Origin of the sequence: Sphingopyxis terrae subsp. terrae NBRC 15098, assembly GCF_001610975.1 — a bacterium.
Lineage (GTDB): Bacteria > Pseudomonadota > Alphaproteobacteria > Sphingomonadales > Sphingomonadaceae > Sphingopyxis > Sphingopyxis terrae_A.
The window spans coordinates 3156569-3268994 of record NZ_CP013342.1; the positions used below are offsets into that span (position 1 = coordinate 3156569).

Here is a 112426-nt window from a genome sequence, read left to right on the forward strand (position 1 = left end):
CAACAAGACGCTCGGCGGCTTCATCCTAATAGACAAGCTGACCAACGCGACGGTGGCCGCCGGGATGCTGCACTTCAGCTTGCGCCGGGCACAGAATGTCCATTGGCAGGCCGGCGACATCGATCGCGACATGCGCGCGAACCTCAAGAACCAGCGGCCGGCGCTGCTGTGGTTTACCGGCTTGTCGGGGTCGGGCAAATCGACGATCGCGAACCTTGTCGAGAAGAAGCTGCACCGGATGAACCGGCACAGCTTCCTGCTCGACGGCGACAACGTCCGCCACGGGCTCAACAAGGATCTGGGCTTCACCGAAGCCGACCGGATCGAGAATATCCGCCGCGTCGGCGAGGTTGCCAAGCTGATGACCGACGCCGGGCTGATCGTCATCACCGCCTTCATCTCGCCCTTCCGCGCCGAGCGCGAAATGGTGCGCGCGATGCTGCCCGAGGGCGAGTTTCTTGAAATATTCATCGACACCCCGCTGGCCGAGGCGGAACGGCGCGACGTCAAGGGCCTCTACAAGAAGGCACGGGCGGGTCAGCTCAAGAATTTCACCGGCATCGACAGCCCTTACGAGGCGCCCGAGGCGCCGGAGGTTCGCATCGACACGACCGCGATGACGGCAGAGGAGGCCGCCGACCTCATCGTCGAACGGCTGCTGGGCTAACCGGTGCTGCTGTTCCGGGGCCGCGAGGCGCACAGCCGATCTTTCGCCAAGGCGGTCAGCTGGCGCGCTCTGGGCAGCATCGACACCTTCATCCTCAGCTACATCTTCACCGCCAATGTGAAGGCCGCCGGCGCAATTGCGAGCACCGAAGTGCTGACCAAGATGCTGCTCTATTATGTCCACGAACGCGCGTGGAGCCGGGTAACCTGGGGCATGGACAAGACGCCGCGCGATACGGGAACCGAAGGGCTTGACGAACGCGGCGGCGAGGGCTCTGGCACGCAGCCATGACCGAGAATGACGAACAATTGGCGACGCGGCTCGCCGATGCCGCCGGCCGCATCCTGCTCGACCTGCGCGCAGCGGGCGACCTCACGGGCAAGGCGCTGGGGCAGGCGGGTGACGAGGCTGCGAACGCGATGCTCTGCCGCGAGCTTCGCGCGGCGCGTCCCGACGACGCGCTTTTGTCCGAAGAGGAAAAGGACAATCCGGTGCGCCTCGCCAGCCGCCGGGTTTGGATCGTCGATCCGCTCGACGGCACGCGCGAATATGGCGAGGGCCGGTCCGACTGGGCGGTGCACGTCGCGCTTGCGGTCGATGGCGTCGCCAGCGTCGGCGCGGTCGCGTTGCCAGGGCTCGGGCTGACGCTGACCTCGGGCGTACCCGCCGAATTGGCGCCTGCCAACGAGCCGCTGCGGATGCTTGTCAGCCGCACCCGCCCTGCTGCGGAGGCGGTTCAGGTCGCCGAACGGATGGGCGCGGAACTGCTTGCGATGGGCTCGGCCGGAGCGAAGGCCATGGCCGTGGTGCGCGGCGAGGCCGACATCTATCTGCACACCGGCGGCCAATATGAATGGGACAATTGCGCGCCCGTTGCGGTTGCGCAGGCTGCGGGGCTGCACGTCAGCCGCGTCGATGGCTCGCCGCTGCGCTACAACAATGCCGATACCTATCTGCCCGACCTGCTCATCTGCCGCCGCGAACTGGCAGACGAGGTGCTGCGCCTCGCGTCGGAATATTCGTCCGGCTGATCCGGGCGGCATTGCCAGCGGGCGCCCTTCGCCCTAACCCGTTGCATCGAGAAACCAAATTACGCCAAGGGAGACGTGCGATGACCGATTTGCCCGAAACCAATCTGACGATGCTGACGCTCGCCAAGCCGGAGGGCGAACTCGAAGTCTATTTCGAACGCCGCCCGATGCCCGAGCCCAAGCCGCACGAGGTGCTGGTGAAGGTTCTCACCACCCCGATCAATCCGTCCGATCTCGGCCTGCTGTTCGGCGGTGCCGACATGAGCAGCGCGCGCGCCGGCACCCGCAACGACTTGCCGATGATCACGGCCGATATTCCGCCGCCCGGCATGCGCGCGATGGCGAGCCGGATCGGCGATGCGCTCCCGATCGGCAACGAAGGGTGCGGCGTCGTCGTCAAGGCGGGGTCCTCGCCCGAGGCGCAGGCGCTGATGGGCAAGACCGTCGCGCTGCTTGGCGGCGAGATGTATGCCGAATATCGCTGCCTTCCAATTCAGATGACGATGCCGCTGCCCGACGGCACCGATCCGGTCGATGGGGCCTCCTGCTTCGTCAATCCGCTCACCAGCCTTGCTTTCACCGAAACGATGCGGATGGAGGGGCATAGCGCGATCGTCCACACCGCCGCGGCGTCGAACCTCGGCCAGATGCTCGTCAAGATCTGCGCCAAGGACAATATCCCGCTGGTCAATATCGTGCGCAGCGCGGCGCAGGTCGAATTGCTGAAGGGCATCGGTGCGACGCATATCGTGAATAGCAGCGACGATGATTTCGTCGACCAACTCGTCGCCGCGATCACCGAAACCGGCGCCACGATCGGCTTCGATGCGATCGGCGGCGGCAAGCTTGCGGGCCAGATTCTCGCCGCGATGGAAGCGGCGGCGGTCAAGCGCATGACGAGCTACAGCCGCTATGGCTCGGACACTTTCAAACAGGTCTATATCTACGGCGCGCTCGACCTCGGCCCGACGCTGCTCAACCGCAGCTTCGGCTTCAGCTGGTCGCTCTCGGGCTTCCTGCTCACGCCCTTCCTGCAAAAGGCGGGGATGGAGACGGCGATGCGAATGCGTCAGCGTGTCGTCGACGAGCTGACGACGACCTTCAAGAGCCATTACAGCCACCAGATTTCGCTGGCCGATGCGCTCAACCTCGACGTCGCGAACGCCTATAATGCCAAGCGCACGGGCGAGAAATATCTGATCCGCCCGCATGGTTGAGCGCTGGAGCCTTCAAACGGGCTGCAGCACTGCGAGCGAAGTGATCCGGGGTTGATTGAAGCAGGCTGGATCGCTTCGCTCAACGCTTCATGCACTGCCGCGTGTCGTCGCGCGCATATTCGCTGCAGTTCCACAGCGCCTTTTCAAAGCCCGATTTTTCGTCGCGCAGATAGGAAAAGCTCATCGCCGCGCGCTGCATATCGTTCATCGCATCGCTGTCGGGCTTCATTACCGGGTTGGTCCAGCCCATGAACTTGCAATAGGGGCGTTCGCCGCAAAGACGCAGCGCGAGCGTGACGAAACTTTCGGGTGTCGCGCGGCGGTCGAGCTGGACATAGATGGTATCGCGCCCGACCGCGTCTCCGGCGCCCGTTACCAACTTGACCGGGCCAATGCTGGCGGCGGCGTCGGCAAGATCGCTTGGCGGCGCGAGGGCAAGCGCATGGGCGGGGGACAGGCCCGCCATCTTCGCAATCGGCGCGTCGTTCGCCGACACCGCGCCGCGGAACGCGCCGGGCGTTCCCCAGAAACCGGGCCAGCGGAAAAAGAGGTGCGTGCCTTCGCTCGCGATCTTTTCCAGACTGTCGCTCCAATAGGGGCGCACCCAGTCGGTGTGATAATGCGTCGCCAGCCCGACTTTCGGATCGATCAGTCCGGCGAGCATGCGATCGGCATTGCTGCGTGCGCGCGCCCATGCGGCATCCGGATAGCGGCGATTGAGCGCGCCGTCGCAGGTGAAGGTGAACTGACAGCCCGTGGTGCGCTCCGATCCCTGGAATACGACGCCGCAGATCGTCTTGGGGAAGGCGGGATGGCGGACGCGGTTGATGACAACCTGACCGACCGCAAGCTGTCCCTTGCTATCGTCGCCGGCCTCGTAAAGCATCGCCGCTGCCATGCAGTCGCGGGCGCGGTCGCGTGCCTTGCTCGCGCCGGGATAGACGAATGGGCGCGCTGCAACGAAGCCCTTGGTCACAAATGCTATGCGCGCATTTTCGGCACGCGCGTCCTGCTCGGTAACCGGGGCGAACTCCATCGGCTGGACGTCGGGCACGACGTTGGCGGGCGGCGCAACGGGGTGCGGCATCACCGGCAGCGGGCGGCTCGTCTGTCCGCTGAAATGCAGCACCGCCGCAATCGCCGCAAAGCTCAAAAGCGCGAACAGCCAGCCGCGCCATTCGCGCGGGTTCTGCGTCGTATCCGGATGCTCCATTGGGAGCATGGCTGCTGCTCAGATCTCCGGCAGGAAGTCGGGCACCGACAGATAGCGCTCGCCGGTGTCATAGTTGAAGCCGAGGACGCGGCTGCCCGCCGGAAGCTCGGCGAGCTTCTGCTTGATCGCCGCCAGCGTCGCGCCCGACGAGATGCCGACGAGCATCCCTTCCTCGGTCGCCGAGCGCCGCGCCATCTCCTTCGCATCGGCGGCATCGACCTGGATCACGCCGTCGAGCAGATCGGTATGCAGGTTACGCGGGATGAAGCCGGCACCGATGCCCTGGATCGGATGCGGAGCAGGCTGGCCGCCCGAGATGACCGGCGAAGCAACGGGTTCGACGGCATAGACCTTCAGATTGGGCCAATGCTGTTTCAAGAATTGCGCAACGCCGGTAATGTGTCCGCCGGTGCCGACGCCGGTAATCAGCGCGTCGATCGGCGTGTCCTTGAAATCGTTCAGGATTTCGGGGCCGGTGGTCCGGACATGGACGTCGATGTTCGCCTCGTTCTCAAACTGCTGCGGCATCCAGGCACCGGGGGTGGTCTCGACCAGTTCGATCGCCCGCTCGATGGCGCCCTTCATGCCCTTTTCGCGCGGCGTCAGATCGAAGGTCGCGCCATAGGCCAGCATGAGGCGCCGGCGTTCGAGCGACATGCTTTCGGGCATGACGAGGATCAGCTTGTACCCCTTGACCGCGGCGGCCATCGCCAGGCCGATGCCGGTGTTGCCCGATGTCGGCTCGACGATGACGCCGCCCGGTTTCAGGCTGCCGTCGCGCTCGGCCGCTTCGATCATCGCCAGCCCGATGCGATCCTTGATCGACCCGCCCGGATTGGCGCGTTCGGACTTCACCCAGACTTCGGCGTCGGGAAACAGCTTCGCGACGCGAATGTGCGGCGTGTTGCCGATGGTTTCGAGGATAGAATTGGCTTTCATCGTCTCTATGCACTTTCCTTGAAGTCGAAGCGCGGATCGCGGCGCACCCGGTTCGGCCAGTCTCCGGCGCGGACCCACAGCCTTTCGTCGGCCAGGGCGGGCGTCGGAGCGGGTTGTAACGACGCCAGCAGATACTGTCCATAAGGCCAGTCGCCGATCGCCGAGTCGGCGTTGATATGCCCGAAGGGGCCGGCATTGACGAAGCGCGCGTCCCACTTGCGCGACAGGCGCCAGACATGCGCGGATTTGGCGTAGGGATCATTGTCGCTTGCAACCACGATCATCGGAGTTCGAGCCGAAAAGGCCGGGGTATCATCGAATCCGATGATGCGATTGCTACGGCGCAGCAAAGCGAGGTCGGGCGGCGCAACGAGCAGCGCGCCGACAATCCGCGTCCGCGCGAAAGCGCTGGCGCCGGCGAACCAGTGGGCGAAGGCATGGCATCCCAGGCTATGCGCCGCGACAAGCACGGGGGCGTCCTCGGTCGCGATCGTGTCGGCGATGCGGCGGACCCATTCGCCGTTGGTCGGCGCGTTCCAATTGCCAAGGTCGATGCGTTCGCAATCGGGGAATTTCTGTTCCCACAGGCTTTGCCAGTGACCCGGCCCGCTGTTGTCGAGGCCCGGGATGGTCAGAATTTTGTGGCGGATTGTCGAGCTGTGCATGGCGGTCGTTCCATCGAGAGAGGGAAGGGAAGCCGCGGTGACGGGTGCGTCCGTTTTAACTCAATTAAATAAATTGACAATAGGTGCTGGACAAAGCGGGGCGATTTTGCGCCGAAACGCCATCAACAGCGCTCAATCATTCGCCGGATCGAACCGCGCCTCGAAAGTCCGGGCGTGCCTCAGTTCGGGGAATATCCTGGCCCACAGCGCAGTAACACCGATCGCCGCGACGCCGCCTACGACCACCGCACTCACCGGGCCAAGCACCGCCGCCATTGCGCCGGCGCGCATTTCGCCCAATTCGTTCGACGCGGAGATGGCGAGCCCCGACGCCGCGCTGACGCGGCCGCGCATATGGTCGGGCGTGTTGAGCTGAATCAGCGTCCCGCGCACGAAGACCGAGAACATGTCCGCGGCGCCCATGACCACGAGCAGCGCGAGCGACAGCAGGAAGTTGGTCGACAAGCCGAAAGCGACCGTCCCGGCGCCGAATGCCGCGACAGCCCACAGCATCTTGACCCCGACATTGCGCTCGATCGGCCGCCACGCGAGGCCCAATGCGATGATCGCGGCGCCGACCGCGGGGGCCGCGCGCAGAAAACCCAACCCTTCGGACCCCGTGTGCAATATGTCGCGGGCATAGACGGGCAGCATCGCCGTCGCGCCCGACAGGATCACCGCGAACAGGTCGAGCGTGATGGTGCCCAGCAGAAAGCGCTCGGTCCAGACGAACTGCAGCCCGTCGACCATCTCGCGCAGCGGGTGCCGGCGCACTTCAGCGGGCGGCGGTAGCACCGGGCGGACCCTGCTGACCGTGAAGGCCGAAAGGACGAGCAAGGCGGCTGCGAAGATATACACCGATGTGGGATGGACGGCATAGATCAGGCCGCCCGCCGCCGGTCCGACGACCGACGCCGATTGCCAGGCGATGCTGCTCATCGCGATCGCGCGCGGCAGCACTGCCGGCGGCACGATATTCGGCGCGATCGCGCTCATCGCCGGTCCCGAAAAAACGCGGGCGACGCCGTGCAGCGCCGCGAGGGTGAAAAGCAGCGGAAGCGTCAGCCCGTCGGTCCAGGTGAACCAGCCGAGCGACGCGGCGATCGTCAGGTCGATCATGTTGGAAAAGATCGCGACGCGCCGCCGCTCGAACCGGTCGGCGGCCCAACCTGCGACGGGGGTCAGCACGGCAAGCGGAATGAACTGGACGAGGCCGAGCAAGCCGAGCTGGAACGACGCTTCCTTGATCGACATGCCATAGCTGGAGCGCGCCGTATCATAGAGCTGATAGCCGATGACGACGACCATCGCGATCGTCGCCATGACCGCGGTGAAGCGCGCGAACCAGTAATAGCGATAATCGGCGAAGCTGAGCGGGGAGGGGGGCTTCGACGGGCCGTCGATGGAGGAGGAGGAGGCCATTGCGATTTGCCCTAACCGTCTTTTGGCGCCTGTCCAGCATGCTTTGTCGCCGCCGTTCGTCGATTATCGGGTGCAGCCCGTTGGACGCGGTGGCAGACAGTCGCCATAGATCAAGGGAGACGCATCGAATGACACGTAAATTTGCCCGCTTCGGCGGCGCGGCGATGGCCGGCGCGCTGCTCGTGCTTGCCGCATGCAGCGCCGAAAAGACGCCGCAGTCCGCCGGATCTGCCGCCAATTGGACCGAATTTCGCGACCAGTTTCTTGCTGGCTATTTCCCGTTGAATCCCAATTTCGCGGTCTATCAGGGCAAGCATGAGTTCGACGGTCAGCTTCCCGACTGGTCGGCAGCGGGATTGCAGAAGCAGATCGCTTTCCTCGAAAAGACGATTGCCGATGCCCAGGCATTCGATGGCAAGATGAGCGATGCCGAGAAATTCGAGCGCGACTATCTCGTCCATGTTGCCCAGGGGCAGCTCTTCTTTTTGAAGGACGCCGATTTCCCGCATAAAAACCCGGCCTTCTACGTCGGGCAGCTCGACCCCAACGTCTATATCTCGCGCCCCTATGCCGATCCGGCGACGCGCATGAAGGCGTTCATTTCCTACGCCGAAAAGGTTCCGGCCGCCGCTGCCCAAATCAAGGCCAATCTAAAACTGCCGATGCCCGCAACCTTCGTCAAATATGGCAGCGCCGGCTTCGGTGGCTTTGCCGACTATTACACCGGGGATGCCAAGGCCGCCTTTGCCGATGTGAAGGACCCGGCGCTGCAAAAGCAGTTCGACGAAGTTGCGGCCAAGGCGGCCGCGGCGATGAAGGATCTTGCCGCCTATGTGGCGTCGCAGCCGGGCAGCGCCGACGGCTGGGCGCTCGGCGCCGACAAATTTTCGAAGATGCTGCTCACGAACGAAGCGGTGGACACGCCGCTCGACGAACTCGAGCGAATCGGCCAGGCCGACCTCAAGCGCAATCAGGATGCGTTGAAGGCCGCGTGCGCGACCTATGCCGCGGGCATGACGATCGCCGATTGCATGAAGAAGATGGGGTCCGACAAGCCCGCCGATGGTCCGGTGGCCGAGGCGCGGCGCCAGCTTCCGATGCTGCGCGCCTTCCTCGTCGAAAAGGATCTGGTATCGATCCCGGGCACCGAACAGGCGCAGGTGGAGGAATCGCCGCCCTACAACCGGCAGAACAGCGCCTATATCGACATCCCCGGACCCTATGAGAAGGGCCTGCCGTCGGTCTATTACATCTCGCCGCCCGACCCGAGCTGGGACAAGCAGACGCAGCTCGACTTCGTGCCGGGCAAGAAGGATCTGCTCTTCACCTCAGTCCATGAAGTCTGGCCGGGTCACTTCCTCAATTTCCTGCACTCGAACCGCGCGGAGAGCATCTTCGGCAAGCTGTTCGTCGGCTATGCCTTCGCCGAGGGCTGGGCGCATTATACCGAGGAAATGATGTGGGACGCAGGGCTCGGCGATGGCGACCCCGAAACGCACATCGGCCAGCTGTCGAACGCGCTTTTGCGTAACTGCCGCTACCTGTCGGCGATCGGTCTCCACACCAAGGGGATGACGGTCGCGGATTCGGAAAAGCTGTTCAAGGAGCAATGCTATCAGGACGAGGGCAACGCGCGGCAGCAAGCGGCGCGCGGTACTTATGATCCGCTCTATCTCAACTACACGATGGGCAAGCTCATGATCCGCAAGCTGCGCGAGGATTGGACCAAGGGGGACAAGACGAAGTGGAAGGCCTTCCACGACGAATTCCTTTCCTACGGCGGTCCGCCGATCCCGATGGTGCGCGCAGCGATGATGAAGGAAGCAAGCCCGAAGGCGGTTTTCTGATCGCATTCAGCGCGCAAGGTGCCGGCCGACCGTTGGTTGGCCGGCACCGACCTGCCCCAATTTGGGGCTGCCGGGACATGGTTAAGCCAAATTGACGGCCCTGCCGGGCGCGGATAATGGCGAATCGATATCGTCCCAGCAGTTGCCCCAATCAGCTGACTGGCTTTTTGAAAGTCGGTCCACATGTCTGCATCGCGGCTCAGCGTCGTCATGCCCATGTATAATGCGGCACGCTTCGTCGAAGCGGCGATCGACAGCATTTTGGCCCAGACGATGGGCGATTTTATCTTTTACATCGTCGATGACGGTTCGACCGACGCGTCGGGGGACATCGCCGCGCGCAAGGCGGCGACCGATCGGCGGATCAGACTGATTCGCCAGTCCAATCAGGGCATCGTTGCGAGCATGAACCGGATGCTTGGGCTGGTCGAAACGCCCTTCGTCGCGCGTATGGATGCCGACGACATCTCGCTGCCCGACCGTTTCGCGCTGCAGCTGGCGCATTTCGATCGCACGCCGACACTCGGTGCGCTCGGTGGGCAATATGTCGAGATCGACAATGGCGGGCGCCGACGGAGCGGTCATTTCCGGCAACCGGTGGGCTGCGATGACGTGCGCGCCGAACTCGAACTGCGGCCTGCGGTCGCCAATCCGACCGTGATGTTCCGCACCGATGCGCTGCGAAAGGCCGGGCTCTATCGCCCGGCGTTCGGCTATTGCGAGGATTACGACCTCTTTCTGCGGCTCTCCGAGATCGCTGATATCGACAATCTGCCGGACACGCTGCTGCTCTATCGCCGGTCGCCCGAACAGATGAGCGTCGCCAACAACGCGCAGCAGACCGAACAGGCCGCCTATGCCCGGCTCGCGCATCTGGTGCGCAAGACGGGCGCCCCCGATCCCTTCCGCGACATGGCGCGGCTGCCGGCGCTCGCCGATCTCGATGCGCTGCTCAAAAAGCCCGGCATCGGACGGATGGTGGAGACCGATATCATCGCCGCGCGCCGCTATGCTGTCGCCAGCATGGCCGACAGTGAGTTCGTCGACTATTGCAAGCGGCTGGCGAGCGGCGTGCGGCTGGAGGCCGCGACGCGTACGGTGGTGCGCTGCCTCGTCAATCGGCGCGTCGATCGGGCGTTCCGGCTGGCGAGTTCGCTCGTCGCCGGGGTTTTCGTCTGACGCGCGTCAAGCCTGCGGAGCGCGCAGCCGCGCCACGAAAAAGCCGTCGAGCCCGCCCACATCGGCCAGCATCCCCGGCAAGGTTCTGACGCAGCCCATTGCATCCGGCGTTACGCCCTGCGGCAGTTCGTCAGGCCGTACGGGGTCGATCTGCCATTGCGAATTGTTGCCCAGAAACGCCTTGATCTGCTCCTCCCCCTCGGCGCGCTCCAGCGAGCAGGTCGCATATACGAGCGACCCGCCCGGCTTGACCCAACCGGCGGCGCGGGCGAGCAACTCGCCTTGCAGCGCCGCAAGCTCGTCGATCTGCCGGTCTTCGACGCGGTGCAGCACATCGGGATGGCGCCGGAAAATGCCGGTTGCCGAACAGGGGGCGTCGAGCAGCACGGCATCGGCCTGTGCGTCCGGCTCCCAGCGCCGGATGTCAGCCTGAATGATCTCCGCGGTCTGCTGCGTCCGGCGCAAATTGTCGGTCAGTCGTTCGAGCCGGCGCGCGCTGGTGTCGACAGCCGTCACCGCCCAGCCCGCCGCCGCGAGCTGCATCGTCTTTCCGCCCGGCGCGGCGCACAGGTCGAACACCGATCGGCCATTGCCCTGACCAAGCAGGCGGGCCGGGATGCTGGCGGCAAGATCCTGCACCCACCAGCCGCCATCGCGGAAGCCGGGCAGGTCTTCGACCGCGCTGCCCCGCGGCAGGCGATAGTGCCGCGGTGCGAGCGATCGGGCTTCGGCCCATCCCGCGGCGTCGGGCTCGGCTGCAAAGCTCAGGTCGATCGGCGGCGGTGCGCTCCAGCCATGTTCGGCCGCGGCAACCGTCTCGGCGCCCCAGGCATCGTGCCAGCGCGCCGCCGTCGCGGGCGGCAGGCTCGCGCGCTCGGGTAGTTTCCACGCGTCTTGTTGTGCGCGCGACAGAAGCGCGTGAACCAGTCGCCGCGGCCCACCCGCTACGAGCGGCAGCGCGGTGGCAACCACCGCATGCGGCGGACTGCCGAGCGCGAGCAATTGGGCGAGCGCGAGCCGCAGCACGGCGCGCGACTTCACGTCCTCGGGTAGCGGCTGGGGCGTTGCGCTATCGATCAGCGCATCGAGGTCGACCATCCAGCGCAGCGTTTCCGACGCGATGGCAATGGCAAAGGCCCGATCGGACGGCGGGAGGCCCTGCGTGGCGGCATGCGCCGCAATGTCGAGCGCCTCGCCGCGGCGCAGCACTGCGTCGAGCAGGCGCAGGGCGGCGCGGCGCGGCGCGGTGCCGGCGGGCTCACTTTCGCCGCCTCGTGGCCGGCGTCCGCGGCGCTCGGGCATTTTCGGTCGGCTATCATTGGCGTTCTTCATCATAACGTCCTATATCGGATCCATCATGGCGCACGATCCTCAATCCGACCACATCGGCGGCACGCCCCGAGCGACCAAGCGTCCCGGCGATGTCAGACCGCCCGCAAACTGGACCAACGAACCGCTGCCCAAGCCGCAGCCGATTATCGAAGACGCCGCGGAGGCGCAGCCCGGCGGCCGCAACCCGGTACGCTATGGCGACTGGGAATTGAAGGGTCTGGCGATCGACTTCTGATCGGCCGCCGTGCGCAGGTCAGAAGGGGTTCATCCGGCCCATCAGGCGCGTACGGTCGACATATTGATGCTTCAGCACCGCCAATATGTGGATGACGACGAGCACGAGCATGGTGATGCCCAAAAGTTCGTGCCGTTCGTGCAGCGTGTCGGCGAGCGCTTTTGACGGCGCGGCGATCGACGGCACGGTGAACAATCCGAAGAAGTCGATCGGCCGATCGGCGGCGGACATCCAGACCCAGCCCGACAGCGGCAGCAGGATCAGCAGCAGATAGAACAGGAAATGCAGGATCTTGCTGACCGGACGCTGCCATGCGGGCGTTCCGGCGGGCAGCGGCGGGGGCTTGTGGCCGAGGCGCCACAATATGCGCAGCGCGGTCAGCACGAGGATCGTTATCCCCAGCGCCTTGTGGACGTTCATCGCTTCGCGGTGCGCTTCGCGCGGCAGACCTTCGGTCAGCATCGCAAGGCCGATATTGACGATGACCGAAAGGCCGATCAGCCAATGCAGCCATATGGCCACCTTCGTATAGCGCGGGTCGGCGGTCGATCCGGCATCGGCGAGGGTGGCCATATCGGTTCTCCTTAGGCGACGGGGGCGTCCGTCATTGCCGGCACCTTGCCAGCTTTTACCTGTTCGGCAAAGATGTCGCGCATCAGCTGGAGCGAAAGCAGGTGCGCATAGATGAGCGGCAACGTGCCGTTCTGCATCAGCTTGCGCAGCACATCGCCGCGCAGTTCGCGCAGCTTGTTTTCGTCGACCATCTGGAAACCGCGATAGACGAAGGGCTTGTCCGAACCGTCGGGCTGGATGGCGACTTCGCCGTCCATCAGCAGGTCGGCCTTCTTGAGTTCGTCGACCAACATGCCGGTGCGCTGCCCGGCTTCTTCGAAGTTGCGGCAGAAATCGAGCACGGCTTTGGTCTGCTCGCTCGGCTGGCCGTCAACGAACAGGGCGTCGCCCTCGTCGAACTTGCCGACCGCGCCAGAGGTCGGGTCGAAGCAGAGCGACAATTCTTCGCTGCCCGGGTTGAGGCGCGCGAGAAGGAAGGGGTAGCGGCGAATATAGGCCGGAACATAAACCGGATTCTTCAGCTTGCCTTCGTCGTCAACGAAGACGTTGACGCCTTCGTTGAGGCCCATGAGCGCCAGCGGAACCGGATTGTCGCCAGCCGAAAAGATGATCGGAAAGAAGCGGCAAGCCGAGGTGAATTCGTCGGCGGTCAGCGGAATCGCATGCTGGCCGACGAGAAACTTCGCTTCGGCGAGTGGACGGGCGTGGAAATCGACGTGATCGACGCTCGAAAGCGGAACGAGGTCGCCATAGAAAAGCGGCAGGTTGTTGGCGGGCGCAGTGGCCATGATGAAACTCCGGATTGGCGCCCCCAAAGGGATCGAGGGCGAAAGGAATAATCGCGCGCCTTATTGGCAGGCGCGGCGCGGCGCAAGGGGCGTTAGGCCAAGGGCGCCTTCTGGGCGACCAACTTGCCGGGATTGAATAGCCCCCGCGGATCGAGTCCGTCTTTCACCGCACGCAGCGCGGCGAGGCGGGCGGGGCTGTCGAGTTCGGCGAGCATGTCGCGCTTCATCTGCCCGATACCATGTTCGGCCGAGATCGAGCCGCCGAGTTCGAGTACGTGGGTGTAGACGATCCGGCTTGCGTCCTCACCATGCGCCGCGAGCCATGCACGACCGTCGACGCTCGCTGGCGGTTGAACATGATGGTGGACGTTTCCGTCGCCAAGATGGCCGAAGGACAGCGCCCGGGTACCCGGAAATGCGGCATCGAGGCGCGCGGGGTTTTCCGCAATGAACTGCGGCATCCGATCGACTGGAACGCTGACGTCATGCTGGAGGGCGGGGCCTTCGGCGCGCTCGGCCTCCGAGATCGAATCGCGCAGGCGCCAGAATTGCTCGCTTTCGCTTTCGCTCTTGGCAATCGCGACGTCACGGATCAGCCCGTCCTCGAGTGCCTTTGCCAGCGATGATTCCAGCGCTTCGGTCAACGCATCACCATCGTCACCGGCCAGCTCGACGAGCGCATACCAGGGATCGGAGGCAGCGAGCGGCGCGCGGGTCTGCGGAATATGGCGCAGCACGGCCTGCAGGCAGGCGTCGGGGATGAGTTCGAAGCCTTCGAGCGTGCGACCGAGCGCGGCGTCGAGCCGGCGCAGGAGGCGCAGCGCATCGTCGGGCGAAGCAAGGCCGATCCACGCCGTGCAGCGCGCGGCGGCAGCGAGGACGAGGCGCAGCGTCGCGGCGGTGACGACGCCGATCGTGCCCTCGGCGCCGCAGAACAAATGCCGCAGGTCATAGCCGCGATTATCCTTCTTGAGCGGGGCCATCGCGTCGAGAATCTCGCCGTCGGGCAGAACCGCCTCAACGCCTTCGACCAGCGCCCGCATCGTTCCGAACCGTAACACCTGCGTTCCGCCGGCATTGGTCGAAACCAGCCCGCCGACCGTCGCTGACCCCTTGCCACCGAGGGTCAAGGGAAAGCGCAGTCCGTGCGCAAGGGCTGCACCATGCAGATGTTCGAGCACGACCCCCGCTTCGACTATCGCCAATCCGGCGGCGACGTCGATATCACGGATCCGGTTCATGCGCCGCAGGCTGAGCAGAAGCTGGTTGCCCGTCGCGTCGGGTGTTGCGCCGCCGACCATGCCGCTGTTTCCGCCTTGCGGGACGATGGCAACCTGCTCCGCGGCGCAGAGCCTGACGACTGCGGCGACTTCGTCACGATTGACCGGGGAAAGCATGGCGGCCGCTTGGCCTCGATAACGGCCGCGCCAATCCGTGAGCCAGGGTGCCATATCATTGGGATCGCGGGTGAACCCCTTGGGGCCCAGCAGATCGGCGAGGTGGTTGAGCAGGTCGGCGGAGGGCGGTTGGGTCATGCAGTGCGTCTCGTTGGGGCGCGGGCGCGCAATAGGGGTCGACATCAATTCATTTGCTGTTCAATCATGGTCGTTAGAGGGTTGGCAGATGAATTGCCACCTTGTGGGGCTTTGCAGCGAACGGGAGTATCGGGTGAACGCCATGGCCTGGCACAGTGATGCGGAGCGGGCGCATCCATGGTGACGGCGCTGGCCCTACTGGTCGCGGCGGCTGCGCCCGCGTCGGACGTGCCCATTGCGGCAACGCTGCCGCCGGTGGAGGCGTCCATGCCCGCCATTGTTCCCCCTGATGTCGGCTTTTTCCAGGTCGTGATCGAGCAGCAGATCATCATCCGTGTTCCGGCACAGCGTAGTCCGATCAATAATTTCTCAGCCCCCGCGCCGCCGCCACCGCCCGTTCGTCCGCGCGAAGCGCAGGTGGTCTGGAAGGAAAAGAAGGGGCCGCGCTGCGTCGCGATGAAGAACATCGTGCGGATGGAGGCGGTGCAGCGCGACAGCATCGACCTCATCACCCGCCAGAAGCAGTTGCTGCGTGCCCAGTTGAACCGTGGCTGCCGGGCGCTCGACTTCTATGCCGGCTTCTACATGAAGGGAAACAAGGACGGGCAGCTGTGCAAAGGCCGTGACGAAATTCATGCGCGGACCGGCGCAAAGTGCGAGGTAGACGAGTTTCGCTTGCTCGTCCCGGTGGCGCGCGACGACGACTGAGCGGGGCGGCGCGCGATTTTTCGGCCAGATCGGTCGGCTTTTCTTGACTTTTCACCGCCACTTCCCCTAGGGGCGCGGCAGCAACGGCTGGCGTGGGAAGCCGTGCTACAACATTTTTCCGGACATGATGACCTTATGAAATTTGCCGACATCGGCCTTTCCGACGAACTTTTGCGCGCTGTGACCGAAGCGGGCTATGACGAACCGACACCGATCCAAGCGGGCGCCATCCCTTCGGTTCTGATGATGCGCGACATTATCGGCATCGCGCAAACGGGCACCGGCAAGACAGCATCCTTTGTGCTGCCGATGATCGACATTCTGGCGCATGGCCGCGCCCGCGCGCTGATGCCGCGCTCGCTGATCCTCGAACCGACGCGCGAACTTGCGGCGCAGGTGGCCGAGAATTTCGAAAAATACGGCAAATATCACAAGCTTTCGATGGCGTTGCTCATCGGCGGCGTCCAGATGGGCGATCAGATCAAGGCGCTCGAAAGGGGCGTCGATGTGCTGATCGCGACGCCCGGCCGCCTGATGGACCTGTTCGAGCGCGGCAAAATATTGCTCACCGGCTGCGAACTCCTCGTCATCGACGAGGCGGACCGGATGCTCGACATGGGGTTCATTCCGGACATCGAGAATATCTGCACCAAGCTGCCGGCGAATCGCCAGACCTTGCTCTTTTCGGCGACGATGCCGCCGCCGATCAAGAAGCTCGCCGACAAATTCCTGTCGAATCCCAAGACGATCGAAGTCGCGCGGCCAGCGAGCACCAACGTCAATATTACCGAGTTCCTGGTCAAGACCAGCGAGCGCGGCAAGCGCGAAACGCTGCGCGGGCTGCTCGAGGAAGAGGATATCAGCACCGCGATCATCTTCTGCAATCGCAAGACGACCGTGCGTGAGCTCGCCAAATCGCTCCAACGCTACCGCTATCGCGCGGGCGAGATCCATGGCGACATGGATCAGTCGAGCCGCATTGCCGAACTCGATCGCTTCAAAAAGGGCGATATCAACATCCTCGTCGCGTCCGACGTCGCGGCCCGGGGTCTCGATGTGAAGGGCGTCAGCCACGTCTTCAACTTCGACGCGCCTTGGCATCCCGACGACTATGTCCACCGCATCGGACGTACCGGGCGGGCAGGGGCGAAGGGCCGGGCCTTCACGCTCGTCAGCCCGTCCGATGCGGAGGCGGTTGACAACATCCAGAAGCTGACCGGCCACAAGATCGATATCTTTGCGGGCGGCGAGCGTCAGGAACCCACCGAAGAGATTGAGGAAAAGCAACCGCCGCAAGCGAAGAAGAGCCGGCGCGGCGGTGCGAAACCGAAATCGAAGGACGATGCACCCCGCGCGGAATCCAAAAGCAGCGTATCCAGGGCCCCCGAACGCAAGACACCTGATGCGCCGCGCCAGAAGCCGGTTCGCGACGACGAACCCGACGACGGCTGGAACGGCCCGATGCCGGGCTTCCTTTCGGTCGGTTTCGGTAGCTAAAACCGGGCCCGGATCGGCGGTGCGTTCGCGTCAGACGCGGACGAGCATCTTTCCGATATTCGCGCCGGAAAACAAACCAAGGAACGCGTCGGGCGCCGCTTCGACCCCGTCGCGCACGGTTTCACGCATCGTCACCGCACCGCTCGCGATCAGCCCTGCCATGTCGGCGTAGAATTCTTCCATGCAGTCGAAGAACTGGTCGGTATAGATAAAGCCCTCCATGCGGATACGCGCCGGGATCGTCCGGATCAGGTTGCGCATTTCCTGGGGCTTTCCGTCATTATAGACGTCGATCATGCCGCAGATGGCAAAGCGGGCGAAATCATTGGCGAGTGCGAAGGCCGCGTCGAGATGATCTCCCCCGACATTGTCGAAATAGACGTCGATGCCACTTTTGCCGAGGCCGTCCAGCGCTTCGGTGAGCGCGGGGACCAGCGGGCCCGCCTTGTAATCCACAACGGCATCGGCTCCCAGATCCTTGACCCAGCCGCATTTTTCTGCGCCGCCGGCGGAGCCGATAACCGTCATCTCGCGCGCTTTGGCGATCTGGACCACCGCCGAGCCAACGGCGCCTGCGGCGGCGGACACGAAAACCGTGTCGCCGGGCTTTGCCGCTGCAATGCGGAGAAGGCCGATCCACGCGGTGCCCCCGGTCAGCCCCATATTGTGGAGAAAGGTCTGGGGCGGCATGCCAGCGGCGAGCAGATCGGCAGGCAGCTTGGTGGGCGTCATCTCCAGCCCGATGGTTCCGCCGTCGCGCCAGCCGCCCATGTGCAGGATGATGTCGCCCGGCGCAAAGCCGTCCATTGCGCTTTCGACGACTTCGCCGATCGCTCCGCCGGTCATCGGCTGGTCTAGCTGGAAGGAGGCGGCGTAGCTTTTGGCATCGTTCATCCGGCCGCGCATATAGGGGTCGACCGACAGCCAGTGATTGCGCACGCGAAGCTGATCGGTTTCGAGCGGCAGATCGGGAAGCGCGTGCAGCGCAAAATCGTCGATCGTCGGCAATCCTTGCGGACGACGCACCAGATGCCATGCCTTCGCCATCGATCGTTCCCCCCAATTATCCGAAGATATTTCCTATCGTCAGAAAAGCCGTTGCCAGTGTCAACCAGTCCCGTTAAGAGCGCCCCGTCGCGGGGCCGTAGCTCAGATGGGAGAGCGCTGCAATCGCACTGCAGAGGTCAGGGGTTCGATTCCCCTCGGCTCCACCAGCGACATTCCTCGAATTTTTTGATCAGTGACCGTCATCATAGGCGTCGATGGCAGAAAACAGCATCGTGAGCTGCTCGCGTTCGTCGGTGTCGATGTCGGGACGCCATATCTCGAATAACAGCACTGTGCGGTCGCTGGTGCCGCGATTCCACGCTTCATGTTCAAAGCTGTCGTCGAAGATCATCAATTCACCTTCGCGCCATGCGCGCGTTTCGGCGCCGACGCGGATGCCGCAGCCATCGGGCACTACGAGTGGCAGATGGCAAATAAGCCGAGTATTAAGCAGCCCGTGATGTGGCGCAATGTGGGTTCCGGGTTTGAGACGGGAAAACAACGCTATGGGTGCACGTCCCGGGATCACTGGCTGCGGGGCGAGCGTCAGCGTTGCGAGAGTTTGCGGGCACAAGCGATCCATGCCGCTTGCAATCTCGCCACTTTGCCACAGCCAAGCCGCTCCCCAGTCCGGCTTGTCCAGCAATGGATTGTTGGGCGGAGGTCGATCGGGGTTGGCCGCGACATAGGGCGAAAAATGTTCGCCCGGATCGTTCAACAAGGCTTGCAGTTCGTCGCGGATGGCGGCGGTGGACGCCTCCACTTCGGGAACCCAATCAAATTCCGACCGATCAAAAAATGCCCGCTGCGCAAGGCCGGGGAAGTAGAACATGTTGGGCTGCTGTTGATACAGCGGTTGTTCGCCCGATAATAGCCGCAGAGCCTCGGCTACACGCGGGGTCGCGGTGCGTTGGTCGAGTCCGGCTGCGTGAAGGCGGTTGAACAGGTGGTCGGCCAGAACATTGTCGACATCGGACAAATATTGCTCCGCTCTTTGCAACGAAGGGTGCAGCGCAGGATGCACGTCCCGAGCCTGGGCCGCGGTTGCCAGCGCCAAGCGGTAGAAGCTGCTGGCGGCACGCTCGTCATTGAGCCGACGCTTGAGTTCCGCCATCGCGATCAGCGCCGCGATGTTGCTCCGATCCGCTCGAATGAGCGCGTCGAGCGCCGCTGCTTCGGCGGCTGAATCGCCCCTGCCATGGGCTTCGTGTGCTTTGCGCAGCCATTCATCCTTGGTTGTCATGCCGCCCTCACAAAGCCGTCGAGCACCCGCTTTGCGCCCGCCTGCTCGAATTCGACCTCCAGCTTGTTGCCGTCGATGTCGATGATTTCGCCATAGCCGAATTTTTCGTGGAACACGCGCATACCGATGGCGAGGTCGGCGCGCGGCTTGGCTCCCACCGATGCGGCGGGCGCTCGCTCGGATGGCGCGGGCGCGCGGGTGACGGTCGATGATTGGGCGACCGCGCGCTGCCATGCCGGGCCGCGCGTCATGGTGCGGGCGGGCTGGCGTTCGGCAACATGCGCAAAAGGATCGCCCTGCGCCGCCCAGTTGGCCCGCCAAAGGCTCTGGCCACCGCCGAAGCTGTTCTCGCTCGCCACATGCTCGGGCGGGATTTCGCCGATGAAGCGGCTCGGGATGCTGCTCATCCACTGGCCGTAGATACGCCGGTTCGCGGCATGATAGATGCTGGCGCGCCGACGAGCGCGGGTGATCGCGACATAGGCCAGCCGGCGTTCCTCTTCCAGGCTCGCCGTCCCGCCCTCATCCATCGCGCGTTGCGACGGAAAGACCCCGTCTTCCCAGCCGGCGAGGAAGACATGATCGAACTCGAGGCCCTTGGCGGCGTGGATCGTCATGATCGTCACCGTTTCGGTCTGGTCGTCATTGTCGCGGTCCATCACCAGGCTGACATGCTCGAGAAAGGCTTCGAGCGAGTCATACTCTTCCATCGCGCGAACGAGTTCGGAGAGGTTTTCAAGCCGGCCCGCCGCCTCGGCGCTGCGATCGGCCTGCAGCATTGCGGTATAGCCCGATTCGTCGAGGATGAGCTGCGTCAGCTCGGGGTGCGATAGCTCGCCCGCCTTCGATTGCCAGCCGCGCATCATCGCAACGAAATTGGCGAGCTGGCGCCGCGCCTGCGGAGTCAGCTCGTCGGTTTCGGTAATCCGTGACGCCGCATGGAACAGCGGGGTCCGGTCGATCCGTGCGAACTGGTGGATACGCGCCACCGCCTTGTCGCCCAGCCCGCGCTTCGGGACATTGACGATCCGCTCGAACGCCAGATCGTCGGCTGGCGACTGGACGAGGCGCAAATAGGCGAGCGCATCGCGAATTTCGGCGCGCTCATAGAAGCGGAAGCCGCCCACGATGCGATAGGGCATGCCGATCGCGATGAAGCGATCCTCGAATTCGCGGGTCTGGAACTGCGCGCGGACGAGGATGGCGGCACGGTCAAGTGAAACCCGCCGGCGTTGCAAATCTTCCAGTTCCTCGCCGATCCGCCGCGCTTCCTCGGGGCCGTCCCACACGCCGACGACGCGCACCTTGTCGCCCGCATCGAGTTCGGTCCACAGCGTCTTGCCGAGGCGGTCGCTGTTCTGCGCAATCAGCGCCGACGCGGCCGCCAATATCTGCGGGGTCGATCGGTAATTCTGCTCGAGCCGGATTACCGTCGCGCCGGGAAAGTCCTTTTCGAAGCGCAGGATGTTCGCGACCTCGGCGCCGCGCCACGAATAGATCGACTGGTCGTCGTCGCCGACGCAGCAGATATTCTTGCGCGCCTGCGCCAGCAGCCGCAGCCAGAGATACTGGCTGGCGTTGGTATCCTGATATTCATCGACGAGGATATATTTGAAGCGCTGCTGATAATGTTCGAGCACATCGCGGTGATTTTTCAGGATCACCAGCATGTGCAGCAGCAGGTCGCCGAAATCGCAGGCGTTGAGCGTCTTCAGCCGCGCCTGATACAGCGCATAGAAATGGCCGCCCTTGCCGTCGGCATAGGCTTCCTTGTCACCCGCATCGAGGTCGGGCGGCGTCAGGCCGCGGTTCTTCCACTTGTCGATCAGCGCCGCGAGCTGGCGCGCCGGCCAGCGCTTTTCATCGAGTCCCTCGGTCTGGATGATCTGCTTGAGCACGCGAAGCTGGTCGTCGGTGTCGAGGATGGTGAAATTGCTTTGCAGGCCGACGAGTTCGGCGTGACGGCGCAGCATTTTTGCGCAGATGCTGTGAAAAGTGCCCAGCCAGGGCATGCCCTCGACCGCGTCGCCGATCATCCGTCCGATGCGTTCGCGCATCTCGCGCGCTGCCCTGTTGGTGAAGGTGACGGCCAGGATTTCCGACGGCCAGGCGCGCCGCGTCGCGATGATATGCGCCAGCCGTGCCGTCAGTGCGGCGGTCTTGCCCGTGCCGGCCCCGGCGAGCATCAGCACTGGACCTTCGGTGGTGAGAACGGCCTGCCGCTGCGGGCCGTTCAGGCCCTGCAGATAGGGCGGATCTGACGGCGAGGGCGGCGGCAATTCGGGGAGGGATGAGGGGGTATCCATTATGCGCGAACGATTAGGGAACAGCGCCGCTGCTGTCCAGTGCGCGGCGCAGCGCTGCGTCGGGCCGGGCGCCCTCGTGTTCGAGCCGGTCTATCGTGGCAACCGCCATCGCCCGATATGCGGCGACAAGGTCGGGATCATGCGCGGCAAGCGCCGCAACATGATCACGGATCGTCTGAACGTCGCCACGCAGCAACGGTCCCGAAAGGGCACCGAACCCGCGGTCGAGGCTGTTGTCCAGAGCAGCCTGCACCAGCGGCGCGAGCAGCGCGCGCGGCGCGGCGACTCCCGCGCGTTCAAGAGCCTGCGCGGCATCGGCAATCAGCGTCACGAGATGGTTCGACGCGTGGCAGAGCGCCGCGTGATAAAGCGCGCGGCGCTCTTCGGGAATTTCGACCGCAACACCGCCGAGCAGGCCGACGACCCGCCTGGCTTGCACGGCTGCGTCGACGCTTGAGCCGGTGATCGCAAAGCGCGCGCCCGCCATCCGCGCGACTTCACCCGGCGGGTTGCCCGTGAAGGTCATCGCCGGATGGATAGCGGCCGTCAGCCAGCCCGCATCGCGCAGCGGCGCCAGAGGCGCGGCTCCGCTACGGCCGCTGACGTGGAAAACGAAAGGCGAGGACGGCGTCTTGGATGCTTCGGCCGCCAACGTGGCCACGATGCCGGAAAGGGCGTCATCGGCAACGGCGATCGCAATCGCATCGCATGTTTGGACGAGTGCCCCAAGGTTGGGGGTGGTTTCGATGCCATCGACTTGCCGCTCCGCTTCGGCCAGTTGTTCGGGCGAACGTCCCCATAGCAAGGGCGGTTTGTGCGACGCGGGCTTCAGTCCGAGCGCCAAGGCGCGCGCTACGCGGCCCGATCCTACGATTCCGATCCGCCGAAATATGTCGATGTTCATGATGTCTGCGATACGGCAGATCATGGTCTGCCGCCACCCGGCGACGGGATCAGGGCCAATCGAAAGGGAGGAAAATGGTGGGCGTGGCAAGGATTGAACTTGCGACCCCTGCGATGTCAACACAGTGCTCTACCACTGAGCTACACGCCCACACGTTTTGGGGTGACGCGCCCCTTAAAGGCCTCGGCGCAGGCTGGCAAGCCCTTCGCGCGCAAAGTTGAAATTATTGTTGGTTGCTGCGATCGGCGCGGCCGAAAAGCATATCGACCTCGCGCACCAGATCCTTGAGGTGAAAGGGCTTGGACAGCAGCTTGGCTTGCGGGACATTCTCTTCGGCGCGCAGCGATACCGCCGCGAATCCGGTGATGAACATCACCTGCGTTTGCGGCGCCGCCTTTGCGGTGTGCTGCGCCAGCTCGATACCATCCATTTCGGGCATCACGATGTCGGAGAGGAGCAGGTCGAATGTGCCCGAATCGATATAGGGGACCGCTTCGGTCCCGCGGTCGACCGCGGTCACATGATAACCCGCGCTGGTCAGCGCCCGCGCCAGATATTCGCGCATCACATCATCATCTTCGGCGAGCAAGATGCGGATCATCGTAAAATTCTGCCTCTGTCTTCCGGCTGCGCCCGACCGTGTAATCGCGCGTACCGCACCCCTCGAATGAAACTGTGTCATAGCGGGAGAGATTTAACAAATTCCCGCGCCGCTGGATTCGTCGGCGCTTTTTTGCCACCCTCTCATATCGATGCCCCACCGCACCCTTCCGCCCGCCGCAATCGCGGTCCAACGTCCCGACGCGCCAGGCTCCGTCGTCGTGTCGATCCCGCATGCCGGGCGCCTCTATCCGCCTGAAATACTTGCAGCGGCGCGCGTGCCGATCGCCGATCTCGAGCGGCTGGAGGATCGCTGGTGCGATGTCATCGCGGCGGGTGCGGTCGAGGCCGGCGCGACAGTGGTGCAGGCGCTGTGGGCGCGCGCTGTCGCCGATTGCAATCGCGGCGAGGGGCAGATGGCGCCCGCCGAGGTCGCAGTGCCGCTTCGCGCACAATTTTCGGCGCCGGGCCGCAAGGAGCGCGCCGGGCTGGGCGTCGTGCCGACGCGGCTCGCCGACTGCGGTACATTGTGGAAACGTCCGATCGACCGGGCCGCGCTGCACTGGCGTCTCGAATCGCTGCATCGGCCCTATCATGCAGCAATTGCCGAAGAACTCGCTGCGGCGCGTGATCGCTTCGGCCACGCCATTCTGATCGACCTGCACAGCATGCCTTCGATTCCGTCCGGACAGCCAGGTCATGGGGCGCGCATCGTGATCGGCGATCGCTTCGGCACGTCCGCGGGCGAGTGGCTGTCCGACCTGCTTCTCGACAGTGCCGCACGGCTCGGCGTCGCCGTGACGCGCAACCAGCCCTATGCGGGTGGGCATATCGTGCGGACGCACGGGCGACCGCTGGCGGGCGTCCACGCGGTTCAGATCGAAATCGACCGGAGCCTCTATCTGCACCCCGACAAGAGCGTCGATGCGGCCCGTTCGGGCGCGCTTGCACGCTGGTTCGCCGGCCTGATCGATGCGGCGGGGCAGATGCGTCCCGATGGCGACATGCTGCCGCTGGCCGCCGAATAAAAAACCACCTCGTACCGGAGTACGAGGTGGCCAGGGTCCAGGGAGGACGCACCCACGTCCGCTAGGACGAGGCGCTCGCCGCGATGGAAAGGGGGAAAACCATGGCGGCGTAGGATCAATTTAGGATGGGTCGCGACACGTTACAAGACGCGTCTGTGCAAAATCTGCAGCAATGCGAAACTGGTCGGGGAGAGAGGATTCGAACCTCCGGCCCCTGCCTCCCGAAGACAGTGCTCTACCAGGCTGAGCTACTCCCCGACCGATCTCTGGCGCCGGCGGACCGGCGCGAGGGCAGGGCGGTCCTCTAGACGCGCCTTTTCGGAACTTCAAGCGTCAATCGGCAGCTTTGGCGATATTCGCCGATTTAGAGCAATTGCGCGCGGCGAAAGCTGAAATGACCATGATCGACGAAGATCAGATGATCGGTCAAATCGACGGCGATTCGGCGGAGAAAATCCATCGCCTCGCCGGTCGCCGCCAGATCGGCTTCGCTCGGGTAGGCGCAGCCCGATGGATGATTATGCGCCATCAACACGGTCGCGGCGCCCCGGCCGATCAGCCGGTGCCAGCAGGCAGGGGCGATCGTGCAACGGCCGTCGATACCGCCTTCGCAGCATTCGATCCGCATCAGGCGTCCGAAACCATCGAATCCGGCCGGATCAGCCGCTCGCGGTCAGCGGGGAACTCGGCGCGCAGCAGATCCCGGGCCACCGCGTCCTCCGCGTCGCGATCGACGAAGCCGCTCAGCGTCGTGCCATCGAAGGGGCGGGCAGGTGGGAAAGCGAGCGCCATAGCCGAAATCTGCGCTCCAGGGCGGTCCGCGCCAAGCCGGGACTGGGCCGAAACGGTGCAAGGTCGGGCGGGGCGCTTGCGAGGCGCGCCGCTGCCGCCTAGCAAAGAGGCCGCAATGCCGGGAGCGAGTCTTGTCCGAATCCATCCATTATGAACTTCAATATCTCGACTTGATGCGTCGGATATGGACCGAAGGCGACGAACGCGTCGACCGCACCGGGGTCGGGACGCGCTCGCTGTTCGGCGAAACGATGCGCTTTTCGCTGCGCGACGATGCCATTCCCTTGCTCACAACCAAGCGCGTGTACTGGAAAACGGCGCTGCGCGAGCTGTTGTGGTTCCTGACCGGCGACACCAATATCCGACCGCTTGTTGCGCAGGGCGTCCGCATATGGACCGACTGGCCGCTCGAGAAATATCGCCGCGCGACGGGCGAGCAGATCGACGCCGAAGCGTTCGAGGCGCGGATCGTCGCCGATCCTGATTTCGCGGCGGCGTGGGGCGATCTGGGGCCGGTCTATGGTCATCAGTGGGTCAATTGGCCGCGCTATGAGCCGGCGGGCGAGGGGCTGTTCCGCCGCGCGGAACAGGGGCACAACCAGATCGCCGCGCTGATCGACTCGCTCCGCAACAACCCCGGATCGCGCCGGCATATCTTCACAGGCTGGAATGTCGCCGATCTCGACCGCATGGCGCTGCCGCCCTGTCACATGACCTATCAGTTTCATGTGCGGAGCGACGGCGGACTGTCGTGCCTTCTGTTCCAGCGGTCGTGCGACCTGGGCCTGGGTTTTGCCTTCAACATATTCGAAGCCGCGCTGCTGACGCGGATGGTTGCGGCGCAATGCGGTCTTCATGCCCATGAACTGGTGTGGACCGGCGGCGACGTCCATCTTTACCTCAATCACGCAGAGCTCGTGGAGCAGCAGCTTCGGCGCGTTCCATCGGGCGCACCGCGATTGCGCATCCTTCGGCAGGCTTCGAGCATTTTCGATTATGCGTTCGACGATTTCGCGGTCGAGAATTACGCCCCGCAGGCGCACATTTCCGCGCCCGTCGCGGTCTGAGAGGCCGCCATTGCATTGCTATGCAGGAAGTAATAATATGTCGTCCAATTGAAATATAACGGCGCGGCGATTCGCGCCCTGAAGGGACGAAGATATGCCCGAAACGCATCGGCGCCCGGCGAGCAATCTGCCGCCGCTGTCGCTCCATATTCCCGAACCCCGCTATCGCCCCGGCGACACGCCCGACTTTGGCGATATCGATGTTCCGGCGGTCGAGGCGACCCCGCGTCCGGGCGAAGCGACCAAGCCCGATGCGATGCGCGATATGTGCTACGGCCTTGTCCGCGTGCTCGATTTTGACGGGCAGGCGAAGGGCGCGTGGGATCCGAAGCTCAGCGCCGAACGGTTGCGGGCGATGCTGCGTTACATGATGCTCGTCCGCGCCTTCGATGACCGCATGTTCCGCGCCCAGCGCCAGGGCAAGACCAGCTTTTACATGAAATGCACCGGCGAGGAGGCGACCTCGGTCGCCTCGACGATGGCGATCGACCGCGCCGATATGTGCTTTCCCAGCTACCGCCAGCAAGGCATCTTGATCGCGCGCGATTATCCGCTGATCCAGATGATGAACCAGATCTATTCGAACCGCGGCGACCATCTGCTCGGGCGGCAATTGCCGATCATGTATTCGGCGCCCGAGCACGGGTTTTTCAGCGTTTCGGGCAATCTCGCGACGCAATATCCCCAAGCAGTCGGCTGGGCGATGGCATCGGCCTCGAAGGGCGACAGCCGCATCGCGACCGTGTGGTGCGGCGAAGGGTCGTCGGCCGAAGGCGATTTCCATTCGGCGCTAACCTTTGCGACCGTCTATAACGCGCCGGTCATCTTCAACGTCGTCAACAACCAGTGGGCGATTTCCAGCTTTTCGGGTTTTGCCGGGGGTGAGCGGACGACTTTTGCGGCGCGCGCCGTCGGCTATGGCATCGCCGGCCTGCGCGTCGACGGCAATGACCCGCTTGCCGTCTATGCCGCGACGCAATGGGCGGCTGACCGGGCGCGGACGAATAACGGTCCGACGCTGATCGAACATTTCACCTATCGCGCCGAAGGGCACAGCACCTCGGACGACCCGAGTGCCTATCGCGCAGCGCAGGAAGCGAGCGCCTGGCCGTTCGGCGATCCGATCGCGCGCATGAAGCAGCATCTGATCGCGCTAGGCGAATGGGACGATGCCCAGCATGATGCGCTGCGCGCCGAGCTCGACGATTTGGTAAAGACGACGCAGAAGCAGTCGGAAAAGCTCGGGATTCTGGGTCACGGCATGCACCAGCCTTTCGAAACGATGTTTGAGGATGTCTTCGAGCAAATGCCTTGGCATCTCAAGGAGCAGTGCGATCAAATGCTGGCCGAACAGGAAAAGAAGTTCGGCCCCAATTGGAAGCCCGAATGATGGCCGGCGAAACCCAGACCAAGACGATGAACATGATCGAGGCGATCAACAGCGCCATGGACATCATGCTCGAACGCGATCCTAACACCGTCGTGATGGGTGAGGACGTCGGCTTTTTCGGCGGCGTCTTTCGCGCCACCGCGGGCCTGCAGAAAAAGCACGGCAAGACGCGTGTTTTCGATACCCCCATCAACGAATGCGGCATCATCGGCGTCGCCGTCGGCATGGGCGCTTATGGCCTGCGTCCGGTCCCCGAAATCCAGTTTGCCGACTATATCTACCCCGGGCTCGACCAACTCGTGAGCGAGGCGGCGCGGCTGCGCTATCGTTCAGCGAACGATTTTATCTGCCCGATGACGGTACGCACGCCGTTCGGTGGCGGCATTTTTGGCGGCCAGACGCACAGCCAGTCGCCCGAAAGCATCATGACGCATATCTGCGGCGTGAAGACGGTCATTCCGTCGAACCCCTATGATGCCAAGGGCCTGTTGATCGCAGCGATCGAGGATAACGACCCCGTCGTCTTCCTCGAACCCAAACGTATCTACAATGGCCCGTTCAGCGGCTATTACGACCGCCCGGTCGAACCCTGGTCGAAGCATGATGCGAGCGCGGTCCCCGAAGATTATTATCGCATCGAACTCGGCAAGGCGGCGACGGTACGCGCCGGCGAGGCGGTGACGGTGCTCGCCTATGGCACGATGGTCCACGTCGCCAAGACGGTGATCGAGGAGATGGGCGTCGACGCCGAAATCCTCGACCTGCGGACGCTGCTGCCGCTCGACATCGATGCGATCGAAACCTCGGTAAAGAAGACCGGGCGCTGCCTCATCATCCATGAAGCGACGCGCACCTCAGGCTTTGGCGCCGAACTGGCGGCGCTCGTTCAGGAACGCTGCTTCTATCATCTCGAGGCGCCGGTTGAGCGCGTGACGGGTTTCGACACGCCTTACCCCCACAGCCTCGAATGGGCTTATTTCCCCGGGCCGGTGCGCATCGCGACCGCGCTCGAAAAGATCATGAAGGATTGACCGCCATGGCTCGCTATTCATTTCGCCTGCCCGACATTGGCGAGGGCATCGCCGAGGCCGAGATTGTCGCCTGGCACGTCAAGATCGGCGAGCGCGTCGAGGAGGACGCCCAACTGGCCGACATGATGACCGACAAGGCGACGGTCGAAATGGAATCGCCCGTGTCGGGGGTCGTTGTCGAACTCGCCGGTGACGTCGGCGAAATGGTTTCGATCGGCTCGACGCTGGCGGTGATCGAAACCGACGGCGAAGCCGCGGTCGAAGACATGATCGCCGAAGAGGAATTCGAAGAGGACATCGCGGCCGAAACGCCGGGTGTAGAAGGGGCTGCGGTGGCGGAAGCGCCGCCGTCCCTCCAAGCCGTTCGCCCGGAGCCTGTCGAAGCGCCGTCCTTGTCTTCCACCGTTGAAAAAAAGGACGGGGCTTCGACAAGCCCAGCCCGAACGGAACAGGGTAGAGCCATCCTCGCATCGCCGGCCGTTCGCGCCCGGGCGAAGGATTTGGGCATCGATCTGGGGCAGGTCCATTCCGACGGCGACCGCATTCGCCATGCCGATCTCGACGCATTTCTCCGCTATAGCGGCGGGCAGGGCTATCACGCCCCGGGCGCCAGCCGTGCGCGCGCCGACGAACCGGTCAAGGTCATCGGCATGCGCCGCAAGATCGCCGAGAATATGGCGGCGTCGAAGCGCGCGATCCCGCACTTCACCTATGTCGAGGAAATGGACGTCACCGCGCTCGAAGCGATGCGCGCCGACCTCAATGCCAATCGCGGCGGCCGGCCGAAGCTCACGATGCTGCCGTTCCTGATCGTCGCGATCTGCCGCACGATTCCCGAATTTCCCATGATCAACGCGCGTTACGACGACGAAGCGGGTGTTGTGACGCGGCATGGTGCCGTCCATCTCGGCATGGCGACGCAGACCGATGCCGGACTGATGGTCCCGGTGATCCGCGACGCACAGGACAAGAATGTGTGGCAGCTCGCGAGCGAAATCGGCCGGTTGGCGGAGGCCGCACGCACGGGCAAGGCGAAGGTCGAGGAACTGACGGGGGGCACGCTGACCGTCACCTCGCTCGGCCCGCTCGGCGGCATCGCGACGACCCCGGTGATCAACCGGCCCGAAGTCGCTATCATCGGCCCGAACAAGATCGTCGAACGCCCGGTTTTCGACGGCGACGACATCCGCCGCGCCAAGCTGATGAACCTGTCGATCAGTTGCGACCACCGCGTTGTCGATGGCTGGGACGCCGCAAGCTATGTGCAGGCGCTCAAGAAGCTGATCGAGACGCCGGTTCTGCTGTTCGCGGACTGAGTCTATGTCGTCATTGCGAGGAGCTTCGCTGCGCTCGCAATGACGGCTATCCAAGCTGCGTTACAATCCCAGCCCGGCAAAGCTCGTCTGGTCGAACTTCAGCTTGAAGGTCACATAGGCGCCCGAGCGGGCGGAGCGCGCGTCCTCGAAATCGCGGTCGTGGAAGCCCGCGAAATTATAGCCGAAGGTGACATTCGCATTGGTCATCGGCGCGAGAGTCAGCGTCGGGCCGGCGGCCCAGGCGACGGTATCGCCGCCGGTTCCGACGCGAACGCTGCCCGAGGCGCCGACATCGACATGCTCGCCCAGGTTGAAGCGGAAGTCGGCGCCGAACATGTTCGACCAGCCTTTGACGTCATCGGCGCCGAAGCGGTCGAAATTATAGCGCGTGCCCCAGAAGAAGCCGAATTCGCCGCGTTCATACCATAGCCCATCGCCGTCGCGCCGATCGCCGCGATCACCGAGCGGCGACCAGTTGACCGACAGGCTGTTGATGACGCGGCGGCTGGTGGCATCGCCATCGATTGTCAGCGCGGCGCCGCCGATCGGCCCGGCCTGACCCGCGACTGCATCGCGCACCTTGTCCGAACGGACTTCGGTCTTGTTGAGCCAGGACAGCCGCGAATCGGCGGGACGATGCGCCCAGCTGAGTTCAAACTGGATCACTTCAGTCGACGGCGTGGTGCCGGCACCGCTGGCCTTCGCATAGGTGAAGAGCGCACCGAGCGCCCGGCCTTCGCCAAGCTGGCGCAGCCCGCCGAGCGTGAGGCCATAGCGATTGGCAAGCTCGCCATCGCGATATTCGGCGCGGCCCGTGATCGTCCAGCGATCGGCGCGATAGGTGGCGCCGGTGCTGACCGCCACGAAATCCTCGGTCAGCGTCCCGTTGCCCGCAAGGAAACCACCCGACGCCGCAGGCTGACCCGCGTTCAACACATCGCCCGCGCGGATACCGCCCAAGGTGCGGTTTCCGTCGACCGACAGATCGACCGACCAACGCTCGCCGAGCCGCAGCGACTGCGACAGGCCATAGGCCGCAAAGCTGCGCGGGCCATATTCGCTGATATCCTGCTGGTTCGCGGTCGCGAGCAGGCGTGCCCCGGCCCATGGCGCGAGGTCGAAGCCCAGCCGCGCGGTGCGGGCCTTCACACTGCTGCCGTCGGCGATTTCGTAGCTACCGACCAGATTGACGTCGCGCGTGATCGCGAACCGCGCGCCGAGCCGCTGACGGGTCGGGAAATCGACGCTTGCATCCTGTCCGCCCAGGGCGAATTCGCTCTGCGCGTCGAGTTCGAGGCGCTTGTCGAACAGCCGCTGCGTCGCACCGAGCTGGACGATGTCCGATTTGTTGGTGCTGCCGTCACTGAGCCGGTCGTCGGCGTGGGTCAGTCCGGCGCGGAGCAGCGTGGTGCCATTGTCATATTCGACCAGCGCGCGCGCCGCCCGGCGGCGGGCATCGGTGTCGAGATAATCTTCCTGCCACGCGCTGCCCGTCACCGAAAGCTGGCGTCCAACGCGCAGCCGTCCGTCGAAGCCGAACTTGCGCGTGCCGTTTTCGCTGCTGCTGATCTGACCGGTGCCGAATCCGCTTTCCTGTTCGCGGACATAGGCCAGGAAGTCGGCGCTGCTGCTGTGATGCTCGGCCTCGATCAGCCACGCCTTCGCGGTTCCGGTGGCACTGCTGTTGCTGCTGCCCGCCTTGCTGCTGGCGTCGCTGACCGCGATTTCGGCGCGAACCTCGGTGTCGGTATCGGGCCGGAAGCGCGCATCGACGCCGCCGAGGTTGGTTTTGCGATCATTATCCTCGTCGTGGATCAGCGTCGCGCCGACGCGCAGCCGGTCGTCGTCGCTGCGATAGCTTACGCGGCCGCCGGCATTGAGCACGCGTTCGCCGACGCCATCGACTTCATATTCGGCTACGATAAACTGCGGATCTAGCGCCGAGGACCGGCTGAGTATCGGCTCGCGAAAGCGCAGCGTGCCAGCGGCGTAATCGATGTCATAGTCGATGTTGCGCGTCAGCGTCTTGCTGTCGACGATGCGTTCGCTGTGCAGCCGGTCGCGCGTTTCGATCGTGATGCGGTCGCTGTTCGGCAGAATGTCCCGCGCAGCGAGCTGATAGGGGCCGGTCAGGCCATTGCCCTGAATCTCGTCGCGGCGGAAGCGGTAGGGCGTATCGGCGGCGAAGGCCGTCGCGGCGAGGTTGCGCCCGCGATACTCCGCCTTGGCACCGTTGAGCGCGCGCTGATAGCGGGCGAGCTGCGGCTCCGAAATGCCCGTCTCGAAATCGCCGAACATCGCATAGAATTGCGGCCGTTCGAGCCGCAGATAGAGCTTGCGGACCGACGCGGCATCATAGCGCGTCTCGTTGCGGTCGGCGTAAATGGTGTAATAGGCGCGCGGATCGATCACGCCGCCAAATCGCGCGTCGTCCTGTTCCTTGTCGCTGTCATAGGCCAGCGTCATCAGCCATTTGCCCTGGATGCGGCCCTTGGCATAGAGCGCGAGCCGGGCGTCGGCGTTGAGGTCGTCGAGCTTCTCCGCGACCGCTTCCATCCTGTCGTCCAGCGTATTGTAGCCGAGCGTTCCAGCCGCAAAGCCCACCACCGTCCACGGGCGATTGCCCGGATCGAGCCAGGTTTCGATCGTTTGCTGGCGCTCGACCTTGGTGTCGCGAAAGCGGAAATCGATCGTCAGTGTTCCCGAAGCGGTCGTCGGTTCGAGCTCGATGAAGGCCAGCCCGTCGTCGCCTTCGGTCTTCCAGACCGGCTGCGCGCGTTCGAGCCCGGCAAGCTGGCGCGCCTGCTGCGCTTCGGCCTCGACCGCCGGGTAATAGGGTGCGGGGACGCTGAAATCGCCCGTCAGTCCCGCGCGGATCGGCTTGCCGTCTCGATCGGTCAGACGCACCGCGATCACCGGGCGCGTGACACCGTCCGCCACAAGCACCGATTTGTCGCGCACCAGCGTCGCGCGCATCGGCGTGATCGAATAATGGACATTGCGCTCGATCGTCTGCAATGGCGCGCCGTTCGCATCCTCGACCTTTGCTTCGAGGCGATTCTCACCCTCGGCAATCTCGATCCCGCGCCAGACGCTGACGGCGACGCTCCCGTCGGCCGACTTGCTGACGCCCTCGAAATTGAGCGCATTGACCGGATTGCCATTGATGCTGAGCGTCACGCGCTGTCCCGGCAGATGCTTGACAGCGGCGCGGATCGACTTGGCGCGCGGATTATGATCGGGTTCGGGGAACAACCAGCCGATGCCGGGTGCCTGGCCGGCAAGCCAGTCGCGATTGGCACCTGCGGCTTCGGGATCGCTGAGGGTTTTGCGGGTTTCGGCAGGATTGGTTGCCGGGGCGGCGCGCGGCGCGCTTATCGCGGCGCGGAAATCGGCGCGCTTCAGCGAACCGCCGCGACCTTCGACGAAGCGCGAGATCGCACTGCCGGCATCGACGGTCGAGCGGGCGCAATCGACCGGCGCGCGATCGAGCGGAAGGGTCGAAGGATCGATCTGGACGACGTGCAGGCCGGGGCGAACGCCTTCGAAATGATAGCGCCCATCCTCGTCGGTGACGGTGTAGCTGCCGTCCTGGAGCATCACGCGGACGCCGCCGATTCCGCGCGCCTTGCCCGGGTCGACGGCGCAGCCGCCGTCGGTGATACGGCCGATGATCGTCATACGGTCGCCAAGCTGGTCGCGTTTGATCGCGATCGTCGCTTCGGCGACATTGCTGACGGTCCCGCGGTTGTCCTGCGCCGTCGCGCGATTGAGCGCGCTGCCCGGCTGCGCCGAAACGGTGACTTCGGCGACATAGGTCAGCAGCACCGACGCCGAGGGCGCAATTGCGGGGAGGGCGACGCTGAAGCTGCGCCCGTCGGCTGCGACGGTGGGGTCGACGCGCGTGCCGTCGATGCGGACCGTATCGGCGCGAAGGCGCATCCCGGCCGGCAATTGATCGCCGACCGTCACCGCACCGGTCGTCCGCCGCGCATCGCGGTTCGACACCGTAATGCGATACTGGACGACATCGCCAGGCACCGCGACCTGCGTCGAAGTCGTCTTGGCGATCACCAATGGCTGGCCGGGCTGATCGACGGGAATATCGACCCGCACCGGGGCAGGGCTGGAAAGCGTGAAGGCGCGGCTGTAGCTCGCGTCGGTGATCGTGAAGGGCTGACCGTCATCGGGACGGCGCAAGCTCGCAAGATCCGCAGGGCTGGAAGCCGAGGGCGCGGTGTAAGGCGCGGGCGGTTCGACGAGCAGTCGATAGGTGCCGGGCGCAACGAACGGAAAGCGATAGTCGCCCGCGGGGAAGGTATAGACCGTGCCACCGCTGTCGGTGACATTCTGCCCGGTGACGACCGTGGACGGGTAGGAGGAGGTTCCATCGTCGCCGAACACCTGCGCCGGCTGGCCGGTTGCTGCGTCGATCAGCGTGACGCGGCTGCCCGCGACGGGCGAACCATCGCCGCTGTCGAAGACGATGCCGAAGGGATCGACCAGAAAGTCGATCGTCGCGATGGCGACAAGGCTCGCATTGGCGCGATCGGTGACGCGGACCTGAATTGGCGCACCCGGCGTGACCGACAGGCGGCAATCGCCGGCAACCACGGCGGGCGGAACGCCGATCGTGTTGATGATACCGACAAATTCGCCGCTGTTTGGTGCGGTTTCGGTCAGCGTGATCTGTTCATGATCGCCATTCTGCAAGTCGATGCTGACGGGCAGCAGGTCGCGCTGCGCCGGATCGGTATTTGCGGAGGCGAGGGTGACGCCGACAACAAGCATTTCGCCCGCGCGGAAGCTGGCGGTGCTCTGCAGCGACGCCGGGTTGGTCGGAAGGCCGGCATAGGGTCCGGCAAGCTGGATGAGTTGGCCCGCGCTGGCGGCGCTCAGGCCCTGGGCGGCGATGATCGACCCGCCGCAGGGCGTCGGAACGACCGGAACCGACTTGTTGCCTCCGCTGTCGACCAGGCGGTAGGTGCTGATGACCGGCTGCTCGGGCGGCCTTGCAAGCACCGTCACATCGACGCGATTGGAAAGCGTTTGCGTGGCGCCGCCGCTGCCCGTCCACTGCGCCGATGCGGTATTCGAAATCACCTGCGCATGCGCCGCGGGTGCCGCAGGCAGCAAGGCTGCCGCGACCAAGGCGGTCACATAGGAGAGGGTTTTCGAGCCGAAGGTCATTGCCGGTCCTGAAGGGGACGGTGCCGCGCCATGCGCGCCGCCGCCCCCTTCACTGGTCCTGTCAGTTGACGGTCGCGCGGAACAACAGGGTGCGCGTGTCGCCCGCGGCCACCGTCGCAACGGTGCCCGACACGACCGGCGCGGCATAGTTGGTCCCTGCCGCAACGCCGTCGGTGTTGCAGGTGCCTGCCGTAACCGTGCCGTTGACCCGCGCCGAACCGGCGACATAGGTCAACTGCGTCGGGACGCTGTCGTTGATTGCGACCGACGTGGCGCTGGCACCGCCCGCGGCGTTGGCGACGAGGATGCAATATTCCACCGTCGCGCCCGGGATCAGCTTCGGATTCGTCGTTCCGTTGAACGGATCGTCGACCACGCGGCTGGTCTTGGTTACAGTGAGTGTCGCGGTCTTGACCGTATAATCGTCGGCGGCGCTATGCGACGCGTCGCGATTGGCGTCATTCACCCCGGCGACGTCCGCAAAGACAGTGTCCTTGGCGGCCGTATTGGCCCCGGCAGTCTGCGTAATCGCGGCGCCCTGCGTGCCCGAAGCCCCACCTTCGCGTGCCGTCGCGCGCAGCTGGACGCCCGCAACAGCACCGGTGGAAAGACCGGCCGGGACGTCGGCGACGACGAACAGCCGGATCGGCGTATCGGTTGCAAGCTCGTCGATATAGGTGACGAGCGTATCGGCCGCATCGAAGCTGCCGACCGTACCCGACGATATATTGTCGCGGTAGATGCGGACGTTGCTCACATCGAAGCTGTCGGTGCCGCCATGCGCAGCCGTCCCGCCAGCGATCTGGCTGGCCGTCAGTGCGAAATCGAGCACTTCGTTCGACGTATTCGTCAACTGGAACGTCGTGACGGCATTGCTTTGCCCCGGCACGACCTCGGTCGTGACGCTGCCCACTTCTTCGACAAGCAGATTGATCTTGCGGTCGACGACGAAGCTGTTCGACGCGGTCTGCTGGCCCTGTGCGACGCCGCCGACCTGATAGTCGACGGTGACGTTATTCGTAATGGTGGTGCCCGCGGTCGTGCCGGCCGCATAGGCCGGGCTGGCAGCGATCAACGCGATCGCTGTCATTCCGATGGCGCCCACATAAGTCAGCTTGCTGGTCATAGCTGAACTCCAGGCTGTTCGGTCCCCTATTGCCCCACCGCCGGTGACCTTTAAGCGGTTATGATCAGAGGGTTATTTTACGACCCCCCTGAAGATGAGCTTGCCGGTCGCTCCTGCCGGGATCGGCTTCTGGAACGCCCAGCGAACGTGTGTGACATCGGCGGGCTGCGCCGGGCGGCGCGTTCCGTCGGCCATCGGCACGGTCAGATCGGCGAGCTGTCCCCACATCTTGCCGCCATCGACCGAGACGAGCGGCGGCGTATCGCCGGCGCCCGCAAAACGGACCGCTGAGGGCATCGGATTGGTGATGACGAACTTGTCGGCAGGCTGCGCGCCCGCGTTGCGATAGTTGAGCACGAAGACCAGCCGGTCGCCAGGAACGACGACCTTCGGTTCCTCGAGCAGGACGCGCTGCTTGCCGGCCGCGTCGGTCGTCACCCGCTCGACGAAGACATTATTGTCGAGCGCGACCTGGTTGGCGGCGAACGCCTGTGCCGGTGCGAGGGCGGCGATCAGAAGGAAAAGAGCCTTGCGCATGCGAATCTCCATCAGTCGATCTTGGTCTTGAAGGTAACGGTGCGGGTCTGGCCGCCCGCGACGGTGCCGAGTTGCACGCGGATCCGTGTGCCGTTGTAGTCGCCGGCGTCGGCGTCGCTCGCATCGCTCAGCGGCGCACCGCCAAGAGTGATCGAGCCGGTGACATAGGATGTGTCGGCCGGAATATTGTCGGTGATCGCAAGACCGCCGACCGACCCCGTGCCGGCGACCGTCGCGGTGATCGTGTAGGTGATCGTCGCGCCCGGAACGGGCTCGCTGCCGCCGAACGGATCGGCGACGACCGCCGATTTGACGAGCGTGACGGTGGCCGCCGACACCTTGTAGGCGCCATTGTCCTGCCCGTCGGCGCCGGTTGAACCGACGACCGCATCGCCGCCGCCCTGGCCCTGGCCCGCGAAGGTGGTGCCCGGGGCGCCGGTGCCGGTCTTGGCCGCCGCGACCAGCGTCACGATGCCGCGATCATTGTCGGCGACCGTCCCCGGCGTCGTCGCAACGATGAAAATGCGCGCGCTCTGGTCGGGGTTGAGCACCGGATCGTTCGACCCGGCGGTATAGAGCGTGTCGGTGGCGGGATCGAAGATGCCGTCGCCATTGTCGATATAGATGCCGGTGATGGTCGGGTCGTAATTGTCGCCGCCGACATTGGCGATCGTGCTGAGCCCGAAGGCTTCCTGCCCGTTGCCGGTGTTGGTCACGGTGAACGTAAGCAGCTGGTTGGTCCCGCCGGGCGTGGTTGCGACATCCGACGGGTTGTTCGAGGCAACCGTCACGTCGAGCAGTTCGTCGACGCGCAGGTTGACCGTGTTCGAATCGATCGTCTGCGTCCCCGCTCCGTTGTCGAAGCTGGCGCTGGCGGTGTTGCTGATGGTCGATCCGGCTACCGTACCGGCGGCATGCGCCTGCATCGGCAGGGCGAGCGCGCAAAGCAATAGGGCGGAATAAGAGGGTCGAAGAAGCTGATGCTTCGCGCCCCCCACAGGCGCTTTCATCATCGAATTGGCTCCATAATTGCTGGTCCTTGGGAGCCGTCCTCGCGGAAAAAGGGTAATTTCTGGTTAAAATGGTGAAAATACTCGGCCTTTTGTCCTAAATGGGGACAGGGGAATAATGGCGCACCATTGGGCCAATCCCTTCGGGCGCCACTGGCGCCGACGCCAAAGTGCGCCTAAGAGGATCGGGTTCAACGGGAGCGATCGACGCAATGGAGGACAGCGAGCACCCGAAGGTGCCACCCTTGCTCAAAGACGCAGCGCAACGCGTTGAGATCGATGATTTTCGTCGGGACCGGTTGCTCGCGGCGCTGACGCTTATCATTGGTGCGGCCTTCTGCCTGGGGCTGCCCTTCGCGCTGCAGGCCGGCGCCGAATTCTTCCTGCCGCTCACAGCGGCGATCGTCGTTTCCATTGCCCTCGTTCCGCTGCTCGAATGGCTCGAACGGCGCCGCGTTCCGTCGGCGCTGGCGGCCTTTTTGGCGCTCTCGAGCTTTCTGATGCTGGTCAACGCGGCGCTGGCGATCATCGTCGTTCCCGCGACGGGCTGGTTCGCGCGCATCCCCGAATCGATCCCGCGCATCCAGACCAATCTGGCGCCGGTGATCGATTTCTATTCGACCTTGCAGAAATTCGTCGACCGCACGTTGACCTCGGTCGCGAGCGGGTCCGAAGCGACCGCGCAGGCCATGGCCGCCACCGCGCCAACCTCGGTCGTCGACTATTTCATCTCGGCCGCGCCCGCGGCGGCAGTGCAGCTTCTCTTCGCGGTACTCGTGATCTTCTTCTTCCTCGCCGGATGGACGCGGCTGCGGCGCAGCACGATCCGCCGGCGCGGCAGCTTCGATGGCGCGATGCAGACCGCGCGCGTGATCCAGAATGTCGTGGATGCGACTGCCGACTATCTCGCGACGATCACGATGATCAATGCGCTGCTGGGACTGATCGTCTCGCTGTTGCTGTGGGCGCTTGGCATGCCGTCGCCCTTCATGTGGGGCGGCATCGTCTCGCTGTGCAATTTCGTGCCCTATCTCGGGCCGATCGTCGCCGCGATGCTCCTGGGTCTGGGCGGGCTGATGACCTTCGACGCGGTCGGGGTCGCGCTGTTGCCGGCCGTCATCTTCATCGGGGTGCATCTGGTCGAGGCGAATTTGATCACGCCGCTGGTGTTGGGGCGGCGGCTGACCGTCAATCCACTGCTGATTCTCGTCTCGCTCAGCTTTTGGGGATGGGTGTGGGGGACGCCGGGGGCGCTGCTTGCGGTGCCGCTGCTCCTGATCGTGCAGACCGTCCTTGCCTCGACCGGCACGCCTGATCTTGCCGGTTTTCTATTCGAACATGGGACGCTCACCGCGACAGAAGAGATGCGCGAGCGATTAAATCGAAAAGAGTTTGATCGGGACGGTTGACAGGTCGGGACGAGGGCAATATTGGCGCGGCTCCCAAGCGCAAGCGGGTGTAGCTCAGTTGGTTAGAGCGCCGGCCTGTCACGCCGGAGGTCGCGGGTTCGAGCCCCGTCACTCGCGCCACTTGCCCTGAATTTCGGCAGGTGGCGCCTCCTTCAATCCTTGGCTTGGGTCGCTTCCGTCTCTCGCGAATATATCGGATATTCGATCGCACCGGCCTTCTGCCGGGCAAGCTCCACCGGCGCCATATCGAACCCGTCGGGGATGGCGAACTGCTCCGGCGCATCGCAGATTTGCGCAATGCCGAAACGCCGCTGCATGACGTCCTGAAATTCGGTGAGATTGCCGATCGGGGCATCGCAGCGCAGCCGGCCTCGCTGATAATCGGCCGCTGCGCCTGCGATGGCGAGCAGCGTGATTGCGCCGTCCGTATCGCCGGTCTTGTCGCGTAGCCACGCGAGTTCGGGCATCAGCAACCAACGCAGCGGATAGGCGGACGTCTCGCTTGCCAACGGCTCGAGCAAGCGCCGCGCCCCGGCATAATCGCGTCCGGCAACGGCAGCATAAGCGCGGGTGATCACCGCATCGGTCGCGGCGTCGCCAGTCCGCTCGGCGCGCCGGAAATATTCGGCGACAAGGACATAGCGGACGCAATCGGCGCACGCTGTCCTGTCCCAGTCGGGCATGGGGACATCGGCCTGCGGATAAAAGAGAATGTCGGCGATCTTCGCGCTCGGCAATTCGCGCCGGCAATCGGTCGAAATCAGCCAGCTTCGCGCATCGCGCGTCACCTCGATCGTCGACCCGGCATAGTCGAAGGGGCAGGGCGGAACCTCGCTTTTGCTGCGGTGCGCCGTCAGCCCCATCTGTTCGAGTTGCAGACAGGGATCGGCAAGCAGGCGATCGAGTTCCGCCGCCGCCGCCGGAAGCAGGCGGCCGCGCTGGACGCGGCGGCTCTTGTCGGGGGCGGGCTTGACCTGCTCGGTCATGAAACCATAGGCCGCATCGGGCTCTTCGAACAATTCGGGGGGCGGCGGGGGCGGTGGCACGGGCGGCAGCGTCCCATGATCGACGCGCAAGACTTGCCATGCCCCGGCCGCGTCGCGCCACAGGGTGCTGACGGTCGAAAAGCGGATATCCTGCGTGATGCTTGAACCGATCACGCCGCGCAGCATGATCGTTGCGCCGCCGCTACCCGGTTGCGTATCGGGATCGGGCGCCCCGGCCCATTCTTCAAAACCTTGCCCGATAGTCCGGCGTGGCCAGGCCGTCGGGCGTCAAGGCGGCAAGATCATAGCCTTTGGCAGCGGCGGGGCACGCCTTGACGAGCGCCTTCACCTGCTTGCGCAGGCCGTCATCACGCGCCGCCGCCGGGGTGCTCGCCAAAATCAGCGACAGGACAGCCGCCGTTCCCATAGATACCCGCATCGCGCCTGCCTCCCCAATGGTGCGCGCAGGCTATCGAATAATCGGGCGGTGCCAATCCCTATTGTGGGGCGCGCCAGCGCCCGGTTTCCATCCAGCACAGCAGTGGCCGCAGCGGCAGCACCCATACCCAGGCGATCCCCGCGACGAGATAGAAAATCGCCTGCACCAGCACCGGCCAGCCGCCGACCCACGGCGAGAGGCTGACGACGGCCGCCGCCCACGCCGTGATCAGCGCCAAGATCAGAAGGATGCCGGTCGGCTTACGCCAGCTTGGCTGCGGATCGGCGGGGGGCTCGCTCACAATCGGTCTCCGGTGATGATATATTCCTGCTCGGTCAGGACCGCATCGAGAAAAATATCGGTTTGTTCAATGGGAACAGTGTCAACTTCCTGCACCGACCAGCCGATTCCGATGCGCGGAACCGCCGGATTTTCAGCAAAGAACCGGTCATAATGCCCGCCTCCCTGGCCGAGACGGCCGCCGTGGCGGTCGAAACCGACGAGCGGGCAGAGGACGATGTCGGGATGCGCGATTTCGGCGCTATCGGGCGGCTGGGGCGATCCCCACGGACCCTTGCGAAGCGCATCGCCATCGTCCGATATCCGAAAGGTCATGGCGGCCGTGCGGTCTGCGTGATGCGGCAGCGCGATGCGCCGGCCATCCAGCAGCAGCAGCGGGCGGATATCGGGTTCGTCGCCCCACGGTGCATAGGCGCCGACGACAGGGCTGGCATCGAGCAGCTTGCGGAGCGTGTCGGGAACGGCGCGAAAGGCAGCGAGCCGCCCCATCGGGTCGAGATTGGCGACGAAATGGCGGCGGCGAAAACGCAATCGTTCGCGCAGCGCCTGTTTCTGCGAAGCGAGGTCGGGCGTCATGCGGGCCGGGCCTCCTTCAAAGCCTGTCGGGTTGGCGGGACCACCATGGGTCGGTTTCCGGAAGATCCTCTGACGCCAGTAACGTCAGGTGGGGGCCATGTACGTCGGACCAGGGTCCGGGCAGGGACAGCTCCCTTGGATGATGTATCGCCTCAGGGATTTTCGCAACGGCTCGTGCCGGGCAGTACCCGCCGATGCCTATTTAGGGACGCGGGGCCCCATCCTCAAGCGCTTTGCTCAACCTTTGCGGCGAGCGCTTCGATCCGGTCGGCGATCTGGAGCAGTGCGCGGTCGTGCGTTGTGCGCGGCGCGGCTGCTACAGCGGGCGGCGGCGCGGCCTTAAGTGCCTCGATTTCCCTGCGGGCCGCAGCGAGTTCGTCACGCGCCTGCGTTTCGCGGCTTTCCGCTAGCGCAACCGCGGCGCGCAGCGAATCGGATTGGGGCTCGGACCTGTCGACCTTGGCCTTTGCTTCCTGCGCCTCGTCGGCGAGCATGAGCGCCGCGAAGAGAAGCTGGCGTACCTCGGTGCTGCCGGGGATGGCGCGGACCTTTTCGTCGATCAGCCCGGCGAGCTTCTGAAGCTGCGGCTCCTCGCCGTCGGCGCAGGTCAGGTCATAGGTGCGCCCGGCGATGTTCAGTCGGACATCAGCCACGATTCGCCTCCGCAATCAGTCGGTCCAGTTCGCCGATAACAGCGTTAACTTCGGCCTTCAGGGCCGATTGATCGCTTGTCGGTTGATCGGATGCGCCGCGTTCTGCGCGCTCGGCCAGGCTCTTTTCGATGCGGCTCAGCGCGCGCTCGATGCGGCCGATGGCGAGGCTGGATTCGTCGAGATCGAGTTCCATGCCACAGGGGTAGCAGCGCCGGGGGAGGGGTGCAATCGCCTGTCGGCGCCGAAATGCGCGCGAATTCTTGCCGCGGGCGGTTGACTCTCGGCGGCGCCGCCGCAAAGGGCAGTCGCGCACGCCAGCCCAGACATAAGCGGGGAAAAGATGACACTGCCCGAACGCCAGCTCGCCAACGCGATCCGCGCGCTTGCGATGGACGCCGTACAGGCCGCGAACAGCGGTCACCCCGGGATGCCGATGGGCATGGCCGACGTCGCGACCGTCCTCTATTCGGATTATCTGAAGTTCGATCCGAGCGAACCCAAATGGGCCGATCGCGACCGATTCGTCCTGTCGGCGGGCCATGGCTCGATGCTCGCTTATGCGACGCTCCATCTCGCGGGCTATGCGCATCCGACGATGGAGGAAATCCGCAATTTTCGCCAGCTGAACAGTCCTTGCGCCGGGCATCCCGAAAATTTCGAGCTTGCCGGGGTTGAAACGACGACGGGGCCGCTGGGGCAGGGGCTTGCGACTGCGGTCGGCATGGCGATCGCCGAGCGCCATCTCAATGCCATTTACGGCGACGACCTCGTCGACCATCGCACCTGGGTCATCGCCGGCGACGGCTGCCTGATGGAAGGCATCAATCACGAAGCGATCGGCGTGGCCGGCCATCTGGGCCTTGGCCGCCTGATCGTGCTGTGGGACGACAACAAGATCACGATCGACGGGTCGACCGACCTTTCGACCAGCGAGGACGTGAAAGCGCGTTATGCGGCGACCGGTTGGCATGTCGACAGCTGCGACGGCCATGATGCTGCCGATATTCGCCGCGCGATCGACGCGGCGCTGGCGGACGGTCGCCCGTCGCTGATTGCGTGCAAGACGCTGATCGGCTTCGGCGCGCCGAACAAGCAGGGCACGTCGGCGACGCATGGCTCGCCGCTCGGCGCCGACGAGGTGGCGGCGGCGCGCGCCAATATGGGCTGGACCGCCGAACCGTTCGTCATTCCCGCCGACATTGCCGACGCATGGCGCGGCTTTGGCCAGCGCGGCCAGTCACTTCATGCTGCGTGGAATTATCGCCTTGCAAGTAGCGATAAGAAAACGGATTTTGAGGATCGCCTGAGCGGCAAGGTCGCGCCGGGTGATGCTTTCAAGGCCTATCTCGACGGGCTGGTTGCCGAACCGCCGAAGGTCGCGACGCGCAAGGCGTCGGAAAATGTGCTGACCGCGCTCACCGCCGACATCGCCTCGCTTGTTGGTGGCAGCGCCGACCTTACCGGCTCGAACAATACCAAGACATCGTCGACCAAGCCGCTGAACCGGAACGATTATTCGGGTCGCTACATCTATTATGGCATCCGCGAATTCGGCATGTCGGCGGCGATGAACGGGATGGCGCTGCACGGCGGCGTGATCCCCTATGGCGGCACTTTCCTGGTCTTTTCGGACTATTGCCGCGGCGCGATCCGGCTGTCGGCGCTCCAGCGTCAGCGCGTCGTTTACGTGATGACGCACGACAGCATCGGGCTCGGCGAGGATGGACCGACGCACCAGCCGATCGAGCATCTGCAGTCGCTGCGCGCCATGCCCAATCTGCTCGTGATGCGCCCCGCCGACGCGGTTGAGACGGCCGAATGCTGGGCGATCGCGATCGCGCAGGACAGCCGTCCGACGCTCCTCGCACTCACGCGCCAGAATCTGCCGCCGCTGCGTCATGACGTCACGGAAAATCTTTGCTTGAAAGGCGGTTATCGCCTTCGCAGCGCCGCCGCGGCGCGCAAGGTCGTGCTGGTCGCGACGGGCTCCGAAGTGTCGCTGGCGCTCGATGTCGCCGAAAAGCTCGAAGCGGCGGGGCAGGGTGCCGATGTCGTTTCGATGGTGTCGACCGAATTGTTCGACGAACAGGATGCGGCCTATCAGGCCGACCTGCTGCCCGACGATGCCCTGATCGTCTCGATCGAGGCCGGGACGACCTTCGGCTGGGAACGCTACACCGGCCGCCATGGCCTGCGCTTCGGCATCGACAGCTTCGGCGCGTCGGCGCCGATCGATGATCTCTACCGGCATTTCGGCCTGACGGTCGACGCCATCACCCCCAAGATTCTGGCGCGGCTCGGCGCATAAGACCGGCCGCCACCTTCCGCAGAAAGGACTAACCGACATGGCAGTGAAAGTCGCAATCAACGGTTTCGGACGCATCGGCCGCAATGTGGCGCGCGCCCTTCTCGAGCGCACCGATCACGACCTTGAACTGGTGTCGATCAACGATCTGGGCGATGCCAAGGCCAATGCCCGCCTGCTTCGCCATGACTCGGTTCATGGCGCCTTCAACGGCACCGTCGAAGTCGATGGCAACGACCTGATCATCAACGGCAAGCGCATCCAGGTCACCGCCGAGCGCGATCCCGCCGCCCTGCCGCACGCCGCCAACGGCGTGGACATCGTGATGGAATGCACCGGCTTCTTCACCAACAAGGCCGGCGGCCAGAAGCATCTCGACGCCGGCGCGAAGCGCGTACTCATTTCGGCGCCCGCCAAGGAAGTCGACCTGACCGTCGTTTACGGCGTCAATGACAGCCAGATCACCGCCGATCACCGGATCATCTCGAACGCGTCCTGCACCACCAACTGCCTCGCGCCCTTTGCCAAGGTGCTGCACGAAGCGATCGGTATCGAACGCGGCCTGATGACGACGATCCATGCCTATACCAACGACCAGAAAATCCTCGATCAGATCCACGACGATCCGCGCCGCGCCCGCGCCGCCGCAATGTCGATGATCCCGACCTCGACCGGTGCGGCGGTCGCCGTCGGCCTCGTCCTGCCCGAATTGAAGGGCAAGCTCGACGGGTCATCGATCCGCGTTCCGACGCCGAATGTGTCGGTGGTCGACCTCACTTTCACCCCGTCGCGCGAAACGACCAAGGAAGAAGTGAACGCGGTGCTCAAGGCCGCGGCCGAAGGCGCGCTGAAGGGCGTCCTTGGTTATACCGAGGAACCGCTGGTTTCGATCGACTTCAACCATAACGCCGCCAGCTCGACCATCGACAGCCTTGAAACCGCGGTTATCGACGGCAAGCTGGTGCGAGTGCTGAGCTGGTACGACAATGAATGGGGCTTCTCCAACCGCATGATCGACACGGCGGGCGTGATCGCGAAGTTCCTTTAACAATATCCTTGTGCCCCCGCGAAGGCGGGGGCCCATCTCCGACCGCATCGGAATGAAACCGGCGGTGATCAGGGGATAAGAGCGCAGGAGATGGACCCCCGCCTTCGCGGGGGAACACTCCGGGATCGGAGTGAAAGATGGCAGATTTCAAGACGCTCGACGACATCGGTGACGTCACCGGCAAGAAGGTGCTGGTGCGCGTCGATCTCAACGTGCCGATGTCCGATGGCGCCGTGGCCGATGACACGCGAATTCGCGCAGCGATGCCGACGATCCGCGAACTGTCGGACAAGGGTGCCATCGTTCTGCTGCTCGCCCATTTCGGCCGTCCGAAAGGGGCGAAGAACCCGACGCAGTCGCTCAGCCTCGTCATCGACGGCGTCGCCGACGTCCTCGGCCATTCGGTGATGTTCATTCCCGATTGCACCGGCGAAGGCGCCAAGGCGGGCGTTGCCGTCCTCGCGCCCGGCGACGTCGCCGTGCTCGAAAATGCGCGCTTTCATGCGGGTGAGGAAAAGAACGACCCCGCGTTCGCCGATGCGCTTGCCGAAATCGGCGACATCTATGTCAACGATGCCTTTTCGGCGGCGCACCGCGCGCATGGCTCGACCGAGGGCATTGCCCATCGGCTGCCCGCCTATGCCGGCCGCGCGATGGAGGCCGAGCTCAAGGCGCTCGACGCGGCGCTCGGCAACCCCGCGCATCCGGTTGCGGCGGTTGTCGGCGGCGCGAAAGTGTCGAGCAAGATCGACGTGCTGCGCAACCTTGTCGGCAAGGTCGATCATCTGATCATCGGCGGCGGGATGGCGAACACTTTCCTCGCGGCGCGCGGCGTCGATGTCGGCAAGTCGCTGTGCGAGCACGACCTCGTCGATACCGCCAACGCGATTTTCGACGCGGCGGATGCCGCAGGCTGCACCGTCCATCTGCCCTATGACGTGGTCGTCGCGAAAGAATTCGCCGCGAACCCGCCGACGCGCACCGTGAACATCCACGAAGTTGCGGCGGACGAGATGATCCTCGATGTCGGGCCTGCGGCGGTCGAGGCGCTCGGTGACGTGCTGAAAAGCTGCCGCACGTTGGTGTGGAACGGTCCGCTCGGCGCTTTCGAGATTGCGCCGTTCGACGCCGCAACCGTCGCGCTCGCCCGGACGGCGGCGGCGTTGACGCGCGAAGGGTCGCTGATTTCGGTTGCCGGCGGCGGCGATACCGTCGCCGCGCTCAACCATGCCGGCGTTGCGGACGAGTTCACCTTTGTTTCGACCGCAGGCGGCGCCTTCCTCGAATGGATGGAAGGAAAGCCTTTGCCGGGGGTAGACGCGCTTAAGGCCTGAGTTCCCATCGCATTGCGTCCCAAGCAACGGGCCGCTATGCGCGCCGCACCATACGTATGCAAATCCACGGAGACGTTATGACGACCGCCAATGCCGAGATGCTGGATAAGATCAAATCGGGCCAGGGCTTTATCGCCGCGCTCGACCAGAGTGGCGGTTCGACGCCCAAGGCGCTCAAGGGCTATGGCATCGAAGAAGACGAATATTCGGGCGACGAGGAAATGTTCGCGCTGATCCATGCAATGCGCAGCCGGATCGTGACCGCACCCTGCTTCAACGGCGATAAGGTGATCGGCGCGATCCTGTTCGAACGCACCATGGACGGCGAAGCCGATGGCAAGCCGATCCCGGCTCTGCTGTGGGAGCGCGGCGTGGTCCCGTTCCTCAAGGTCGACAAAGGCCTCGAAGCCGAAGCTGACGGCGTTCAGTTGATGAAGCCCAACGCCGATCTCGACGCGCTGTGCGAGCGGGCGGTTGCGAAGGGCGTGTTCGGGACCAAGATGCGCAGCGTCGTCAACCTCGCCAACCCGGTGGGCGTCAAGGCAATCGTCGCGCAGCAATTTGCCGAAGCCGCGCGCATCGCCGCGCACGGCCTGATGCCGATCATCGAACCCGAAGTGAATATCAAGAGCCCCGAGCGCGATGCGGCGGACCGACTGTTGCTAGCGGAAACGCTCGCGGCGCTCGACGCATGGACCGGCGCGCCGGTCATGCTCAAGCTGTCGCTGCCCACCGAAGCAGGCCTGTTCCAGCCGCTCGTCGATCATCCCAAGGTGCTGCGCGTCGTCGCGCTGTCGGGCGGCTTCGCGCGCCCCGAAGCGTGTATCGAACTGGCCAAGAATCCCGGTATCATCGCCAGCTTCAGCCGCGCGCTCCTGGAAGATTTGCGCGCGTCGATGAGCGACGCGGAATTCAACGGCTCGCTCGGCGGCGCGATCGACGAAATTCACGCCGCATCGGTCGCCTGATGACCGATAGCTGGGACCGCGTCGACACCTATATCGGCGAGAAGCTGATTGGCGACGACGCGATCCTGGCGGCCGCACTCGCCCACAATGCCGAAAACGGCTTGCCACCGATCGACGTCTCGGCGGCGCAGGGCAAGATGCTCTATCTGCTCGCACAAATGGCGGGCGCGCGGCGCATCCTCGAAATCGGGACGCTCGGCGGCTATTCGACGATCTGGCTCGCGCGGGCGCTACCGGACGATGGCGCGCTGGTGACGCTGGAAGTCGACCACATGCATGCCCGCGTCGCGCAGGCGAATCTCGATCGCGCCGGCCTCTCTGATCGGGCCGAGATCCGGGTCGGCCCGGCGATGGACAGCCTTGCCGCGATGACCGACGTCGCGCCTTTCGACATGGTCTTCATCGACGCCGACAAGCAGAGGAATGTCGATTATGTCGCCGAAGCGATCCGCCTCGGCCGCAGCGGCACGACGATCATCGTCGACAATGTCGTGCGCGAAGGCGGCGTCCTCGATCCCGCCAGCCACGATCCCGGCATCTTGGGCGCACGCGCGCTGTTCGATTTTCTGCAATCCGACCCGCGCATCGACGCCACCGCCGTGCAGACGGTCGGCGCGAAGGGATGGGACGGCTTCGTGTTGGCGCGGGTCGCCTAAAGACCGCCCATGAATCGGAAGGCGAAGCGGTAATCGCCGGCCTTGATAGGTCGGTCGGGGCGCTTGTCGGGATGCATCGATTCGAGCGTGATCGTGCCGTCGGCCAGCGGTGTCGGTTCGCCTAGCACCGCTTCGAAAGGCTGTGCCTCGCCATTGGGACGAAGCCAGAGCATCTTCACGCGGACGCGGCCTGCCCACACACAGGCGACTCCGACGGGGCAACGACTGTCCTCGATCACCGCGACCGGCTGGATCAACGGGCCGTCGGCATAGGCGCGCTGGCCGATGGCGACATTGGCGGCGTCGCGCAATGCGGTAACGTCGCGAGTCGCTGCACAGGCCGAAACGGTCGCAGCAGTGACGAGGGACAGGGTGGTGGCGCGAAACATCTTCTGCATTTGCGGCATGCTGGCGGCGTAGCTATGAACCCGCCATGACCGAACCGACCTGCCAGCTTTACCTCATCTCGCCAGCTGATGTCGGCGGCGACTTTCCGGCGCAACTCGAAGCGGCGCTGGCCGCCGGCCCGGTTGCCGCGTTCCAGTTCCGCGTCAAGGGTTTGACCCAGCACGAAGCGGCGCGCCTTGCCGAACCGCTACAGGCGATTTGCGCCGCGCACGATGTCGCCTTCATCGTCAACGACGACATGGCGCTGGCGAAGCGGCTCAAGGCCGATGGCGTCCATCTGGGGCAGGGGGACGGCGATCCGCAGGAGGCGCGGCGGCTGCTCGGCCCCGGCGCGCAGATCGGCGTAACCTGTCACAACAGCCGCCACCTTGCGATGGATGCCGGCGAAGCGGGGTCGGATTATGTCGCCTTCGGCGCCTTCTTCCCCACGACGACAAAGGCGGTCGAACATCGCGCCGAGCCCGAAATCCTCAGCTGGTGGCAGGGACTGTTCGAGCTGCCTTGCGTTGCGATCGGCGGGATCACGGTCGAGAATGCGGAGCTGTTGATCGATGCTGGCGCCGATTTCCTTGCGGTATCGGGCGGCGTCTGGAACCATCCGGACGGCCCGGCCGCGGCGGTGCAGGCTTTCGCCGCGCTGATGGCAGCGGATTAGGCCGCGCGCGTCAGTTCCGCGTGCGCGGGCGCTCGTCGCGCGGTGCGTCGTCGCACTTGCGCCACCCGAACAGACCCGCGCACGGCGCCGGGCGCTTGACCGAAGCGGCCGCTTCGGGGCCGGGATGCGGCTTGGGATCGGGAAGGGCCGTTGTCATGCCCGGCTCTATGCGCCGCGCCGCGGAGCGATGATTGGATCGAAGCGTCAATTCGGTTTCGCTTCGTCGCGTTTCCACGCCTGTTTTGACTTGCCTAATTCCCCGCCGCCCGCAACACAGCGCGCGGGGAGAAATTTATGTCCGATACCGACCAGCGCAGCGTTTCGATGCGCGAACTCACCGTCCGCGGGATCGTCCTTGGCGGACTGATCACGCTGCTGTTCACGGCGGCAAACGTCTATCTGGGGTTGAAGGTCGGGTTGACCTTTGCGACCTCGATTCCCGCCGCGGTCATTTCGATGGCGATCCTGCGCTTCCTGTCGGGGGCGACGATTTTGGAGAATAATATCGTCCAGACGATCGCCAGTGCGGCGGGGACGCTTGCGGCCATCATCTTCGTCCTGCCCGGTCTGGTCATCGTCGGCTGGTGGCAGGGTTTCCCCTATTGGACGACCGCCGCCGTCTGTTTCATCGGCGGAACGCTGGGCGTGATGTTTTCGGTCCCGCTGCGCCGCGCACTCGTCGCCGGGTCGGACCTTCCCTATCCCGAAGGCGTCGCCGCGGCCGAAGTGCTCAAGGTCGGGTCGCGCGCGGGCGAGGGGGCCGAGGAGAATCAGCGCGGCCTGCGTACGATCCTGCTCGGATCGCTGATCAGCGCCGGTTTCTCGCTGCTTGGCGCGATGAAGCTCGCGGCGCTCGAAGTGTCGAAGAATTTCAAGCTCGGCGTCGGCGCCACCGGCGTCAGCGGCAGCCTGTCCTTCGCGCTGATCGGCGTGGGGCATCTTGTCGGCCTGTCGGTCGGCGTGGCGATGTTCATCGGCATGGTCATCGCATGGGCGGGTCTGATGCCCGCGCTGACGGCAGCGCAGGGACTGACCGGACCGGTCGATGATGTGGTCGGCATGGTGTTTTCGCAGCAGGTGCGCTTCATCGGCGCCGGGACGATCGGGGTCGCGGCGCTGTGGACGCTGCTCAAGATCGTCAGCCCGATCGTCAAGGGCATCAAGGGTTCGATCGCGTCGTCGCGGGCGCGCGGCGCGGGCGAGGTGGTCGAACTGGGCGAGCGTGATCTGTCCTTCGGCATCGTCGCGGGGACGATCCTGGGCTCGCTGATTCCGATCGCGGGATTGCTGTGGTTCTTTGCGCAGGGCGGCCCGATCGCGGCCAATCCGGTCGGCGTCATTTTCGCGACGCTGCTGTTCGTGCTGTTCGTCGGCGCGATCATCGCCGCGGTTACCGGCTATATGGCCGGCCTGATCGGTGCGTCGAACAGCCCGGTGTCGGGCGTCGGTATCCTCGCCATCATTGCCGCTTCGCTGATGCTGCTCCTCTTCTTCGGGCGCAATCACAGTGAAGCCGATACTGCCGCGCTTGTCGCCTATGCGCTGTTCACCACTGCGATCGTCTTTTCGGTCGCGACGATTTCCAACGACAATCTCCAGGATCTGAAGACCGGCCAGCTCGTCGGTGCGACGCCGTGGAAGCAGCAGCTCGCGCTGGTTATCGGTGTCGGCTTCGGTTCGCTCATCATTCCGCCGGTGCTCGACCTGTTGAACCAGGCATTTGGCTTTGCCGGTGCCGCGGGGGCGGGCGCCAATGCGCTGCCGGCGCCGCAAGCGGCCCTGATCAGCGCACTGGCCAAGGGCGTGCTCGGCGGCGATCTGCGTTGGGATCTGATCGGCTATGGTGCATTGATCGGCATCGCCATCATCGCCGCCGACGAGATATTGGGGCGTATGGGCAAGCTGCGCCTGCCGCCGCTCGGTGTCGGTATGGGCATCTATCTGCCGATGTCGCTGACCTTGCTCATTCCGATCGGCGCGGTGATCGGCCATTTATGGGAAAAACGTGCCGAACGCAGCACCCGCCCCGAATTTTACAGCCGAATGGGCGTCCTGCTCGCGACGGGCTTCATCGTCGGCGAGAGCATTTTCGGGGTATTGTTCGCGGGCGTCGTCGCGGGTTCGGGAAGCGATGCGCCGCTGGCGCTCGTCGGGGAGAGCTTCGAGCCGACGGCGATTGTCGTCGGCCTTTCGCTCTTCGTCGCGCTGATCGCATACAGCTATCGGCGCACGCGCCGCGCCACCGAAAGCGTCTAACGCGCTTGCCCTTGGCCGCGCAGGCGGCTAAGGGCGCGCTCCTGTGACCGGCGCACCCGCTGCGCCGGCGGCTCTTTCCATCCTTGAACTAGCGAGTGTGCGCGATGAAAATCACCGGCGTTGAAATCCGTCCCGGCAATATTATCGAATATGAGGGCGGCATCTGGAAGGTCACCAAGATCCAGCACACCCAGCCGGGCAAGGGCGGCGCCTATATGCAGGTCGAAGCCAAGAATCTGATCGACGGGCGCAAGCTCAACAACCGTTTCCGCAGCGCCGATACGGTCGAGAAGGTCCGCCTCGACACCAAGGATTTCCAGTTCCTCTATGCCGAGGGCGACGACCTCGTGTTCATGGACAAGGACAGCTACGAACAGATCACCATCTCGAAGGATGTCGTCGGCGAAGCCCACGAATTCCTGCAGGACGGCATGGAAGTCGTGCTCGAACTGTGGGAAGAGCGCCCGATCTCGGTCGAACTGCCCGAACAGATCGAAGCGACGATCGTCGAGGCCGATGCGGTGGTGAAGGGCCAGACGGCCTCTTCGTCGTACAAGCCCGCGATCCTCGACAATGGCGTGCGGGTCATGGTGCCGCCCCACATCACCAGTGGCACGCGTATCGTGGTCAACGTCTATGACCGCGAATATGTCCGCCGTGCTGACTAAGTAACGTCGCCCCCGCGAAGGCGGGGGCCGCTAGCAATCTGGCGCAACGCAGCCAGCGGCCCCCACCTCCGCGGGGCCGACGCGTTGAAGGAAACAAAAATGGCCGTATCCGGCATCATCACCGTCATGGAACGTGCCGCGCGCAAGGCGGGCACGAAGCTGCGCCGCGACTTTGGCGAGATCGAGCATCTGCAGGTTTCGCAAAAAGGACCAGCGGATTTCGTGTCCAAGGCCGACCAGGCCGCCGAGCGCACGCTGTATGACGAACTCACCCATGCCCGTCCGGGTTGGGGTTTCCTGATGGAGGAAGCTGGCGAGATCGAAGGCGAGCCCGGCAAGCCCCGCTTCATCATCGACCCGCTCGACGGCACCTCGAACTTTCTGCACGCGATCCCGCAATTCGCGATTTCGGTCGCGGTGCAGGAACCGAAGCTCGGCGGCGGCTGGGGCGATGTGACCGCGGGGCTGATCTATCAGCCGGTTACCGACGAAAGCTATTGGGCGGAACGCGGTCGCGGCGCATGGTTGCATGACCGGCGCCTGCGCGTCTCGTCGCGCCGCAATCTCAATGAATGCCTGATCGCGACCGGCATACCCTATATGGGCCATGGCGACTTCGGCCAGTGGAGCCGCATTTTCGGTGCGGTTGCGCCCGAAGTTGCCGGCATCCGCCGCTTCGGCGCCGCCAGCCTCGACCTCGCATGGGTCGCCGCGGGGCGGTTCGACGGATTCTGGGAAGCCGATCTGTCGATTTGGGACGTTGCGGCGGGCATGTTGCTCGTGCGCGAAGCCGGCGGCTTCGTCAGCGATTTCCGCGGCGGCGATCGGGCGATCGAGCGCAGCGAGTTCATCGCGGGCAGCGGCGCGGTGCATTCCAAGCTGCAAAAACTGGTCGCGGGCGCGCTGCGCAACGCCTGACCCGTTATGCAAGCGCAAAAAAGGCCATCCGCGGGATAACCGGGATGGCCTTTTTGCTGTCCGCGTTTCGCCCTATCAATCGTCGTAGATGAACTCGCGATAGGCATCCATCAGCGACGCCCAGGTGTTGAAGCTCTCGCCCAGATTTTCGCGCGGCAATCCGGCAAAATCGACATCGACGTCCATTTCCAGCACCGGATCGCCTTCATTGTCGCGATAGGCGCGCGCAAAGCGTTTTTCCTTGTTCCAGCTGTTGAATTTTTCGAACGACAGATTCTTCGCGTCGTTGAAGCCCATATAATATTGCAGCGTCTTGCACTCCTTGTGCGCGTCGTTGCAGTTCATGAACAGAACGAGGAATTTCAGACCGTTGCGGCTGCTCTCGATATAGGGATCGGCATCGCTGGCGGTCACCAGCTTGGCGGGCCAGCCCTGCGATTCGACGATCGCGACGATTGCTGCGGGATTCTTGGGCGTAACCAGTTCGGCATGGGCCGGCGTCGCGCCGAGCGCGGTGGCGGCAAGTGTGGCAAGAGCAGTGGCAAATGGCAGTTGGCGCATAAAGTCCCCCAGTTGGATGGCGGCAAATCGTGCCGCAACACGCGTCCCGTTCAGCCGCCTAACATAGCTTCGCCCGTCCTTGCCAGCGTTCCCCGCGCTTTTGGCGTTCGCAAGGCGATTTTCCTGTCCGCAGCGCTTGCGGGCAGCGCCATGCTGGCCTAAAGCGCCCGCAGAAACGGGGTGGCAAACGCCCGAAATCATGACTGCGAGCTCCCATGGTCGATCTGACTCAATATTTGCCGATCCTGATATTCCTGGGCATCGCCGTTGCGCTGTCGGCGGCTTTCGTGTTCCTGCCGATGGGCGTGGCGCGGTTGACCGGGGCGCATCAGCCCGATCCGGCGAAGCTGACCGAATATGAGTGCGGCTTTCCCGCTTTCGAGGATGCGCGCAGCCAGTTCGACGTGCGCTTCTATCTCGTCGCGATTCTGTTCATCATCTTCGATCTTGAAGCGGCCTTCCTCTTTCCCTGGGCGGTCAGCCTGAAGGAAATCGGCTGGGCCGGCTGGGCGACGATGATGGTTTTCCTGGCCGAGCTCGCGATCGGTCTTGTCTATGCGTGGAAGAAAGGGGCGTTGGATTGGGAATGAGCAATTCGACCATCCTGACCCCCGGCACGATGCCGGTCGCTCCGGGGACCGCCCCGGACCAGAGCTTTTTCGACGATCTTAATGCAGAGGTCGGCGACAAGGGGTTTCTCGTCACCTCGACCGAGGATCTGTTCAACTGGGCGCGCACCGGCTCGCTGTGGTGGATGACCTTCGGCCTCGCTTGCTGCGCGGTCGAGATGATCCACGTCAACATGCCGCGGTATGACATGGAACGCTTCGGCGTTGCGCCGCGCGCCAGCCCGCGCCAGTCCGACGTGATGATCGTCGCGGGCACGCTGTGCAACAAGATGGCCCCGGCGCTGCGCCGCGTCTACGACCAGATGTCGAACCCCAAATATGTGATTTCGATGGGTAGCTGCGCCAATGGCGGCGGCTATTACCACTATAGCTATTCGGTGGTGCGCGGCTGCGATCGTATCGTGCCCGTGGACATCTATGTCCCCGGCTGCCCCCCGACCGCCGAAGCGCTGCTCTACGGCGTCATGCAGTTGCAGCGGAAAATCCGCCGCACCGGAACGATCGAACGCTGATGGCCAGTCCCGCTCCCCTGATCGCGCCGCGCGACGGCATTGTCGAGGCGCTGAAGAAAGTCGTCGGCGGCGATCTGATCGCGCATGTCTTCGCCGTGGGCGAGGACAGCATCACCGTGCGCCGCGAAGCGGTTGCCGGGGTGATGGTCGGCCTGCGCGACGAACTTGCCTATCAGCAGCTCATGGAGATCGCCGGGGTCGATTATCCCGACCGGCCAGAGCGGTTCGAAGTCGTCTATCATCTGCTCAGCGTGACCCAGAACCATCGTCTGCGCGTCCGGGTGCTGGCCGACGAAGCAACGCCGGTGCCGAGCATCGTTGCCGTGTGGCCCAACGCTGGCTGGCTCGAACGCGAGGTGTTCGACATGTACGGGGTGCTGTTCAGCGGCAATCCCGACCTGCGCCGCATCCTGACCGACTATGGTTTCCAGGGGCATCCGCAGCGCAAGGACTTCCCGCTGACCGGCTATACCGAACTGCGCTATTCCGAAGAGGACAAGCGCGTCGTCTATGAACCCGTCAAGCTGGCGCAGGATTTCCGCAGCTTCGACTTCCTCAGCCCGTGGGAAGGCGCCGACTATATCCTTCCCGGCGACGAAAAGGCGGGCGGCACCGGTGAGGCGCCGGGCAAGGGCGCGCCGACGCCGATGACCGCAGAGGCCGTCAAGAAGGCCGACGAGGCCAAGAAGGCGCCGCCGCCGACGCCCAAGACGACCGACAATGCCAAACAGACCGGTGCGGGCGACAAGGCGAATAAGGAAGCCGCGAAGCCGAGCAAGGACAGTGCCAAGGCCAAGCCTGCGGCAAAGGCGAAGACGCCCGCGACCAAGAAGGCCGAAAAGGCTCCGGCCAAGCCGCGCAAGCCCAAAGCAGGAGGTGACGCATGACCGATAATGCGACGGTCCGGCACCACGGAAGCGACATGTTCGAAGGCTATCCGGTCGATACCGCCGATACGGCGGGCGATCAGGTCGTCACCAATTACACCATCAACTTCGGTCCGCAGCACCCCGCGGCACACGGCGTGCTGCGCATGGTGATGGAACTCGACGGCGAGATCATCGAGCGCGTCGACCCGCACGTCGGGCTGCTCCACCGCGGCACGGAAAAGCTGATCGAATATAAGACCTATCTGCAGGCTTTGCCCTATTTCGACCGGCTCGACTATTGCTCGCCGCTCGGCATGGAGCATAGCTATGTGCTGGCGATCGAGAAATTGCTCGATCTCGAAGTGCCCGAACGCGCGCAATATCTGCGCGTGCTGTTCGCCGAGCTGACGCGCATCTGCAACCATATGCTCAACATCGGGTCGCACGTCATGGACGTCGGCGCGATGACGCCGAACCTGTGGGTGTTCGAACTGCGCGAGGATTGCCTCAACTTCTTCGAACGTGCTTCGGGCGCGCGGATGCACTCGGCCTGGTTCCGCCCCGGCGGCGTCCATCAGGACGTTCCCGAAAAGCTGCTCGTCGACATCGGCGAATGGGTCGACAAGCGCCTGCCCGAACTGTTCGGCGACGCGATGAGCCTCGTCATCGACAACCGCATCTTCAAACAGCGCAACGTCGATATCGCCGTGGTCAGCAAGGAAGACGCGCTGGCCTGGGGCTTCTCGGGCCCGATGATCCGCGGCAGCGGCATCGCGTGGGATTTGCGCAAGTCGCAGCCCTATGACGCCTATGCCAAAATGGAATTCGACATTCCCGTCGGCACGCGCGGCGACTGCTACGACCGCTTCATGGTCCGCGTGCAGGAAGTCTATCAGTCGGCGCGCATCATCAAGCAGTGCCTGCGCGATATGCCCAGCGGCCCGGTTGCCAGTCTCGACCGCAAGGTTTCGCCGCCCAAGCGCGGCGAGATGAAGCAGTCGATGGAATCGCTGATCCACCACTTCAAGCTCTATACCGAGGGTTTCCACGTCCCGGCGGGCGAGGTTTACGTGGCGACCGAAAGCCCCAAGGGCGAATTCGGCGTCTATCTGGTCAGCGACGGCACCAACAAGCCGTACCGCTGCAAGATCCGCCCGACGGCGTTTTCGCACCTTCAGGCGATGGATTTCATGTGCAAGGGCCACATGCTCGCCGACACCACTGCAATTATCGGCGCCATTGACGTCGTTTTCGGAGAGTGTGACCGCTGATGGCCGACGCACCGCAAATTCCCGATGAAGCCGAAGTCCGCGCGCGCTGGGGCGCTTTTGCGTGGACGAAGGAAAATGCCGAGAAGGCCAAGGCCGTTATCGCGCGCTATCCCGCGGGGCGTCAGCGCTCGGCGGTGATGCCGCTGCTTGATCTCGCGCAGCGCCAGGTCGGTGCCGAGACGCAGACGCAGGGCTGGCTGCCCGTGCCGGTGATCGAATATGTCGCGGCCGAGCTCGATATGCCGTTCATGCGCGCCTACGAAGTCGCGACCTTCTACACCATGTACAATCTCGCGCCGGTCGGCCGCTATCATGTGCAGGTTTGCGGCACGACGCCGTGCCTGCTGCGCGGGTCGGACGATGTCATGGCGGCGTGCAAGAACCGCGGGATGACCAAAGGCAAGACCACGCCCGACGGGCTGTTCACGCTGACGGAGGTCGAGTGCATGGGCACCTGCACCAACGCGCCGATGGTCCAGATCAACGACGATAATTACGAAGATCTCGACTATGACAGCATGACCCGCATCCTCGAGGATCTGGCGGCGGGCAAACAGCCCAAGACCGGCACCCAGAATGCGCAGCGTCATACGAGCGACCCCGAAGGCGGCCCGACGACCCTGAAGGACATGGTCAAGGCCAATCACGACTATCGGAAGGAATGGTGATGACCCAGAAGGACATCATCACGATCCTCGCGATCATCGGCGCGCTTGTCGTACTCGGTTTCGTGCTGCGCGTGACCTTTGTGCTGATCGGTCCGCTGCTGATCCTCGCGCTCGGTTACGTCATTTACACGATGATGAAAAACAAGGGTGGGACCAACTGATGCTCGCCGACAAGGACCGCATCTTTACCAATCTCTATGGCTATCAGCCGTGGAACCTGAAAGCCGCGGAGGCGCGCGGCGATTGGGACAAGACCAAGGATCTGATGACTCGCGGCCAGGACGCGATCATCGAGGAGATCAAGGCGTCTGGCCTGCGCGGCCGTGGCGGCGCGGGCTTCCCGACCGGCCTGAAATGGTCGTTCATGCCGAAGGAACCGCGCGCCGACCGCCCGAGCTTCCTCGTCATCAACGCCGACGAATCCGAACCCGGCTCGTGCAAGGACCGTGAGATCATCCGCCACGATCCGCACAAGCTGATCGAGGGCGCGCTGATCGCGGGCTATGCGATGCGTGCGCGCGCTGCGTACATCTACATTCGCGGCGAGTTCATCCGTGAGGCCGAGACACTCTTCGCGGCGGTGCAGGAGGCCTATGACGCCGGCCTGCTCGGCAAGAATGCGGCGAAGTCGGGCTATGATTTCGACGTCTTCGTCCATCGCGGCGCCGGCGCGTACATCTGCGGCGAAGAAACCGCGATGATCGAAAGCCTGGAAGGCAAGAAGGGCCAGCCGCGCCTGAAGCCTCCGTTTCCGGCGGGGGCGGGCCTCTACGGCTGCCCGACGACGGTCAACAATGTCGAAAGCATCGCGGTCGTCCCGACGATCCTGCGCCGCGGCGCGGCGTGGTTCTCCAGTTTCGGGCGCGAGAATAACAAGGGCACCAAGCTCTTCCAGATCTCGGGCCATGTCGAACGCCCGTGCGTCGTCGAGGAAGAGATGGGCATCCCGTTCCGCGACCTCATCGAAAAGCATTGCGGCGGCATAAGAGGCGGCTGGGACAATCTGCTCGCGGTGATCCCCGGCGGTTCATCGGTGCCGCTCGTCCCGGCGGCGCAGATCATGGACGCGCCGATGGATTTCGACGGCCTCAAGGAACTCGGCTCGGGCCTCGGCACCGCCGCCGCGATCGTGATGGACAAGTCGACCGACGTCGTTCAGGCGATCAGCCGTATCAGCTATTTCTACAAGCATGAAAGCTGCGGCCAGTGCACGCCGTGCCGCGAAGGCACCGGCTGGATGTGGCGCGTGATGGAGCGGCTGCGCACCGGCGACGCCGACATTAGCGAGATCGATACGTTATTCGACGTGACCAAGCAGGTCGAAGGCCACACCATCTGCGCGCTCGGCGATGCGGCGGCGTGGCCGATCCAGGGCCTGATCCGCCACTTCCGCCCCGAACTCGAACGCCGCATTCGCGAAAATGGCGGCGCGCTGGAGGGAGCCGAATAATGCCTAAAGTTACCGTAGATGGCGTAGAAATCGACGTGCCGCAGGGCGCCACCGTTCTGCAGGCGTGCGAGATGGCGGGGAAGGAAATTCCGCGCTTCTGCTACCATGAACGCCTGTCGATCGCCGGCAATTGCCGCATGTGCCTCGTCGAAGTGTCGCCCGGCCCGCCGAAGCCGCAGGCGTCGTGCGCGCTGCCGACCGCCGAAGGGCAGGTGATCAAGACCGACAGCCCGATGGTGAAAAAGGCGCGCGAAGGGGTGATGGAGTTTCTGCTCATCAACCACCCGCTCGACTGCCCGATCTGCGATCAGGGCGGCGAATGCGACCTGCAGGACCAGTCGGTCGCCTATGGCCGCGGTGCGTCGCGCTATGACGAGAACAAGCGCGCGGTGACCGAGAAATATATGGGGCCGATCGTCAAGACGGTGATGACGCGCTGCATCCAGTGCACGCGCTGCGTCCGCTTTGCCGAGGAAGTCGCCGGGGTCGAGGATATCGGCGCGATCTATCGCGGCGAGAATATGCAGATCACCAGCTATCTCGAGCGTGCCGTCGCGAGCGAGCTGTCCGGCAATGTCGTCGACCTCTGTCCGGTCGGCGCGCTGACCAGCAAGCCCTATGCGTTCGAGGCGCGTCCGTGGGAGCTGACCAAGACGCTGGGCATCGACATGATGGACGCGGTCGGCACCAATGTCCGTATCGACAGCCGCGGCCGCCAGGTGCTGCGCGTGCTGCCGCGCGTCAACGAGGATGTGAACGAGGAATGGGCGAGCGACAAGACGCGCCACCATGTCGATGGCCTGATGCGCCGCCGCCTCGACCGCCCCTATGTGCGCAAGGATGGCAGGCTCGTCGAGGCGAGCTGGGCCGAAGCCTTTGCCGCGATCAAGGCGGTGAACGCCGGCAAGTCGGTCGCGGCGATCGCCGGCGACATGGCCGATTGCGAGACGATGTTCGCCGCGAAGGCACTGGTGAATGCGCTCGGCTCCGACCTGCTCGAAGGGCGCCAGACGGGCCTCGCCTATGACGTCACCAGCCTGTCGGCGGTTAATTTCAATACCACGATTGCGCAGGCCGAAAATGCCGACGTGATCCTGCTCGTCGGCACCAATCTGCGCTGGGAAGCGCCGCTCATCAACACGCGCGTCCGCAAGGCGGTGTGGAAGAAGGGCGCAAAGGTTTTCGGCATCGGGCCCGAAGTCGATCTCACCTACAAGACCGAATGGCTCGGCGACGATGCCTCGCTGGTCGCGAAACTGCCCAAGGCGGCGATGGATGCGCTCAAGGGCGCCGAGCGGCCGATGCTGGTATTCGGCGGCGGCGCGCTGTCGGTGCCGGGCGTCCATGGCGCCGCGCTGGCGCTCGCCAAGAGCGTCGATGCGGTCAAGGACGGCTGGAACGGCTTCAACGTCGTCCATTTCTCGGCCGCGCGCATGGGGGCCTTGATGCTAGGCTACGCACAGCCGGGCGGGATCAAGGACATCATCGCCGCCAAGCCCAAGCTGACCTTCTTCCTGGGCGCCGACGAGGTCGATTTCGCGGCCTTCGACAAGAGCTTCAAAGTCTATGTCGGCCATCATGGCGACAAGGGCGCGCATGCCGCCGACGTCATCCTGCCGGCCGCGGCCTGGACCGAAAAGGACTTCACGACGGTCAACACCGAAGGCCGCGTCCAGCGCAGCGAGAAAGCAGTGTTCGCGCCGGGTGACGCGCGCGAGGACTGGAGCATCTTCCGCGCGCTCGCCGATGCGCTCGGCGTCAGCGTCGGCTTCGACAGCTTCGACGAATGTCGCGCGGCGATGATCGCGGCGGTTCCGGCGCTGGGCGTCGAGGGTCTGGCAGATTACGGCTGGTCGGTGCCCAAGCTCGACGCGAAGCCCGAGGCGCGTGCGATCCCGTCGCCGATCAAGGATTTCTACCTCACCAACGCCATCTGCCGCGCATCGCCGACGATGGAGCGCTGCTCGGCCGAACTGCTGCATGGCGCGGATTATGCGGAGGCCGCGGAATGACCGAGTTTTTCCAAAGCCTGGGCATGTCCTATGAATGGGCGTGGGGCATCGCCACGATCTGCGGTATTCTGCTCATCGCGCTGCCGTTGATGCTCGCGGTGGCTATGATCATCTATGCCGACCGCAAGATCTGGGCCGCGATCGCGCTGCGCCGCGGTCCCAACGTCGTCGGTCCCTTCGGACTGTTGCAGAGCTTCGCCGACGGCCTGAAAGTTTTCCTGCAGGAAACGATCATCCCGTCGAGCGCGAACCGCGGCCTGTTCCTGATCGCGCCGATCATCACCTTCACCGTGGCGTTGATGGCGTGGGCGGTTATCCCGTTCAATTCGGGCGCGGTGCTCGCCGACATCAATGTCGGGCTGCTCTACATCCTCGCGATTTCGTCGCTCGGCGTTTACGGCGTCATCCTGTCGGGCTGGTCGTCGAACTCGAAATATCCCTTCTTTTCCGCGCTGCGCGCCTCGGCGCAGATGATCTCCTATGAAGTGTCGATCGGCTTCATCCTGATCGGCGTCGTCCTGTGGGCCGACAGCTTCAACCTCAATGAGATCGTCAAGGCGCAGCAGGGGCACGGGCTGGGCTTCGTCAACGCCTTCGGCTTCAACTTGCTGCTCTTCCCGCTCGCGGTGATGTTCTTGATCTCCGCGCTCGCCGAAACCGCGCGCGCGCCGTTCGACCTGACCGAAGCGGAAAGCGAACTCGTCGCGGGCTATCAGACCGAATATTCGTCGATGAGCTTCGCGCTCTTCTGGCTCGGCGAATATGCGAACGTCCTGCTGATGTGCACGCTCAACGCGGTGCTCTTCTGGGGCGGCTGGCTGCCGCCGGTCGACTGGGCGCCGCTCTATGCCGTCCCCGGCATCATCTGGCTGTTCGCGAAAATCCTGTTCTTCTTCTTCGTCTTCAGCTGGGTGAAGGCGACCGTCCCGCGCTACCGCTATGACCAGCTGATGCGGCTGGGCTGGAAAATCTTCCTGCCGATTTCGCTGATCTGGGTGTTCCTGATCTCCGGCTATCTGATGCTGACGAGGTATTCATGAGTTACGTTGCCCATCTCGTCAAAAGCTTCACCTTGTGGGAATTCGTGAAGGCGCACGCCCTCACGCTGAAATATTTCTTCAAGCCGAAGGCGACGATCAACTATCCGTTTGAGAAGAACCCGCTCAGCCCGCGTTTCCGCGGCGAGCATGCGCTGCGCCGTTATCCGAACGGCGAGGAACGCTGCATCGCGTGCAAGCTGTGCGAGGCGATCTGTCCGGCGCAGGCGATCACGATCGAGGCCGTGCCGCGCGACGACGGTTCGCGCCGCACGACGCGCTACGACATCGACATGACCAAGTGCATCTATTGCGGCTTCTGTCAGGAAGCCTGCCCGGTTGATGCCATCGTCGAGGGGCCGAACTTCGAATTCGCGACCGAAACGCGCGAGGAACTGCTCTATGACAAGGCCAAGCTGCTCGCCAATGGCGACAAATGGGAACGCGCGATTGCGGCCAATCTTGCCGCCGACGCGCCCTATCGGTAAGGGCGCGCGGACATGATTCAACTGATCGCCTTTTACCTGTTCGCGACCATCGTGATCGCGTCGGCCGCGATGGTGATTTTCGCTCGCAATCCCGTGCATAGCGTGATGTGGCTGATCCTCGCCTTCTTCAACGCGGCGGGGCTGATGCTGCTCGCGGGCGCCGAATTCATCGCGATGCTGCTCGTCATCGTCTATGTCGGCGCGGTCGCGGTGCTGTTCCTGTTCGTCGTGATGATGCTCGACATCGATTTCGCCGAATTGCGCGCCGGTTTCGTGCGCTATCTCCCGCTGGGCGCGCTCGTCGCGATCATCCTTGCCGCCGAACTGGTGTTCGCGGTCGGCGCCTGGAGCGCCGGGGGGATCGATCTTGCGGCGCGCGCCGCGCCCGTGGTCAGCGACAAGAGCAATATCCAGCAGATCGGCGAACTGCTCTACACGCGCTACATCTTCCTGTTCGAGGCGGCGGGCATCGTCCTCCTCGTCGCGATGATCGGTGCGATCGTGCTCACCCACCGCCAGCGCGGCGGCGTGCGTGGACAGAATATCAGCCAGCAGGTGCGCCGCCGTCCCGAAGATGCGACGCGCCTCGTCGATCCGGGCGTCGGGCAGGGGATGGAACTGTGATTTCGGTCGGCCATTATCTCGCCGTTTCGGCGGTGCTGTTCACGCTCGGCGTGCTCGGTATCTTTATCAACCGCAAGAATATCATCGTCATCCTGATGGCGATCGAGCTCATTCTGCTTGCCGTGAATATCAACCTCGTGGCGTTCAGCGCCGCGCTGGGTGATCTGGTGGGCCAGGTCTTTTCGATGTTCGTGCTGACCGTTGCCGCGGGCGAAGCCGCGATCGGTCTCGCTATCCTTGTCATTTATTTCCGCGGCCGCGGCACCATCGCCGTCGACGATGCCAACCGGATGAAGGGGTAAGCCGGTGATTCAGGCGATCGTTTTCCTGCCGCTGCTCGCGGCGCTTGTCGCAGGTCTGGGCCAGCGCACCATCGGCACCACCGCAGCAAAGCTCGTGACCACCGGTGCGCTGTTCGCAAGCTGCGCGCTGAGCTGGTCGATTTTCCTGTCCTTCGTCGCGGGAACGGGCGAAGCGGGTGTCACGCCGGTGCTGCACTGGGTTTCGTCGGGCGCGCTCCAGTTCAACTGGGAATTGCGCGTCGACACGCTGACCGCGGTGATGCTGGTCGTCATCACGACCGTTTCGGCGCTCGTCCACCTCTATAGCTGGGGCTATATGAGCGAGGACCCGGATCAGCCGCGTTTCTTCGCCTATCTGTCGCTCTTCACCTTCGCGATGCTGATGCTCGTGACCGCGAACAATCTCGTCCAGATGTTCTTCGGCTGGGAAGGCGTTGGTTTGGCGTCCTATCTGCTGATCGGTTTCTGGTACAAGAAGCCGAGCGCCAATGCTGCAGCGATCAAGGCGTTCGTCGTCAATCGCGTCGGCGACCTCGGCTTCATGCTCGGCATCTTCGGCACCTTCCTGGTGTTCGGCACCGTCTCGATCCCCGAGATTCTGGCCGCCGCGCCGGGCATGGCCGGATCGACGATCGGCTTCCTCGGCCACCGCTTCGACACGATGACCGTGCTCTGCCTGCTGCTGTTCATCGGCGCGATGGGCAAGTCGGCACAGCTTGGCTTGCACACCTGGCTTCCCGACGCGATGGAAGGTCCGACCCCCGTGTCGGCGCTGATCCACGCCGCAACGATGGTCACCGCGGGCGTGTTCATGGTCTGCCGCCTGTCGCCGATGTTCGAAGCCGCGCCGGTCGCGGCGGGCGTCGTTACCTTCGTCGGCGCCGCCACCTGCTTCTTCGCCGCGACCGTCGGCACGACCCAGTGGGACATCAAGCGCGTCATCGCCTATTCGACCTGTTCGCAGCTCGGCTACATGTTCTTTGCGGCGGGCGTCGGCGCTTATGGCGCGGCGATGTTCCACCTGTTCACGCACGCCTTCTTCAAGGCGCTGCTTTTCCTGGGCGCGGGGTCGGTCATCCATGCGATGCACCACGAACAGGACATGCGCTATTATGGCGGCCTTCGGAAGCATATCCCGCTGACCTATTGGGCGATGTTGATGGGGACGCTGGCAATCACCGGCGTCGGCATTGCGGGCGTGGCGGGTTTCGCCGGTTTCTATTCGAAGGACGGGATCCTCGAGGCAGCGTTCGCTGCTGGCGGTGGCGGCCAGATCGCCTTCTGGGTCGGTATTTTCGCCGCGTTGCTGACGAGCTTCTACTCATGGCGTCTCGTCTTCCTGACCTTCTATGGCAAGCCGCGGTGGGAGCAGAGCGAGCATATCCAGCATGCGGTGCACGACGATCATGGCCACGGCCATGACGATCACGCCCATGCGCCTCACCAAGACGCGCACGGCGATGGCACGGCGGGCTATCATCCGCACGAAAGCCCGATCAACATGCTGATCCCGCTGGGCGTGCTGTCGCTCGGCGCGGTGTTTGCGGGGATGCTCTTCAACCACCAGTTCATCTACCCGGAAGAGGGCGCGGCTTTCTGGAAGGGCAGCTTGGCGTTCAACGAACATTTGATGCACGCGGCGCACGAAGTGCCGCTGTGGGTCAAGTGGATGCCGTTCACGGTGATGGCGATCGGCCTGTTCCTTGCCTGGAACAGCTATATTCGCAACACGACGCTGCCTGCGCGGTTCGTGGCGCAGTTCTCGCTGCTGCACAAATTCCTGTTCCACAAATGGTATTTCGACGAGCTCTACAACTTCCTCTTCGTCAAGCCGGCGTTCGCGATCGGCCGCTTCTTCTGGAAGCGCGGGGATGAAGGCACCATCGACCGTTTCGGTCCCAATGGTGTGGCGGCACTCATCCAGGGGGGCACCCGGCTCGCGGTCCGGCTGCAATCGGGTTATGTTTATGGATATGCGTTCGTGATGCTGCTCGGTCTTGTCGGCCTCGCCAGCTGGGCCATGGTGAAGTTCCAGTGAGCGGTCTTCCGATCCTTTCGCTGATGCTGGCGGTCCCTGCGGTCGCCGCCATCGCCTGTGTCTTCGCCGACGATCGCAACGCGCGCCTGATCGCGCTCGCGGCGACGCTGATCGACTTCGCGCTCGGCGTCATGCTGTGGGCGAATTTCGATATCGGCGGCGCGCAGTGGCAGTTTCAGGAGATGCATCGCGGCATCTTCGGCCCGTTCAACTATGCGCTCGGCATTGACGGCATCGCGCTGGTGCTGATCATGCTCAGCGTCTTCCTGATGCCGTTGTGCATCCTGGCGAGCTGGCAATCCGTGACGAAGCGCGTCGGCCTCTACATGGCGATGTTCCTCGTCATGGAAGTGGTGATGATCGGCGTCTTTGCGGCGCAGGATCTGCTGCTCTTCTATATCTTCTTCGAAGCCGGCCTGATCCCGATGTATTTCATCATCGGCATCTGGGGCGGCGCGAACCGCATCTATGCGGCGTTCAAATTCTTCCTCTACACGCTGCTCGGCTCGGTGCTGATGCTGATTGCGATGATCGCGATGATCCGTGAAGCGGGGACCACCGACATCCCGACGCTGCTCGTCTATAATTTCCCGCCGGAAATGCAGACGTGGCTGTGGCTCGCCTTTTTCGCCAGCCTCGCGGTGAAGATGCCGATGTGGCCGGTCCATACCTGGCTTCCCGACGCGCACGTCCAGGCGCCGACGGCGGGTTCGATGATCCTGGCGGGCGTGCTGCTCAAGATGGGCAGCTATGGGTTCATCCGGTTCATGATGCCGATGTTCCCCGATGCCTCGGCGCAGCTGATGTGGATCGTCTTTGCGCTGTCAATGATCGCGGTGGTCTACACCAGCCTCGTCGCGCTGGTGCAGAGCGACATGAAGAAGCTGATCGCCTATTCGTCGGTCGCCCACATGGCGATCGTGACCGCGGGCCTCTTCGCCTTCAACCAGCAGGGCATCGAAGGCGCGATGATCATCATGCTCAGCCATGGGGTCGTTTCGGCCGCGCTCTTCTTCTGCGTCGGCGTGATCTATGACCGGCTGCACACGCGCGAGATCGACCGCTACGGCGGCCTCGCGGTGAACATGCCGGCCTATGCGCTGTTCTTCATGCTCTTCACCATGGCGTCGATCGGCCTTCCGGGGACCAGCGGCTTCGTCGGCGAATTCCTGAGCCTCGCCGGTATCTACGAAGCGTCGAGCTGGGTCGCGCTGGTTTGCACGACCGGGATCATCCTGGGCGCCGCCTATATGCTTTACCTCTATCGCCGCATCGTGTTCGGCGAACTGACCAAGGACGATGTGAAGGCCATGCCCGACATCAATCCCCGCGAATGGGCGATTTTCGTGCCGCTGGCCGCGGTGGCGCTGTGGATGGGCGTCTATCCCGAAAGCTTCCTCGCCCCGATCCGCGGCGACGTGACCACGGTGGTCGCGCGCCTTGCGCCCGCCAAGCCCGCCGGCGATGCCCACGTCACCGCCGGCAAGCCCAAGGCGGCGCACGACGCGCATGGAGAGGCCGCCGCCGCCGGCGAAGCGCATCATGCGGGAGGCGTCCAATGACCGCCGATCTCGCCCTCATCTGGCCCGAACTGATCCTGACGATCGGCGGGCTCGTTACGCTGCTGCTCGGCACCTTTGGTGGTGACCGTCAGGTTGGCCTTTATCAGCTCGCGGCGCTCATCACGCTCGCTGCCGCGGCGGCGGCGGTCGTCGCGATGTTCGGGACGCAGGCTTCGGTCTTTTCGAATACGCTGGAAGTCGACGCCTTCGGCGGCTTTGCCAAGCTGCTCATCTATGCCGCAAGCTTCATCTGCATCCTGATCGCGCCGCCCTTCTTCAAGGACGCGATGCGCGCCGAATATCCGGTGCTGATCCTGTTCGCGGCGCTCGGCATGGGTATCATGGCGTCGGCGCGCGACCTGATGACGCTCTACGTCGGGCTCGAGCTCAACAGCCTTGCCGCCTATGTGCTTGCCAGCTTCATGCGGTCGGACGACCGGTCGAGCGAGGCGGGGCTCAAATATTTCGTCCTTGGCGCGCTGGCTTCGGGGATGCTGCTTTACGGCATTTCGCTGCTCTACGGCTTTTCGGGAACGACGCAGTTCGCCGGCATCGCGCAGGCGATGGGCGGCGGCATGAACAACGGTCTGCTGTTCGGCCTCGTCTTCGTGATCGCCGGTCTGGCGTTCAAGATCAGCGCGGTGCCCTTCCACATGTGGACGCCCGACGTCTATGAAGGCGCGCCGACCCCGGTGACGACCTTCTTCGCCAGCGCCCCGAAGGTCGCGGCGATGGCGCTCATGACGCGCGTCGTCATCGAAGCCATGGGTCCGGCGACCGCGGCGTGGCAGCAGATCATGATCTTCCTCGCGCTCGCGTCGATCATCCTCGGCGCTGTCGGGGCGATCGGGCAGAAGAATATCAAGCGCCTGCTTGCCTATTCGTCGATCAACAATGTCGGCTTCATGCTCGTCGGCCTGGCCGCCGGCACCCAGCAGGGCGTCGAGTCGGTGCTGACCTATCTGCTCGTCTATGTCGTGACGACGATCGGCAGCTTCCTCGTCGTGCTCCAGCTGCGCGATACCGACGGCAATCCGATCGAAAGCATCCCGGCGCTCGCAGGCTTTTCGCAGCGCCGCCCGGGGCTTGCCGCGGCGATGGCGGTGTTCCTGTTCAGCCTCGCCGGCATTCCGCCGCTCTTTGGCTTCTGGCCGAAATATCTGGTGTTCCAGGCCGCGGTCGATGCCAATCTGCTGCCGTTGGCGATTGCCGGGATCGTCGCGTCGGTGATCGGGGCCTTCTATTACATCGCGGTCATCAAGACGATGTACTTCGACGACAAGTCGGAGGTTGAATTCGGTACCGGCGGCGTCGTGGTCGAGGATGCGGTCATTACCGCCAGCGCCCTGTGGCTGTCGGTCGTCGGCTATTTCTTCATTCCGGTGCTGGCGGTCGTCTCCGCCACCGCGGCTGCGGTGCTGTTCTGATCCCGCCGATCGAGCGGGTCGCGCAGACAGGTTCGACCAACGCCGACCTGCTGGCGCGGCTGGCGGCGGGCGAGCATGTCGGCGAGGGGCATTGGCTCGTCGCCGACCGCCAGACCGCCGGACGCGGGCGGCTGGGCCGCGCATGGGGCGATGGCCTCGGCAATTTCATGGGATCGACGGTGGTGCAGTTGCGCGCCGGCGACCCGCTCGCCGCGACGCTGGCGCTGGTCGCCGGGGTCGCGCTGGCGAAGACGATCCGCGCGCTCGCGCCGGCGATCGACTTCCAGCTCAAATGGCCGAATGATGTCCTGGCCGACGGTGCCAAATGCTCGGGCATCCTGCTCGAACGCAGCGGCGACAGCGTAGTGATCGGGATTGGCGTCAATCTGGTTTCCGCGCCCGATCTGCCCGACCGTGCCACCGCATCGCTCGCCGAAAAGGGCGCGGCGATCGACCGCGACCGCTTTGCCGATGCGCTGGCGGTCGCCATGGCCGATGCGCTCTGGACCTGGCGCCAGGAAGGCGTCGAAAGCATCGTGCGCGCCTGGTTGCCGCTGGGGCATCCCGTGAGCACGCCGCTACATGTGTCCGAACAGGTACTCGACGGATATTTCGACGGCCTCGCGCCCGACGGAGCGCTGCGCTTGCGCGGCGCCGACGGGGAGGTCATGCTGGTGCATGCGGGTGACGTCGAATTGCGGCGACCCGTAGAGGAGGGGACATAACCGTGCTGCTCGCGATCGATGTCGGCAACACCAACGCGAAATTCGCTGTTTTCCGCGACTCGATGGCGGTCGCGCGCTGGCGCATCGCGACCGACGACCGGCGCACCGCCGACGAATATATGGTGTGGCTCGATCAATTGCTGCGGCTCGAAGGGCTCGACCGCGCTGAAATCGACGCCGTGATTATCTCGACCGTCGTGCCGCGTGCGCTCCACAATCTGCAACTTCTCGCCGACAAATATTTCGGTGTCGAGGCACTCGTCGCCGGGCGCGAACCGGTAAGCTGGGGCATCGCGCTCAAGGTCGACGAGCCGCAGGCGGTGGGCGCCGACCGCGCCTGCAACGCCATTTCGGCGCAAGCGATCGAGCCGGGCAGGGACAAGCTGGTCATCAGCTTCGGCACTGCGACGACCTTCGATCATATCGGGCCCGACGGTGCCTATCTCGGCGGCATCATCGCGCCCGGGGTCAATCTGTCGCTCGAAGCGCTCGTCAATGCCGCTGCCAAGCTGCCACGCATCGCGATCGAGGCACCGGCGTCGAACAGCGTCATCGGCCGCACCACCGAAAGCCAGATGCTGATCGGCGTCTATTGGGGCTATGTCGGGATGATCGAGGGGCTTATGCACCGCATGAAGGCGGAAATCGGCAAGCCTGTCACCGTCATCGCGACGGGCGGGCTCGCGATATTGTTTCAGGAACAGGCGCATCTGTTCGACCGGGTCGAACCCGATCTGACGCTCAACGGGTTGATGCACCTCTATAATCAGAGAGGCATTTCGGCATGACCGTTCCCGGCAAGGAACTGCTTTTCCTCGCGCTCGGCGGCTCGGGAGAGATCGGCATGAACGCCAATCTCTATGGCTGCGACGGCAAGTGGATCATGCTCGATCTCGGCGTCAGCTTCGGGTCGCAGGATTATCCCGGCATCGACATCGTCATGCCCGACCTTGAGTTTATCGAGGATCGCAAGGCCGACCTGCTCGGCATCATCCTGACCCACGGGCATGAGGATCATATCGGCGCGATTCCCTATCTCGCCGCCGACCTTGGCGTGCCGCTCTATGCCAATCGTTTCACCGCCGGCCTGATCGCGCACAAGCTCGCCGAGAAAGGGCTGGAGAAAGAGGTCGAGCTGAAGGTTGTCGATATCGATGCGCAGTTCCGCATCGGCCCGTTCGGTATCCGATTGATGCCGCTCGCCCACTCGATCCTCGAGATGAGCGCGGCGGTGATCGATACGCCCTATGGCCGCGTCTTCCACACCGGCGACTGGAAGCTCGACGACGATCCGGTCATCGGCACACCGTCGAGCGCCGCGGCGCTGACCGCGGTGGGCGATGAAGGCGTCGATGTGCTTGTCTGCGATTCGACCAATGCTTTCAATGCGCAGGCATCGGGTACCGAGGGCGGCGTGCGCGATGGTCTGCTCGCCGCCGTCGGCGCGGCGAAGGGGAGGGTGGTCGTCACCACGTTCGCCTCCAACGCGGCGCGCCTCGACACGCTGGGGCAGGTCGCCAAGGCCACCGGGCGCACCCTGTGCGTCGCGGGGCGGTCGCTCGATCGCATTTTGGGCGTTGCACGCACCGCGGGGTATCTCAAGGATTTCCCGCCGACGGTCGACTTCGACGAAGCGATGCGGCTGCCGCGCGACAAGGTGATGATCGTCGCGACGGGCGGGCAGGGCGAACCACGCGCCGCGCTCGCGCGCATCGCCGAAGGGATTCACCAGATCAAGCTTGAGGCAGGCGATACGGTCGTCTTTTCGTCGAAGCAGATCCCGGGCAACGAGATTGCGATCGGGCAGATCATGAACCAGCTCGCGGCGCGCGACATTCTGACCGTGACCGAAAAGCAGGCGCATATTCACGTCAGCGGCCATCCGGGGCAGCCCGAACTTGCGGCGCTTTATGGCTGGCTGCGTCCCAGGCTGATCGTGCCGGTGCATGGCGAGATCCGCCATATGCACGAACAGGCGCGTTTCGCTCTCGAACAAGGCGTCCCCGACGCGCTGGTGCAGGAAAATGGCGATCTGGTGCGCTTGGCCCCCGGTTCCGCTCATATCCTCGAGCGCGTGCGCTCGGGCCGACTGATCCTCGACGGCGACGTGATCCTGCCCGCCGATGGCGAAACGATCAATGAGCGGCGCAAATTGTCCTTCTACGGCCAGATTTCGGTCGCGGTCGTGCTGTCCAAGGGCAAATTCGCGGACAGTGCGATCCAGTATCGCGGCGTACCGGTCGAGGACGAGCGCGAGGTCTTTCTCGACGAAATGAACGCCGCTGCAGAAAAGGCAGCCAAATCCCCGGCGCGCGACCGCGACGCCCTCAAGGAAGCGATCCGTCTTGGCGTCCGGCGCATCGCAACCGACTGGACCGGCAAAAAGCCGATCGTCGATGTGCTGATTCTGGATATCTGACCGATGAAATGGACCTCGGCGCTCGCCATCTACCTGCTTATCTGGGCGTTCAGCACCTTCTTCGTACTGCCCTTCCACGGCCGCCGTGCCGAAGATGATGCCGTGCCCTTGATCGATGGCCAGGAACCGGGCGCACCCGCGCGCTTCCACCCGCTGCGCATTCTGATCCAGATCACGATCGTCGCCACGATCGCCTTCGGCCTCTTCTATGTCGCCTATATCAACGGCTGGACAAACCCTGACGTCCTGAGCGGCCGCGCCTGACGCGACGCGGGCAGCGGCTTCGGGTCGAAGGGCCGGTTTGGGGTGGAGAGCAGAAAGGCGGCTTTCGGCCTTAGATCGGTGCAAAAGGGACGTTAAGACTGATTGCCTATGCCCCTACCGAGCCGCTTCGGAGCCAGACCGTGTTTGACGTTCATCTAGACATATCACTGTTCACCACGAACGCCGCGTTTGGCATGATCTCAGGCAGCATGCGCTTACCCCTGATTCCTCAGGTCGGCGATGTATTGTCATTCCGGATTACAAGGTCGGTCGAAGCCTTCTGCGACACCCACCCATTCACCGGAGTTTTGCGAGTCACTAATCGGATCATCAGCCCAGATGGGGTCAGTGTCGCTCTGGAGGATTTGACCGCCGCGACACCCGGAGATGCTCAGTCGATAATTGAAATTTTCGAAGAAAATCACGGGCTAAAGGGAGATGTTTGGGAAAACTAACGACGGCTATTAGGATCGTTGGTACCTTGGAATGACGACCACAATTGGTCGTAGCAGGCCCATCCACTGCCGCGCGCCCCGGTTCCGCAATCAGCTCCGCAGGCGGTCGATCGCCTGTGCCAGTGCCACGTAAAGCTTGCCGATGTCCGACGACAGCAGCGTCACGCTGATCGCGGATCCGTCGCGCGCGCCGATCAGCAGGCGCAGCATCGCTTCGAAGTCATGGATGAACTGATTGACTGCTGCGTGGAAACCATCGTCATTCTGGTAGAGGCGCAGAATTTCCTTGGTTTCGCTGTTGTCGAGCAGCTTCACCGCGCGCCGCGCGAAGATGCCGCGGTCTCCCTTCAGATAGGCGTCCCACGCGGCGTCGCTGACCTCACTCGACATCACCTTGGTAATATCGATCGCGCTAGATTTGAGCGCTTCGGTGAGGATACCGACCTGCTTTGCGAGCGAATCCCGGTCCGATGCGGCGATGGCCTGCTCGGCTTCGGCGACGCGCTGTTCGACGCTGGCGCTGGTGTCCATGATCGTAATGAGCTGGCGCATGAGCCGATCGGCGGCGCCATTCGCCGCTTCCACCGCGCGCTGCGAGGCATCCTCGACCGCCTTGAGCTGCGCCGTCACTTCGGTCTTGAACGCCGCGTCGATGGCCTCGGTCGCGGTCGCCTGCATCGCATCGCGGGCATTCCCGACCAGTCGCTCGAGCGTCTGCCGCGCTTCGTCGGCTGCGGATTCGGCGGTGGACTTAACTTCGGCGAGGGTAGCGATCATGCGCGCGCCGCCCTGATCGGCAAAATCGTCCGCCCCCGCACGCAGCCGGGCCAAGGCCGCATCGGCGTCGGCAAGCGCTGCGTTGACCCGGTCGGTCAGCGCCTGTTGGCTTTCGCCATGCTCGGCCATCTTGGTTTCATTCGCCTGCAACGTCGATTTGACTGCGTTGACGTGTGACAAGGTCGATTGCGCAACGAGTTCGGAGGCTTCAAGCAGCGGCTTGATCTGCCCGAGCGCACCTTGGGTCGCCTTGCCGTGCAAGGCCATGCGGTCGAGCGCATGCGGCAGCGTTTCGTCGAGTTCGCGCGTCACCGCATCGAGCGCGAGCAACAGCGACTCGGCGTGAGTGATAAGCTGATGCGCCGAATTATTGCCGGTCTGCACATCGGCGATGAAGGCGCCCAGTTGGGCCTTGGTATCGTCGATCGCGCGACCGATGACACCGGTGCTGGCCGATACGCTGACATCGAGCACCTCGAGCTGCTGCCGCGTTTCGGTGACATGCGCCGTAATCCGCGCCGCCAGTTCCTCGCTCGCCGTGCCATGCGCCGCGAGCTGGTCGCCAAGCGCCGCGCCGGCTGCTTCTGCCGACGCAAGACGTGCATCCATCTGGTCTGCGGCGGCATCGACCCGGTCGCGATATTGCTGCCAGGTGGTATCGAGGCGCGCGCCCAGATTATCGACCGTCGTCTGTAGCGTATCGCGGATCGAGGCCGAGGATTGGGTGATTTGGGCCAGCGCGACGCCATGCGCGTCGGTGACTTGCGACGCCGCGGCAATCAGCCCCGATTCGGTTTCCTGCGTCTGCTGTTGCAGCGCGCCGAGCGCTTCGTGGAGGCCCGCTGCGGCGGCTTCGCCGGTCCGCGCGGCCTTGGCCGCCTCTTCGCCGAGTTCGGCGAGCTTGGCTTCAAGATTCGCGCCCTGCTGATGTGCGACGAGCCCCGCTTCGCGGAAATTGACCGCGAGCCGCTGCGCCACATCGTCGATGCGCGGCAGCCCGGCGAGCAGGCCGTCCATGCGCTGCATCGCGACGTCGCCCGATCGCGCGAGCTGATCGTGGGCATTGGCGATGACCGACGCATTGGTTGCGAGCTTGTCGCTGCTGTCGTTGAGCCGGAGCACGGCATCGACGCCCAGCTGCTGAACATTGCGCGCCTGTTCGGAAAGCTGACGCTGAGCCTCGCCGAGTTTCTCGCCAAGCACCGCCATCGATTGCGCAAGCGCATCATTTTCATGGCGCAGCGCCGCGGCGAGGCGAGCAAAGCGAGCCTGTTCGGACCGGCTCGACCGCAGCAACGCCATCCAGAGCAGAGTCAGCAAAACGAGCGGCATCGACAGGGTCGCGACAAGCGCCGGCCATTGATCGAGCGCGACCGGACGCGCAAAACCCTTCGTCGCGGTAAACAGGGCGAACAGGCACCAGCCGAGGCCGATGATTACCAACAGCGTCGGCATCAGCCGGTCGCGCCACGCGCCGCTCTGCGGATCGGGCATATCGTCGTCATCGGTCGCGACCGGCGTCATATCGAGCCATTCGCGCTCGACCGGAACCTCGGCTTCGAGGGCGGACGCGGCTTCACTCGCCGGTGCATCGGTCTGCGCCGGCTGCTCATTCTCCCGGTTTGCCGCGGACTCCCGCCACAGACCGACGATTTTCTTTTCCCCCGTCATCAGGCCATCTTAGCATCAAATGCCCGCCATGAAACGGAAACTTAACCATGGGCTGTCAAGGCTGTGGAATGTCGTTCGACAGCGGCCCTCTCGATCGCTTTCTCTCTTCGGCCATCGGCGACGATGCGGCGATGGCGATGGATCTGCGCGCCGTTTTTGCCGACAGCGCCCACGAGCTAGCCGACCTGATGCGCCGGTCGCGCTGCGATGCCAATTGGCATATGGCGGCGCTGCGGCTCAAGAGCCTCGCCGCGACCTTCGGCGTCATCTCGCTGATTGAGCTAGCGGAAGGCGCGATGGCCGGGGTCCCGGGCGATCCGGCAGTGCTGCGCGATATCAACGCCGCCATCGACGCCATCGGCTGACCCGGTTTCGGGTTCAAACGCCGTTCAGGCGGCAATCCCCATTGGAAATATCGACTGTGGTCGTCTTGCCATGGCAACGCGACGGGGCTAGCCGCGTTGCTGAACGTGGCCGGACCTGTTCGTGCGGGAAACCGGCGGCCGATACAAAGGAGAGATTTCGATGTTCAAGCGTTTCCGCCAGACGTCCGCAACCGCCGTTACCGCCGTCCTCGGCTGCGCCCTGATTGTCGCCGCGCCCGCCGCCGCGAAGGAAAAGCCGAAAAAGGAAGAAGAGCAGAAGGGCGCGCAGCTCAAGCCCAGCAAGGAATTCAGCCCTGCGCTCAAGAAGCTGACCGAGGCGGCGAAGGCCAAGGACATGGCGGCCCTCGAAGCCGCACTCGCCGAAGGGCAGGCGAGCGCGACGAGCCCCGACGACAAATATCTCGTATCTTTCTACGAACTCCAGCTCGGAATCGGCAAGACCGACAAGGCGATCCAGGGCAAGGCGCTCGACGGCATGCTCGAATCGGGCCTGACGCCGCCGGAAAGCCTGGCCGCCTATAATTTCTTCTCGGGCAATTTCGCCTATGGCGACAAGGATTATGCGAAGGCCGTCAAGCGTCTGGAAGCAGCAAAGGCCGCCGGTTCGACCGAGCAGGGCCTGTCGGTTCTTCTGATGGACAGCTATCTCAAGCTGAACCAGGTCGATCAGGGGCTTGCTGTTGCGAAGGAAGCAATCGCTGCTGCGCGTGCCGCGGGCCGTGTGCCGTCGGAAGAACTTTATGTTCGTCCGGCAGGCGCCTTGCAGGCGGCGAAGCGCAATGGCGAACTGCTCGATATGCTGGCGATGCGCCTGCAGGACTATCCGCAGCCGGTGATTTGGCGGAACACGCTTTTCATCCTGCTGCAGCAGGAAGCGAGCGACAAGGTCATGAACCTCGACACGTTCCGCCTAATGCGTGCAACCAAGTCGATGACGCAGCGTCCCGAATATCTTGAATATGCCGCGCTGGCGACCGAGGCGGGCTATCCGAGTGAAGCGGTTGCCGTGATCAAGGAAGGCCAGGCTGCGAACGTCATCCAGACGTCCGACGAGCGTTTCAACACGATCCTCGAATCGCAGGAACCGCGGGCCAAGGCCGACGCCGTCGCGCTCAAGGCCGACGCGGCCAAACCCGCAACCGCGGCGAACCCCAAGCTGGCGCGCCAGACCGCCGACGGCCTTGTCGGCATCGGCGACTATGCGACCGCGATCTCGCTGTATGAAAAGGCGGCTGCCGGCGGCGACCCGCTTGCGCAATATCGCCTCGGCGTGGCGCAGGCTCTCGCGGGACAGAAGGATGCGGCGATCGCCAGCTTCGCAAAGGTGCAGGGTGACCGGGCACGTCTGGCGAAACTGTGGACCATCCACCTCTCGGCAACAGCGCCCGCTGCAGCCGCAGCAGCGGCTCCCGCAGCCGCACCGGCGAACTGATCGGACATAAAAAAGGGCGCCCTCCCGCTGGGGAGGGCGCCCTTTTTCGTGCGCGCCGCGATTATGGCTCGACCGGGATGCCGGCGAGTTGTTTGGCGGTGCGAATCGTAAGCGACGTCTTCACGCTCGTGACATTCGGTGCCGAGGTGAGATGCGCCGTCAGGAACGACTGAAAGCTCTGCAAGTCGCGCGCGACGACCTTCAGCAGGAAGTCGATTTCGCCGTTGAGCATGTAACATTCGCGCACTTCGGCCAGCCCGCCGACATAATCCTCGAACGCCTTGAGGTCGGATTCGGCCTGACTGCGCAGGCTGACCATCGCGAAGACGGTGATCCCGTAACCCAGCTTCGCGGCATCGAGATCGGCGTGATAGGATCGTATCACGCCCGACTCCTCCAGTGCGCGGACGCGGCGCAGGCACGGGGGAGCCGTCAGCCCCACCTGCTGTGCCAATTCCACATTGGTTATCCGCCCATTTTTCTGCAGCTCGTTGAGGATCTGCAAATCAATTTGATCGAACTTCTGGCTTGCCATCATTGAAACATCCGCTTTCCCCGATTGCCCTCACCATAATATTATTTCAGGCGATTGCAATTGTCCCACAATGTGACGTGGCGCCCTTACCCTCTTTCGTGAGCGATTGATTCACGCTAGCCGCTAAGCTTCCGCTAACCAACAAAACGGGAATGGGCTGGCCTCGCGTGACCGCTGACTCGATGATCGCGACCATCTTGCGGCAAGCGCCGGCGGACCGCCGTGCGAGCATCGCCGCGTGGCGCCAGCTCACCGATATTCTGGCGCAGCGCGGCAATCAACTGGATACGACCGATATACGCCGCGCCTTCCACGCGCTCGCGGTGCTGCGCCGCGATGTGCCTGAAAAGGTGCGGCGCGATTGCGCCGTTGCGGTGGCCCGCCATGGGCGCTTTGCGCCGCTGGTCGCCTTTTATGCGAATGATGTGCCGGCGGTATCCGCGACGATGCTGCGCCGTGCCCGGCTGGCCGAAGCGGACTGGTTGGCGATGCTGCCGACGACCGCCGCCACCGCGCGCTCGATCCTCGCCGGGCGCAGCGATTTGCCCGTGAGCGTGCGCCGCGCACTGGACAGTTTGGGAGCGGGATCGGTCGCGCTGCCGCAACCCGCGATCGCGGCCGCCGACGCGTCGGCAGCGGACGTCGTCGACAACGCACCTGCGAGCCAGATCAGCGAACTGGTACGGCGAATTGACAAATATCAGTCGTCGCGCAGCAAGCCCGCTCCGGCAAGGCCGCGCACGAGCTTCCTGTTTGAAACCGGGCCTGACGGCGTGATCCGCTGGGTCGACGGAATAACCCGCGGCGCGGCGATCGGTCTGTCCATCGCCGAGAGTGCCTTGGGCGGCGAGCCAGGGACCGATGGCGCCGCAGTGGGCGCGTTTCGGCAGCGTGCCGAAATCGTCAACGCCCGTATGGTCCTTGAAGGGTCGGCAGCCGACGCCGGCGAGTGGCGCTTTTCGGCGTTGCCCTGGTTCGATCCCGCGACCGGCCAGTTTTGCGGCTATCGCGGCACCGCTCGGCGGCCGCAGCACAACGAATTGCCTTATGGCCGCCCGGAATCGAGCGATTCGGGCGACTCTATCCGGCAGTTGATCCATGAACTGCGCAGCCCGCTCAATGCGATTTCGGGCTTTGCCCAGATTATTTCGGGACAGATGTTTGGTCCGGTCAGCGGCGCCTATCGCAAGATGGCCGATTCGATCATCGCCGACGCAGGCGCGGTTCAGGACATCATCGACGATCTTGAGGTCGCGGCACGTTCGACAGGGGTCGTCGAGACGAAGGCGAGCGACGAGGTCGCCGACCTTGCTACGGTGATGGCGCAGATCGAAGGCGACCTGGCGCCGCTGCTCGCCGACCAGCGGATCGACCTCAGCATTTCGCGCGTCGGCGGCCCCTTTCTGGCCCATGCCGACGATGCCAATTCGCGGCGGATGGTCGGTCGGCTGCTCACCGCACTCGTCGATATTTGCGAAGCCGGTACGACGCTTGTCGGGCAACTGGTTGCGGAGGCCGGTCCCGATGACATGCTGCAACTGCGCATCGTGCGTCCCGCGGCGATCCGCTTCGCATCGGCGGCCGATCTGCTTGATCCGGGCTTCAGTCCCGAGGGTGAGGCGCCCGGCGCCGCGATCCTCAGCCTCGGCTTTTCGTTGCGACTGGTCGACAGCCTGGCGCGCGGCGCCGGGGGACGACTCGATATCGGTCATAATGCCTTGACCTTGTATCTTCCCTCGGCCAACCCAAGGGCCGACACCGAACTAGGTGCCCAACACGGCGAATAGCCGAACCGCATAGGGGCGGGGTAAAGGGGAATAAGGTGGGTTCTGCGGCCAATATTCAGGCCTATCCTCCGGAATCCGGTCAAATTGCACTCAAGAACGGTGAGGCGCCGCGCTTTTGGGTGACGATCGATACCGAGGAAGATTTTGACTGGAACGGACCATTTTCGCGGACCGGTTTCCGGCTCGATTCGGTCCCCGCGCTGTCCGCCTGCCAATCCTATTTCGAACGGGCCGGGGTGCGTCCCATCTATCTCGTCGACTGGCCGATCGTGCAGGACGACCGGGCGGTCGCCATTCTAGCACCGGCGCTGGCGTCAGGCCGCTGCGACATCGGCGCGCAACTCCATCCCTGGGTCACGCCGCCGTTCGACGAGGCGGTGAATGACCGCAACAGCTACACCGGCAATCTCCCCGAAACACTGCAGCGCGCCAAGATGCAGACGCTCCGCGACGGCATCCGCGACCGGTTCGGCGCCGCGCCGCTCGCTTATCGTGCGGGGCGCTACGGGCTGGGACGCAGCAGCGCGACGATGCTAGCGGACCTCGGCTTTCGGCTCGACACGTCGGTCCGGTCGGGCTTCGATTACCGCCCCGGCCATGGTCCCGACTATCGCTGTGCGCCGCTCCGGCCCTGGTGGGTGGGGCAGGGCAGCGATGCCATTCTGGAAGTCCCGGTCACAACCGTCTTCGGGGGGGCGCTCGGCCGCCTTGGTCCGCCCGTCTATCACCGCGTCGCGCGCGATGGGCTGCGCGCCGGCGCCGCACTCGCGCGTCTGGGGCTCGTCGAACGCATCGCGCTGACCCCCGAAGGCATTCCTGCCGACAAGGCGTGCCGCGCGATCGACATCGCGATCGAACAGCGCCTGCCCATTCTCAACTTTTCGTTTCACTCGCCCTCGCTGCAACCGGGCAACACGCCCTATGTGCGCAGCGACGCGGACCTCGATCTCTTCTATCGCTGGTGGGACGTGGTGCTCGACCATCTGGCGCGGCGCGGCATCGTCGCAATCGACACCGACGGCATATTGGCAATGGCGACGCGCTCGGCTATCGCCCGCTGATCCCTCTCGGGGGCCTGTAGCTCAATGGTTAGAGCTGGCCGCTCATAACGGCTAGGTTGCGGGTTCGAGTCCTGCCGGGCCCACCATTTCCCTTGCAAATTGCAACCGGTCGCTGTCCATTGGGCCGAGTTGAAAGGGAGAGGGACATGGCAAGCAAGAAGACGATCCTGCTCGGCGGGCTGGCGGTCATCGTGGCGATCGGGGCTGTCGTGGGCGTGCGAACCGCGACCTTTGCGCCCAAGGACATCGCCGACGGCAGCAACGTGACGCTCGCGCCCGCGCCTACGTACGACCTGCAGGCCGCCGTCCGGCACCTCAGCGAAGCGGCCCAGATTCCGACCATCTCGCATCAGGATGCCGCCGACAACGACGGGGCGCAGTGGGACCGGCTGCACGGCTGGCTCGCGGCGAGCTATCCGGCGGCCCATGCGGCGATGACCCGCACCATCCTGCCGAACAAGACGTTGATCTACCAATGGCAGGGCAGCGATCCCGCCGCGGCGCCGATTATCGTCATGGCGCATCAGGATGTCGTGCCGGTGACCCCGGGGACCGAGAAGGACTGGAAATATCCGCCCTTCGCCGGGACGATTGCCGATAACGCGGTATGGGGCCGCGGCACCGTCGACGACAAGGGCTCGCTCGTCGGCCTGTTCGAGGCGATCGAGGCGCTGGCAGTGCAAGGTTTCAAGCCGAAGCGCAGCATCTACCTCGTCTCCGGCCACGACGAGGAAGCGGGTGGATCGGGTGCGATCGCCGCCGCGGCGCAGCTCAAGGCGAAGGGCGTCAAGGCGATCTTCACCATCGACGAAGGCAGCATCGTGCTCACCGACACGCCGGTCATCAACGGCCCGGCCATCCTGATCGGCGTCGGCGAAAAGGGCTATGGCACGCTTAAGGTCACGGCCAATGCGCCTGGCGGTCATAGCTCGATGCCGCCCGCGGAAACCGGGGTCGAGACGCTGGCCAAGGCGATCCTCGACATCACCGGCGATCCCTTTCCGATGGAATTGCGCGGCCCCGGTGCCTCGATGATCGAAGTGCTCGCCGCAAAGAAGGGCGGCGTCACCAAGATGGCGGTCGCCAACCAGTGGCTGTTCGGGCCGATACTCAAGCGCCAGCTTGACGGCTCGACCTCGACCGCGGCGGCGTTTCACACCACGATCGCGCCGACGATGCTCGAGGGCAGCCCCAAGGAGAATGTGCTGCCGCAATCGGCCAATGCGCTCATAAACTATCGCATCGCGCCTTGGAACCGGTCGTCCGACATCATGGCGCGGGCGAAGGCCGCGGTGGGCGATGCCAAGGTCGATCTCGCCTGGGTCAAGCCGCCGCGCGAACCGTCGCGCATCTCTTCGACGACGTCGCAGGGGTGGAAATGGATCGCCGCGGCAGCGCGCGCCGACGCGCCCGAGGCCGTGCTCAGCCCGATGCTTGTCGTTGGCGGCACCGACAGCCGCAGCATGGAGGGCGTGTCCGAGGACGTTTATCGCTTCATGCCGATGCACTTCACGCTGAAGGAATCGGCTATGATCCACGGCACCAACGAGCATATGGCCGTCGACAGCTTCAAACGTATGATCGATTTCTATGCGCGGTTGATCGCGACGTCAGCGGGATAGACTTGCGCCCCAAGCCTGTCTAAGGCGCCTTCCACGGTCGGGGAGTAGCGCAGCCCGGTAGCGCGCCTGCTTTGGGAGCAGGATGTCGCAGGTTCGAATCCTGTCTCCCCGACCAATGCTTCACCGCAGCGCCCCTCTGGCCGCGCGCGGCCATGCTTAACCCGCTGCTAAACAATCCGCTCTATGCTCGTGGGTCGAGATAGGGACCAGATATCGAGATGACCGGCGGCAGTCTGAAGAAACTGTTCGCGGCGCTGGCGGCGCTGTTTGCAGCACTATGCGCTGCGAGTCCCGCAATGGCGGCCAATTGCTATTACGCGACCGCTCAGGGATCGACCGGGCCCGCCGATTGGCAGACCTATTGCTGGCTCGACTTTACCGGTTACAGCGAAACGACGGCGCGATCGGCGTCCGGACAGAATTTTTCCTTCACCCTGTCCGACGGCACGGTGATGAGCTTCAACCTCAAGGTATCGGGGGCGGCGATGACCGCCGCTACATCGCCGTCCTGGTCGGGCAGTGCGGTCGGCAATACGGCTTTTCTTGGCATCGCCGGGCGTCCTATCATGTATCAGACCGCGGCCGGAACAACGACCATCGCAATCAGCAGCATCGCGCTGACGCCGCCCGCAGCCGGGACGATCAGCGCCTATATGTTTGTCGCCGCCGACGGCGAGTCGAGCAACGAAGGCGAATCGCTGCAGTTCCAGACCAATGGCGGCAACTGGCAGGAGCTCGATCGCGCCGGGCCGATCAGCGGCAGCACCTTTCCGACGACATCGGGGACGGGAACGAACAGCTTCACCGGAACGGGCGCCGCGGGAACCGTGGGTGCTTATATCATGGGGTCGACATCGCCGACGTCGGTGACCACGACTTTGGTAGGCGGGGGGCTGCAAGGCGCGATGTTCGCGGTGCGCTTCGCCTCGATCCGGCTGAACACGCAGATTTCGGGCGCACGCGCCAACCCGGCCGACCAGTTCACCTTTTCGGTCAACACGACGGGAACGGGATCGACGCTGGCAACGGGGACGTCGAGCGGCACCGGCCTTGGTCCCTTCACCTCGGCCGCGCTGTCGAGCTCGGCGGCGATCCCGCTGACGCTGAACCAGACGATGGCCGCCGGCAGCGTCAACAGCCTGTCGCATTATCGCTCGGTGCTGACCTGCACCAACACGGCAACCGGTTCGAGCACACCGCTGCCAACCAATGTCGTCACCACCGCCTATAATTTCGGATCGCTCCAGTTCGGCGATGCGGTGCAATGCACCTTTACCGAGACGCCTTATCCGCATCTGACATTGACCAAGGCTCTGGCAGCGTCCGGCCGTCAGTTCAGCGGCGACCAGTTCACGCTGACGATCGCGCAGGGTGCCACGGTGGTCGGCACCACGACCACGACGGGCAGCGGGGCGACCGTATCGAACGGCTCGACGCCGCAGGTACAGCTGAGCGCCGGCACGGCGTACAGCCTGTCGGAAGCGGCAGCCGGGACGACGACGTTGGGTCAGTATACGGCGACGATGAGCTGCACCAATGCGGCGACCTCTTCGACGGTCCTGCCGACAGCCGCGGGCGGCAGTGTGACGCCGCAAATGGGTGACGTGATCGCCTGCGTCATCACCAATACCAAGCGCGGATCGAACGCCACGCTGGCAATCGCCAAAAGTTCGACGCTGGTATCGGACCCGGTGAGCGGCACGGCGAACCCGAAGGCGATACCGGGCGCGATCGTTCGCTACAGCTTAACCGTCCAGAACAGCGGCCCGACTGCGACCGACAGCAACAGCGTGCTTATCGTCGACAGCTTGCCGGCGCAGATCAGCGTCGGGACCGCCGCGTCGCCGGTTTTCACCCAGGGGTCGCCGACGAGCGCGCTGACCTTCAGCGCCGCGAGCGATATCCGCTATTCCAATGCCGCAACCGCGCCAGCGAGCTTTGCCGCCTGCACCTATTCGCCGGTGGCCGCCTATGATCCTGCGGTGCGCTATGTCTGTCTGCGGCCGCAGGGCAGCATGGCGGGATCGACCGGCACGCCCACCAGCTTCACGCTGAGCATCGAGGGCCGGATCAACTGAGCTGGAGCGCGCACCCAGGCTGACAGAGGCGAAAAAGCAGCGCGCAAAGAAAAAGGCGGCCTTCCCGAAGGAAGACCGCCCTTTGTTTCGGTCATTGCCCCGAAGGGCTGTGACTTACTTCTTTTCTTCTGCCGTGGCAGCGGTCGCAGCCGAGTCAGCAGCGGCAGCGGCGGTGTCAGCAGCCATAGCAGCCGTGTCGGCAGCAGCAGCAGCCGAGTCAGCAGCCATAGCGGCGGTGTCCGCACCAGCTTCAGCAGCGGTGTCAGCAGCCGGAGCTTCGGTGGTCGCTTCTTCAGCAGCCTTTTCACCGCAAGCGGCGAGGGCGAACATGCTGGCAGCAACAGCGATAGCAGCAAACTTCTTCATGATGTGTGGGCTCCCTAAAATGCCATTCCGCGCTGGGGAAACTTTCCCGTCCCGCGAGCGGCGGGATTTAGACGTTCCGTACCAATCGTCAACAAAAATAATTGAGATGGCAGGCGCGCCCTGTTCTGATTACCCCGCGCTGTCCGTCATGGTAGCTCGGCATCGGCGCTATTTGCAAGCAGCCCGATCGTTACCGTCCAGGCGACCACATTTTGGCGGATTTGTGCGGGATCCACCTTGTCGAACGTGTCGTCGGGCGTGTGGTGGATATCGAAATAGCGTGTCCCATCTTGTTGCAGGTCGATGGTCGGCACCCCCGAATCGATCAGGGCGCCGACATCGGCGCCACCACCCGCAGGCAGCTTTCCGCGGGTGATTCCATAAGGCGCGAGTGAGGCGGCGATGCGGTCGGCAAGTCCGGCTGCGCTCTCGGGCAGCTTGAAATCGACGCGCCAGACGCGGTCGGCACCGAAATCCGACTCCATGGCAACGGCATGACGTTCCTTGCCATGGGCGTCGAAATAGGCCTTGCCGCCGAACACGCCGACTTCTTCGGCGCCGGCCCACAGGATGCGGATCGTTCGCCGCGGTTGGCCGGCGGCCATGATAAGCTTCGCTGCAGCCGTTATGATGCCGCAGCCCGCCGCATCGTCGATCGCGCCGGTGCCGAGGTCCCAGCTGTCGAGATGGCAGGCAATGATGACCGGGCTTGCCTTGGGATCGCTGCCGGGGACTTCGGCGATGACATTGCCGGACGGCTGATCGCCCAGTGTTTTCGGGGTCAGCAACAGCTTCAGCCGCAGCGGCTTGCCGTGCTGCCACTGCCGGACGAGCAGGTCGGCGTCGGGATTGGAGATGGCGCCTGCCGGGATCGGCGTGACACCGGCTTCGAAATTGGTCACGCCGGTATGCGGATTGCGATGGCTGTCGGTGCCGATCGATCGGATGACGATGGCGATGGCACCCTTTTTGGCGGCGGCGTTTGGACCGACGAAGCGCCCGCGTCCGAAATAGCCATAGCCGCTGCCGTCCTGCGCCGCCTTCATCTGGTTGTCGATGAAGACGATCTTGCCTTTGACCGCGGCATCGGGCGCGGCCTTCAGCGTGTCGAAGCTCGGGAAATAGGCGATGTCGCCCTCGATGCCGCCGGCACCGGTCGAGCCGCTGTTGCCCAGCGCGGCGATCGCGAGCTTCTGGGGGTGGAACGGTCCGGTGAGTTCGGCCGTCTCGGCGCCGCGGACCCAGACCGGCATGGCATAGGCTTCTTCACGAACATTGGCGAAGCCCATTGAACGCAGCCGTTCGACCGCCCATTTACGGGCAGCGGCCTCGGCTTCGGTCCCCGCCATGCGCGGTCCGATCTCGGTCGTAAGGTCTTCGGTGATCTTGAGCGCCGGGTCTTCGCCCGTTTGCGCCATCTCGACGGCGCTCGGCGCGGCAAAGGCGGCGGTGGACAAAAGACAGGCGGCGAGGCCGGTCAGGCGAGTGATGGTGCAGCGATGTGTCATGCCTCTGTCCTAACCAGCCAATACGCCCTGCCGCAAGCGTCGATTGCCAAGCGCGCGCCCATTCGCTAACCGGCCCGCGACCTCATTCTCTTCCGGCCGCGCGCTGCGCGGCTCAGCCAGTTTCGGAGCATTTCATGGCCGCCCAATATAGTTTCGTGATGAAGGGTCTGACCAAGACCTATCCCGGCGCGCAAAAGCCGGTGCTCAACGGCATCAATTTGCAATTCTATTCGGATGCGAAGATCGGCATCGTCGGCCCCAACGGCACCGGCAAGTCGACGCTGATGAAAGTCATGGCGGGCATCGACACCGATTTCACCGGCGAAGCGTGGCCGGGCGAGGGGATTACCCTCGGCTATCTGGCGCAGGAACCCGAACTCGATCCGACGAAGACGGTGAAGGAAAATGTCATGGACGGCGTCCGCCCCGTCGCCGACATGCTCGATCGCTTCAACGAGATCAGCGCGCTGATGGCCGATCCGCCCGAGGACGCCGACTTCGACGCGCTGATGACCGAAATGGGCGAGTTGCAGGAAAAGATCGACGCGGTCGACGGCTGGACGCTCGACAACCAGCTCGAAATCGCGATGGAAGCGCTGCGTTGTCCGCCGGGCGACTGGGGCGTCGAAAGCCTGTCGGGCGGTGAAAAGCGCCGTATCGCGCTGACGCGCCTGCTGCTCGAAAAGCCGTCGATCCTGCTGCTCGACGAACCGACCAACCACCTCGACGCCGAAAGCGTGGCTTGGCTCGAAAAGCATCTCGTTGATTATCCGGGCAACGTCATCCTCGTCACCCACGATCGCTACTTCCTCGACAATGTCGTGAACTGGATCCTCGAACTCGATCGCGGTCGCTATTTCCCCTATGAGGGCAATTATTCGACCTATCTGGAAAAGAAGGCGAAGCGCCTCGAACAGGAATCGCGCGAGGAAGCGGGCCGCCAGAAGGCGATCCGGGACGAACTCGAATGGATCCGGCAGTCGCCCAAGGCACGCCAGGCCAAGTCGAAGGCACGTATCAAGAGCTTCGACCAGCTCGTTGAAGCGCAGGAGAACCGCACCCCCGGCAAGGCGCAGATCGTCATTCAGGTGCCCGAACGTCTGGGCGGCAAGGTAATCGAGGTTCACAATGTCTCGAAGGCCTATGGCGACAAGCTATTGTTCGAAGATCTGTCCTTCACCCTGCCGCCGGGCGGCATCGTCGGCGTCATCGGGCCGAACGGCGCGGGTAAGTCGACGCTGTTCAAGCTCATCACCGGTCAGGAAACCCCCGACAGCGGCGAGGTCGTGATCGGCGACACCGTGCGCCTTGGCTATGTCGACCAGAGCCGCGATGCGCTCGACCCCAATAAGAATGTCTGGGAAGAAATCTCGGGCGGGCACGAACTGATGACGATCGGCAAGCATCAGATGCAGACCCGCGCCTATGTCGGCGCCTTCAACTTCAAGGGCGGCGACCAGCAGAAGAAGGTCGGCATGCTGTCGGGCGGCGAACGCAACCGCGTTCATATGGCAAAGATGCTGAAGGAGGGCGGCAACGTCCTCCTGCTCGACGAACCGACCAACGACCTCGACACCGAAACGCTCGCGGCGCTCGAAGAAGCGCTCGAAAATTTCGCCGGCTGCGCCGTGGTCATCAGCCACGACCGCTTCTTCCTCGACCGTCTGGCGACCCACATCCTGGCGTTCGAGGGCAACAGCCACGTCGAATGGTTCGAAGGCAATTTCGAAGCCTATGAGGAGGACAAGATCCGCCGCCTCGGCGACGAAGCGACGCGCCCGCACGCGACGACCTACAAGAAGCTGTCGCGCTAAAAATCGTGGCGGGGGAGGCGCCTATCTCGGCGAGCGCGATCCGCATGGATGCGGACGCGCTCAACGCCTTCATGGCCGAAGCCTTCCCCCACTCCGAACCGGGGTCGCGTGGCCATGTCGTTGCGGCCGCGCCGGGCCATATCCAGGCGCGCATCGATCCCAACGACAAGGCGCTGCGCCCCGGCGGGCTGATTTCCGGCCCGACGCAGATGGGCTTTGCCGATATGGCCGCCTACGCCCTCGTCCTCGCCCATATCGGCCCCGTCGCGATGGCGGTGACGAGCGCGCTCAACTATCAGTTCCTGCGCCCGTGCCGACCGGGCCCGGTCATGGCCGACGCCTATATGCTGCGCCTTGGCAAGCGGCTCGCGGTGATGGATGTCCGCGTGTGGACCGACGATCCCGACAAGCCGGTCGGACAGGCGAACGTGACCTACGCCATTCCCTAGGCGGGCGTGCATCCTGGCAAATGGCCGGTTACGACCAATTGTTGCCGCTTAAGGCGAATTGTTCGGCCGCCATTGCAGACATTGTCGAGGTATGAGATTAGCAGCTATGGGCGCTCTCTATTCCATCACATTCGACCCGAGAAGCGGCAGACCTATTCCCCCTATGTGGTGGAAACTCGTTCCGTTCTTTACAGTTCAGGCTTGGGTTGTGGCCGCCCTGATGGCATTTGCGGTCGGCCTAGCCATTCGTGATGGCCAGACAGATTGGATCGTCGGGCCGTCTGTCGCCGGGGTGGCGGTATTGCTGTTCACTTATTGGCACCGAGCGTGCATTGCCCGAGCAAAGCTTCACTTTGCCGATCTGATTGCGAGATACGAATCTGCGCTGTCACAATAAGGCGATGTCAGCTTTGACGGTCCGATTATTCCATAGCTGCCGGTCGCCTTCCCACCCCAAAGCCGCCACCTGGCGCCCGGAATTTAGCCCTCCGATGGCGCCGCTGTTGCTTTCTGCTTCGTCGGCATCATCCGCTTCGACAGCCCATGATAGAGGCGGGTGGGGCAGACCTGCGCGCTTGTCCAGTCGGCGATCAGCGCCGTCGCGAACAGCGACAGGATCACGCCGCGCGCGGCGGTCGCCTCGATCAGGATGATGACGGCGGTCAGCGGCGCGCGCACGACCCCGACGAAATAGGCGACCATGCCCATCATCACCACCGCGCCGGTCGGGCTGTCGGGGAAGGCGGGCGTCAACAAATTGCCGAACCCGGCGCCGACCGCGAGCGAGGGCGCGAAAATGCCGCCCGGCGCGCCGCTCAACGTCGAGGCGAGCGCGGTCACGAACTTGGCGGGAAAGAACCACAGCTTGCCGTGGTTGCCTTCGACCAGGAATTTGGTGACGTCGTAGCCGGTGCCCCACGTCGCGCCGCCGGTCGCGATGCTCACCCCCGCGACGACGAGGCCGCAAACGGCTGCGAAAAGGATCGGGCGCGCCGCCGCCTTGCGCGCCCAGCCGGCGGACCGGTCGCTCGCCGCCAGCACGATCCGCGCAAAGAGCCCGCCGGCCAGGCCGCCGCCGATCCCCGCGATTGGCGCGATCAACAGCACGTCGGCCACGGGGAGCGTTTCGCGCATCGCGCCGAAATAGACATAGTCGCCCGCCACCGACAGGCTGACGAGACCGGCGATCATCACCGCCCCCATCGTCAGCACCGCGACGCGCTGTTCATAGGCGGATGCGAGTTCCTCGATTGCGAAAGCGATCCCGGCGAGCGGCGTGTTGAAGGCTGCGGCGACCCCCGCGGCACCGCCGGCGATGAACACCCCGGCGGAAATGCGGACCTTGAGCAGCCGATGCATCGCGACCATGATCGCCGCGCTGACCTGAACCGTCGGCCCCTCGCGTCCCACCGATCCGCCCGCGGCGAGCGTCGTCAGCGTCAGCGCAAGCTTGGCAAAGGCGGTCTTGAGCGACACCAGCGGGCCGTCGGCCGCCTGATCGGGATAGCGACCCGCCGCGATGATCTGCGGAATGCCCGACCCGCGCGCGTCGGGGACATAGCGGTTGGTCAACCAAACGATCAGCGCGAATACCGATGGCGTGATGAGCAGCGGCAACCACCAGGCGACCGCCGATATCTGAAAGATCAGCCGCTGAACCTTGTCGCCCGCCGCTGCAAAGACGAGGGCAACGAAGCCGAGCAGCAGCGCCCCGCCCACCATCGCGACGCGCCGCCGGATATCGACGACCTCGCTGCGCGCGCGCCGGCCGGCGCGCAACTGCCACAGACGCATCCAGCGCGGCAGGTTGGGCTTGGAGAGCATGGCGCGCCTGTTGGACCCCCGCGCGGGGGAGCGCAACCCCTGGCGGGGTCAGGCGGGCGAAAATTCTCCAGTTTTTTCATCGAGAATGTGGAGAACGCCGTCGCTGATCGCAAAAAAGGCGCCGCGCAGCCGCAACGTGCCGCGCTTTTCCTTCTCCTCGATGCACGGGAAGGTGCGCAGATTGTCGAGGCTGACCTTCACCCCCGCCATCTCCATCGCACGGCCCGCTACGCGATTGTCATAGTCGGGATGCGCCGCACGCACGTCGGCGCTCGCATCGTCGAGCAGCGCGATCCAGTCGGCGATGAAACCGCCGCGGCCCGGTTCGGCACCCTCCATCGTCCGGTGCAGCGCCGCGTGGCAGCCGCCGCACATCCCGTGGCCCATCACGACAATTTCCTCGACCTTCAGAAACTGCACCGCAAATTCGAGCGCGGCCGATACGCCGTGACGGCCCGGCGTCGTTTCAAAGGGCGGGACGAGCGCGGCGACATTGCGCACGACGAATATCTCGCCCGGATTGGTGTCGAATATCTGCGACGGTTCGACGCGGCTGTCCGAACAGGCGATCACCATCACCTTCGGCGACTGGCCCTCGGCCAATTCATCCCACCGGTCGCGCTGTTGCTGCCAGCCGGTGGCGCGGAAACGGCGATAGCCGTCGATCAGTTCTGCAAAGCGAGTCATGACGCGCGCTTTAGCACAGGATGGACGGTTGAGAAGATGTGCGTGTGCGCCTATGTGGGCGCCATGAACGCTCCGCTGCAAAAACCGTCCGATCGCGCCCGCAAACCCGACTGGATTCGCGTCAAGGCGCCGACCAGCCCCGGCTATGCCGAAACACGCAAGCTGATGCGCGATCTCAATCTGCATACGGTGTGCGAGGAAGCGGCCTGCCCGAACATCGGCGAATGCTGGACCAAAAAGCACGCGACGGTGATGATCCTCGGCGATACCTGCACGCGCGCCTGCGCCTTCTGCAACGTCAAGACCGGCATGCCGCGCCCCGTCGATCTGCTCGAACCCGAACATACGGCGGCCGCGGCGGCGAAGATGGGGCTGACCCATATCGTGATCACCTCGGTCGACCGCGACGACTTGCCCGATGGCGGCGCCAGCCAGTTCGTCAAGGTGATCGAGGCGCTGCGCCGCGAAACGCCGCAGACGACGATCGAGATTCTGACCCCCGATTTCCGCAACAAGCCCGACGATGCCGTCGCCGCGATCGTCGATGCGCGGCCGGACGTCTACAATCACAATCTGGAGACGGTTCCGCGGCTCTATCCGACGATCCGTCCCGGCGCGCGCTATTATGCGTCGCTCCGCTTGCTCGAAAGCGTCAAGCGCCGCGATCCGTCGATCTTCACCAAATCGGGCATCATGCTCGGGCTCGGCGAAGAGCGGATGGAAGTGCATCAGGTGATGGACGACATGCGCAGCGCCGACATCGACTTCATGACGATGGGGCAATATCTCCAGCCGACCCCCAAGCATACGAAGGTGATCGACTTCGTGACGCCGCAGGCGTTCGATGCCTATGCCCAGATCGCCCGCGCCAAGGGCTTCCTGCAGGTCGCTTCTTCGCCGCTGACGCGGTCGAGCTATCATGCGGGCGACGATTTCGCGAAGATGCGCGCCGCGCGCGAAGCCCAGCTCGCGCGCGCCAAGGTGGACTGACGCCGCATTGCCGAGGCATCACGAAACGCGCGAGCTGCCCTATAGCGCCGAACAGATGTTCGCGCTCGTGACCGATGTCGCGCGCTATCCCGAATTTCTGCCGTGGGTGGTCGCGCTGCGTGTCCGCGCCGACAGCGATCGCGAGGCGGTGGCCGACATGATCGTCGGCTTCAAGGGATTGCGCGAAAGCTTTTCGTGCCGCGTCCACAAGCGCGCGCCCGACAAGGTGGTCGTCGATTATATCGACGGCCCGATGCGCCACCTCAACAATGAATGGCATTTCACGCCGCTCGACGGCGGCGGGTGCAAGGTCGACTTCATGGTCGATTTCTCGTTCCGCAGCCGCGTCTTCGAGGCGCTGGCCGGGCAGATGTTCGACAAGGCGCTCCGCAAGATGATCGCGGCGTTCGAAATGCGCGCCGATGCGCTTTACGGTGCGGGAAGCGTGACATCCTCCGACGGACGCAGCGCGTCCTTGTCGGGCTGAAGCAGGTCGAGCGCGAACATCGTCGCGTGATGGCGGATCGTCGCGCGATCGGTCGAATCGAACTGCACCCGCTGGGTGAAATAATCATCGGGATCCTGGCCGCGCAGCGCGCGCGCAAACACGACGATGCCCACCGGTTTCTTATCCGATCCGCCGCCGGGACCCGCGATGCCGGTGATCGATACCGCAACGTCGGCATCGCTGTTCGCCAGCACGCCCGCGGCCATGGCCCAGGCGGTCGCCAGCGACACCTCACCGAAGGTTTCCAGAATTTCGCTGCTGACGTCGAGCTGGCGCTTCTTGGCGTCGGCCGAATAGGTAATGAATCCGGCGCTGAAGACATCGGAACTACCGGGAATGTCAGTGAGCGCCACCGACACCATGCCGCCGGTGCAGCTTTCGGCGATGGCAACGCGGCGCCCCGCCGCGCGATTGGCGGCAAGAACGGACGTGGCGGCTTCTTCGCGCGCGGTCTGGCGCGTTTCGACGGCGGACGGCAAGGTTCAATTCTCCGGAAGTTCTAAAGTCGCGATGGCCTGTGCGGCGATCCCTTCGCGGCGGCCCGTAAAGCCCAGCCGCTCGGTGGTTGTTGCCTTCACACTAATGGTTTCAATCGAAATCGCAAGAATTTCGGACAGGCGCGCGCGGATCGCGGCGCGATGCGGGCCGATTTTCGGCGCTTCGGCGATGATCGTCAGATCGACATGGGCGATCCGTCCGCCCCGGGCCGCGACCCGTTCGGCGGCAAAGGTCAGGAAGTGCCATGACGCCGCCCCGCGCCATTGCGGATCGCTCGGCGGGAAATGGTCCCCGATATCGCCATCGGCCAGCGCGCCGAGGATCGCGTCGGTCAGCGCGTGGAGCGCGACATCGGCATCGCTATGCCCTTCAAGCCCATGACTATGCGCGATTTCAATCCCGCCGATCCACAGCGGCTTGTCGGGAACAAGGCGGTGAACGTCATAACCCATGCCGACGGCTGTACGCATCGCGGCTTTGCCTCCTCCGAGCAGGGCGGACAGAATGATGAGATCGTCGGCATAGGTCAATTTGTGCAGCCGCGCGTCGCCCGGAACCGTTGCCACAGCATGACCAAGCCGGCGGACGAGTTGCGCATCGTCGGTCGCCGCCTCGTCGCCGGCACCCGCGTGAGCACGGCGCAGCGCACCGAGCCGGAAGGCCTGCGGCGTCTGGACGCGCGCGAGTCGGCTGCGGTCGGTGACGTCACCCGCCACCCCGTCAACCCCGGTTATCAGCGTATCGGGAACGGGCAGCGTCGGCGTCGCCGCGACAGCCCCCTCCGCAACGGCGGCGAGCAGCCGGTCGATTACCGCCGCCGAAACGCCGGGGCGCGCCGCATCATGGACGAGGAGGATCGCATCGTCGCTCCAGTCGGCCAGTGCGCCCAGCGCATTCGCGACCGACTGCTGGCGTTCGATGCCCGGCGCAGCGGTCGTCCAGCTGGCGGGCAGGGGGCCTGCCGCCGCCACGACGTCATCATCGCCGACGAGCACGCCCGCACCGATGGCCGGGTGCGCGGCGAACGCATCGAGGCTCCAGCGCAGCACGGATTTGCCGCCGATCGGGACAAGCTGCTTGGGACGCCCAAAGCCCGCGCGCGCGCCGACGCCGCCGGCGAGCAGCACGACAGCGACGGAGCCGGACGGCAGGGGCGCGGAGTCGGTCATGACGCGCGCCGGTTAGCGCAGCCGCGGCTTGCGGAAAAGCGCCTTAGCGTGTAGTGGCTGCACAAAATTTAGGCAATTCCAACGAAAGCTCCCCGTTATGGCGCCGCTCCGGCCCATCCAGATCGGCAATATCACCATCGCGGATCCCGTGATCCTCGCGCCGATGACAGGCGTCACTGATCTGCCGTTCCGCAAGATCGTCCGCTATTACGGATCAGGGCTCAACGTCACGGAGATGATCGCGAGCCAGGCCGCGATCCGTGAGACGCGGCAATCGATCCAGAAAGCTGCCTGGGATCCGGTCGAGGAACCCGTTTCGATGCAGCTTGTCGGCTGCACGCCTTATGAAATGGGCGAGGCCGCGAAGCTCAATGAAGAGCGCGGCGCGGCGATCATCGACATCAACATGGGCTGTCCGGTGCGCAAGGTCACCAACGGCGATGCCGGATCGGCGCTGATGCGCGATCTCAAGCTGGCTGCGGCGCTGATCGAAGCCTGCGTCAAGGCGGTCAGCGTGCCGGTGACGGTCAAGATGCGCATGGGCTGGGACCATGACAGCCTCAACGCCCCCGAACTCGCGCATATCGCAGAGGATCTCGGCGCGAAACTGGTTACCGTCCACGGCCGCACACGCAACCAGATGTATCGCGGCAGCGCCGACTGGGCCTTCGTGCGCCGGGTCAAGGATGCAGTATCGATCCCGGTGATCGTCAATGGCGACATCTGTTCGGTCGACGATGCGCGCTCCGCGCTCGATCAGAGCGGCGCCGATGGCGTGATGATCGGCCGCGGCGCCTATGGCCGGCCGTGGTTGCTGGGGCAGGTGATGGCGGCGCTGCGCGGCGAGGGCGAGCGCCCCGACCCTGGCATCGATGAACAATATGACGTCATTACATCGCATTATCGGGCGATGATCGACCATTACGGCGAAATGACCGGCGTCAATATGGCGCGCAAGCATCTCGGCTGGTATGTAAAGGGGCTCCACGGTTCGGCGGAATTCCGCAACCGCGTCAACCAGATCCCCGACAGCAAGGGCGTACTCGATGCGCTCGAGGAATTTTACGCGCCCTATCTGAGCAAGGCGGCTGCGTGAGCGCGTTGACGTCGAGCATCCCGACGTTCGACCATGACGAAATCATCCAGTCGCATCCGGTCGCGACGCTGCTGATCGACCGCGGGGCCGTCGTCCTGTTTGTCAACGCGGCCGCCGAACAGCTTTGCAATATCAGCCGGTCGGCGATGGTCGGGCGCGTCGTCTATGACGTCATCGGCATGGACCGCGGCTATCGTCAGCGCATGAACGATCCCGACACCTCGGCATTGTTCGCCCATCGCGCCGAAATCCGCATCGGCGGCGGCAAGTCGATCTTCGTCGATATGCAGATGGTGCCCTATGGCAGCAACGGGCACCGCATCCTCGCGCTCGTTCCGTCGCAAAGCGAAGCCGAACTGATGGGCGGCGCGATCGGACGGTCGGGCCGTGCGGCGGGGGCCGCCGCTTCGATGCTGGCACACGAAATCAAGAATCCGCTCGCCGGGATCAAGGGCGCCGCGCAGCTTCTCGCGCGCAAGACCGATGCAAGCGGCGAACGCTTCACGACGCTGATCTGCGCCGAGGTCGACCGGATCACGACGCTGATCGACCAGATGGAGCATTTTTCGCGCGGGCAGCCGATCGCCTGCACGCCGATCAACCTCTATCAGCCGATCCATCAAGCGCTGGAGGCGGTGCGCGCGCGGCAATTGCCCGGGGTCCGCTTTTCAGAGGATTTCGACCCTTCGCTGCCGATGGTGCAGGGCAACCATGACGCCATGGTCCAAATATTGCTGAACCTCGTCACCAATGCCGGCGAGGCGCTCGGCGGGCGTGACGATGGCGTCATCCGCATCGCCACGGCCTATCGCCACGGCCTGTCGATCGACAATGGCGACGGTCGCGGCCGCATTGCGCTGCCGATCGAGGTCAGCGTCAGCGATAATGGCCCCGGCGTGCCCGCCGACATCCGCGACGACCTGTTCGACCCGTTCGTGACGACGAAGCGCGAGGGCAGGGGACTCGGTCTCGCGCTCGTCGCGAAGCTCGCGCGCGACATGGGCGGCACCGTCCAGCATGTCCGCGATGGCGAGTGGACGCGCTTTCGCGTCAATCTGCCCGCCGCACAGTCATCGGCGCGCAAGGAGCCGCGGCCATGACCACCGACAAGACGATCCTGCTGGTCGAGGACGATCCCGCGATCTCGCTCATCATCCGCGAGACGCTGGATGACGAATGCGCCCTGTTCGCCGCGGTCGGCAGCATCGCCGAGCGTAATGCCTGGCTCGCCGATCATCGCCCCGACCTCATCATCACCGACGTCGTCCTGCCCGACGGCGACGGCATCGATTCGCTGCCCGGCGCGGGCGTGGCGCCCGAAACACCGGTGATCGTTCTCTCGGCGCAGAACACGCTCGACACCGCGGTCCGCGCGCAGGGGATCGGCAGCTACGACTATCTGCCCAAGCCCTTCGATCTCGAGGAGTTGACCGCCAGCGTCCGCGCCGCCCTGGCACGGGGCCGGCAACCGCTCGGCAAGGTCGACGCGGCCGAAACCGACAGCCACGGGCTGATCGGCCGCGCCCCGGCGATGCAGGCGGTATATCGCACCATCGCGCGGCTCGCCTCGAACGACCTTGCTGTCCTGATCCTCGGCGAATCGGGGACGGGCAAGGAGGTCGTCGCGCGCGCGATCCATGCGACGGGCCTGCGCCGCAATGGCCCCTTCGTCGCGATCAACATGGCCGCGATCCCGCGCGAACTGATCGAGGCCGAATTGTTCGGCCACGAAAAGGGCGCCTTCACCGGCGCACACAGCCGAAGCGCCGGGCGGTTCGAACAGGCGTCGGGCGGAACCCTGTTCCTCGACGAAATCGGCGACATGCCGCTCGAGGCACAGACGCGGCTGCTGCGCGTCCTGCAAACCAACGAATATTCGACCGTCGGCGGCAGTCAGGCGCTGAAAGCCGATGTCCGCGTCGTCGCCGCGACCCACCGCGAGATGCGCAGCCTCGTCGCCGAGGGGCGCTTCCGCGAAGATCTTTTCTATCGCCTCAACGTCATTCCGGTCAGCCTGCCGCCGCTGCGCGACCGGCGCAGCGACATCGCCGCGCTCGTCCGCCATTTCGTCGATACCGGGCGCCAGTCGGGGCTGCCCGACCGCGAATTCGCGCCCGAGGCGATGCAGTTACTCGAACGCCACGACTGGCCAGGCAATGTTCGCGAACTCGGCAATGTCGTCCAGCGTCTCGCCATTCTGGCGCGCGACACCGTCGTCACCGCCCGCGATGTCGAGACGGTGCTGCGCGAAAGCGGCGGCATGGCGCCCGCCTTCACCGCGCCGGCGGACCTGATCGCGCACGCGGTCGACGATTGGGTGCGCGAACGGCTGGCGGGTACCGACGGCGACGGCGCCATCCACAGCGACCTCGAAGCCATCGTCGAAGCCGCGTTGTTCCGCCGCGTGCTGCGCGAAGTGCGCGGCAACCAGCTCGAGGCAGCCCGACGGCTCGGGATCAACCGCAACACGCTGCGCAAGCGATTGGGGCAACTCGACATCGATCCCGCGCATCCCTAGGCGCCGCATCGCACGCGCTCCCGTTGACCGGAAAAGCACACTTATCGGCGCGCCGGCGCATATTGTGTGTTTTCTATGCAACAGGATTGTCGTATCGCGGCCACAATGACGCAGCCTTTCCCCTCGGCTCTTGACGGCGAACCCGGTGATACGGACGCGCGGAGCGGCTGGTGGCGGTTCGGCGCGCCCGAATATTATACGCTCGCCCTGATCGCGAGTGTTGCGATCGGCACCTATATCTTCGTCACCGGCGACGCGCAGAGCGAGCGTTTGCTGACCCCGGCACTCGTCGCGGCGATCATGGTCGCCAATCTCGTTCCCGCGATGGCGCTGATCGTGCTGATCGGCAGCCGCGTGGCCCGTGCGCGCGCCGAACGCACGATGGACGGCGGCAACGGGCGGCTGCATGTGCGTCTCGTGGCGCTGTTTTCCTTGATCGCTGCAACGCCGACGCTGCTCGTGGTGATCTTCGCCTCGCTGCTGTTCCAGTTCGGGGTCGATTTCTGGTTCTCGGACCGCTCGCGCGGCATGTTCGAAAATGCCGCCAGTCTGGCGCAGGGATATTATCAGGAAAATCAGCGCGAAGTCAGCGCCAACACCTTCGCAATGGCTAAGGATTTGAGCGACCAACTCGGCCGCGTTGCGATCGATAGTCCCGAATTTTCCGACTATTATTTCCAGCAGGTTGTGGTGCGCAGCCTGAACGAATCCGCGATCATCGAGATCGGAACCGACGGCATTCCGCGCACGGCCGCGATGATCGACCCCGACAAACGCGCAGTCGAAAGCCGCCTGACGCCTGCGACGGTCAAACGCCTCGACGCCGGCGAACAGGTCGTCGTGAATGTTCAGCCCGACCGCATCGAAGCCGTGACAAAACTTCCGCGCCAGCCGCGGGCTTATGTCTATGCGTCGCGCGACGCCAATGTGCCGGGGTTCCAACAGTCGATGCGCGCCAGCACCGTGCTCGCCGACTATAACGATCTGTTCCAGCGATCGCAGCAGCTCCAGCTCCAGTTCAACGGCGCGCTCTATCTCGGCTCGCTTCTGTTGCTCGCGCTTGCAGTTGTCGCTGCGATCGTTGTCGCCGACCGCATCACGCGGCCGCTCGGCACATTGATCGTCGCGACGCGCACCGCGGCGAGGGGCGATCTGTCGGTGCGCGTCACGCCGCCGGCCCGCGACGACGAGATTGCCGTGCTGACGCGCGCCTTCAACCGCATGACCGAGCAGCTTGAGGGGCAGACGAGCGCGCTCGTCAACGTCAATGAGCAGCTCGAAACGCGGCGCAGCTTTATCGAGGCAGTGCTGAGCGGCGTCTCCTCGGCGGTCGTCTCGGTCGATGCGCAGCATCACATTCTTCTCGCCAATGCCGCCGCCGAAAGCCTGATCGGGCAAAGCGCCGAGACCTTGACCGGGCGACCCCTCGGCGATGTCGCGCCCGAACTGGCCGCGCTCCTGAGCGGCGGGGAGCAGGAAGGGATCGTTCAGCTGGCCCGCCGCGATGCCGAACCCGCGACGCTCGCGGCCAAGGCGGTCGCGCAAGGCGACGGCTTCGTGCTGAGCTTCGAGGACATCACCCAGCAGCTGCTCGATCAGCGCCGCGCCGCCTGGTCCGACGTCGCGCGCCGCATTGCGCATGAAATCAAGAATCCACTGACCCCGATCCAGCTCGCCGCCGAACGCTTGCAGCGCCGCTTCGGTGAAAAGGTCGAGGGCGATGCCGCAACCTTCCGCAAGCTGACCGACACCATCGTGCGGCAGGTCCACGATATGCGCCGCATGGTCGACGAATTTTCCAGCTTTGCGCGAATGCCGAAGCCCACCTTCGGGGTCGAGGATATCCGCGACATCCTGCGTCAGGCGGTGTTCCTGTTCGAGGTCGCGAAGCCCGACATCATATTCAGCGTCAAGACGCCGAACGAGATCGAGCCGCTCGTCTGCGACCGCCGCCTGCTATCGCAAGCGCTTACGAACATCGTCAAAAATGCGGTTGAGGCCATCGAGGAAAATACGAAAAAATCGGATGGCCCGGTTTCGGGCCATATCCGCGCCGAACTCGACATCGGCCCGCAGGATGCGGTGGTCATCCGCGTCACCGATGATGGCATCGGGCTGCCCGAGGCGCGCGACGCGATCGCTGAACCCTATATGACCACGCGGCAGGGCGGGACGGGGCTCGGCCTTGCGATCGTCAAGAAGATCGTCGAGCAACATTATGGCGAGCTTGAATTTTCGGATAATCCGGAAGGGCGGGGGACGCAGGTCACGCTGACGCTGCACGCCGATCGCCTGCGGCCATTGGCGGGCAAGGGCGGGGGAGTTCCAACAGGGCAGATTGAATCGGTGCCGGGGCGCATCAGAAACCGGCAGGACAGAGAAGAACATGGCGCTTGATATTTTGATCGTCGACGACGAACGCGACATTTGCGAACTGGTCGCCGGCGTCATGGAAGACGAAGGCTATGAAGCGCGCACCGCTTCCGACAGCGATGCCGCGCTCGAAGCGATCCGCCAGCGGCGCCCGTCGCTCGCGCTGGTCGACGTGTGGCTGCAGGGGTCGCGGCTCGACGGATTGGGGCTGGTCGAGGCGATCAAGGAATTCGACCCGACGCTGCCGATCATCGTCATTTCGGGCCATGGCGGTCTCGACACCGCCGTCGCGGCGATCCGCCGCGGCGCCTACGACTTCATCGAAAAGCCGTTCGAGGCCGAGCGTCTGTTGCACCTCGTCGCGCGCGCGACCGAAAGCGAACGGCTGAAGTTCGAATATGAACAGCTTCGCGAAAAGGCCGGTCCCGCCGACGAACTCACGGGCAGCAGCACCGCAATCAACAATGTCCGCGCGACGCTGAAACGCGTGGCGGGAACCGGCAGCCGGGTGCTCGTCACCGGCGCTCCCGGCGTCGGCAAGGAGGTTGCGGCGCGCGTCCTCCATGGCTGGAGCGGGCGACAGAATGCGCCGTTCCGCGTCATCTCGTCGGCCCGGATGGACCCCGAAACGGTCGAGATCGAATTGTTCGGGTCGGAAAGCGACGACGGGGCGATCCGCGTCGGTCTGCTCGAACAGGCGCATGGCGGGACGCTCTTCCTCGACGAAGTCGCCGACATGCCGCTGACGACGCAGGGCAAGATCTTGCGCGTCCTGACCGACCAGAGCTTCACGCGTGTCGGTGGGCGAACGATGATCCGCGTCGATGTGCGCATCATTTCGGGCACCGCGCGCGACTTGATGAGCGAAATCGCCGAAGGGCGCTTTCGCGAAGATCTCTATTACCGCCTCAACGTCGTGCCCGTGCATATTCCGCCGCTGCGCGAGCGGCGCGACGATATTGCGAGCCTCTGCGACCATTTCGTCGGCCGTTATGCCGCCGAACGGCGCGTGCCACCGCCCGAGATCAGTTCGGAGGCGATGGCGGCGCTCCAGGCGCATGAATGGCCCGGCAACGTGCGCGAATTGCGCAACGTGATCGAGCGGGTGATGATCCTCGCGCCGAGCGATCGGCTCGGCCGGATCGATGCCGATATGCTGCCCTCCGAACTGGTCCGCGGCGGCACCGATATTCTGCCCAACAGCGAATCGATCACCGCGATTCCGCTCAAGGAGGCGCGCGAGAATTTCGAACGCGAATATCTGCGCATCCAGATCAATCGCTTCTCGGGAAATATCTCGCGCACCGCAGCCTTTATCGGGATGGAGCGTTCGGCTCTCCATAGAAAGCTGAAGCTGTTGGGATTGACCGAGAATCAGGACGGCGAAGGGTAGTGGCTTTACCCTAGACCTGATCCGCTCTTTGCCGCATATTGCGGCTGCGAAGACGACAAGGGGCTCATCGTCGGCGCATCGAACCCGCGGCTCGGCCGCCAAAAACAGGAGGCAAATGTGTCCGATAAAAACCAGAATCTTCAGGATCTTTTTCTCAACGCTCTGCGTCGCAGCAAGACCCCGGTAACGATGTTTCTCGTCAAGGGCGTGAAGCTGCAGGGAATAATCACCTGGTTCGACAATTTCTCGCTCTTGCTCCGCCGCGACGGCCAGTCGCAGCTCGTGTACAAGCACGCGATCTCGACGATCATGCCGTCGCATGATTTCGACCTGGCCTCGCTCGGCGCCGATGTGCGCGAAGTTCCCACCGCCAAGGGCAAGGCGCTTCAGGACGTTTTCCTGAATGCGGTGCGCCGTTCCGAAGAGTCGGTGACGATGTTCCTTGTCAACGGCGTCATGCTGCAGGGCGATATCGTCGCCTTCGATCTGTTCTGCATGCTGCTCGAACGCGAACGCCAGGTGCAGCTTGTCTACAAGCACGCCATTTCGACGGTTCAGCCCAACGGCCCGATCAATCTGACCGACAATGGCGAAGCCGACGGCGACGCCTGATCGACCCGATGTCCGATAGCGCCGAAGAGGTAACGCGCGGTGCGCCCGCGCTGCTTGTCGTGCCCGAATGGCACGGCCAGCGCCTGTCGCGCGATCTCGACGCGCGTGTCGCGGAAGCAAAGGGGCTCGCGGTCGCGATCGGTCTGAAGGTGGTGGCAGCGCATCCGCTGCGCCTCCGCCAGACGCGCGCGGCGACGCTGATCGGCGTCGGTCAGATCGAGGCTATCAAGCCCGCGATTGCGGCGCACGACGTGCAACTTGTCATCGTCGATGCCGCGCTGACCGCGATCCAGCAGCGCAATCTGGAAACCGCCTTCGGAACGAAGGTGATCGATCGCACCGGCCTGATCCTCGAGATATTTGGTGAGCGCGCCGCGACCGCCGAGGGGCGGTTGCAGGTCGAACTAGCACATCTCGACTATCAGGCGGGACGGCTGGTGCGAAGCTGGACCCACCTCGAGCGCCAGCGCGGCGGCTTCGGCTTCCTCGGCGGCCCAGGCGAGACGCAGATCGAGGCCGACCGCCGGATGATCCGCAATCGTATGGCGCGCATCCGCCGCCAGCTCGACGATGCGCGGCGCACGCGCCAACTCCAACGCGCCAAGCGGCAGCGGGCACCTTGGCCCGTCGTCGCGCTCGTCGGCTATACCAACGCCGGAAAATCGACGCTTTTCAACCGCCTGACGGGAAGTGACGTCATGGCGGAAGATATGCTGTTCGCGACGCTTGATCCGACGATGCGCGAAATCCGTCTGCCGGGGATCGACAAGGCAATTCTCTCCGACACGGTCGGCTTCGTCTCCGACCTTCCGACCGAACTCGTCGCCGCCTTCCGCGCAACGCTAGAGGAAGTGACGACGGCCGATCTGATCGTCCATGTCCGCGACATCGTCCATCCCGACAGCGACGCGCAATATGACGACGTCAAGGCGATCCTCGACTCGCTCGGGGTCAATGGGCCGCAGGACGGGGAAGGGGAGGACGCCGTCGACCCGATTCCGCAGATCGAAATCTGGAACAAGATCGACACCGCGGCTCCCGATCGGCGCGCCGAGATCGTCGAGATCGCCGCACGGCGCAGCGACGTCGCGGTCATTTCGGCCTTCACGGGTGAGGGCGTCGAGGCGGCGCGGACGCTGATGGCGGCGCGGTTAACCGAAGGCCACGAAATACAGCAGATTTTTCTCGGCTTTGACGAAGGGGAGGCGCTTGCCTGGCTCCACGCCCGCGGCGAAGTGCTCGACAACAAAGCAGAGGGTGAGGGGCATGTGCTCACCGTTCGGCTCGATCCCGCCGACCAGGCCCGCTTCCATCGCCTCTGGCCGGCTAAGGTTTTTCCGAAGCCTTGACCGCCTGCCAATGCGCTTCGAGCGCATCGAGCGGCATATCCGCCATGTCGGCGCCGGCGCGTGCTTCGACGGCCATGAAGCGGCGCGCGAACTTGGCGTTGGCGTCACGGAGTGCGCTTTCGGCATCGACGCCGAGGTGCCGCGCATAGTTCACGACCGCGAAGAGCAGGTCGCCGACTTCCTCCGCACGCGCTGCGTCGTCGGGGGCCGTTTCGACTTCTTCCAGTTCTTCGGCGATCTTGGCGCGCGGTCCGCCGGCATCGGGCCAGTCGAATCCCGCCCGCGCAGCGCGGCCTTGCAGCTTTTGCGCGCGCAGCAGCGCCGGCAGTGACAACGCCACGCCGTCGAGCACGCTTTTGGCGCCGTCGGCGCTGCGCTCGGCCGCCTTGATCTGTTCCCATTGCTGGCGAACGTCATGCGTCGTTGCATCGCCGAAGATATGCGGGTGGCGCCGTTCCATCTTGTCGCTGATCGCATTGGCGACGTCGTCGAACCCGAACAGGCCTTTGTCGGTGGCGATCTGGGCATGAAAAACGACCTGGAGCAGCAAATCTCCAAGCTCGTCGCAAATCGCATCGGGCGATCCGGAGGCTATGGCGTCGGCAACCTCATAGGCTTCCTCGATCGTGTAAGGTGAGATCGTTGTGAAGTCCTGCGCCAAATCCCACTCACATCCACCATCGGGATTGCGCAACTGACGCATGATTGCGAGCAGTCGATCGATGGGGGACAGCGAAGGCGCATTAGACATGTGATTATCCGATAATATATATTATGTTAAATTCAATATAACAGGGAGACCCGTTTGCCCCCCTCTCGTTGAATCGTCAGGCAAAAAGCTGCCACGTCCGAACGACGAGAAATACGAGCGCAAAGATCGCCACCCACGTGAGCGCCATCTTCAGCCCGTCGGCCAGATTGAGCCGTCTGGCCGCGAGCGAGCTCAAGACCAGCGCAAAGGCCCCGACGAACCAGATCATCGGCACCGTGGTATCGCCGTTCACAATTCCACCTCCAGCCCGTCGTACCCAGGCTCGACGCCGTCAGGCAGCTCGCCGGCCAGATCGTCATAATCCATCGTATTGTCCATATGCGTGATAATGGCCCGCGGCTGGCCCACCTTGGCGAGCCCTTCGAGCGTCATCGCGAGATGCGGATGCGTGGGGTGCGGATAGCGGCGGAGCGCGTCGATCACGAACAAGTCGACCCCCTGGAAGAAATCGACCATTTCCTCCGTAAATCGTGAAAAATCCGTCGCATATCCGATCTTGTGCGCACCGTCGCTGAAGATCAGGCCGCTGGCCTTTATCGGGCCGTGCGGCATTTCGAGTGCCGAAACTTCGATCGGTCCGATCCACTGATGATCGGCCAGTTCGATCGGATCGACCGAGGCCGGATAGCCTGCGTTGCCGGCAAAGGCGTAGGTGAAGCGCCATTTCAGAATATCCAGAACATGTGCGCGGGCGTAGGCCGGTACGGCCGAACCGCGCAGATGCATGATCTGACGCAAATCGTCGAGGCCGTGCGTATGATCGGCATGCTCGTGGGTCCATATCACCCCATCGACCTCGCCGATCCCGGCGTCGAGCAGCTGCAGGCGCATGTCGGGGCTGGTATCGACGATCAGTCGGTATCCGCCGAGCGAAATCATGATCGAGGCCCGGCTGCGCAGGTTCCGCGGATTGTCGGGGTCGCATTGCCCCCAGTCGTTACCGATCCGCGGTACCCCGGAAGAGGTACCGCACCCTAGAATGCGAACCTTCATGGCGCGTGTGACGTCATGGCGCCGCCTTGTTGAAAAGCGCGTAGAAATTCGCGCTTGTCGCCGCTGCCAGCGCTTCGCGATCATCGCCGCGCAGGTCGGCCAGAAAAGCCAGCGTATCGGCCACAAAGGCCGGCTCGCCGGTCTTGCCGCGATGCGGGACGGGGGCAAGGAAGGGGGAATCGGTTTCGATCAGCAGCCTGTCCTGCGGCAGCCATTTTGCCGTAGCCTGAAGATCGGCGGCATTTTTGAACGTCACGATCCCCGAGATCGAGATGAACAGCCCAAGGTCGAGCGCCGCTTTGGCGAAGTCGTCGCTCGCGGTGAAGCAATGAATCACACCGGTGTAAGACGCCCTTTCCATCTCTTCGCCGAGCAGCGCCAGCGTGTCGGCTTCGGCATCGCGGGTGTGGACTATGATCGGCAGGCCGGTCTGCTGCGACGCGTGGATATGGCGGCGAAAACTTTCCTGTTGCCGCACGCGATCGCTCTTGTCGTAATAATAGTCGAGCCCCGTCTCGCCGATCCCGATCACGCGCGGATGCGCGGCGCGCTCGACCAGCTTGGCGGTGTCGACATCGGGATGATGATCGGCATCGTGCGGATGGATGCCGACGCTAGCCCATACATCGGTATTGGCTTCGGCAGCAGCCAGGACGTCGTCCCACTCGCTCTCGCGCGTTGCGATGTTGAGCATCGCGGTGACGCCGCGCGCCCGCGCGCGCTCCAGCACTTCACCCTGCTGCTCGGCAAGCCCCTTGTAATTGAGGTGGCAGTGCGAATCGACGAGCATCAGGCCTCCCCTTCCCCTTCGGGCAGTTCAAGGCGTGGAAAGATAGGAATCGGCTGGCCGACCGCAAAACCGCTGGCAGCAAGCTTCGCAAACCATTCGGTGTCGGCAAGCGCGGCGAAGTCGCGCGCATCGTCGGCGATTCCCATCTGGTTGAGCAGCGCGTCAGCCGCGGACGGCACCACCGGACGGATCGCAATCGCGAGTGTGCGAATAGCCCGAAAGAGAGTCATCAGCACAGCACGCATCCGTTCTGGATTGGTCTTGCGCAGCGCCCACGGGGCCTGCGTATCAACATACTGGTTGCAGGCAAAAACTGCGCGGAGCCATTCCTCAATGCCGACAGAAAATGACAGCTCTTCAAACTCACGAGGAAGCAAATTTACTGCGGCGTCGCGAACGGCGCTCCTAAGAGCCAAATCCTCCTCACTCGGAGAGTAATCGTTCGAAATCTCGCCGTCCAAATTCTTGAAAATCATCGACAAGCTGCGCTGCGCAAGATTGCCGAAGCTGTTGGCGAGGTCGGCATTCGCGGTGCGCACGATCGCTTCGGCCGAATAGCTGCCGTCCTGCCCAAAGCTGACTTCGCGGAGCAGATAATAGCGCAGCGCATCGACGCCGAACTGTTCGGCGAGCGTCATCGGATCGACAACGTTGCCGAGCGATTTCGACATCTTCTCGCCGCGGTTGAGCAGAAAGCCGTGACCGAACACCTGGCGCGGAAGCGGCAGACCGGCACTCATCAGGAAGGCCGGCCAGTAAACAGTATGAAAACGAACGATATCCTTGCCGATCATATGAATGTTCGCCGGCCAGAATCGTACAAAATCGCCGTCCATGTCAGGATAGCCAATGCCCGACAAATAGGTCGTGAGCGCGTCGACCCAGACATACATCACATGCCCGGGGCTGCCCGGCACCGGGACGCCCCAATCGAAACTCGTGCGCGATACCGACAGATCCTTTAATCCGCCCTCGACGAAGCGCAGCACCTCGTTGCGGCGGCTTTCGGGGCGGATGAAGTCGGGATTGTCTTTATAGAGCGCGAGCAAACGGTCCTGATAGGCCGACAGGCGGAAGAACCAGCTTTCCTCGACGGTCCATTCGACCGGCGTCCCCTGCGGCGACAGGCGAACGCCCCCCTCCCCGTCGGTCAGTTCACTTTCATCATAGAAAGCTTCGTCGCGAACCGAATACCAGCCTTCATAGCGGTCGAGGTAGAGGTCGCCATTGGCTTCCATCGCCCGCCAGATCGCCTGCGATGCGCGATGGTGCGCCGGGTCCGACGTGCGCATGAAATTGTCATAGCTGATATTCAGTTTTCCATACATCTCACGGAAATATCCCGACATTTCGTCGGCAAGATCGATCGTCGCACGGTCTTGGTCGCGCGCGGTCTGATACATTTTCAGCCCATGTTCGTCGGTACCGGTGATCAGGCGCACGTCGCGGCCGCGCATCCGCTGGAAGCGCGCCATCACGTCGGTCGCGATGGCCTCGTAGGCGTGACCGATATGCGGACGGCCGTTGGGATAGCTGATGGCGGTGGTGATATAAAATGGTTCGGACATGCGCGCGCCTTAGCCGCTGGCGCGGCCAAGGGAAAGCGTCAGCGTGCCGCCTGCCCGCCGCGCGGCGCGAGTTCGGCGAGGCAGTTGCCGATCTCGAACCCCACCATCGCCCCGTCATATGACCCGCGCACCGCATCGCGCACCGTCCGCTGGATGCGGTCCCATTGACCGAGCACCGGTGCGATCTCTCCCAGCGGGCGTTCGCGCGCCAGCCGTGCCAGCAGGCCCGGCACGATGTCGATCACCAATTCGAGCCGCGCCCGGTTGCTGGTGCCGCCGACTTCGCGCGCCAACGCTTCGCGTAGCCGGTTGTCGCGATCACCGCCGGTCGCGATCGCCAGCAGTTTCTTTTCCATGACCGCGACGTCGCTGTCGATGAGCGCCAGCGCCTTGCCGGGAACCCCGCCCGAAGCCGCAACGATCGCGCGCACCTCGGCCATGTCAAGCATCGGGCGCAGGTCGTGCAGCCACGCCGTCATGACGTCACGCTCAACGGGTTGAAAACGCAGGATTCGGCAGCGTGACCGGATCGTGGGCAACAGGCGTCCCGGCGAGTGACTGACGAGCAGGAACAAGGTTTGCGCCGGCGGCTCTTCGAGCGTCTTGAGCAGCGCATTGGCGCCGTCGGTTTCCAGATCGTCGACCGCATCGATGACAACGACGCGCCACGCGCCGAGCGATAGCGACAGATGCAGGCGGCGGATCATGCCGCGTATCTGATCGATCGTGATATTGCGCGCGAGATCCTTGCTCTTGTCCTTCACCTGCCGCGTCAGATGGATGATCTCGGGGTGATTGCCCGCTGAAACGAGCCTGCCCGCCTGCTCATCACCGGGATCGTCGAGCGACAGCGGCGTCCCTCCCTCGCCCGCCCGGCCGTGCGTGACCAGAAAGCGGGTGACCCGTGCTGCAAAGGCGCCCTTCCCCATCCCCTGCGGCCCGGCGAGCAGCCAAGCGTGGTGGAGGCGGCCGCTTGTCCAGGGCTCAAGAAAGGCCTTCTCGGCGTCGTGATGGCCGATCATGGCAGCCATTCGGCAAGCTCCGACAACAGGGCCGCGGTAACGGCGGTTGCTGGCGCATCGGCGTCGACAAGGCGCCAGCGTAGCGGCTCCGCCGCTGCGATCTCCGCAAAGCGCGCGGCGAGCCGGGCCTGATAATCGGCGGGCTTGCTGCCCATGCGATCGGCGCCGCCGGCATCGCGCGCCGTCAGTCGCCGGCGCGCCTCTGCCGCGGAAACGGTCAGGAGGAAGGTCCGGTCGGGCAACAGGCCAAGCGAGCCGAAGCCGTGCAGCATCATGATGTCGGCATCGGTGATCCCGCCTCCCGCCCCCTGATAGGCGCGGGTTGAATCGACAAAGCGATCGCATAGCACCCAGGCGCCACGTTCGAGCGCGGGCCGGATCGTGCGCGCGACATGATCGGCGCGCGCGGCGGCGAAGAGCAGCGCTTCGCTACGCGCGTCCCACCGATCGTCGTCCCCCTCCATCAACAGCGCGCGGATCGCCTCGGCACCAGTGCTACCGCCCGGTTCGCGCGTCGCGACGACGTCGATCCCGCGTTCGTCAAGCGCCGCGGCCAGCGCGCGGATCTGCGTCGATTTGCCAACCCCTTCGCCGCCCTCGAGCGTGATGAAACGCCCCCTCATCGCCCGGCGAGCCGATAAAATCCGCTGCGCAGACGTGTCCAGACGCCATCGACCGGCGCCACGTCCTTCGCCGCCAGCAATGGCGTGGTTTGCGGCGGCAGGCCGTCGGGCGTCACGATCAGACGCGCGATCGGAGTGCCGCGTTCGATCGGGGCGTTTTGCGGGCTGCGGCTCTGCATCGCGGCGCGATAGTCGCCGGCATAGCCCTTGGGAACCGTCATTCGGACCGCAATACCGGCTTCGGCCATCACGCTCGGCCGTGCGCCGCGTTGCACCTCGACCGCCCCGATCTTGGTGCCCGCGGGCACCAGTTCGCGGCCTTCCCAAGCGTCGAAGCCCCAGCGCATCAGCCGTTCGGCCTCGTCGCGCCGCGCCTTTTCACTCTTCATGCCCGCGACCACCATGATCAGGCGGCGGCCATCGCGTTTTGCCGAACCGAGAAAGCAATAGCCCGCTTCAGCGGTGTGACCGGTTTTGAGGCCGTCGGCCCCGGCAAAGCGCCCTAGAATGGGGTTGCGGTTCGGCTGGACGATCGGCTTGCCTTCTGGCGACACGCCATGCTGCAAGCGCGGGATCGAAAAATAGCGTGCATAACCATCGGGATGGTCGCGGATCAGCCGGTCCGCCAGCGTGATAAGATCGGCAGCGCTTACCTTGGTCACGCCGCCATCGGGCCAGCCATTCGGGGTGCCGAATTTGCTCGACGTCATGCCGATTTTGGCCGCCATCGCATTCATTCGCTTGACGAAATCGGCTTCGCTGCCATCGATCCCGACCGCCAGCGCCGCGGCGGCGTCGTTCCCCGACACGGTGATCAGGCCCTTGAGCAATTCATCGACCGAAATCTTCTCGCCGGCGCGCAGGAACATCGTCGACCCGCCGTTGCTGCCGTTCCATTTGCGCCAGGTCGCTTCGCTGATCGTGAAGACCTTGTCGCGCGACAACTCGCCGCGCTTGATCAGGTCGAGCACGACATAGGCGGTCATCACCTTGGCCATCGAGGCCGGCGCGAAGCGTTTGCCCGCGCCGCGGGAAAAAAGGATCGCGCCCGAATCGAGATCCTTCAACATCACGATCGGCGCTTCGGTTACGTAGAGCGGCCTGCTCACTGCGCCCGGCTTCGGCTTGTCATTCCCCGCCGAAGCCGCCGGAAAGGTGCTTGCAAGCGCCGTTACCGCCAGTCCGGCGCCTATAGCACGCGCGATTCCGTTGCGACGCTGCACGGCTTAGCGGTCGCGCAGGACGGTCGCGTCGCGGAAGCCTTTGGCTTTCGCCTTGTCCTGTGCGGCTTTTGCTTCGCCGTCACTGGCAAAGGGCCCCATGCGGACGCGCCACAATTTGCCGGCTTTGTCGACATGGCCGCCGACCGATTTCGCTGCGACATTGGCCCGCGCTTCGCTGCTAAACGCGCCGACCTGAACGACGAAGCTTCCCGCAACCGCTTTGGGTGCCGGTTCCGCTTTCTTTTCGGGTGTAGCCGGCTTGGCCGCCGGGGCCGGCTTGGAAGGTTCGGGCTTTTTGCTGCTGGTTACCGCCATCCGGTCGTCGCCAGGTTTGGCCTGAGCCGATGCCGTCGGCGGCGCCGGTTGATCGGGAACCGTGGCGGCCGCCGCTTTGGGCACGGGCACCTGCTTGATCTTGGTCCGCAGGATCGACAGCAGCGATTCGGGCGTTGCCAGCCGCTCGGGTACCGGCCTGCCAGCGCGAAGCTGCGCGCGCTCGGCGGCGGGCGGATTGGTCCGGCGCACGCGAACCGCGCTCACCGCATCGGTCAGCCCGAGCTGTGCGGCGGCGCCGCGCGAAAGGTCGATCAGCCGGTCGTTGCTCATGGGTCCGCGATCGTTGACACGAACCAATATCGTTCGCCCGGTATCGAGCGCCGTTACCTCGACATAGCTGGGCAACGGCAGCGTCTTGTGCGCCGCGCTGATACCGTCGGGGTTGTATATCTCGCCATTGGCGGTCGGCTTGCCCGCCGCTTCTTCACCATACCAGCTTGCATAGCCGACATCGTCATAATCGGCGACATCCGCGGGCGTGTAGGTCGTGCCCGCGATGGTATAGGGATCGCCGAGTTTCACCGGCACGTCCGATACGCCATTGTCGGCAGGTGCCGTCGCGGGCGCAGCGGCGACCGCCGTATTGCTCTTGCCGTCAAAGCTGCCGCATGCCGCCAGCGCCAATGCCGTTCCTGCGACCAGCGTGGCCGCGCCCCCGCCCCTAACGATCGATTTCATCCGCCAGCAACCCCACAGAAAGTGCGTAAAAGTTCGAACAATTATAGTCGAGTATCGCACGATAATTACCGGTCAGCAAATAGGCGGTCTTTCCCGGGCCGTCGGGTTCGAGCAAGGTCGCCTGAATATGGTCCGCCGGCCAGCGTCCGCTCACTGGCTGGAACCCGGCGGCGCGCCATTCAGCCATCGACCGCCAGCGGCTGTAGCGGGCGAAAACGCGCGGGCAGCGTGTCGGCTCGAGCCGGGTTTCCATTACCGAACGGTCGAAGCCGTCGGGAACGCGTACGGCAACGCCCCATGGTTCGCCCGCATGCCAGCCTGCCCGGCGCAGGTAGGAACCGATCGACTCGACCGCGTCGGCCTCGCTCGACCAGATGCGGGCAACGCCGTCGCCGTCGCCGTCCTCGGCAACCTTGAGATAGACCGAGGGGAGGAATTGGGGATAGCCGAACGCGCCCGCCCAACTGCCCTTCAGGACGTCGCGCGGAACGCCCTTTTCGACCATTTCGAGCGTCGCAATGAATTCGGGTTCGAACAGGCTGCGGCGGCGTCCCTCATAGGCAAGCGTCGCCAGCGCTTCGGGCAGGTCGAAATTGCCGGTTACCGCCCCATAAGCGGTTTCGTGTCCGAAGATCGCGATCATGATGCTCGTTGGGACGCCCGTCCGCTCCTCGATCCGCGACAGTAGCGGCAACAGGCGGTCGTGGACGCGGCGCCCGCCATTGATGCGCGCGGCATCGACATGCTTCGCCTTGTAAGGCGCAAAGGCCGGGATCGGCGTATCGGGACGCGGCGGCGCGCCCAGATTGTCGCGATCAAGCGCCACGACGCGCGCATTGAAGCGAAGCCCGCTCGTAACCCGGTCGAAGGTCGCGCGCGAAACGCCGCGCGCCTGCGCCTTGGGCCATAGCGACTGGACATAGGTATCGAAGCCGGGATCGGCCGCCTGCGCGTGCAGCGGTGCCGAAGCCGCCATGGTCCATGCGGATAGGAGGACACCGATCCGGGCGAGGAGGCGTCCGATTCTGAATGGTTTAGCGTGCATATGTCCCACCCTATAGGGCGTGTCTGCCACGGATACAGCCCCCTTGGCCAGCCGCCGGCGGGACAGGACGAGTCATTCGCGCGCCGGACCGTTCGCACCGCGCGCGCCAAAGGTTTCGCTTGCCGCGCGCCGCCGCCGCGCTATGTCGGCGCCGCAAGGACAGGTGGCCGAGTGGTTTAAGGCAGCGGTCTTGAAAACCGCCGTGGGTGCAAGCTCACCGTGGGTTCGAATCCCACCCTGTCCGCCATCGCCGCACACGGCTAACGCGCGTCGTGAAATATGATGCCGATTGTGAAGCGCTCGCCCCCGCGAATTTCGCTGACGCCGTGGCGCATTTTGACGCGGTAGGTGCCGCGTGTTCCGGTTCGCGGTGCTTCGTTGACCGCGAACACGACCGCGTCACCCATCCGCAGCGGCACGACATGTGCGCGCGACTGCATTCTCGGGCGCTGTTCGGTCAGGACGAATTCGCCGCCGTCGAAATCGACTTCCGGCTCGGACAGCAGGACCGCCACCTGAAACGGAAAATGGAGGTCGCCGTAAAGA

The 112426-nt window shown here is 64.3% G+C and carries 109 protein-coding genes and 7 tRNA genes (2 of these 116 cut by a window edge); 67 read left to right on the plus strand and 49 right to left on the minus strand.

Annotation, left to right across the window (positions count from 1 at the left end; translation table 11 throughout):
• The 4 genes from cysN to AOA14_RS15015 all read left to right on the plus strand — a co-directional run.
• Nucleotides 1–667, plus strand: partial view of a sulfate adenylyltransferase subunit CysN gene (cysN, locus tag AOA14_RS15000; protein WP_062902380.1) — the final stretch only. It extends 1235 nt beyond the left edge of the window; 667 of the gene's 1902 nt are visible here — the last part of the coding sequence; the start codon falls outside the window, past its left edge; it ends in the stop codon at nt 665–667.
• A 3-nt stretch (nt 668–670) separates the two neighbouring features.
• Nucleotides 671–958, plus strand: a complete 288-nt coding sequence (locus AOA14_RS15005; RefSeq protein ID WP_062902381.1) for a DUF2061 domain-containing protein — start codon at nt 671–673, stop codon at nt 956–958.
• Nucleotides 955–1698: a 3'(2'),5'-bisphosphate nucleotidase CysQ gene (locus AOA14_RS15010; RefSeq protein ID WP_062902382.1), complete on the plus strand. Its 744-nt coding sequence runs from the start codon at nt 955–957 to the stop codon at nt 1696–1698. The genes AOA14_RS15005 and AOA14_RS15010 overlap by 4 nt, the downstream gene beginning before the upstream one ends.
• Nucleotides 1699–1778: 80 nt before the next feature.
• A complete protein-coding gene (locus AOA14_RS15015; RefSeq protein WP_062902383.1) occupies nt 1779–2915 on the plus strand; it encodes a zinc-binding dehydrogenase in 1137 nt (378 codons plus the stop codon).
• Between the two features lie 79 nt (nt 2916–2994).
• On the opposite strand, the gene AOA14_RS15020 is transcribed toward AOA14_RS15015, so the two are convergent.
• The 4 genes from AOA14_RS15020 to AOA14_RS15035 all read right to left on the minus strand — a co-directional run bounded on the left by AOA14_RS15020 (nt 2995) and on the right by AOA14_RS15035 (nt 7154).
• Nucleotides 2995–4128: a cell wall hydrolase gene (locus AOA14_RS15020; RefSeq protein ID WP_062902384.1), complete on the minus strand. Its 1134-nt coding sequence runs from the start codon at nt 4126–4128 to the stop codon at nt 2995–2997.
• A gap of 18 nt (nt 4129–4146) precedes the next feature.
• Nucleotides 4147–5067, minus strand: coding sequence for a cysteine synthase A (gene cysK, locus AOA14_RS15025; protein WP_003051422.1), 921 nt, complete (start codon nt 5065–5067; stop codon nt 4147–4149).
• Nucleotides 5068–5072: 5 nt separating this feature from the next.
• The gene (locus tag AOA14_RS15030) at nt 5073–5732 is read right to left on the minus strand and encodes an RBBP9/YdeN family alpha/beta hydrolase (protein ID WP_062902385.1); all 660 of its coding nucleotides are present in this window, start codon (nt 5730–5732) and stop codon (nt 5073–5075) included.
• A 132-nt stretch (nt 5733–5864) separates the two neighbouring features.
• Nucleotides 5865–7154 (minus strand): MFS transporter, encoded by a 1290-nt coding sequence (locus AOA14_RS15035; RefSeq protein WP_062902386.1) that lies wholly within the window; start codon nt 7152–7154, stop codon nt 5865–5867.
• Between the two features lie 128 nt (nt 7155–7282).
• Between AOA14_RS15035 and AOA14_RS15040 the strand changes: the two genes are divergently transcribed.
• Entirely contained in the window at nt 7283–9001 is a 1719-nt protein-coding gene (locus AOA14_RS15040; protein ID WP_202988279.1) for a DUF885 domain-containing protein, read from the plus strand.
• A gap of 183 nt (nt 9002–9184) precedes the next feature.
• Complete coding sequence (locus AOA14_RS15045; RefSeq protein WP_062902387.1) at nt 9185–10180, plus strand: glycosyltransferase family 2 protein; 996 nt, start codon at nt 9185–9187, stop codon at nt 10178–10180.
• A gap of 6 nt (nt 10181–10186) precedes the next feature.
• Here the strand turns inward: AOA14_RS15045 and AOA14_RS15050 are convergent, their stop codons facing one another.
• Nucleotides 10187–11482, minus strand: a complete 1296-nt coding sequence (locus AOA14_RS15050; RefSeq protein ID WP_062902388.1) for an RsmB/NOP family class I SAM-dependent RNA methyltransferase — start codon at nt 11480–11482, stop codon at nt 10187–10189.
• Between the two features lie 55 nt (nt 11483–11537).
• Here AOA14_RS15050 and AOA14_RS15055 point away from each other — a divergent pair, with 55 nt between their 5' ends.
• A complete protein-coding gene (locus AOA14_RS15055; RefSeq protein ID WP_062903200.1) occupies nt 11538–11747 on the plus strand; it encodes a DUF1674 domain-containing protein in 210 nt (69 codons plus the stop codon).
• Nucleotides 11748–11765: 18 nt separating this feature from the next.
• Here the strand turns inward: AOA14_RS15055 and AOA14_RS15060 are convergent, their stop codons facing one another.
• From AOA14_RS15060 to AOA14_RS15070, 3 genes are all read right to left on the minus strand, one after another.
• On the minus strand, nt 11766–12320 hold the full coding sequence (locus AOA14_RS15060; RefSeq protein WP_058811671.1) for a cytochrome b: 555 nt from the start codon (nt 12318–12320) through the stop codon (nt 11766–11768).
• A gap of 11 nt (nt 12321–12331) precedes the next feature.
• A complete protein-coding gene (locus AOA14_RS15065; RefSeq protein ID WP_003051455.1) occupies nt 12332–13108 on the minus strand; it encodes a SapC family protein in 777 nt (258 codons plus the stop codon).
• A 92-nt stretch (nt 13109–13200) separates the two neighbouring features.
• Nucleotides 13201–14643: an FAD-binding oxidoreductase gene (locus tag AOA14_RS15070; protein WP_062902389.1), complete on the minus strand. Its 1443-nt coding sequence runs from the start codon at nt 14641–14643 to the stop codon at nt 13201–13203.
• Nucleotides 14644–14820: 177 nt separating this feature from the next.
• On the opposite strand from AOA14_RS15070, the gene AOA14_RS15075 reads away from it, so the two are divergent.
• Both AOA14_RS15075 and AOA14_RS15080 read left to right on the plus strand, forming a co-directional pair.
• Nucleotides 14821–15351, plus strand: a complete 531-nt coding sequence (locus tag AOA14_RS15075) for a hypothetical protein (protein ID WP_062902390.1) — start codon at nt 14821–14823, stop codon at nt 15349–15351.
• Between the two features lie 135 nt (nt 15352–15486).
• Complete coding sequence (locus AOA14_RS15080) at nt 15487–16848, plus strand: DEAD/DEAH box helicase (RefSeq protein WP_062902391.1); 1362 nt, start codon at nt 15487–15489, stop codon at nt 16846–16848.
• Nucleotides 16849–16878: 30 nt separating this feature from the next.
• Here AOA14_RS15080 and AOA14_RS15085 read toward each other — a convergent pair whose 3' ends face one another.
• Nucleotides 16879–17895, minus strand: a complete 1017-nt coding sequence (locus AOA14_RS15085; protein ID WP_082819950.1) for an NADP-dependent oxidoreductase — start codon at nt 17893–17895, stop codon at nt 16879–16881.
• 91 nt (nt 17896–17986) lie between these two features.
• Between AOA14_RS15085 and AOA14_RS15090 the strand changes: the two genes are divergently transcribed.
• Nucleotides 17987–18062 (plus strand) — tRNA-Ala (locus tag AOA14_RS15090).
• A gap of 23 nt (nt 18063–18085) precedes the next feature.
• On the opposite strand, the gene AOA14_RS15095 is transcribed toward AOA14_RS15090, so the two are convergent.
• The 5 genes from AOA14_RS15095 to cpdR all read right to left on the minus strand — a co-directional run bounded on the left by AOA14_RS15095 (nt 18086) and on the right by cpdR (nt 22949).
• On the minus strand, nt 18086–19138 hold the full coding sequence (locus tag AOA14_RS15095) for an aspartyl/asparaginyl beta-hydroxylase domain-containing protein (RefSeq protein ID WP_062902392.1): 1053 nt from the start codon (nt 19136–19138) through the stop codon (nt 18086–18088).
• Complete coding sequence (locus AOA14_RS15100; RefSeq protein ID WP_062902393.1) at nt 19135–21444, minus strand: ATP-dependent helicase; 2310 nt, start codon at nt 21442–21444, stop codon at nt 19135–19137. Before AOA14_RS15100 ends, AOA14_RS15095 begins: the two co-directional genes overlap by 4 nt.
• A gap of 13 nt (nt 21445–21457) precedes the next feature.
• Entirely contained in the window at nt 21458–22372 is a 915-nt protein-coding gene (locus tag AOA14_RS15105; protein ID WP_082819951.1) for a Rossmann-like and DUF2520 domain-containing protein, read from the minus strand.
• Nucleotides 22373–22423: 51 nt separating this feature from the next.
• Nucleotides 22424–22498, minus strand: a tRNA-Val gene (locus tag AOA14_RS15110).
• 73 nt (nt 22499–22571) lie between these two features.
• Nucleotides 22572–22949, minus strand: a complete 378-nt coding sequence (cpdR, locus tag AOA14_RS15115) for a cell cycle two-component system response regulator CpdR (RefSeq protein ID WP_062764864.1) — start codon at nt 22947–22949, stop codon at nt 22572–22574.
• A gap of 151 nt (nt 22950–23100) precedes the next feature.
• Between cpdR and AOA14_RS15120 the strand changes: the two genes are divergently transcribed.
• Nucleotides 23101–23976: an N-formylglutamate amidohydrolase gene (locus tag AOA14_RS15120; RefSeq protein WP_234179024.1), complete on the plus strand. Its 876-nt coding sequence runs from the start codon at nt 23101–23103 to the stop codon at nt 23974–23976.
• Nucleotides 23977–24157: 181 nt separating this feature from the next.
• On the opposite strand, the gene AOA14_RS15125 is transcribed toward AOA14_RS15120, so the two are convergent.
• The 3 genes from AOA14_RS15125 to AOA14_RS20160 form a co-directional block, all read right to left on the minus strand.
• Nucleotides 24158–24234, minus strand: a tRNA-Pro gene (locus AOA14_RS15125).
• A 106-nt stretch (nt 24235–24340) separates the two neighbouring features.
• On the minus strand, nt 24341–24604 hold the full coding sequence (locus AOA14_RS20155) for a JAB domain-containing protein (protein ID WP_062902394.1): 264 nt from the start codon (nt 24602–24604) through the stop codon (nt 24341–24343).
• Entirely contained in the window at nt 24604–24768 is a 165-nt protein-coding gene (locus AOA14_RS20160) for a hypothetical protein (RefSeq protein ID WP_238929672.1), read from the minus strand. Before AOA14_RS20160 ends, AOA14_RS20155 begins: the two co-directional genes overlap by 1 nt.
• Nucleotides 24769–24941: 173 nt before the next feature.
• Here AOA14_RS20160 and thyA point away from each other — a divergent pair, with 173 nt between their 5' ends.
• The 4 genes from thyA (at nt 24942) to AOA14_RS15150 (ending at nt 29572) form a co-directional block, all read left to right on the plus strand.
• Nucleotides 24942–25835 carry a thymidylate synthase gene (thyA, locus tag AOA14_RS15135; RefSeq protein ID WP_051066456.1) on the plus strand — a complete coding sequence of 298 codons (894 nt, stop codon included), beginning with the start codon at nt 24942–24944 and terminating at the stop codon, nt 25833–25835.
• A gap of 94 nt (nt 25836–25929) precedes the next feature.
• Nucleotides 25930–27225: a 3-methyl-2-oxobutanoate dehydrogenase (2-methylpropanoyl-transferring) subunit alpha gene (locus AOA14_RS15140; protein WP_062902395.1), complete on the plus strand. Its 1296-nt coding sequence runs from the start codon at nt 25930–25932 to the stop codon at nt 27223–27225.
• A 26-nt stretch (nt 27226–27251) separates the two neighbouring features.
• Nucleotides 27252–28256: an alpha-ketoacid dehydrogenase subunit beta gene (locus AOA14_RS15145; protein ID WP_003051495.1), complete on the plus strand. Its 1005-nt coding sequence runs from the start codon at nt 27252–27254 to the stop codon at nt 28254–28256.
• Nucleotides 28257–28261: 5 nt separating this feature from the next.
• Complete coding sequence (locus tag AOA14_RS15150) at nt 28262–29572, plus strand: dihydrolipoamide acetyltransferase family protein (protein ID WP_062902396.1); 1311 nt, start codon at nt 28262–28264, stop codon at nt 29570–29572.
• Between the two features lie 60 nt (nt 29573–29632).
• Here AOA14_RS15150 and AOA14_RS15155 read toward each other — a convergent pair whose 3' ends face one another.
• From AOA14_RS15155 to AOA14_RS15170, 4 genes are all read right to left on the minus strand, one after another.
• Nucleotides 29633–34762 (minus strand): DUF11 domain-containing protein, encoded by a 5130-nt coding sequence (locus AOA14_RS15155; RefSeq protein WP_062902397.1) that lies wholly within the window; start codon nt 34760–34762, stop codon nt 29633–29635.
• A gap of 61 nt (nt 34763–34823) precedes the next feature.
• A complete protein-coding gene (locus AOA14_RS15160) occupies nt 34824–35888 on the minus strand; it encodes a DUF11 domain-containing protein (protein WP_062902398.1) in 1065 nt (354 codons plus the stop codon).
• A gap of 72 nt (nt 35889–35960) precedes the next feature.
• The gene (locus AOA14_RS15165) at nt 35961–36425 is read right to left on the minus strand and encodes a hypothetical protein (protein WP_120649328.1); all 465 of its coding nucleotides are present in this window, start codon (nt 36423–36425) and stop codon (nt 35961–35963) included.
• An 11-nt stretch (nt 36426–36436) separates the two neighbouring features.
• Nucleotides 36437–37438: a DUF11 domain-containing protein gene (locus AOA14_RS15170; RefSeq protein ID WP_062902399.1), complete on the minus strand. Its 1002-nt coding sequence runs from the start codon at nt 37436–37438 to the stop codon at nt 36437–36439.
• Nucleotides 37439–37647: 209 nt separating this feature from the next.
• Here AOA14_RS15170 and AOA14_RS15175 point away from each other — a divergent pair, with 209 nt between their 5' ends.
• Complete coding sequence (locus AOA14_RS15175; protein WP_058811659.1) at nt 37648–38844, plus strand: AI-2E family transporter; 1197 nt, start codon at nt 37648–37650, stop codon at nt 38842–38844.
• 43 nt (nt 38845–38887) lie between these two features.
• Nucleotides 38888–38964: transfer RNA gene (locus tag AOA14_RS15180), tRNA-Asp, on the plus strand.
• A 32-nt stretch (nt 38965–38996) separates the two neighbouring features.
• Here the strand turns inward: AOA14_RS15180 and AOA14_RS15185 are convergent.
• The 6 genes from AOA14_RS15185 to AOA14_RS15210 all read right to left on the minus strand — a co-directional run bounded on the left by AOA14_RS15185 (nt 38997) and on the right by AOA14_RS15210 (nt 41991).
• On the minus strand, nt 38997–40016 hold the full coding sequence (locus AOA14_RS15185) for a hypothetical protein (protein ID WP_062902400.1): 1020 nt from the start codon (nt 40014–40016) through the stop codon (nt 38997–38999).
• A gap of 58 nt (nt 40017–40074) precedes the next feature.
• Complete coding sequence (locus AOA14_RS15190; protein ID WP_202988280.1) at nt 40075–40269, minus strand: hypothetical protein; 195 nt, start codon at nt 40267–40269, stop codon at nt 40075–40077.
• A 58-nt stretch (nt 40270–40327) separates the two neighbouring features.
• Entirely contained in the window at nt 40328–40570 is a 243-nt protein-coding gene (locus AOA14_RS15195; RefSeq protein WP_003051523.1) for a DUF2842 domain-containing protein, read from the minus strand.
• Nucleotides 40567–41145: a 5-formyltetrahydrofolate cyclo-ligase gene (locus tag AOA14_RS15200; protein WP_062902402.1), complete on the minus strand. Its 579-nt coding sequence runs from the start codon at nt 41143–41145 to the stop codon at nt 40567–40569. The genes AOA14_RS15195 and AOA14_RS15200 overlap by 4 nt, the downstream gene beginning before the upstream one ends.
• Before the next feature lie 224 nt (nt 41146–41369).
• Nucleotides 41370–41798 (minus strand): cell division protein ZapA, encoded by a 429-nt coding sequence (locus AOA14_RS15205; protein WP_003051532.1) that lies wholly within the window; start codon nt 41796–41798, stop codon nt 41370–41372.
• A complete protein-coding gene (locus tag AOA14_RS15210) occupies nt 41791–41991 on the minus strand; it encodes a hypothetical protein (RefSeq protein WP_003051535.1) in 201 nt (66 codons plus the stop codon). Before AOA14_RS15210 ends, AOA14_RS15205 begins: the two co-directional genes overlap by 8 nt.
• Nucleotides 41992–42138: 147 nt before the next feature.
• Between AOA14_RS15210 and tkt the strand changes: the two genes are divergently transcribed.
• The 5 genes from tkt (at nt 42139) to AOA14_RS15235 (ending at nt 48109) form a co-directional block, all read left to right on the plus strand.
• On the plus strand, nt 42139–44106 hold the full coding sequence (tkt, locus tag AOA14_RS15215; protein WP_062902403.1) for a transketolase: 1968 nt from the start codon (nt 42139–42141) through the stop codon (nt 44104–44106).
• Between the two features lie 37 nt (nt 44107–44143).
• Nucleotides 44144–45151 (plus strand): type I glyceraldehyde-3-phosphate dehydrogenase, encoded by a 1008-nt coding sequence (gap, locus tag AOA14_RS15220; RefSeq protein ID WP_003051541.1) that lies wholly within the window; start codon nt 44144–44146, stop codon nt 45149–45151.
• Between the two features lie 137 nt (nt 45152–45288).
• Nucleotides 45289–46485, plus strand: coding sequence for a phosphoglycerate kinase (locus AOA14_RS15225; protein ID WP_062902404.1), 1197 nt, complete (start codon nt 45289–45291; stop codon nt 46483–46485).
• A 77-nt stretch (nt 46486–46562) separates the two neighbouring features.
• Nucleotides 46563–47453, plus strand: a complete 891-nt coding sequence (locus tag AOA14_RS15230; RefSeq protein ID WP_062902405.1) for a fructose bisphosphate aldolase — start codon at nt 46563–46565, stop codon at nt 47451–47453.
• Complete coding sequence (locus AOA14_RS15235) at nt 47453–48109, plus strand: O-methyltransferase (RefSeq protein ID WP_062902406.1); 657 nt, start codon at nt 47453–47455, stop codon at nt 48107–48109. The genes AOA14_RS15230 and AOA14_RS15235 overlap by 1 nt, the downstream gene beginning before the upstream one ends.
• Here AOA14_RS15235 and AOA14_RS15240 read toward each other — a convergent pair.
• The gene (locus AOA14_RS15240; RefSeq protein WP_234179002.1) at nt 48106–48507 is read right to left on the minus strand and encodes a hypothetical protein; all 402 of its coding nucleotides are present in this window, start codon (nt 48505–48507) and stop codon (nt 48106–48108) included. The two genes, AOA14_RS15235 and AOA14_RS15240, sit on opposite strands and share 4 nt — an antisense overlap.
• 35 nt (nt 48508–48542) lie before the next feature.
• Between AOA14_RS15240 and thiE the strand changes: the two genes are divergently transcribed.
• Nucleotides 48543–49172 carry a thiamine phosphate synthase gene (gene thiE, locus AOA14_RS15245; RefSeq protein WP_062902408.1) on the plus strand — a complete coding sequence of 210 codons (630 nt, stop codon included), beginning with the start codon at nt 48543–48545 and terminating at the stop codon, nt 49170–49172.
• A gap of 10 nt (nt 49173–49182) precedes the next feature.
• Here the strand turns inward: thiE and AOA14_RS15250 are convergent, their stop codons facing one another.
• Nucleotides 49183–49329 carry a hypothetical protein gene (locus tag AOA14_RS15250; protein ID WP_202988281.1) on the minus strand — a complete coding sequence of 49 codons (147 nt, stop codon included), beginning with the start codon at nt 49327–49329 and terminating at the stop codon, nt 49183–49185.
• A 137-nt stretch (nt 49330–49466) separates the two neighbouring features.
• Here AOA14_RS15250 and AOA14_RS15255 point away from each other — a divergent pair, with 137 nt between their 5' ends.
• The 3 genes from AOA14_RS15255 to AOA14_RS15265 all read left to right on the plus strand — a co-directional run bounded on the left by AOA14_RS15255 (nt 49467) and on the right by AOA14_RS15265 (nt 53014).
• Nucleotides 49467–51428 (plus strand): OPT family oligopeptide transporter, encoded by a 1962-nt coding sequence (locus tag AOA14_RS15255; RefSeq protein WP_062902410.1) that lies wholly within the window; start codon nt 49467–49469, stop codon nt 51426–51428.
• A 104-nt stretch (nt 51429–51532) separates the two neighbouring features.
• Nucleotides 51533–52096: an elongation factor P gene (efp, locus tag AOA14_RS15260; protein ID WP_003051563.1), complete on the plus strand. Its 564-nt coding sequence runs from the start codon at nt 51533–51535 to the stop codon at nt 52094–52096.
• 99 nt (nt 52097–52195) lie between these two features.
• Nucleotides 52196–53014 carry an inositol monophosphatase family protein gene (locus AOA14_RS15265; protein WP_062902411.1) on the plus strand — a complete coding sequence of 273 codons (819 nt, stop codon included), beginning with the start codon at nt 52196–52198 and terminating at the stop codon, nt 53012–53014.
• A 75-nt stretch (nt 53015–53089) separates the two neighbouring features.
• Here the strand turns inward: AOA14_RS15265 and AOA14_RS15270 are convergent, their stop codons facing one another.
• Nucleotides 53090–53575 (minus strand): YbjN domain-containing protein, encoded by a 486-nt coding sequence (locus tag AOA14_RS15270; protein ID WP_062902412.1) that lies wholly within the window; start codon nt 53573–53575, stop codon nt 53090–53092.
• Between the two features lie 215 nt (nt 53576–53790).
• Here AOA14_RS15270 and AOA14_RS15275 point away from each other — a divergent pair, with 215 nt between their 5' ends.
• The 20 genes from AOA14_RS15275 to AOA14_RS15365 all read left to right on the plus strand — a co-directional run bounded on the left by AOA14_RS15275 (nt 53791) and on the right by AOA14_RS15365 (nt 72327).
• The gene (locus tag AOA14_RS15275) at nt 53791–54165 is read left to right on the plus strand and encodes an NADH-quinone oxidoreductase subunit A (RefSeq protein ID WP_003051572.1); all 375 of its coding nucleotides are present in this window, start codon (nt 53791–53793) and stop codon (nt 54163–54165) included.
• A complete protein-coding gene (locus AOA14_RS15280; RefSeq protein WP_086455609.1) occupies nt 54162–54716 on the plus strand; it encodes a NuoB/complex I 20 kDa subunit family protein in 555 nt (184 codons plus the stop codon). Before AOA14_RS15275 ends, AOA14_RS15280 begins: the two co-directional genes overlap by 4 nt.
• Nucleotides 54716–55603 carry an NADH-quinone oxidoreductase subunit C gene (locus tag AOA14_RS15285; protein WP_062902413.1) on the plus strand — a complete coding sequence of 296 codons (888 nt, stop codon included), beginning with the start codon at nt 54716–54718 and terminating at the stop codon, nt 55601–55603. The genes AOA14_RS15280 and AOA14_RS15285 overlap by 1 nt, the downstream gene beginning before the upstream one ends.
• Nucleotides 55604–55638: 35 nt before the next feature.
• On the plus strand, nt 55639–56856 hold the full coding sequence (locus AOA14_RS15290; RefSeq protein ID WP_040590797.1) for an NADH-quinone oxidoreductase subunit D: 1218 nt from the start codon (nt 55639–55641) through the stop codon (nt 56854–56856).
• A complete protein-coding gene (locus AOA14_RS15295; protein ID WP_062902414.1) occupies nt 56856–57524 on the plus strand; it encodes a complex I 24 kDa subunit family protein in 669 nt (222 codons plus the stop codon). Before AOA14_RS15290 ends, AOA14_RS15295 begins: the two co-directional genes overlap by 1 nt.
• Complete coding sequence (locus AOA14_RS19875; protein ID WP_202988282.1) at nt 57524–57685, plus strand: hypothetical protein; 162 nt, start codon at nt 57524–57526, stop codon at nt 57683–57685. The genes AOA14_RS15295 and AOA14_RS19875 overlap by 1 nt, the downstream gene beginning before the upstream one ends.
• A complete protein-coding gene (gene nuoF, locus AOA14_RS15300; RefSeq protein ID WP_062902415.1) occupies nt 57685–58974 on the plus strand; it encodes an NADH-quinone oxidoreductase subunit NuoF in 1290 nt (429 codons plus the stop codon). The genes AOA14_RS19875 and nuoF overlap by 1 nt, the downstream gene beginning before the upstream one ends.
• A complete protein-coding gene (gene nuoG, locus AOA14_RS15305) occupies nt 58974–60986 on the plus strand; it encodes an NADH-quinone oxidoreductase subunit NuoG (protein ID WP_062902416.1) in 2013 nt (670 codons plus the stop codon). The genes nuoF and nuoG overlap by 1 nt, the downstream gene beginning before the upstream one ends.
• Complete coding sequence (gene nuoH / locus AOA14_RS15310; RefSeq protein ID WP_062902417.1) at nt 60983–62026, plus strand: NADH-quinone oxidoreductase subunit NuoH; 1044 nt, start codon at nt 60983–60985, stop codon at nt 62024–62026. Before nuoG ends, nuoH begins: the two co-directional genes overlap by 4 nt.
• The gene (gene nuoI, locus AOA14_RS15315) at nt 62023–62511 is read left to right on the plus strand and encodes an NADH-quinone oxidoreductase subunit NuoI (RefSeq protein ID WP_062902418.1); all 489 of its coding nucleotides are present in this window, start codon (nt 62023–62025) and stop codon (nt 62509–62511) included. The genes nuoH and nuoI overlap by 4 nt, the downstream gene beginning before the upstream one ends.
• Before the next feature lie 12 nt (nt 62512–62523).
• Nucleotides 62524–63135: an NADH-quinone oxidoreductase subunit J gene (locus AOA14_RS15320; protein WP_003051606.1), complete on the plus strand. Its 612-nt coding sequence runs from the start codon at nt 62524–62526 to the stop codon at nt 63133–63135.
• Complete coding sequence (nuoK, locus tag AOA14_RS15325) at nt 63132–63437, plus strand: NADH-quinone oxidoreductase subunit NuoK (RefSeq protein ID WP_003051614.1); 306 nt, start codon at nt 63132–63134, stop codon at nt 63435–63437. Before AOA14_RS15320 ends, nuoK begins: the two co-directional genes overlap by 4 nt.
• Nucleotides 63438–63441: 4 nt before the next feature.
• On the plus strand, nt 63442–65475 hold the full coding sequence (gene nuoL / locus AOA14_RS15330) for an NADH-quinone oxidoreductase subunit L (RefSeq protein WP_062902419.1): 2034 nt from the start codon (nt 63442–63444) through the stop codon (nt 65473–65475).
• Entirely contained in the window at nt 65472–67037 is a 1566-nt protein-coding gene (locus AOA14_RS15335; protein WP_062902420.1) for an NADH-quinone oxidoreductase subunit M, read from the plus strand. The genes nuoL and AOA14_RS15335 overlap by 4 nt, the downstream gene beginning before the upstream one ends.
• Nucleotides 67034–68464 carry an NADH-quinone oxidoreductase subunit NuoN gene (gene nuoN, locus AOA14_RS15340; protein ID WP_062902421.1) on the plus strand — a complete coding sequence of 477 codons (1431 nt, stop codon included), beginning with the start codon at nt 67034–67036 and terminating at the stop codon, nt 68462–68464. The genes AOA14_RS15335 and nuoN overlap by 4 nt, the downstream gene beginning before the upstream one ends.
• Nucleotides 68386–69189, plus strand: a complete 804-nt coding sequence (locus AOA14_RS15345; protein WP_082819952.1) for a biotin--[acetyl-CoA-carboxylase] ligase — start codon at nt 68386–68388, stop codon at nt 69187–69189. Before nuoN ends, AOA14_RS15345 begins: the two co-directional genes overlap by 79 nt.
• Nucleotides 69190–69191: 2 nt before the next feature.
• Entirely contained in the window at nt 69192–69977 is a 786-nt protein-coding gene (locus tag AOA14_RS15350) for a type III pantothenate kinase (protein ID WP_003051630.1), read from the plus strand.
• On the plus strand, nt 69974–71608 hold the full coding sequence (locus AOA14_RS15355; RefSeq protein WP_062902422.1) for a ribonuclease J: 1635 nt from the start codon (nt 69974–69976) through the stop codon (nt 71606–71608). Before AOA14_RS15350 ends, AOA14_RS15355 begins: the two co-directional genes overlap by 4 nt.
• 3 nt (nt 71609–71611) lie before the next feature.
• Nucleotides 71612–71872, plus strand: coding sequence for a DUF1467 family protein (locus AOA14_RS15360; RefSeq protein ID WP_003051636.1), 261 nt, complete (start codon nt 71612–71614; stop codon nt 71870–71872).
• A gap of 140 nt (nt 71873–72012) precedes the next feature.
• Nucleotides 72013–72327: a hypothetical protein gene (locus tag AOA14_RS15365; protein ID WP_062902423.1), complete on the plus strand. Its 315-nt coding sequence runs from the start codon at nt 72013–72015 to the stop codon at nt 72325–72327.
• A gap of 90 nt (nt 72328–72417) precedes the next feature.
• On the opposite strand, the gene AOA14_RS15370 is transcribed toward AOA14_RS15365, so the two are convergent.
• Nucleotides 72418–74775: a coiled-coil domain-containing protein gene (locus tag AOA14_RS15370; protein WP_062902424.1), complete on the minus strand. Its 2358-nt coding sequence runs from the start codon at nt 74773–74775 to the stop codon at nt 72418–72420.
• Nucleotides 74776–74843: 68 nt separating this feature from the next.
• On the opposite strand from AOA14_RS15370, the gene AOA14_RS15375 reads away from it, so the two are divergent.
• Nucleotides 74844–75140, plus strand: a complete 297-nt coding sequence (locus AOA14_RS15375) for a hypothetical protein (protein WP_062902425.1) — start codon at nt 74844–74846, stop codon at nt 75138–75140.
• Between the two features lie 160 nt (nt 75141–75300).
• Nucleotides 75301–76593, plus strand: a complete 1293-nt coding sequence (locus AOA14_RS15380; protein WP_062902426.1) for a hypothetical protein — start codon at nt 75301–75303, stop codon at nt 76591–76593.
• Between the two features lie 61 nt (nt 76594–76654).
• Here the strand turns inward: AOA14_RS15380 and AOA14_RS15385 are convergent, their stop codons facing one another.
• Nucleotides 76655–77128, minus strand: coding sequence for an Lrp/AsnC family transcriptional regulator (locus tag AOA14_RS15385; RefSeq protein ID WP_003051752.1), 474 nt, complete (start codon nt 77126–77128; stop codon nt 76655–76657).
• Nucleotides 77129–77280: 152 nt separating this feature from the next.
• On the opposite strand from AOA14_RS15385, the gene AOA14_RS15390 reads away from it, so the two are divergent.
• The 6 genes from AOA14_RS15390 to AOA14_RS15415 all read left to right on the plus strand — a co-directional run bounded on the left by AOA14_RS15390 (nt 77281) and on the right by AOA14_RS15415 (nt 83676).
• Nucleotides 77281–78915, plus strand: a complete 1635-nt coding sequence (locus AOA14_RS15390; RefSeq protein WP_062902427.1) for a sensor histidine kinase — start codon at nt 77281–77283, stop codon at nt 78913–78915.
• A gap of 119 nt (nt 78916–79034) precedes the next feature.
• Complete coding sequence (locus AOA14_RS15395) at nt 79035–79976, plus strand: polysaccharide deacetylase family protein (protein ID WP_238929673.1); 942 nt, start codon at nt 79035–79037, stop codon at nt 79974–79976.
• A 10-nt stretch (nt 79977–79986) separates the two neighbouring features.
• Nucleotides 79987–80062, plus strand: a tRNA-Ile gene (locus AOA14_RS15400).
• Between the two features lie 60 nt (nt 80063–80122).
• Nucleotides 80123–81598: a M20 family peptidase gene (locus AOA14_RS15405; RefSeq protein ID WP_062902429.1), complete on the plus strand. Its 1476-nt coding sequence runs from the start codon at nt 80123–80125 to the stop codon at nt 81596–81598.
• Nucleotides 81599–81636: 38 nt separating this feature from the next.
• Nucleotides 81637–81713: transfer RNA gene (locus AOA14_RS15410), tRNA-Pro, on the plus strand.
• A 103-nt stretch (nt 81714–81816) separates the two neighbouring features.
• On the plus strand, nt 81817–83676 hold the full coding sequence (locus tag AOA14_RS15415; protein WP_062902430.1) for a CshA/CshB family fibrillar adhesin-related protein: 1860 nt from the start codon (nt 81817–81819) through the stop codon (nt 83674–83676).
• A gap of 114 nt (nt 83677–83790) precedes the next feature.
• Here the strand turns inward: AOA14_RS15415 and AOA14_RS15420 are convergent, their stop codons facing one another.
• Together AOA14_RS15420 and AOA14_RS15425 are read right to left on the minus strand one after the other, a co-directional pair.
• Nucleotides 83791–84042: a hypothetical protein gene (locus AOA14_RS15420; protein WP_003051737.1), complete on the minus strand. Its 252-nt coding sequence runs from the start codon at nt 84040–84042 to the stop codon at nt 83791–83793.
• Between the two features lie 146 nt (nt 84043–84188).
• Nucleotides 84189–85550, minus strand: a complete 1362-nt coding sequence (locus AOA14_RS15425) for a M28 family peptidase (protein WP_062902431.1) — start codon at nt 85548–85550, stop codon at nt 84189–84191.
• 134 nt (nt 85551–85684) lie between these two features.
• Between AOA14_RS15425 and ettA the strand changes: the two genes are divergently transcribed.
• The 3 genes from ettA (at nt 85685) to AOA14_RS15440 (ending at nt 88210) form a co-directional block, all read left to right on the plus strand.
• Nucleotides 85685–87364: an energy-dependent translational throttle protein EttA gene (gene ettA / locus AOA14_RS15430; RefSeq protein ID WP_003051732.1), complete on the plus strand. Its 1680-nt coding sequence runs from the start codon at nt 85685–85687 to the stop codon at nt 87362–87364.
• Between the two features lie 5 nt (nt 87365–87369).
• Nucleotides 87370–87813: a PaaI family thioesterase gene (locus tag AOA14_RS15435; RefSeq protein ID WP_003051729.1), complete on the plus strand. Its 444-nt coding sequence runs from the start codon at nt 87370–87372 to the stop codon at nt 87811–87813.
• A gap of 106 nt (nt 87814–87919) precedes the next feature.
• Nucleotides 87920–88210, plus strand: coding sequence for a hypothetical protein (locus tag AOA14_RS15440; protein WP_202988283.1), 291 nt, complete (start codon nt 87920–87922; stop codon nt 88208–88210).
• An 83-nt stretch (nt 88211–88293) separates the two neighbouring features.
• Here AOA14_RS15440 and AOA14_RS15445 read toward each other — a convergent pair whose 3' ends face one another.
• Nucleotides 88294–89637: a chloride channel protein gene (locus tag AOA14_RS15445; RefSeq protein WP_062902433.1), complete on the minus strand. Its 1344-nt coding sequence runs from the start codon at nt 89635–89637 to the stop codon at nt 88294–88296.
• A gap of 48 nt (nt 89638–89685) precedes the next feature.
• Nucleotides 89686–90324, minus strand: coding sequence for a carbonic anhydrase (locus AOA14_RS15450; RefSeq protein ID WP_003051719.1), 639 nt, complete (start codon nt 90322–90324; stop codon nt 89686–89688).
• Nucleotides 90325–90360: 36 nt separating this feature from the next.
• Here AOA14_RS15450 and lipA point away from each other — a divergent pair, with 36 nt between their 5' ends.
• Together lipA and AOA14_RS15460 are read left to right on the plus strand one after the other, a co-directional pair.
• A complete protein-coding gene (lipA, locus tag AOA14_RS15455) occupies nt 90361–91314 on the plus strand; it encodes a lipoyl synthase (protein ID WP_062902434.1) in 954 nt (317 codons plus the stop codon).
• A 7-nt stretch (nt 91315–91321) separates the two neighbouring features.
• Nucleotides 91322–91801 (plus strand): type II toxin-antitoxin system RatA family toxin, encoded by a 480-nt coding sequence (locus AOA14_RS15460; RefSeq protein WP_062902435.1) that lies wholly within the window; start codon nt 91322–91324, stop codon nt 91799–91801.
• On the opposite strand, the gene AOA14_RS15465 is transcribed toward AOA14_RS15460, so the two are convergent.
• Nucleotides 91744–92301 (minus strand): CinA family protein, encoded by a 558-nt coding sequence (locus tag AOA14_RS15465; protein ID WP_040590758.1) that lies wholly within the window; start codon nt 92299–92301, stop codon nt 91744–91746. The two genes, AOA14_RS15460 and AOA14_RS15465, sit on opposite strands and share 58 nt — an antisense overlap.
• Nucleotides 92302–92304: 3 nt before the next feature.
• Nucleotides 92305–93489 (minus strand): 2-C-methyl-D-erythritol 2,4-cyclodiphosphate synthase, encoded by a 1185-nt coding sequence (ispF, locus tag AOA14_RS15470; protein WP_062902436.1) that lies wholly within the window; start codon nt 93487–93489, stop codon nt 92305–92307.
• 97 nt (nt 93490–93586) lie between these two features.
• Here ispF and dusB point away from each other — a divergent pair, with 97 nt between their 5' ends.
• The 7 genes from dusB (at nt 93587) to hflX (ending at nt 102830) form a co-directional block, all read left to right on the plus strand.
• Nucleotides 93587–94585: a tRNA dihydrouridine synthase DusB gene (dusB, locus tag AOA14_RS15475; protein ID WP_062902437.1), complete on the plus strand. Its 999-nt coding sequence runs from the start codon at nt 93587–93589 to the stop codon at nt 94583–94585.
• Nucleotides 94582–95685: a two-component system sensor histidine kinase NtrB gene (locus tag AOA14_RS15480; protein ID WP_062902438.1), complete on the plus strand. Its 1104-nt coding sequence runs from the start codon at nt 94582–94584 to the stop codon at nt 95683–95685. The genes dusB and AOA14_RS15480 overlap by 4 nt, the downstream gene beginning before the upstream one ends.
• The gene (locus tag AOA14_RS15485) at nt 95682–97103 is read left to right on the plus strand and encodes a sigma 54-interacting transcriptional regulator (protein WP_062902439.1); all 1422 of its coding nucleotides are present in this window, start codon (nt 95682–95684) and stop codon (nt 97101–97103) included. The genes AOA14_RS15480 and AOA14_RS15485 overlap by 4 nt, the downstream gene beginning before the upstream one ends.
• A gap of 105 nt (nt 97104–97208) precedes the next feature.
• Nucleotides 97209–99500 carry a sensor histidine kinase gene (locus AOA14_RS15490; protein ID WP_082819953.1) on the plus strand — a complete coding sequence of 764 codons (2292 nt, stop codon included), beginning with the start codon at nt 97209–97211 and terminating at the stop codon, nt 99498–99500.
• Nucleotides 99490–100869 carry a nitrogen assimilation response regulator NtrX gene (gene ntrX, locus AOA14_RS15495; RefSeq protein ID WP_003051693.1) on the plus strand — a complete coding sequence of 460 codons (1380 nt, stop codon included), beginning with the start codon at nt 99490–99492 and terminating at the stop codon, nt 100867–100869. The genes AOA14_RS15490 and ntrX overlap by 11 nt, the downstream gene beginning before the upstream one ends.
• Nucleotides 100870–100986: 117 nt before the next feature.
• The gene (gene hfq, locus AOA14_RS15500; protein WP_003051691.1) at nt 100987–101481 is read left to right on the plus strand and encodes an RNA chaperone Hfq; all 495 of its coding nucleotides are present in this window, start codon (nt 100987–100989) and stop codon (nt 101479–101481) included.
• A gap of 8 nt (nt 101482–101489) precedes the next feature.
• Nucleotides 101490–102830: a GTPase HflX gene (gene hflX / locus AOA14_RS15505; RefSeq protein WP_062902440.1), complete on the plus strand. Its 1341-nt coding sequence runs from the start codon at nt 101490–101492 to the stop codon at nt 102828–102830.
• Here the strand turns inward: hflX and mazG are convergent.
• The 10 genes from mazG to AOA14_RS15550 all read right to left on the minus strand — a co-directional run bounded on the left by mazG (nt 102808) and on the right by AOA14_RS15550 (nt 111811).
• A complete protein-coding gene (gene mazG, locus AOA14_RS15510; protein ID WP_062902441.1) occupies nt 102808–103581 on the minus strand; it encodes a nucleoside triphosphate pyrophosphohydrolase in 774 nt (257 codons plus the stop codon). The two genes, hflX and mazG, sit on opposite strands and share 23 nt — an antisense overlap.
• 76 nt (nt 103582–103657) lie before the next feature.
• A complete protein-coding gene (locus AOA14_RS19880) occupies nt 103658–103834 on the minus strand; it encodes a hypothetical protein (protein WP_186403311.1) in 177 nt (58 codons plus the stop codon).
• Nucleotides 103831–104595: an MBL fold metallo-hydrolase gene (locus tag AOA14_RS15515; protein WP_062902442.1), complete on the minus strand. Its 765-nt coding sequence runs from the start codon at nt 104593–104595 to the stop codon at nt 103831–103833. Before AOA14_RS15515 ends, AOA14_RS19880 begins: the two co-directional genes overlap by 4 nt.
• Before the next feature lie 13 nt (nt 104596–104608).
• On the minus strand, nt 104609–105385 hold the full coding sequence (locus AOA14_RS15520) for a TatD family hydrolase (protein WP_062902443.1): 777 nt from the start codon (nt 105383–105385) through the stop codon (nt 104609–104611).
• On the minus strand, nt 105385–106953 hold the full coding sequence (gene metG, locus AOA14_RS15525) for a methionine--tRNA ligase (RefSeq protein ID WP_062902444.1): 1569 nt from the start codon (nt 106951–106953) through the stop codon (nt 105385–105387). The genes AOA14_RS15520 and metG overlap by 1 nt, the downstream gene beginning before the upstream one ends.
• A 38-nt stretch (nt 106954–106991) precedes the next feature.
• A complete protein-coding gene (locus AOA14_RS15530; protein ID WP_062902445.1) occupies nt 106992–107984 on the minus strand; it encodes a DNA polymerase III subunit delta' in 993 nt (330 codons plus the stop codon).
• Nucleotides 107972–108598 carry a dTMP kinase gene (tmk, locus tag AOA14_RS15535; protein ID WP_062902446.1) on the minus strand — a complete coding sequence of 209 codons (627 nt, stop codon included), beginning with the start codon at nt 108596–108598 and terminating at the stop codon, nt 107972–107974. Before tmk ends, AOA14_RS15530 begins: the two co-directional genes overlap by 13 nt.
• Nucleotides 108595–109707, minus strand: a complete 1113-nt coding sequence (locus AOA14_RS15540) for a D-alanyl-D-alanine carboxypeptidase family protein (RefSeq protein ID WP_202988284.1) — start codon at nt 109705–109707, stop codon at nt 108595–108597. Before AOA14_RS15540 ends, tmk begins: the two co-directional genes overlap by 4 nt.
• 117 nt (nt 109708–109824) lie before the next feature.
• Nucleotides 109825–110835: a septal ring lytic transglycosylase RlpA family protein gene (locus AOA14_RS15545; protein ID WP_062902448.1), complete on the minus strand. Its 1011-nt coding sequence runs from the start codon at nt 110833–110835 to the stop codon at nt 109825–109827.
• Nucleotides 110819–111811 (minus strand): lytic murein transglycosylase, encoded by a 993-nt coding sequence (locus AOA14_RS15550; protein WP_202988285.1) that lies wholly within the window; start codon nt 111809–111811, stop codon nt 110819–110821. The genes AOA14_RS15545 and AOA14_RS15550 overlap by 17 nt, the downstream gene beginning before the upstream one ends.
• A 226-nt stretch (nt 111812–112037) precedes the next feature.
• Between AOA14_RS15550 and AOA14_RS15555 the strand changes: the two genes are divergently transcribed.
• A tRNA-Ser gene (locus tag AOA14_RS15555) sits at nt 112038–112127 on the plus strand.
• Between the two features lie 13 nt (nt 112128–112140).
• Here AOA14_RS15555 and AOA14_RS15560 read toward each other — a convergent pair.
• Nucleotides 112141–112426, minus strand: the end of a protein-coding gene (locus AOA14_RS15560) for a 2OG-Fe(II) oxygenase (RefSeq protein WP_062903206.1). 413 nt of this gene lie beyond the right edge of the window; only the last 286 of its 699 coding nucleotides appear in the window; its start codon lies off the right edge, out of view; the stop codon is at nt 112141–112143.

What these genes read in the sequence shown, in the direction of transcription:
- AOA14_RS15010 (WP_062902382.1), top strand. Translation starts at nt 955, where the DNA reads ATGACCGAGAATGACGAACAATTGGCGACGCGGCTCGCCGATGCCGCC.
- AOA14_RS15015 (WP_062902383.1), top strand. Translation starts at nt 1,779, where the DNA reads ATGACCGATTTGCCCGAAACCAATCTGACGATGCTGACGCTCGCCAAG.
- AOA14_RS15020 (WP_062902384.1), bottom strand. Translation starts at nt 4,128, where the DNA reads ATGGAGCATCCGGATACGACGCAGAACCCGCGCGAATGGCGCGGCTGG.
- cysK (WP_003051422.1), bottom strand. Translation starts at nt 5,067, where the DNA reads ATGAAAGCCAATTCTATCCTCGAAACCATCGGCAACACGCCGCACATT.
- AOA14_RS15030 (WP_062902385.1), bottom strand. Translation starts at nt 5,732, where the DNA reads ATGCACAGCTCGACAATCCGCCACAAAATTCTGACCATCCCGGGCCTC.
- AOA14_RS15035 (WP_062902386.1), bottom strand. Translation starts at nt 7,154, where the DNA reads ATGGCCTCCTCCTCCTCCATCGACGGCCCGTCGAAGCCCCCCTCCCCG.
- AOA14_RS15040 (WP_202988279.1), top strand. Translation starts at nt 7,283, where the DNA reads ATGACACGTAAATTTGCCCGCTTCGGCGGCGCGGCGATGGCCGGCGCG.
- AOA14_RS15045 (WP_062902387.1), top strand. Translation starts at nt 9,185, where the DNA reads ATGTCTGCATCGCGGCTCAGCGTCGTCATGCCCATGTATAATGCGGCA.
- AOA14_RS15050 (WP_062902388.1), bottom strand. Translation starts at nt 11,482, where the DNA reads ATGCCCGAGCGCCGCGGACGCCGGCCACGAGGCGGCGAAAGTGAGCCC.
- AOA14_RS15055 (WP_062903200.1), top strand. Translation starts at nt 11,538, where the DNA reads ATGGCGCACGATCCTCAATCCGACCACATCGGCGGCACGCCCCGAGCG.
- AOA14_RS15060 (WP_058811671.1), bottom strand. Translation starts at nt 12,320, where the DNA reads ATGGCCACCCTCGCCGATGCCGGATCGACCGCCGACCCGCGCTATACG.
- AOA14_RS15065 (WP_003051455.1), bottom strand. Translation starts at nt 13,108, where the DNA reads ATGGCCACTGCGCCCGCCAACAACCTGCCGCTTTTCTATGGCGACCTC.
- AOA14_RS15070 (WP_062902389.1), bottom strand. Translation starts at nt 14,643, where the DNA reads ATGACCCAACCGCCCTCCGCCGACCTGCTCAACCACCTCGCCGATCTG.
- AOA14_RS15075 (WP_062902390.1), top strand. Translation starts at nt 14,821, where the DNA reads ATGGTGACGGCGCTGGCCCTACTGGTCGCGGCGGCTGCGCCCGCGTCG.
- AOA14_RS15080 (WP_062902391.1), top strand. Translation starts at nt 15,487, where the DNA reads ATGAAATTTGCCGACATCGGCCTTTCCGACGAACTTTTGCGCGCTGTG.
- AOA14_RS15085 (WP_082819950.1), bottom strand. Translation starts at nt 17,895, where the DNA reads ATGGCGAAGGCATGGCATCTGGTGCGTCGTCCGCAAGGATTGCCGACG.
- AOA14_RS15095 (WP_062902392.1), bottom strand. Translation starts at nt 19,138, where the DNA reads ATGACAACCAAGGATGAATGGCTGCGCAAAGCACACGAAGCCCATGGC.
- AOA14_RS15100 (WP_062902393.1), bottom strand. Translation starts at nt 21,444, where the DNA reads ATGGATACCCCCTCATCCCTCCCCGAATTGCCGCCGCCCTCGCCGTCA.
- AOA14_RS15105 (WP_082819951.1), bottom strand. Translation starts at nt 22,372, where the DNA reads ATGATCTGCCGTATCGCAGACATCATGAACATCGACATATTTCGGCGG.
- cpdR (WP_062764864.1), bottom strand. Translation starts at nt 22,949, where the DNA reads ATGATCCGCATCTTGCTCGCCGAAGATGATGATGTGATGCGCGAATAT.
- AOA14_RS15120 (WP_234179024.1), top strand. Translation starts at nt 23,101, where the DNA reads ATGCCCCACCGCACCCTTCCGCCCGCCGCAATCGCGGTCCAACGTCCC.
- AOA14_RS20155 (WP_062902394.1), bottom strand. Translation starts at nt 24,604, where the DNA reads ATGCGGATCGAATGCTGCGAAGGCGGTATCGACGGCCGTTGCACGATC.
- AOA14_RS20160 (WP_238929672.1), bottom strand. Translation starts at nt 24,768, where the DNA reads ATGGCGCTCGCTTTCCCACCTGCCCGCCCCTTCGATGGCACGACGCTG.
- thyA (WP_051066456.1), top strand. Translation starts at nt 24,942, where the DNA reads ATGCGTCGGATATGGACCGAAGGCGACGAACGCGTCGACCGCACCGGG.
- AOA14_RS15140 (WP_062902395.1), top strand. Translation starts at nt 25,930, where the DNA reads ATGCCCGAAACGCATCGGCGCCCGGCGAGCAATCTGCCGCCGCTGTCG.
- AOA14_RS15145 (WP_003051495.1), top strand. Translation starts at nt 27,252, where the DNA reads ATGAACATGATCGAGGCGATCAACAGCGCCATGGACATCATGCTCGAA.
- AOA14_RS15150 (WP_062902396.1), top strand. Translation starts at nt 28,262, where the DNA reads ATGGCTCGCTATTCATTTCGCCTGCCCGACATTGGCGAGGGCATCGCC.
- AOA14_RS15155 (WP_062902397.1), bottom strand. Translation starts at nt 34,762, where the DNA reads ATGACCTTCGGCTCGAAAACCCTCTCCTATGTGACCGCCTTGGTCGCG.
- AOA14_RS15160 (WP_062902398.1), bottom strand. Translation starts at nt 35,888, where the DNA reads ATGACCAGCAAGCTGACTTATGTGGGCGCCATCGGAATGACAGCGATC.
- AOA14_RS15165 (WP_120649328.1), bottom strand. Translation starts at nt 36,425, where the DNA reads ATGCGCAAGGCTCTTTTCCTTCTGATCGCCGCCCTCGCACCGGCACAG.
- AOA14_RS15170 (WP_062902399.1), bottom strand. Translation starts at nt 37,438, where the DNA reads ATGATGAAAGCGCCTGTGGGGGGCGCGAAGCATCAGCTTCTTCGACCC.
- AOA14_RS15175 (WP_058811659.1), top strand. Translation starts at nt 37,648, where the DNA reads ATGGAGGACAGCGAGCACCCGAAGGTGCCACCCTTGCTCAAAGACGCA.
- AOA14_RS15185 (WP_062902400.1), bottom strand. Translation starts at nt 40,016, where the DNA reads ATGCTGCGCGGCGTGATCGGTTCAAGCATCACGCAGGATATCCGCTTT.
- AOA14_RS15190 (WP_202988280.1), bottom strand. Translation starts at nt 40,269, where the DNA reads ATGCGGGTATCTATGGGAACGGCGGCTGTCCTGTCGCTGATTTTGGCG.
- AOA14_RS15200 (WP_062902402.1), bottom strand. Translation starts at nt 41,145, where the DNA reads ATGACGCCCGACCTCGCTTCGCAGAAACAGGCGCTGCGCGAACGATTG.
- AOA14_RS15210 (WP_003051535.1), bottom strand. Translation starts at nt 41,991, where the DNA reads ATGGAACTCGATCTCGACGAATCCAGCCTCGCCATCGGCCGCATCGAG.
- tkt (WP_062902403.1), top strand. Translation starts at nt 42,139, where the DNA reads ATGACACTGCCCGAACGCCAGCTCGCCAACGCGATCCGCGCGCTTGCG.
- gap (WP_003051541.1), top strand. Translation starts at nt 44,144, where the DNA reads ATGGCAGTGAAAGTCGCAATCAACGGTTTCGGACGCATCGGCCGCAAT.
- AOA14_RS15225 (WP_062902404.1), top strand. Translation starts at nt 45,289, where the DNA reads ATGGCAGATTTCAAGACGCTCGACGACATCGGTGACGTCACCGGCAAG.
- AOA14_RS15230 (WP_062902405.1), top strand. Translation starts at nt 46,563, where the DNA reads ATGACGACCGCCAATGCCGAGATGCTGGATAAGATCAAATCGGGCCAG.
- AOA14_RS15235 (WP_062902406.1), top strand. Translation starts at nt 47,453, where the DNA reads ATGACCGATAGCTGGGACCGCGTCGACACCTATATCGGCGAGAAGCTG.
- AOA14_RS15240 (WP_234179002.1), bottom strand. Translation starts at nt 48,507, where the DNA reads ATGCAGAAGATGTTTCGCGCCACCACCCTGTCCCTCGTCACTGCTGCG.
- thiE (WP_062902408.1), top strand. Translation starts at nt 48,543, where the DNA reads ATGACCGAACCGACCTGCCAGCTTTACCTCATCTCGCCAGCTGATGTC.
- AOA14_RS15250 (WP_202988281.1), bottom strand. Translation starts at nt 49,329, where the DNA reads ATGACAACGGCCCTTCCCGATCCCAAGCCGCATCCCGGCCCCGAAGCG.
- AOA14_RS15255 (WP_062902410.1), top strand. Translation starts at nt 49,467, where the DNA reads ATGTCCGATACCGACCAGCGCAGCGTTTCGATGCGCGAACTCACCGTC.
- efp (WP_003051563.1), top strand. Translation starts at nt 51,533, where the DNA reads ATGAAAATCACCGGCGTTGAAATCCGTCCCGGCAATATTATCGAATAT.
- AOA14_RS15265 (WP_062902411.1), top strand. Translation starts at nt 52,196, where the DNA reads ATGGCCGTATCCGGCATCATCACCGTCATGGAACGTGCCGCGCGCAAG.
- AOA14_RS15270 (WP_062902412.1), bottom strand. Translation starts at nt 53,575, where the DNA reads ATGCGCCAACTGCCATTTGCCACTGCTCTTGCCACACTTGCCGCCACC.
- AOA14_RS15275 (WP_003051572.1), top strand. Translation starts at nt 53,791, where the DNA reads ATGGTCGATCTGACTCAATATTTGCCGATCCTGATATTCCTGGGCATC.
- AOA14_RS15280 (WP_086455609.1), top strand. Translation starts at nt 54,162, where the DNA reads ATGAGCAATTCGACCATCCTGACCCCCGGCACGATGCCGGTCGCTCCG.
- AOA14_RS15285 (WP_062902413.1), top strand. Translation starts at nt 54,716, where the DNA reads ATGGCCAGTCCCGCTCCCCTGATCGCGCCGCGCGACGGCATTGTCGAG.
- AOA14_RS15290 (WP_040590797.1), top strand. Translation starts at nt 55,639, where the DNA reads ATGTTCGAAGGCTATCCGGTCGATACCGCCGATACGGCGGGCGATCAG.
- AOA14_RS15295 (WP_062902414.1), top strand. Translation starts at nt 56,856, where the DNA reads ATGGCCGACGCACCGCAAATTCCCGATGAAGCCGAAGTCCGCGCGCGC.
- AOA14_RS19875 (WP_202988282.1), top strand. Translation starts at nt 57,524, where the DNA reads ATGACCCAGAAGGACATCATCACGATCCTCGCGATCATCGGCGCGCTT.
- nuoF (WP_062902415.1), top strand. Translation starts at nt 57,685, where the DNA reads ATGCTCGCCGACAAGGACCGCATCTTTACCAATCTCTATGGCTATCAG.
- nuoG (WP_062902416.1), top strand. Translation starts at nt 58,974, where the DNA reads ATGCCTAAAGTTACCGTAGATGGCGTAGAAATCGACGTGCCGCAGGGC.
- nuoH (WP_062902417.1), top strand. Translation starts at nt 60,983, where the DNA reads ATGACCGAGTTTTTCCAAAGCCTGGGCATGTCCTATGAATGGGCGTGG.
- nuoI (WP_062902418.1), top strand. Translation starts at nt 62,023, where the DNA reads ATGAGTTACGTTGCCCATCTCGTCAAAAGCTTCACCTTGTGGGAATTC.
- AOA14_RS15320 (WP_003051606.1), top strand. Translation starts at nt 62,524, where the DNA reads ATGATTCAACTGATCGCCTTTTACCTGTTCGCGACCATCGTGATCGCG.
- nuoN (WP_062902421.1), top strand. Translation starts at nt 67,034, where the DNA reads ATGACCGCCGATCTCGCCCTCATCTGGCCCGAACTGATCCTGACGATC.
- AOA14_RS15355 (WP_062902422.1), top strand. Translation starts at nt 69,974, where the DNA reads ATGACCGTTCCCGGCAAGGAACTGCTTTTCCTCGCGCTCGGCGGCTCG.
- AOA14_RS15360 (WP_003051636.1), top strand. Translation starts at nt 71,612, where the DNA reads ATGAAATGGACCTCGGCGCTCGCCATCTACCTGCTTATCTGGGCGTTC.
- AOA14_RS15370 (WP_062902424.1), bottom strand. Translation starts at nt 74,775, where the DNA reads ATGACGGGGGAAAAGAAAATCGTCGGTCTGTGGCGGGAGTCCGCGGCA.
- AOA14_RS15375 (WP_062902425.1), top strand. Translation starts at nt 74,844, where the DNA reads ATGTCGTTCGACAGCGGCCCTCTCGATCGCTTTCTCTCTTCGGCCATC.
- AOA14_RS15380 (WP_062902426.1), top strand. Translation starts at nt 75,301, where the DNA reads ATGTTCAAGCGTTTCCGCCAGACGTCCGCAACCGCCGTTACCGCCGTC.
- AOA14_RS15385 (WP_003051752.1), bottom strand. Translation starts at nt 77,128, where the DNA reads ATGGCAAGCCAGAAGTTCGATCAAATTGATTTGCAGATCCTCAACGAG.
- AOA14_RS15390 (WP_062902427.1), top strand. Translation starts at nt 77,281, where the DNA reads ATGGGCTGGCCTCGCGTGACCGCTGACTCGATGATCGCGACCATCTTG.
- AOA14_RS15405 (WP_062902429.1), top strand. Translation starts at nt 80,123, where the DNA reads ATGGCAAGCAAGAAGACGATCCTGCTCGGCGGGCTGGCGGTCATCGTG.
- AOA14_RS15415 (WP_062902430.1), top strand. Translation starts at nt 81,817, where the DNA reads ATGACCGGCGGCAGTCTGAAGAAACTGTTCGCGGCGCTGGCGGCGCTG.
- AOA14_RS15420 (WP_003051737.1), bottom strand. Translation starts at nt 84,042, where the DNA reads ATGAAGAAGTTTGCTGCTATCGCTGTTGCTGCCAGCATGTTCGCCCTC.
- AOA14_RS15425 (WP_062902431.1), bottom strand. Translation starts at nt 85,550, where the DNA reads ATGACACATCGCTGCACCATCACTCGCCTGACCGGCCTCGCCGCCTGT.
- ettA (WP_003051732.1), top strand. Translation starts at nt 85,685, where the DNA reads ATGGCCGCCCAATATAGTTTCGTGATGAAGGGTCTGACCAAGACCTAT.
- AOA14_RS15440 (WP_202988283.1), top strand. Translation starts at nt 87,920, where the DNA reads ATGGGCGCTCTCTATTCCATCACATTCGACCCGAGAAGCGGCAGACCT.
- AOA14_RS15445 (WP_062902433.1), bottom strand. Translation starts at nt 89,637, where the DNA reads ATGCTCTCCAAGCCCAACCTGCCGCGCTGGATGCGTCTGTGGCAGTTG.
- AOA14_RS15450 (WP_003051719.1), bottom strand. Translation starts at nt 90,324, where the DNA reads ATGACTCGCTTTGCAGAACTGATCGACGGCTATCGCCGTTTCCGCGCC.
- lipA (WP_062902434.1), top strand. Translation starts at nt 90,361, where the DNA reads ATGTGCGTGTGCGCCTATGTGGGCGCCATGAACGCTCCGCTGCAAAAA.
- ispF (WP_062902436.1), bottom strand. Translation starts at nt 93,489, where the DNA reads ATGACCGACTCCGCGCCCCTGCCGTCCGGCTCCGTCGCTGTCGTGCTG.
- dusB (WP_062902437.1), top strand. Translation starts at nt 93,587, where the DNA reads ATGGCGCCGCTCCGGCCCATCCAGATCGGCAATATCACCATCGCGGAT.
- AOA14_RS15485 (WP_062902439.1), top strand. Translation starts at nt 95,682, where the DNA reads ATGACCACCGACAAGACGATCCTGCTGGTCGAGGACGATCCCGCGATC.
- AOA14_RS15490 (WP_082819953.1), top strand. Translation starts at nt 97,209, where the DNA reads ATGACGCAGCCTTTCCCCTCGGCTCTTGACGGCGAACCCGGTGATACG.
- ntrX (WP_003051693.1), top strand. Translation starts at nt 99,490, where the DNA reads ATGGCGCTTGATATTTTGATCGTCGACGACGAACGCGACATTTGCGAA.
- hflX (WP_062902440.1), top strand. Translation starts at nt 101,490, where the DNA reads ATGTCCGATAGCGCCGAAGAGGTAACGCGCGGTGCGCCCGCGCTGCTT.
- mazG (WP_062902441.1), bottom strand. Translation starts at nt 103,581, where the DNA reads ATGTCTAATGCGCCTTCGCTGTCCCCCATCGATCGACTGCTCGCAATC.
- AOA14_RS15515 (WP_062902442.1), bottom strand. Translation starts at nt 104,595, where the DNA reads ATGAAGGTTCGCATTCTAGGGTGCGGTACCTCTTCCGGGGTACCGCGG.
- AOA14_RS15520 (WP_062902443.1), bottom strand. Translation starts at nt 105,385, where the DNA reads ATGCTCGTCGATTCGCACTGCCACCTCAATTACAAGGGGCTTGCCGAG.
- metG (WP_062902444.1), bottom strand. Translation starts at nt 106,953, where the DNA reads ATGTCCGAACCATTTTATATCACCACCGCCATCAGCTATCCCAACGGC.
- AOA14_RS15530 (WP_062902445.1), bottom strand. Translation starts at nt 107,984, where the DNA reads ATGGCTGCCATGATCGGCCATCACGACGCCGAGAAGGCCTTTCTTGAG.
- tmk (WP_062902446.1), bottom strand. Translation starts at nt 108,598, where the DNA reads ATGAGGGGGCGTTTCATCACGCTCGAGGGCGGCGAAGGGGTTGGCAAA.
- AOA14_RS15545 (WP_062902448.1), bottom strand. Translation starts at nt 110,835, where the DNA reads ATGAAATCGATCGTTAGGGGCGGGGGCGCGGCCACGCTGGTCGCAGGA.
- AOA14_RS15550 (WP_202988285.1), bottom strand. Translation starts at nt 111,811, where the DNA reads ATGGCGGCTTCGGCACCGCTGCACGCGCAGGCGGCCGATCCCGGCTTC.